General features: G+C 48.3%; 91 protein-coding genes, 4 tRNA genes and 1 pseudogene (2 of these 96 running past the window's edge). 38 read left to right on the top strand and 58 right to left on the bottom strand.

All coding sequences use genetic code 11. The features are described 5' to 3' along the window. The 3 genes in view from nrdA to yfaE are tightly spaced (at most 44 nt apart) and all read left to right on the top strand, a layout consistent with a single transcriptional unit that may run on beyond the window. Positions 1-2,195 carry the 3' portion of a class 1a ribonucleoside-diphosphate reductase subunit alpha gene (gene nrdA, locus J3L11_RS01255; protein WP_207569756.1) on the top strand. It extends 91 nt beyond the left edge of the window, so 2,195 of the gene's 2,286 nt are visible here — the last part of the coding sequence; its start codon lies off the left edge, out of view; the stop codon is at positions 2,193-2,195. Between the two features lie 44 nt (positions 2,196-2,239). Continuing rightward, positions 2,240-3,370: a class Ia ribonucleoside-diphosphate reductase subunit beta gene (gene nrdB / locus J3L11_RS01250; protein ID WP_207569755.1), complete on the top strand. Its 1,131-nt coding sequence runs from the start codon at positions 2,240-2,242 to the stop codon at positions 3,368-3,370. Further along, entirely contained in the window at positions 3,345-3,680 is a 336-nt protein-coding gene (yfaE, locus tag J3L11_RS01245; protein ID WP_189616427.1) for a class I ribonucleotide reductase maintenance protein YfaE, read from the top strand. The genes nrdB and yfaE overlap by 26 nt, the downstream gene beginning before the upstream one ends. A 57-nt stretch (positions 3,681-3,737) precedes the next feature. Here yfaE and J3L11_RS01240 read toward each other — a convergent pair whose 3' ends face one another. Further along, the gene (locus J3L11_RS01240; RefSeq protein WP_242695012.1) at positions 3,738-5,759 is read right to left on the bottom strand and encodes an NADPH-dependent 2,4-dienoyl-CoA reductase; all 2,022 of its coding nucleotides are present in this window, start codon (positions 5,757-5,759) and stop codon (positions 3,738-3,740) included. 179 nt (positions 5,760-5,938) lie between these two features. Between J3L11_RS01240 and sppA the strand changes: the two genes are divergently transcribed. Next, positions 5,939-7,792, top strand: coding sequence for a signal peptide peptidase SppA (gene sppA, locus J3L11_RS01235; protein WP_207569754.1), 1,854 nt, complete (start codon positions 5,939-5,941; stop codon positions 7,790-7,792). A gap of 95 nt (positions 7,793-7,887) precedes the next feature. Next, positions 7,888-8,901 carry an asparaginase gene (ansA, locus tag J3L11_RS01230; RefSeq protein WP_207569753.1) on the top strand — a complete coding sequence of 338 codons (1,014 nt, stop codon included), beginning with the start codon at positions 7,888-7,890 and terminating at the stop codon, positions 8,899-8,901. A gap of 41 nt (positions 8,902-8,942) precedes the next feature. Here ansA and J3L11_RS01225 read toward each other — a convergent pair whose 3' ends face one another. From J3L11_RS01225 to J3L11_RS01205, 5 genes are all read right to left on the bottom strand, one after another. Continuing rightward, entirely contained in the window at positions 8,943-9,224 is a 282-nt protein-coding gene (locus J3L11_RS01225) for a DUF1315 family protein (protein WP_207569752.1), read from the bottom strand. Beyond that, positions 9,221-9,538, bottom strand: coding sequence for a zinc ribbon domain-containing protein (locus J3L11_RS01220; RefSeq protein WP_207569751.1), 318 nt, complete (start codon positions 9,536-9,538; stop codon positions 9,221-9,223). The genes J3L11_RS01225 and J3L11_RS01220 overlap by 4 nt, the downstream gene beginning before the upstream one ends. 9 nt (positions 9,539-9,547) lie before the next feature. Then, positions 9,548-10,675 carry a M14-type cytosolic carboxypeptidase gene (locus J3L11_RS01215; protein WP_207569750.1) on the bottom strand — a complete coding sequence of 376 codons (1,128 nt, stop codon included), beginning with the start codon at positions 10,673-10,675 and terminating at the stop codon, positions 9,548-9,550. A gap of 158 nt (positions 10,676-10,833) precedes the next feature. Then, complete coding sequence (locus J3L11_RS01210) at positions 10,834-12,624, bottom strand: DUF885 domain-containing protein (protein WP_207569749.1); 1,791 nt, start codon at positions 12,622-12,624, stop codon at positions 10,834-10,836. Positions 12,625-12,734: 110 nt separating this feature from the next. Then, positions 12,735-13,202, bottom strand: a complete 468-nt coding sequence (locus J3L11_RS01205; RefSeq protein WP_189616440.1) for a hypothetical protein — start codon at positions 13,200-13,202, stop codon at positions 12,735-12,737. A 130-nt stretch (positions 13,203-13,332) separates the two neighbouring features. On the opposite strand from J3L11_RS01205, the gene dgt reads away from it, so the two are divergent. After that, complete coding sequence (gene dgt, locus J3L11_RS01200) at positions 13,333-14,784, top strand: dGTPase (RefSeq protein ID WP_207569748.1); 1,452 nt, start codon at positions 13,333-13,335, stop codon at positions 14,782-14,784. Positions 14,785-14,793: 9 nt separating this feature from the next. Here the strand turns inward: dgt and J3L11_RS01195 are convergent, their stop codons facing one another. From J3L11_RS01195 to J3L11_RS01085, 23 genes and pseudogenes are all read right to left on the bottom strand, one after another. Then, positions 14,794-15,063 carry a hypothetical protein gene (locus J3L11_RS01195; RefSeq protein ID WP_133039207.1) on the bottom strand — a complete coding sequence of 90 codons (270 nt, stop codon included), beginning with the start codon at positions 15,061-15,063 and terminating at the stop codon, positions 14,794-14,796. A gap of 628 nt (positions 15,064-15,691) precedes the next feature. Further along, the gene (locus J3L11_RS01190; RefSeq protein ID WP_207569747.1) at positions 15,692-16,381 is read right to left on the bottom strand and encodes an SDR family oxidoreductase; all 690 of its coding nucleotides are present in this window, start codon (positions 16,379-16,381) and stop codon (positions 15,692-15,694) included. Positions 16,382-16,534: 153 nt separating this feature from the next. Next, the gene (locus tag J3L11_RS01185) at positions 16,535-17,317 is read right to left on the bottom strand and encodes a CLCA_X family protein (RefSeq protein WP_207569746.1); all 783 of its coding nucleotides are present in this window, start codon (positions 17,315-17,317) and stop codon (positions 16,535-16,537) included. A gap of 96 nt (positions 17,318-17,413) precedes the next feature. Further along, positions 17,414-18,967, bottom strand: coding sequence for a PAS domain-containing methyl-accepting chemotaxis protein (locus tag J3L11_RS01180; RefSeq protein ID WP_207569745.1), 1,554 nt, complete (start codon positions 18,965-18,967; stop codon positions 17,414-17,416). A 572-nt stretch (positions 18,968-19,539) separates the two neighbouring features. Next, entirely contained in the window at positions 19,540-19,731 is a 192-nt protein-coding gene (locus tag J3L11_RS01175) for a hypothetical protein (protein WP_207569744.1), read from the bottom strand. Positions 19,732-19,740: 9 nt separating this feature from the next. After that, positions 19,741-20,646: a hypothetical protein gene (locus J3L11_RS01170; RefSeq protein WP_207569743.1), complete on the bottom strand. Its 906-nt coding sequence runs from the start codon at positions 20,644-20,646 to the stop codon at positions 19,741-19,743. A gap of 431 nt (positions 20,647-21,077) precedes the next feature. Continuing rightward, a complete protein-coding gene (locus tag J3L11_RS01165; protein ID WP_347566486.1) occupies positions 21,078-21,536 on the bottom strand; it encodes a DUF2846 domain-containing protein in 459 nt (152 codons plus the stop codon). Between the two features lie 162 nt (positions 21,537-21,698). Further along, positions 21,699-22,871, bottom strand: a pseudogene (locus J3L11_RS01160) (IS3 family transposase). Between the two features lie 134 nt (positions 22,872-23,005). Next, entirely contained in the window at positions 23,006-23,176 is a 171-nt protein-coding gene (locus J3L11_RS01155; protein ID WP_207569803.1) for a hypothetical protein, read from the bottom strand. Between the two features lies 1 nt (position 23,177). Then, positions 23,178-23,324 (bottom strand): hypothetical protein, encoded by a 147-nt coding sequence (locus J3L11_RS01150; protein ID WP_207569742.1) that lies wholly within the window; start codon positions 23,322-23,324, stop codon positions 23,178-23,180. 307 nt (positions 23,325-23,631) lie between these two features. Next, positions 23,632-24,516 (bottom strand): viperin family antiviral radical SAM protein, encoded by an 885-nt coding sequence (locus J3L11_RS01145; RefSeq protein ID WP_207569741.1) that lies wholly within the window; start codon positions 24,514-24,516, stop codon positions 23,632-23,634. Positions 24,517-24,594: 78 nt separating this feature from the next. Continuing rightward, complete coding sequence (locus J3L11_RS01140; protein ID WP_207569740.1) at positions 24,595-25,278, bottom strand: hypothetical protein; 684 nt, start codon at positions 25,276-25,278, stop codon at positions 24,595-24,597. Continuing rightward, on the bottom strand, positions 25,268-25,642 hold the full coding sequence (locus J3L11_RS01135; RefSeq protein WP_207569739.1) for a hypothetical protein: 375 nt from the start codon (positions 25,640-25,642) through the stop codon (positions 25,268-25,270). Before J3L11_RS01135 ends, J3L11_RS01140 begins: the two co-directional genes overlap by 11 nt. Then, complete coding sequence (locus J3L11_RS01130) at positions 25,639-26,145, bottom strand: hypothetical protein (RefSeq protein ID WP_207569738.1); 507 nt, start codon at positions 26,143-26,145, stop codon at positions 25,639-25,641. Before J3L11_RS01130 ends, J3L11_RS01135 begins: the two co-directional genes overlap by 4 nt. A gap of 37 nt (positions 26,146-26,182) precedes the next feature. Next, positions 26,183-29,413 (bottom strand): type I restriction endonuclease subunit R, encoded by a 3,231-nt coding sequence (locus J3L11_RS01125; protein WP_207569737.1) that lies wholly within the window; start codon positions 29,411-29,413, stop codon positions 26,183-26,185. A gap of 4 nt (positions 29,414-29,417) precedes the next feature. Continuing rightward, on the bottom strand, positions 29,418-30,596 hold the full coding sequence (locus J3L11_RS01120; RefSeq protein WP_207569736.1) for a PD-(D/E)XK nuclease family protein: 1,179 nt from the start codon (positions 30,594-30,596) through the stop codon (positions 29,418-29,420). Between the two features lie 15 nt (positions 30,597-30,611). Beyond that, complete coding sequence (locus J3L11_RS01115; RefSeq protein WP_207569735.1) at positions 30,612-31,541, bottom strand: HrgA protein; 930 nt, start codon at positions 31,539-31,541, stop codon at positions 30,612-30,614. Continuing rightward, entirely contained in the window at positions 31,538-32,848 is a 1,311-nt protein-coding gene (locus tag J3L11_RS01110; RefSeq protein ID WP_207569734.1) for a restriction endonuclease subunit S, read from the bottom strand. The genes J3L11_RS01115 and J3L11_RS01110 overlap by 4 nt, the downstream gene beginning before the upstream one ends. Next, positions 32,838-34,541 carry a class I SAM-dependent DNA methyltransferase gene (locus J3L11_RS01105; protein ID WP_207569733.1) on the bottom strand — a complete coding sequence of 568 codons (1,704 nt, stop codon included), beginning with the start codon at positions 34,539-34,541 and terminating at the stop codon, positions 32,838-32,840. Before J3L11_RS01105 ends, J3L11_RS01110 begins: the two co-directional genes overlap by 11 nt. A 691-nt stretch (positions 34,542-35,232) precedes the next feature. After that, a tRNA-Leu gene (locus tag J3L11_RS01100) sits at positions 35,233-35,319 on the bottom strand. Between the two features lie 11 nt (positions 35,320-35,330). Beyond that, positions 35,331-35,404 (bottom strand) — tRNA-Cys (locus J3L11_RS01095). A 5-nt stretch (positions 35,405-35,409) separates the two neighbouring features. Then, positions 35,410-35,485, bottom strand: a tRNA-Gly gene (locus J3L11_RS01090). Positions 35,486-35,671: 186 nt separating this feature from the next. Beyond that, positions 35,672-37,114 (bottom strand): glyceraldehyde-3-phosphate dehydrogenase, encoded by a 1,443-nt coding sequence (locus J3L11_RS01085; RefSeq protein WP_133039223.1) that lies wholly within the window; start codon positions 37,112-37,114, stop codon positions 35,672-35,674. A gap of 196 nt (positions 37,115-37,310) precedes the next feature. On the opposite strand from J3L11_RS01085, the gene J3L11_RS01080 reads away from it, so the two are divergent. Further along, the gene (locus tag J3L11_RS01080) at positions 37,311-38,189 is read left to right on the top strand and encodes a DUF2989 domain-containing protein (RefSeq protein ID WP_207569732.1); all 879 of its coding nucleotides are present in this window, start codon (positions 37,311-37,313) and stop codon (positions 38,187-38,189) included. Positions 38,190-38,418: 229 nt separating this feature from the next. After that, on the top strand, positions 38,419-39,429 hold the full coding sequence (gap, locus tag J3L11_RS01075; RefSeq protein WP_207569731.1) for a type I glyceraldehyde-3-phosphate dehydrogenase: 1,011 nt from the start codon (positions 38,419-38,421) through the stop codon (positions 39,427-39,429). A gap of 50 nt (positions 39,430-39,479) precedes the next feature. On the opposite strand, the gene J3L11_RS01070 is transcribed toward gap, so the two are convergent. The 4 genes from J3L11_RS01070 to dapA form a co-directional block, all read right to left on the bottom strand. Continuing rightward, complete coding sequence (locus tag J3L11_RS01070; protein WP_207569730.1) at positions 39,480-42,572, bottom strand: efflux RND transporter permease subunit; 3,093 nt, start codon at positions 42,570-42,572, stop codon at positions 39,480-39,482. A gap of 15 nt (positions 42,573-42,587) precedes the next feature. Continuing rightward, positions 42,588-43,643: an efflux RND transporter periplasmic adaptor subunit gene (locus J3L11_RS01065; protein ID WP_207569729.1), complete on the bottom strand. Its 1,056-nt coding sequence runs from the start codon at positions 43,641-43,643 to the stop codon at positions 42,588-42,590. Positions 43,644-43,953: 310 nt separating this feature from the next. Beyond that, entirely contained in the window at positions 43,954-45,069 is a 1,116-nt protein-coding gene (gene bamC, locus J3L11_RS01060) for an outer membrane protein assembly factor BamC (RefSeq protein ID WP_207569728.1), read from the bottom strand. Between the two features lie 4 nt (positions 45,070-45,073). Continuing rightward, positions 45,074-45,958 carry a 4-hydroxy-tetrahydrodipicolinate synthase gene (gene dapA, locus J3L11_RS01055; protein ID WP_189616474.1) on the bottom strand — a complete coding sequence of 295 codons (885 nt, stop codon included), beginning with the start codon at positions 45,956-45,958 and terminating at the stop codon, positions 45,074-45,076. Positions 45,959-46,131: 173 nt separating this feature from the next. On the opposite strand from dapA, the gene J3L11_RS01050 reads away from it, so the two are divergent. After that, complete coding sequence (locus tag J3L11_RS01050) at positions 46,132-46,680, top strand: ACT domain-containing protein (protein WP_189616476.1); 549 nt, start codon at positions 46,132-46,134, stop codon at positions 46,678-46,680. 25 nt (positions 46,681-46,705) lie between these two features. Beyond that, on the top strand, positions 46,706-47,173 hold the full coding sequence (gene bcp / locus J3L11_RS01045) for a thioredoxin-dependent thiol peroxidase (protein ID WP_207569727.1): 468 nt from the start codon (positions 46,706-46,708) through the stop codon (positions 47,171-47,173). A gap of 68 nt (positions 47,174-47,241) precedes the next feature. Here bcp and J3L11_RS01040 read toward each other — a convergent pair whose 3' ends face one another. Further along, on the bottom strand, positions 47,242-48,330 hold the full coding sequence (locus J3L11_RS01040; RefSeq protein WP_189616480.1) for an AI-2E family transporter: 1,089 nt from the start codon (positions 48,328-48,330) through the stop codon (positions 47,242-47,244). Positions 48,331-48,646: 316 nt separating this feature from the next. Here J3L11_RS01040 and J3L11_RS01035 point away from each other — a divergent pair, with 316 nt between their 5' ends. From J3L11_RS01035 to J3L11_RS01025, 3 genes are all read left to right on the top strand, one after another. Further along, positions 48,647-50,107 (top strand): M48 family metalloprotease, encoded by a 1,461-nt coding sequence (locus J3L11_RS01035; protein ID WP_189616597.1) that lies wholly within the window; start codon positions 48,647-48,649, stop codon positions 50,105-50,107. A gap of 92 nt (positions 50,108-50,199) precedes the next feature. Continuing rightward, complete coding sequence (arsC, locus tag J3L11_RS01030) at positions 50,200-50,550, top strand: arsenate reductase (glutaredoxin) (RefSeq protein WP_207569726.1); 351 nt, start codon at positions 50,200-50,202, stop codon at positions 50,548-50,550. 144 nt (positions 50,551-50,694) lie between these two features. Next, the gene (locus tag J3L11_RS01025; RefSeq protein WP_207569725.1) at positions 50,695-52,614 is read left to right on the top strand and encodes a hypothetical protein; all 1,920 of its coding nucleotides are present in this window, start codon (positions 50,695-50,697) and stop codon (positions 52,612-52,614) included. A gap of 58 nt (positions 52,615-52,672) precedes the next feature. Here J3L11_RS01025 and hda read toward each other — a convergent pair whose 3' ends face one another. Beyond that, on the bottom strand, positions 52,673-53,383 hold the full coding sequence (gene hda, locus J3L11_RS01020; RefSeq protein WP_133039605.1) for a DnaA inactivator Hda: 711 nt from the start codon (positions 53,381-53,383) through the stop codon (positions 52,673-52,675). A gap of 38 nt (positions 53,384-53,421) precedes the next feature. Continuing rightward, positions 53,422-54,498 carry a DUF2066 domain-containing protein gene (locus tag J3L11_RS01015; RefSeq protein ID WP_278250701.1) on the bottom strand — a complete coding sequence of 359 codons (1,077 nt, stop codon included), beginning with the start codon at positions 54,496-54,498 and terminating at the stop codon, positions 53,422-53,424. A gap of 218 nt (positions 54,499-54,716) precedes the next feature. Between J3L11_RS01015 and J3L11_RS01010 the strand changes: the two genes are divergently transcribed. After that, complete coding sequence (locus J3L11_RS01010; RefSeq protein ID WP_133039656.1) at positions 54,717-55,949, top strand: uracil-xanthine permease family protein; 1,233 nt, start codon at positions 54,717-54,719, stop codon at positions 55,947-55,949. A 48-nt stretch (positions 55,950-55,997) separates the two neighbouring features. Here the strand turns inward: J3L11_RS01010 and ruvB are convergent, their stop codons facing one another. The 5 genes from ruvB to aspS form a co-directional block, all read right to left on the bottom strand. Next, positions 55,998-57,005 (bottom strand): Holliday junction branch migration DNA helicase RuvB, encoded by a 1,008-nt coding sequence (gene ruvB / locus J3L11_RS01005; protein ID WP_189616486.1) that lies wholly within the window; start codon positions 57,003-57,005, stop codon positions 55,998-56,000. 14 nt (positions 57,006-57,019) lie between these two features. Beyond that, complete coding sequence (gene ruvA, locus J3L11_RS01000) at positions 57,020-57,634, bottom strand: Holliday junction branch migration protein RuvA (RefSeq protein ID WP_133039608.1); 615 nt, start codon at positions 57,632-57,634, stop codon at positions 57,020-57,022. Then, positions 57,631-58,152 (bottom strand): crossover junction endodeoxyribonuclease RuvC, encoded by a 522-nt coding sequence (gene ruvC / locus J3L11_RS00995; protein ID WP_133039609.1) that lies wholly within the window; start codon positions 58,150-58,152, stop codon positions 57,631-57,633. The genes ruvA and ruvC overlap by 4 nt, the downstream gene beginning before the upstream one ends. 8 nt (positions 58,153-58,160) lie before the next feature. Further along, on the bottom strand, positions 58,161-58,910 hold the full coding sequence (locus J3L11_RS00990) for a YebC/PmpR family DNA-binding transcriptional regulator (RefSeq protein WP_207569723.1): 750 nt from the start codon (positions 58,908-58,910) through the stop codon (positions 58,161-58,163). A gap of 92 nt (positions 58,911-59,002) precedes the next feature. Further along, positions 59,003-60,781, bottom strand: a complete 1,779-nt coding sequence (gene aspS, locus J3L11_RS00985) for an aspartate--tRNA ligase (protein WP_207569722.1) — start codon at positions 60,779-60,781, stop codon at positions 59,003-59,005. A 299-nt stretch (positions 60,782-61,080) separates the two neighbouring features. Here aspS and cmoA point away from each other — a divergent pair, with 299 nt between their 5' ends. The 4 genes from cmoA to J3L11_RS00965 all read left to right on the top strand — a co-directional run bounded on the left by cmoA (position 61,081) and on the right by J3L11_RS00965 (position 65,628). Then, positions 61,081-61,812, top strand: coding sequence for a carboxy-S-adenosyl-L-methionine synthase CmoA (gene cmoA, locus J3L11_RS00980; RefSeq protein WP_133039612.1), 732 nt, complete (start codon positions 61,081-61,083; stop codon positions 61,810-61,812). Further along, a complete protein-coding gene (gene cmoB, locus J3L11_RS00975; protein ID WP_207569721.1) occupies positions 61,809-62,777 on the top strand; it encodes a tRNA 5-methoxyuridine(34)/uridine 5-oxyacetic acid(34) synthase CmoB in 969 nt (322 codons plus the stop codon). The genes cmoA and cmoB overlap by 4 nt, the downstream gene beginning before the upstream one ends. A gap of 80 nt (positions 62,778-62,857) precedes the next feature. After that, positions 62,858-64,597, top strand: coding sequence for a M3 family metallopeptidase (locus J3L11_RS00970; protein ID WP_207569720.1), 1,740 nt, complete (start codon positions 62,858-62,860; stop codon positions 64,595-64,597). Positions 64,598-64,725: 128 nt separating this feature from the next. After that, positions 64,726-65,628 (top strand): LysR family transcriptional regulator, encoded by a 903-nt coding sequence (locus tag J3L11_RS00965; RefSeq protein ID WP_207569798.1) that lies wholly within the window; start codon positions 64,726-64,728, stop codon positions 65,626-65,628. Here J3L11_RS00965 and J3L11_RS00960 read toward each other — a convergent pair. Both J3L11_RS00960 and J3L11_RS00955 read right to left on the bottom strand, forming a co-directional pair. Continuing rightward, positions 65,625-66,611 carry a putative metalloprotease CJM1_0395 family protein gene (locus tag J3L11_RS00960; RefSeq protein ID WP_242695011.1) on the bottom strand — a complete coding sequence of 329 codons (987 nt, stop codon included), beginning with the start codon at positions 66,609-66,611 and terminating at the stop codon, positions 65,625-65,627. The genes J3L11_RS00965 and J3L11_RS00960 overlap by 4 nt on opposite strands. A gap of 1 nt (position 66,612) precedes the next feature. Continuing rightward, the gene (locus J3L11_RS00955) at positions 66,613-66,888 is read right to left on the bottom strand and encodes a chemotaxis protein (protein ID WP_207569718.1); all 276 of its coding nucleotides are present in this window, start codon (positions 66,886-66,888) and stop codon (positions 66,613-66,615) included. A 303-nt stretch (positions 66,889-67,191) separates the two neighbouring features. Here J3L11_RS00955 and J3L11_RS00950 point away from each other — a divergent pair, with 303 nt between their 5' ends. Then, positions 67,192-67,857, top strand: a complete 666-nt coding sequence (locus J3L11_RS00950; RefSeq protein WP_207569717.1) for a hemolysin III family protein — start codon at positions 67,192-67,194, stop codon at positions 67,855-67,857. Between the two features lie 8 nt (positions 67,858-67,865). Here J3L11_RS00950 and J3L11_RS00945 read toward each other — a convergent pair whose 3' ends face one another. The 3 genes from J3L11_RS00945 to J3L11_RS00935 are packed head-to-tail and all read right to left on the bottom strand — an operon-like array spanning position 67,866 to position 73,334. Further along, a complete protein-coding gene (locus tag J3L11_RS00945; RefSeq protein WP_207569797.1) occupies positions 67,866-70,967 on the bottom strand; it encodes an error-prone DNA polymerase in 3,102 nt (1,033 codons plus the stop codon). Further along, positions 70,967-72,613 (bottom strand): DNA polymerase Y family protein, encoded by a 1,647-nt coding sequence (locus J3L11_RS00940; protein WP_207569716.1) that lies wholly within the window; start codon positions 72,611-72,613, stop codon positions 70,967-70,969. Before J3L11_RS00940 ends, J3L11_RS00945 begins: the two co-directional genes overlap by 1 nt. Next, the gene (locus J3L11_RS00935) at positions 72,606-73,334 is read right to left on the bottom strand and encodes a hypothetical protein (protein ID WP_207569715.1); all 729 of its coding nucleotides are present in this window, start codon (positions 73,332-73,334) and stop codon (positions 72,606-72,608) included. Before J3L11_RS00935 ends, J3L11_RS00940 begins: the two co-directional genes overlap by 8 nt. 160 nt (positions 73,335-73,494) lie before the next feature. Between J3L11_RS00935 and J3L11_RS00930 the strand changes: the two genes are divergently transcribed. Both J3L11_RS00930 and J3L11_RS00925 read left to right on the top strand, forming a co-directional pair. After that, the gene (locus tag J3L11_RS00930) at positions 73,495-73,857 is read left to right on the top strand and encodes a methylated-DNA--[protein]-cysteine S-methyltransferase (RefSeq protein WP_189616511.1); all 363 of its coding nucleotides are present in this window, start codon (positions 73,495-73,497) and stop codon (positions 73,855-73,857) included. Between the two features lie 17 nt (positions 73,858-73,874). Then, positions 73,875-74,609: a DUF3108 domain-containing protein gene (locus J3L11_RS00925; protein ID WP_189616513.1), complete on the top strand. Its 735-nt coding sequence runs from the start codon at positions 73,875-73,877 to the stop codon at positions 74,607-74,609. On the opposite strand, the gene J3L11_RS00920 is transcribed toward J3L11_RS00925, so the two are convergent. Continuing rightward, the gene (locus J3L11_RS00920; RefSeq protein ID WP_189616515.1) at positions 74,550-75,353 is read right to left on the bottom strand and encodes a class II glutamine amidotransferase; all 804 of its coding nucleotides are present in this window, start codon (positions 75,351-75,353) and stop codon (positions 74,550-74,552) included. The two genes, J3L11_RS00925 and J3L11_RS00920, sit on opposite strands and share 60 nt — an antisense overlap. A gap of 236 nt (positions 75,354-75,589) precedes the next feature. Between J3L11_RS00920 and fadE the strand changes: the two genes are divergently transcribed. Then, positions 75,590-78,040 (top strand): acyl-CoA dehydrogenase FadE, encoded by a 2,451-nt coding sequence (fadE, locus tag J3L11_RS00915; protein ID WP_207569714.1) that lies wholly within the window; start codon positions 75,590-75,592, stop codon positions 78,038-78,040. A gap of 59 nt (positions 78,041-78,099) precedes the next feature. Here the strand turns inward: fadE and J3L11_RS00910 are convergent, their stop codons facing one another. From J3L11_RS00910 to dnaQ, 4 genes are all read right to left on the bottom strand, one after another. Further along, entirely contained in the window at positions 78,100-79,974 is a 1,875-nt protein-coding gene (locus J3L11_RS00910; protein WP_207569713.1) for a sodium:proton antiporter, read from the bottom strand. Positions 79,975-80,272: 298 nt separating this feature from the next. After that, positions 80,273-80,349: transfer RNA gene (locus tag J3L11_RS00905), tRNA-Asp, on the bottom strand. A 114-nt stretch (positions 80,350-80,463) separates the two neighbouring features. Then, on the bottom strand, positions 80,464-81,777 hold the full coding sequence (locus J3L11_RS00900; protein ID WP_207569712.1) for a TIGR03503 family protein: 1,314 nt from the start codon (positions 81,775-81,777) through the stop codon (positions 80,464-80,466). Between the two features lie 20 nt (positions 81,778-81,797). Continuing rightward, entirely contained in the window at positions 81,798-82,532 is a 735-nt protein-coding gene (gene dnaQ / locus J3L11_RS00895) for a DNA polymerase III subunit epsilon (protein ID WP_207569711.1), read from the bottom strand. Positions 82,533-82,598: 66 nt separating this feature from the next. Here dnaQ and rnhA point away from each other — a divergent pair, with 66 nt between their 5' ends. Then, complete coding sequence (rnhA, locus tag J3L11_RS00890) at positions 82,599-83,075, top strand: ribonuclease HI (protein ID WP_189616526.1); 477 nt, start codon at positions 82,599-82,601, stop codon at positions 83,073-83,075. Here rnhA and J3L11_RS00885 read toward each other — a convergent pair. Continuing rightward, positions 83,057-83,968: a LysR substrate-binding domain-containing protein gene (locus tag J3L11_RS00885; protein ID WP_189616528.1), complete on the bottom strand. Its 912-nt coding sequence runs from the start codon at positions 83,966-83,968 to the stop codon at positions 83,057-83,059. The genes rnhA and J3L11_RS00885 overlap by 19 nt on opposite strands. Before the next feature lie 29 nt (positions 83,969-83,997). Next, positions 83,998-84,717, bottom strand: a complete 720-nt coding sequence (locus J3L11_RS00880; protein WP_207569710.1) for a class I SAM-dependent methyltransferase — start codon at positions 84,715-84,717, stop codon at positions 83,998-84,000. A 120-nt stretch (positions 84,718-84,837) separates the two neighbouring features. On the opposite strand from J3L11_RS00880, the gene gloB reads away from it, so the two are divergent. From gloB to J3L11_RS00865, 3 genes are all read left to right on the top strand, one after another. Continuing rightward, positions 84,838-85,653, top strand: a complete 816-nt coding sequence (gene gloB, locus J3L11_RS00875) for a hydroxyacylglutathione hydrolase (RefSeq protein ID WP_229799844.1) — start codon at positions 84,838-84,840, stop codon at positions 85,651-85,653. A gap of 247 nt (positions 85,654-85,900) precedes the next feature. Then, positions 85,901-87,448: a LysM peptidoglycan-binding domain-containing protein gene (locus tag J3L11_RS00870; RefSeq protein ID WP_133039632.1), complete on the top strand. Its 1,548-nt coding sequence runs from the start codon at positions 85,901-85,903 to the stop codon at positions 87,446-87,448. Between the two features lie 172 nt (positions 87,449-87,620). Then, complete coding sequence (locus tag J3L11_RS00865; protein WP_207569709.1) at positions 87,621-89,174, top strand: methyl-accepting chemotaxis protein; 1,554 nt, start codon at positions 87,621-87,623, stop codon at positions 89,172-89,174. Positions 89,175-89,247: 73 nt separating this feature from the next. Here J3L11_RS00865 and J3L11_RS00860 read toward each other — a convergent pair whose 3' ends face one another. Together J3L11_RS00860 and J3L11_RS00855 are read right to left on the bottom strand one after the other, a co-directional pair. Then, positions 89,248-91,086 carry an AsmA family protein gene (locus tag J3L11_RS00860; protein ID WP_207569708.1) on the bottom strand — a complete coding sequence of 613 codons (1,839 nt, stop codon included), beginning with the start codon at positions 91,084-91,086 and terminating at the stop codon, positions 89,248-89,250. 34 nt (positions 91,087-91,120) lie between these two features. Further along, positions 91,121-91,615 carry a putative 4-hydroxy-4-methyl-2-oxoglutarate aldolase gene (locus tag J3L11_RS00855; protein WP_207569707.1) on the bottom strand — a complete coding sequence of 165 codons (495 nt, stop codon included), beginning with the start codon at positions 91,613-91,615 and terminating at the stop codon, positions 91,121-91,123. 192 nt (positions 91,616-91,807) lie between these two features. Between J3L11_RS00855 and J3L11_RS00850 the strand changes: the two genes are divergently transcribed. From J3L11_RS00850 to J3L11_RS00840, 3 genes are all read left to right on the top strand, one after another. Continuing rightward, positions 91,808-92,125, top strand: coding sequence for a hypothetical protein (locus J3L11_RS00850; RefSeq protein ID WP_133039636.1), 318 nt, complete (start codon positions 91,808-91,810; stop codon positions 92,123-92,125). Positions 92,126-92,384: 259 nt separating this feature from the next. Then, positions 92,385-93,383 carry an ABC transporter substrate-binding protein gene (locus J3L11_RS00845; protein WP_133039637.1) on the top strand — a complete coding sequence of 333 codons (999 nt, stop codon included), beginning with the start codon at positions 92,385-92,387 and terminating at the stop codon, positions 93,381-93,383. Further along, positions 93,380-94,696 (top strand): diguanylate cyclase, encoded by a 1,317-nt coding sequence (locus tag J3L11_RS00840; RefSeq protein ID WP_207569706.1) that lies wholly within the window; start codon positions 93,380-93,382, stop codon positions 94,694-94,696. Before J3L11_RS00845 ends, J3L11_RS00840 begins: the two co-directional genes overlap by 4 nt. A gap of 3 nt (positions 94,697-94,699) precedes the next feature. Here J3L11_RS00840 and msrQ read toward each other — a convergent pair whose 3' ends face one another. Both msrQ and msrP read right to left on the bottom strand, forming a co-directional pair. Beyond that, entirely contained in the window at positions 94,700-95,299 is a 600-nt protein-coding gene (gene msrQ / locus J3L11_RS00835) for a protein-methionine-sulfoxide reductase heme-binding subunit MsrQ (RefSeq protein WP_207569705.1), read from the bottom strand. Then, the gene (msrP, locus tag J3L11_RS00830; protein WP_207569704.1) at positions 95,299-96,324 is read right to left on the bottom strand and encodes a protein-methionine-sulfoxide reductase catalytic subunit MsrP; all 1,026 of its coding nucleotides are present in this window, start codon (positions 96,322-96,324) and stop codon (positions 95,299-95,301) included. The genes msrQ and msrP overlap by 1 nt, the downstream gene beginning before the upstream one ends. Before the next feature lie 204 nt (positions 96,325-96,528). On the opposite strand from msrP, the gene rmuC reads away from it, so the two are divergent. From rmuC to J3L11_RS00785, 9 genes are all read left to right on the top strand, one after another. Continuing rightward, complete coding sequence (gene rmuC, locus J3L11_RS00825; RefSeq protein WP_133039641.1) at positions 96,529-98,013, top strand: DNA recombination protein RmuC; 1,485 nt, start codon at positions 96,529-96,531, stop codon at positions 98,011-98,013. A gap of 37 nt (positions 98,014-98,050) precedes the next feature. Further along, complete coding sequence (locus J3L11_RS00820) at positions 98,051-99,973, top strand: transglycosylase SLT domain-containing protein (RefSeq protein ID WP_207569703.1); 1,923 nt, start codon at positions 98,051-98,053, stop codon at positions 99,971-99,973. Between the two features lie 122 nt (positions 99,974-100,095). Beyond that, the gene (locus tag J3L11_RS00815) at positions 100,096-101,001 is read left to right on the top strand and encodes an AAA family ATPase (protein ID WP_133039643.1); all 906 of its coding nucleotides are present in this window, start codon (positions 100,096-100,098) and stop codon (positions 100,999-101,001) included. Positions 101,002-101,007: 6 nt separating this feature from the next. Next, on the top strand, positions 101,008-101,985 hold the full coding sequence (locus tag J3L11_RS00810) for a DUF58 domain-containing protein (RefSeq protein WP_242695010.1): 978 nt from the start codon (positions 101,008-101,010) through the stop codon (positions 101,983-101,985). Beyond that, a complete protein-coding gene (locus tag J3L11_RS00805; protein ID WP_207569702.1) occupies positions 101,978-104,035 on the top strand; it encodes a DUF3488 and transglutaminase-like domain-containing protein in 2,058 nt (685 codons plus the stop codon). Before J3L11_RS00810 ends, J3L11_RS00805 begins: the two co-directional genes overlap by 8 nt. A 120-nt stretch (positions 104,036-104,155) precedes the next feature. Then, positions 104,156-107,638: an exodeoxyribonuclease V subunit gamma gene (gene recC / locus J3L11_RS00800; protein ID WP_207569701.1), complete on the top strand. Its 3,483-nt coding sequence runs from the start codon at positions 104,156-104,158 to the stop codon at positions 107,636-107,638. Further along, on the top strand, positions 107,631-111,344 hold the full coding sequence (gene recB, locus J3L11_RS00795; RefSeq protein ID WP_207569700.1) for an exodeoxyribonuclease V subunit beta: 3,714 nt from the start codon (positions 107,631-107,633) through the stop codon (positions 111,342-111,344). The genes recC and recB overlap by 8 nt, the downstream gene beginning before the upstream one ends. Further along, positions 111,344-113,332, top strand: a complete 1,989-nt coding sequence (recD, locus tag J3L11_RS00790) for an exodeoxyribonuclease V subunit alpha (RefSeq protein WP_242695009.1) — start codon at positions 111,344-111,346, stop codon at positions 113,330-113,332. The genes recB and recD overlap by 1 nt, the downstream gene beginning before the upstream one ends. A 223-nt stretch (positions 113,333-113,555) precedes the next feature. Next, positions 113,556-114,572, top strand: a complete 1,017-nt coding sequence (locus tag J3L11_RS00785; RefSeq protein WP_207569699.1) for a D-alanine--D-alanine ligase — start codon at positions 113,556-113,558, stop codon at positions 114,570-114,572. 100 nt (positions 114,573-114,672) lie between these two features. On the opposite strand, the gene J3L11_RS00780 is transcribed toward J3L11_RS00785, so the two are convergent. Continuing rightward, a protein-coding gene (locus tag J3L11_RS00780; protein WP_207569698.1) for a lactate permease LctP family transporter crosses the window boundary here: on the bottom strand, positions 114,673-115,343 show its end. The gene runs 967 nt beyond the window's last position; 671 of the gene's 1,638 nt are visible here — the last part of the coding sequence; the start codon falls outside the window, past its right edge; it ends in the stop codon at positions 114,673-114,675.

Raw genomic sequence — 115,343 nt, 5'->3', positions numbered from 1 at the left:
ACGGTTTGGCTAATGTGTCGGTATCCGAAGTTGAATTGCGAGCGCATCTGCAGTTTTACGATGGTATTCCCACCGAGATTATCCATGAAACCATCATTAAAGCCGCAGCAGATTTGATCTCGCCTGATGCCCCTGATTATCAATTCCTAGCCGCGCGTTTAGCCATCTTCCATTTACGCAAAAAGGCTTTCGGCCAGTTTGAACCACCCAAACTTGCAGAGCATGTCAGCAAGCTGGTGGAAATGGGCAAATATGACCGTCATATCCTAGAAGATTACAGTCTAGAAGAGCTGGATTTGATGGATAGCTATATCGATCATTGGCGCGATATGACCTTCTCTTATGCCGCAGTGAAACAGCTGGAAGGTAAATATCTGGTACAAAACCGGGTCACCCATGAAGTTTATGAAAGTGCTCAGTTTCTCTATATGCTGGTAGCCGCTTGCCTGTTTTCGGGTTATCCGCGTCACAATCGTCTGCAGTACATCAAAGATTTCTACGATGCGGTTTCCACTTTTAAAATATCGCTGCCAACCCCCATTATGTCTGGCGTCCGTACCCCGACTCGCCAGTTCAGCTCCTGTGTGCTTATCGAATGTGGCGACAGCCTAGATTCCATCAATGCCACCTCATCTGCCATTGTTAAATATGTCAGTCAGCGCGCTGGGATCGGTATTAATGCCGGCCGCATTCGCGCACTTGGCAGTCCAATCCGCGGTGGGGAAGCCTTCCACACTGGCTGCATTCCGTTCTTCAAACATTTCCAAACCGCGGTAAAATCCTGTTCTCAAGGAGGCGTACGGGGGGGGGCCGCCACCCTGTTCTATCCATTGTGGCACTTGGAAGTAGAATCACTGCTGGTGCTGAAAAACAACCGCGGTGTTGAAGACAACCGTATCCGCCATTTGGATTACGGAGTCCAAATCAACAAGCTGATGTACCAGCGTTTGATCAAGGGTGAAAATATCACCTTGTTCAGCCCATCCGATGTTCCCGGTCTCTACGATGCATTCTTTGCTGATCAGGATGAATTTGAACGCTTGTATGTTAAATATGAGCAGGATGACGCTATCCGTAAACGCTCTTTACGTGCGGTTGAGCTGTTCTCATTGATGATGCAAGAGCGCGCCTCTACTGGCCGTATCTATATCCAGAACGTGGATCATTGCAACACTCATAGTCCCTTTGATCCACATGTAGCGCCGGTTCGGCAGTCAAATCTTTGTCTGGAAATCGCGCTGCCAACTAAACCGTTGAATGATGTTAATGACGCTAACGGTGAAATCGCGCTGTGTACTTTATCAGCACTGAATCTTGGTGCTATCGAAAATCTTGAAGAGATGGAAAAGCTGGCGGATCTGGCGGTTCGCGCTCTTGATAACCTGCTGGATTATCAGGACTATCCTATTCCTGCTGCGCGCTCTGCCTCGATGAATCGGCGCACGCTGGGGATTGGCGTGATCAACTTCGCTAACTACTTGGCCAAACATGGTGTGAAATATTCTGATGGTAGTGCAAATGCCCTGACCCATCGTACCTTTGAAGCTTTCCAGTACTACTTGCTTAAGGCCTCTATGGTTTTAGCAAAAGAGAAAGGCGCTTGCCCACTGTTTAACGAAACCACTTATGCCCAGGGTATTCTCCCCGTTGATACTTATAAGCGTGATTTGGATAAAATTTGCAGTGAACCTTTGCATCTTGACTGGGAACAACTGCGAGCTGACATCAAGCAATATGGCTTGCGTAACTCTACATTGTCGGCGCTGATGCCCTCTGAAACCTCATCGCAGATCTCCAATGCCACCAATGGCATTGAACCTCCTCGCGGTTTGATCAGCGTTAAGGCCAGTAAAGACGGTCAATTGAAGCAAGTGGTACCGGATTACGAAAAGCTCAAACATAAATACGAGTTGTTATGGCAGATGCCTAGCAATGATGGCTATCTGCAACTGGTGGGCATCATGCAGAAATTTATCGATCAGTCTATCTCAGCTAATACCAACTACGATCCGTCAAAATATGATAGTGGCAAAGTGCCGATGCAAACCTTACTCAAAGATTTGCTGACCGCCTACAAACTTGGGGTAAAAACCCTGTACTATCACAATACCCGTGATGGTGCTTCTGATCGGCACGATGACCTCAGTGTTGAAAAAGAAGATGACGGCTGCGCCGGTGGTGCTTGTAAGATTTAAGGTGAATCGGGGCCTGTCGGCCCCTTTGTTTGGACGAATGAAACATGGCTTATTCAATTTTCTGTCAAACACCCAATGATGCCACCCGTGAACCGATGTTTTTCGGTCAGCCGGTAAACGTGGCTCGTTATGACCAACAAAAATACGAACTGTTTGAAAAACTGATTGAAAAACAGCTGTCGTTCTTCTGGCGCCCAGAAGAAGTGGATGTCTCTCGCGATAAGATTGATTTTGCGCAATTGCCGGAGCATGAAAAGCACATTTTTCTGTCTAACCTGAAGTACCAGACGCTGCTGGACTCTATTCAAGGCCGTTCACCTAACGTGGCATTTCTGCCGCTGGTGTCATTGCCAGAGCTAGAAACTTGGGTTGAAACCTGGTCTTTTTCAGAGACGATTCACAGCCGTTCTTACACCCACATTATTCGCAACATTGTGAATGATCCTTCCGTTGTGTTTGAAGACATTGTGGTGAATCAGGAAATTCTCAAGCGAGCGACTGACATTGCAGACTATTATGACCACCTGATCCAACTGACCCAAGTGTATCATCTGCATGGTGAAGGCGTGTTTACCATCGCCGGTAAGCAACTTTCTGTGACCAGTCGTGACATTAAAAAAGCCCTGTATTTGTGCATGATGTCGGTCAATGCGCTGGAAGCAATTCGTTTCTATGTCAGCTTTGCCTGTTCGTTTGCCTTTGCTGAGCGCAAGCTCATGGAGGGTAATGCCAAGATTATCCGCTTGATCGCTCGTGATGAAGCGCTGCACCTTAATGGTACCCAACACATCATCAATCTGATGCAAGCTGGGCGTGATGATGCAGAGATGGGGGAAATTGCCAAAGAATGCCATCAGCAAGCTTATGATCTATTTCTGCGAGCGGCTGAACAGGAAAAAGACTGGGCCAAGTATCTCTTTAAAGACGGCTCAATGATTGGGCTTAATGAAACCATCCTCATCCAATATGTGGAATATATTACCAATCAGCGAATGAAAGCCGTCAACCTGCCGTTACCTTATCCAGAGCGCAGCAATCCATTGCCGTGGATGAAAAACTGGCTAGAAAGTGACGCTGTTCAAGTAGCGCCACAGGAAGTGGAAGTGTCCTCTTATCTGGTAGGACAGATTGATTCAGCCGTGGATGAAAATGAGTTCTCAGACTTTGATCTTTAAAAAGCGACCAATAGTGTTGCTGCAAGGCGAACCGCTGTTGCTGTGGAACTGGCAGCAACAGTCACAGACGTTGCTGCAGGTATTGGAAGCGAAAAAAGTCAGAATATTCTCTGAGTGTCGCAGTGGTTACTGTGGTTGCTGTCGGACTAAGATCCGTAGCGGTTCAGTGCGTTACCTTATCGAACCGCTAGCGGAACTGGCACCAGACGAGTGTTTGCCCTGTTGCTGTGTGCCAAATGACGATCTGGATCTTGAATTGTCCTGCAACGGTGCGGAAATGCCCTTGCTGAGAGAAAAACGGCACGCTTAAAGCCAGCAGTAGGGTCTTCCGCAAGGAAGACCCTACTGCTGCGAAGCTTTCCGATACCTAGATCCGCATTGCCAACTCGGCACCATCGCGGATCGCCCGTTTGGCATCCAGTTCCGCCGCGAGTTTAGCCCCACCGATGATGTGCAGCGGTTTACCCAGTTGTTGCAATTCAGGCAGCAGTGCCAGATTTGATTCTTGCCCCGCACAGACCACCACAGTATCAACCGGCAGCACTCGTTCTTTCCCCTCAACCACAATGTGCAAACCTTCATCATCAAAACGCTGGTAACTCACCCCTGACAGCGTTTCTACCCCATGCAGCTTAAGCATGGCCCGATGGATCCAACCAGTAGTCTTTCCCAGTGTTTTGCCAGGAGTCCCCGGTTTACGCTGCAACAACCACAACTGCCGTGGTGGCGCTTCTCTTGCCTTTTCCGTTAACAGTCCCCCCCGCTGCTGATAGGCGGTGTCTATTCCCCAACGCTGGTACCATCTGGCGGGATTTAGCGTGGCCGACTCGGCTTCACCTAAAAACTGTGCCACATCAAAGCCAATACCACCGGCGCCAATAATGGCCACCTTGCTACCGGCACGGGCTTCTCCACGTAATAGCTGCTGATAACTGATCACGTTAGGGCTATCAAATCCTGGTAGCTGCAGCTGTCTGGGAATGACGCCAGCAGCGAGTACCAGTTCATCAAAATCATGCTGCGCCAACAACGCTGCCGTAACCGGTGTATTCAATTTAAGCTCGACCTGCAGATGAGCGAACTGGTAACGGAAGTAACGTAGGGTTTCACTAAATTCCTCTTTACCAGGGATCTCTTTTGCCAGATTAAATTGGCCGCCAATTTCATTACGGGCTTCAAAAAGTGTGACTTGGTGCCCGCGTTGCGCTGCATACACGGCAAACGCCATTCCCGCAGGACCGGCGCCGACAACCGCCAGTTTTTTCGGCGTATAAGCTTTTATAAAATTCAATTCTTTTTCATATGCAGCGCGAGGGTTCACCAAACAAGTGGCGCGCTGCAATTTGAATGTGTGATCAAGACAAGCTTGATTACAGCCAATACAGGTATTAATCGCCTCATCTTGCATTGCTGCTGCCTTGTTGACAAACTCAGGATCTGCGAGCAATGGCCGCGCCATTGATACCATATCGGCTTGACCGCTGTCTAAAATCTGTTCAATAACCGCGGGCATATTGATACGGTTAGTGGCGATCAACGGAATTGACACCTCTTGTCGCAATTTAGCGGTAACCCAACTGAATGCGGCCCGAGGTACGCTAGTGGCAATGGTTGGAATACGGGCTTCATGCCAACCAATGCCGGTATTGATCAATGTCACTCCCGCCATTTCCAACCGCTTTGCGAGTAATACCACCTCTTCCCAGCTAGAGCCTTGCTCAACCAAATCCAACATGGATAAGCGAAAGATCACGATAAAATCGCTACCGACGCGGCGGCGAACCTCCTCAACGATATCGATTGCAATGCGACTGCGATTATCAAAGCTGCCGCCATATTCGTCCGTGCGTTGGTTGGTGCGACTGCAGATGAACTGATTGATTAGATAGCCTTCTGACCCCATGATTTCCACACCATCATATCCGGCCTTTTGCGCTAATCTGGCGCTACTGCCGAAATCTCGGATAGTCTTGCGCACTTGCCGGGCGGACATGGCCTTGGGGGTAAAGGGGGTAATGGGGGATTTCAGTTTAGAAGGTGCAACGGAAAATGGATGATAAGCATAGCGCCCAGCATGCAGTAGCTGCATACAGATTTTACTGCCTGCATCATGGACGGCCCGCGTGACTATCCGGTGTTTACCCACTTGCCAAGGGAAACTCAGCTGTGTGGCATTGGGCGTGAGCCGCCCGCGAAAGTTGGGTGAAATGCCGCCGGTGACAATCAAACCAACGCCGCCTAGCGCCCGCTCACGATAAAAAGCGGCCAGTTTGTCAAAGCCGCCTTTCTCCTCTTCAAGTCCGGTATGCATTGACCCCATGACTACCCGATTTTTCATACAGGTAAACCCAAGATCCAATGGTTCCAGCATCCGCCGTTGCACCGCCATTCAAATACCCTATTTAAACGTGTGTTTTAATCCAGCATAACCCGAGCCTGACTCAAGCTCAAGCGGACATTATTGTCATGTTTTAACTAGGTGGATGTATAAGATCATTTACAAATGTATTTCGCTCAAGGGCCAAAATTCGGTTAGCATTGCCCTACTCGAAGGAATAAGGAAAGGTTATGTCCGCGAAACCTCTGACAACCAAAAATACGTTGATATTGATATGGAATGTCATCAATTTTATTCGTAAGTTGGTGCTGAACTTAGTGTTCTTCCCACTGTTTTTTTTGTTACTGATCGCGTTCGTGGTAGCGTTGTTCAGTAATGACGAAGTCAAGGTAGATGATGGTTCGGCGCTGGTACTCAATCTGGCAGGCCGTCTGGTCGATCAGAAACAAGAGATTGACCCACTAGATGCGCTGATGAAACAGCGTCAAGACCGCGATGCCAATGGTGAGTTGTTGCTCAATGATGTGCTTTATACTATCGACAGTGCCGCCAACGATAAACGCATCAAAGCGCTGGTATTGGATCTGGCGGATCTGGCTCCCGGTGGAATTACTAAACTTCAAACCGTAGGCCGTCATCTTGAAGACTTTAAGAAAAGTGGTAAGCCGATTATCGCTATTGGCAATTATTACAATCAGTACCAATATCTGCTGGCTACTTACGCCGATACCATTTACCTGAATCCGCAAGGGATGGTTACTGTTGAAGGCCTCAGCAGTTATCGCCAGTTCTACAAGTCGGCACTGGATAAACTCAAAGTTAACACCCACGTATTCCGGGTTGGGACTTACAAATCCGCAGTGGAACCTTTTATTCGTGATGATATGTCGGATGCCGCCAAAGAAGCCAACAGTGCCTTGTTAAGTGATATCTGGAATATTTACACGACCACCGCCGCCAAGAATCGTGGCGTTAAGCCTGCAGATTTTGGCCTTGATTCTGCCCATTACCTGCAGGCGCTCAATGCCGCTGATGGCCAGTCAGCGGTAATGGCAGTTAACATGAAATGGGTTGATAAGCTGGCAACCGATGATGAGTTCCGTCAGGCCATGATTAAGTTGGTTGGCAAAGCCAGCAAGGGACATAGCTTTAAACAGGTCGACTATTACGATTATGCCACCTTAGTTGCACCGCAACCCACCATCATTCCTCATGATGGCATCGGTATTGTTGTGGCTAAGGGCAATATTCTTAATGGTAACCAACCTACGGGTACCATTGGGGGTGACAGTACCTCTGCATTGCTGCGCAAAGCCCGCTTTGATGACAAGATTAAGGCAGTGGTATTACGGGTCGACAGCCCTGGCGGCAGTGCTTTTGCGTCAGAACAGATCCGTCAGGAAGTGTTGGCGCTGAAAGCTGCCGGTAAACCGGTGGTGGTAAGTATGAGCAGTCTGGCAGCTTCTGGCGGTTACTGGATTTCTGCCAGTGCTGACTATATCTATGCTAACCCGGCTACCTTAACGGGTTCTATCGGCATTTTTGGCATGCTTACCACATTTGAGGATTCGCTGGCGGCACTGGGAGTCCATACCGACGGCGTTGCCACGTCTGAGTGGGCCAGTCTGTCGGTGACCCGCCCCTTGTCGGATGGTGTTAAAGCGGTGATCCAGCGTCATATCGAGCGTGGCTATTTGGATTTTATCTCACTGGTAGCAAAAGAGCGCCATATGACACTGGAACAGGTCGATAAAATCGCGCAGGGCCGTGTTTGGTCTGGCGTTAAAGCCAAAGAGTTGGGTTTGGTAGATGACCTAGGCGATGAAGATGCCGCGATTGCCAAAGCCGCAGAATTAGCCGGATTATCCAATTATGATACCCAGGTAATTGAAAAAGAATTGACGCCAGAGCAGCTCTTTATGCAGAAGTTACTATCCAATGTCGCCGCTTGGGTACCGAACGGAATTGCACATAGTAGCGCAGCACAGCAGTTGCTTGGACAGTTGACCTCGATTGCTGAGGAATTCGCGGCGTTTGACGATCCTAATAACGTGTACCTCTACTGCGATAGTTGCAGTTATTGAAAAAACTTCAATAAGGCCCGGTTATCCGGGCTTTATTTTTTTTTATTGATATAATTTGCTTCTCATTTTTAACGTACCCTCAATCGCTGTCTCCGATGACCAAAAAAAATATCTATATCGCTTATACAGGCGGCACCATCGGTATGCAAAAAGCTGAACACGGCTTTGTACCGGTAGCGGGCTTTCTGACGGAATGTCTTAACTCCATGCCAGAGTTCTTCCGCGAAGAGATGCCTGCGTTTGTTTTGCATGAGTATTCGCCACTGATTGATTCTTCCAACATGTCTCCCGCACATTGGCAGATGATTGCTGACGATATTGAAGCTAATTACGATAAGTATGATGGCTTTGTGATCCTGCATGGCACCGACACCATGGCTTTTACCGCGTCAGCGCTTTCTTTTATGCTGCAGAATTTGTCGAAGCCAGTCATCATCACCGGTTCACAAATTCCGTTATCAGAGCTGCGCTCTGACGGCCAGACCAATCTGCTCAATGCGCTGTATATTGCCGCTAATTATCCGGTGGCCGAAGTTTGCCTGTTTTTTAACAACAAATTGTTCCGTGGTAACCGCACCACCAAGGCCCATGCTGATGGTTTTGATGCCTTTGCCTCGCCCAATTTTCCATTATTGCTGGAAGCGGGCATTAAAATCCGTTTACGAGCGGGCGCCATTGCCCACTATACTGGTGAGCCATTGCAGGTGACCCATATTCATCCTCAGCCCATAGGTATTGTGACGCTATATCCCGGGATCTCGAATGAGATCTTTCGTAATATTCTGCAGCAACCGGTAAAGGCGTTGATTTTGTTAACTTATGGTGTGGGCAATGCCCCGCAGAACCCTGAGCTGTTACAGACACTGAAACAAGCAAATGATAACGGTATTGTGCTGGTGAATCTGACGCAATGCCGTCAGGGGCGAGTCAATATGGGCGGTTATGCCACTGGCAATGCGTTGGCGGAAGCAGGCTTTGTTAGTGGTTTCGATATGACCACAGAAGCGGCATTAGCAAAACTGCATTATCTGTTTTCGAAAAATCTTACCGTGGCCGAAATCCGCGACAAGATGCAGCAAAATCTTTGTGGCGAACTGACAAACGATTAATAGTTGTCCAGTAAAAAGGCCCCTTTGGGGCCTTTGCTACATCAGAGTTCGTCTTCTTTGAATTGGGCAATGTTATCGCCGCGGAAACGTTTTTTCAGTTCAGCTTTCGACAGCTCGATGACGTTGCCATCGCTGCCAATAGTGAAATGTTCTTGCTGCTGCAGACGGCGCTGCTGAAACAACATCACCACCTGCAAGGTAGAGTCGCGCTGTTCTTCAGACAAGCTACTACCATCTTCCCACTTACCGGTTTCGGCGGCATTTTTTAGCCGTTCATAGACTGCAAGCGGCATCTCATCAATGACTTTCAACAGATCTGTCATAGCTGTTTCCGTTTATTCAGAACAATACGTACTCGGGTAATCAGATACCCCACAAAACCGAAAGCAAACAAAACCCCACCAACAATCGCGCGGGGACCGCTAGCAACTTCTCCGCCCCAGAACCAGACGACAACGCCGGCAATGAAAATCGTCATGGCGATGAAGCTGTGAGTCATCAATCGGGTAGACTTTTCTATCTGCCTAATCCGTTTGGCCGAGGAGGTATCGCTATCGAGCGCTGTCTGACAATGAGGACAGACTTTCGCTTTATCAGAGATGCGTTTATCACATATGGGACACGTTGTCAGAGCCATCACGATTCCTCAACGCAATTGATCAACAACAGCCAACATCGCAGTTAACGATGCTTCGCCAAGGTGAATACAACGTTCTGGTGACCAACCCACCATAGGATCGGCTAGGTTGTCGTTGTCTTTAAATGGCATTTCTAAGGTGTTGGATAAGCAATTAAAGGTCTGCGCCACCCAATTAGAGCCAATGGTCAGGTTGGCTTTGCCTGGTTCGTCTTTACCGTAACCAAACTCAGTCTGAAAATCGGGGCTGACCAACTGCAGGGCTTTCTCAAAGGAGCTTTGCAGTGATTGCAATTTACTGTTCCAGCCTGGTATGCCTTCACAACCTGCCAGGAACACATAAGGCAGCCCTTCATCGCCATGTATGTCATAGAACAGATCCACACCGGTCTGCTGCATTTTATTGACGACATAATAGACTTCAGGACTGTTTTCCAGAGAGGGCGTTTGCCACTCACGATTGAGGTTGACACCTTTGGCATTGGTACGCAGATGCCCCCGGACACTGCCGTCAGGGTTCATATTAGGCACCACATAAAAATTCGCTTTATCCAGCAATTGCTTTGCAACCGGATCGTCGGGGTCTAGCAATTTGTACAGCAGCCCTTCTACTAGCCACTCAGCCATGGTTTCACCAGGATGTTGACGTGCGGTGATCCAAATCGTGCGTTTTTCATCGCTATCATCGCCTATTTTTATCAGCGTCATATCACGGCCATCGAGCGTCAGCCCCAGATGTTCCAGTGACACTTTTGGGTGTACCTGCACCGCACTTAGCAAATCCAGATGTCGCTCGTAACTGTATGGTGCAAAATAAGCGATCTGAATAGCATCGGCGTCCAGTTCCACAGCAATACTCAGCGTGCCGTCTTGGTACTGTGTCGGTAATCTAAACCAATGCTGCCGATCATAACTGGCCACCGCCTGATAGTTTTGCCAACCCTTGGGATAAGAAGAACTGCCAGCATTTACAATGTTGAGCGTGTAACTACTCCCCACTTCACCTTCGAAGCGGAAATTAAACCATTGGTAGAATTCGCCGCCTTCATCCTGACGTATTGCCAGTTGGATATTATCTTTGTGTTCCAGGCTTAACACCTGAATATTGCCGCCATCAAAATTGGCACTGATCCGCATAAAAATTCCTTGATTGTCAACCGGCAAAAACAAGTAACCGGTAAGCCAAAAACCGCCCTAGGATAAACCAAATCGGTATTAGATTAAATGCATAGCAACTGAGGTATAAGGCAATAAAAAAGGCAGTGAATACTGCCTTTCCCTGTTATAAATCACCGTTACTTTTGCTGTAACATCAACTGCCGGATATATTTTACCGGTGCGCTGCCATAGCTGAGGAACTGTTCATTAAACTGTTCCAAGTTGAATTGCTTACCTTCCTTCGCTTTGATTTCATCACGCAAATCATAGATAGCGCGGAAGCCAGCATAATAACTGGTTAGCTGAACCTGGCTCAATGTCGCCCTGCGCCACTTACCTTCGGCCTCGGCCTGCTGCTGGAACGCCTCCTGCGTCATTAACGTCATGGCTTGTTCTTTGGTCATTCCCTTAACCTGAATACTGTAATCCAGAATGGTGTTGCAGATCACTCGCAAATTCCATTTGTAGTACATCAACCACAATTCGGGTTCAAAGTTGCCGTAGCCCTCTTCCAGCATCATACGTTCGGCATATACCGCCCAGCCTTCAATCATGGCACCGTTACCGAACAAACTTTTGATCAAACTTGGAGACTTATTGGCGTACACCAACTGTGCATAATGGCCGGGAATTGCCTCGTGGATGTTGAGGATCTGCAGCACCCAGTGGTTGTATTCTCGTAGATAACTTTCTGCAGCCGCCTCAGACATGCCATCAAGAGGTGTTACATTGTAATAGGTATTACCACCTTTATCATAAGGCCCTGGTGCACTAACTGACGCGCCCGCGACGCCACCAAAATAAGCAGGTGTTTCCCGTACCACCAATGGCTTATCTTTATCCAGCGTCACCAGATGGTGGTCATTCACAAATTGGATTAATTGTGGCAACTGCTTCCTGACTTCATCGACGAAATTCTCGCGTTTGACGTGGTTAACGGATAACTTGTCGATAAGCTGGCGGATGGCTAGTTTTTCATCTGCAGGTTTGGCTGATGTGAAATATTTTGGCCATAACTTATCGGTGAGATTTGCCATCTCCCGTTGCACTTTTTCCTTATCGGATAAGGCTTTTTCGTACAGCTCTTTAGCAGTCATACCCGACTGAATATCATAGGCAAACTTTTGCTCATAAAGTTTTTCACCAATACGAAAACTTCTAGCCCCCTGTTGTTGCAATTGGCCTTCAAGGTTTTGTAAAAAACTGATGTAATCATTAATTGCCGTTTTGGCAGCGCTCAACCGCCGATTGAATAACTGCTTTTCCGCGTCTGAAAGTGACGAATCAGCCACCGTCTTTTGCAAGTCATCTGACAAAACCGAAAAAGCGCCCTGATTCTGCAAGATGGCAAGTTGTGTGTGTTCCAGCGTTGGATGACTGATATTGGCTTTGGCAGCCTGATAATAGGCTGGCACATTTTCTAGCCGAGCTAATACGGAACGCAGGCGTTCATCCTGTGGCGCATAATTTTCATTGATGATCTGCGCAAATCCGCCTGCCACATTGTAGTTTGATGGATCCCACTGCCAAGATTTGAAATCGTTGATTTCCCATTTGCTACTGGCCAGCTGATTTTCAATCAAGCGATAATCAATCAAGTTCGCTGGCGTTAATGCGTCGGTATCAAATGCCGTTAACAATCCCTGGTATTTGGCGATAAACGCCAGCATCGCAGTGCGACTGGCGGCATCTGGGATCTCCAATGTAGCGTCATATTTGTGGTAGCCGCTGTATAGCGCATACGTCGGTGCTTGTTTCCAGAATTCATCGATAAATTGTTGGCTAAAACGCTGGAACTGCTGATTTTGGTCGGCTTTTATGGCCGCGATCAGCTGATTTCCTTTGGCTTCGGGGCTCGGCTGCGACTGACAGGCGTTTAGGCCACCTAACGCCAACGCAATGGTCAATGGCAATAGCAGTTTTTTCATTATTATCATTCCTTCCTTGCGGTTTGTTGCGTCCGAGTTAACCACGAGACGTGGCTGATTGCAGCTCAAAATCGCCACATCTCACAGTTTGTTACAGTTTAGCGTTCAGCTTATTTGGCAAGCGGAGAATAAACCGTGGACTTGTCTATGCACCAAGCACTTTTACCGTCACTAGATTTTTCTTGCGGAAATCCGGTCATCAGCTTGTTATCAGCCGTATGTTGTAGCACTAAAGGCTTAGGTTGCGTTTTATCATCCCAATACAGCGTGAGCATAATGGCCTCTGCCCCATCACACGTCTGCAGATGGGCATCTGCGACCTCAGCGTAAGCACTACCGTGATATTCGCTGATGCTAGGCGCCTGACACTGAGTATTGTCATATAACTTGGCATTACTACGGTAAGTATCTTTACCAAATTCCATGATAAATTCCTTGCTCTTACTGCCGTCCACAATACAGCCACTGCTCCAACTACCGGCTAATGGTAGTTGTTTTGCCTGCTGATGTTGCCAGCCAAACAATCCCAGAATCACTAAGCCAATCACGACGAGGGCGATAACAATGGTTTTTGACATCTATATGCTCCAGAAAACACTGTAAAAATAAGGCGCTGTGACAATACCACAGATTGATTTAGACTGAGCACTTTAGCGTGAATTATCTTTTGTCTATAGATCAGCAAGATAACTATTAATCGGAATTGTTATGGCAGATATCGATTTTTCCAAACGTATCACTTTGGCCCGTCCTTATAATAGCCAGCATAATAGCAATGGCGATCGCGCGACGTTGCAACGCGCCTATGAAAGTGACCGTGGACGCATCATCAATTCAGCCGCTATCCGCCGTTTACAGCAGAAAACACAAGTGTTTCCGCTAGAACGCAACGCCGCCGTTCGCAGCCGATTAACCCATTCACTCGAGGTACAGCAAACTGGGCGGTTTATTGTACAAAAAATATTTGATTCCCTAGACCAACAAGGCGTGGCGTTAACCGATATTGGACTGGATGGTATGGCAAGGCCATTGGAAACCTTGGTCGAGATGGCGTGTCTGATGCACGATGTGGGCAATCCCCCTTTCGGACATTTCGGTGAAGCGGCCATTAGTCATTGGTTTAGCCAACACTTGGCTGATATCGCGCCAACTGACTTCCAATTACAGCCAGAGCTCTGTCTGGATATCTGCCACTTTGAAGGTAACGCCCAAGGGCTACGATTGATGCACACGCTGCTGGGACTTAATCTGACCTACAGTCAATTGGCCGGGGTTCTGAAGTACACTCGTTGCGGCACATTACCTAAATCTGCGCGTCCCGAGGATAAATCCTATTTAATGAAAAAGGTTGGTTACTATGCCAGCGAGACTGGCGTAGTCAGCGATGTGTGCCAAGCACTGGGAATGACGTTAGGTAACCGCCATCCCGTAAGCTATATCATGGAGGCCGCTGATGATATTTCTTATTGTTTAGCAGATATTGAAGATGCTGTGGAAAAAGATGTCATTTCCCTCTCACTGCTACAACAGCTGCTAATTACCGAGTATCAGCAGCAATGTCAGCAAATGTCTCTGCCCAACCAACGTCTGTTGTTCATGGAACATGCTATCCAGTATGCCGCAGACGCCGCCGCCAAAAGCGCCATCAATCCCCAGAGTCAGTTCTTCACCTTTTTACGGGTCAAGTTAATTCATCCGCTGGTAGAACATGCTGCGCAACGCTTTATCGATAATCTTGAAGCTGTATTTCGTGGTGATTTCAACCAACCACTGTTAGAAGACAAAGGCTATCAGCATGCAATTACTGAAACGCTGAAGCAGGTCGCTATACGTAACGTATTCAGTCATAAAGAAGTGGAACAGATGGAGCTTAGAGGCTATCGCATAGTGACAACGCTGCTGGACTGCTATCGTCCTTTACTGTGTTTACAGGAAGCACAATTTACGGAAATGCTAGAAGGCAATGGACAGCAATACCTTATTGAACACAGGCTGTTGAAACGATTGCCGCTCAAGCATTTGGCTACATACAAACGCGCTGTTGGTGAACGGCAATTACCCGAGTTTTACCATCGCTGCCGACTGATACAGGACTATATCAGCGGCATGACAGACGAATTTGCTTTAGATGAATATCGGCTATTGATGGCGTTGGCGTGACACCAAGTATCAGCTGCGGCGAATGCGCACAACTCGCATGGTTTCCACTTCAAAACCGGCCACTAAGGTGGTTTGTGGATAGTAATCCAGCGTAACTTGCGCCCCTTTCAGACTACGATATTTTTTGGGACGTCGAAAACGAAATGGTGTTTCATAGTTTTTAAGCATCAACGTGTGTTGTACCCATTCCCCTTGATCCCGTTGAGTATGTGACAGCACAGTGCAGTGTTCAGTATGGATCAATGCAGGGTGTTCTTGGGATAAGTCAGAAATACTCATTTTTTACTTTACCTCCCGAATCTGTTTTCTGACATCTATGCAGGTCCTGACGGATCTGACACTCTTGCCAAAGTGGCATCCGTGAGCCCAATTCCAGCAGTACACAACAACCCTTACGCTAAAAACACAGGGGATCAAAATATTGCAACCGGGAAGGCTCTAACGATATGACCGTCACCACTATTATCCTAGTAACGACCAAATCAGACTGGTTATTGTAGCAAATTTAACCAACAATGGGGGTTTAACATCCAAATTTATTAGTAATTAAGTTTATCCTTATAATTGGTTTATATTTTTCAGGATGTTAAAAACTATTGGTTCACTATATTTGATACAAGTTTGTTGTTGCTCAGTTACCAACTGCAGCAAAACTATAGTTTATTTAATTCAAGTAGATAATAAACGCCGGAGATAACGTGTACCTTGCCAGTTTAAAGCAGAATTTAATTAACCCGTTAAGTGAAGCAATGTCCGGCATTAGTCAACGCACGCTCATCCCACAATTAATGAAGTAATGAGCCTATCGGCTACAGATGTCAATTACACTCATCACTTGACACTGTTGCTGGAACTGCCCACCTCAGCAGCATTGATGAGCGCCGTTACACTGCGCAACTGATCAAGCCTACCAAGCAAGTTGCCGACCTTGGTAATCAAAAAATTTACCGCTGTCTTGAGGTGTTAAACGCTCTAACAGAGCCTTGATACCCTGGGCCGAAGTAGCTGTATCTATCAAACCGTGTGGACCACCCATATCGGTGCGCACCCAGCCTGGATGGATTACGACGGCTGTTATCGCATCGGGAGACAGATCCAGCGCCAAACTTTTATTCACAGCATTCAGTGCTGCCTTGGAAGATCGATAAAGATAACTGCCTCCGCTATGATTTTCCTCAATACTGCCCATCTTGGAGCTGATGCAGGCTACGGTTCCCTTCGTCCTTCGTAACTGAGGTAAGAAAGCCTCGGTCACTTTTAGCGGTGCAATGGTGTTAATCTCTAACACCTTGCGCCATTCTTCCACCGGAATATCTCCAAGCAACACGGCGTTAGGGCCGTAGTAACCCGCATTATTGATTAATAAATCAATAGGACGGTCATCGAGTTCCCGCGCCAGCGCTGCCAGTCCATCGTAATCTGTAACATCCAGTTGATAAACCTCAAGCCCAGGATTGTCACTGATCAAATAGAGCAAGTCATCGGCTTGGGAAGGATCGCGGCAACAGGCGACCACATCCCAGCCAGATGCCAGATATAATTCGGTTAAGGCTAAACCAATGCCGCGATTAGCACCGGTGATCAACAGTTGTGGCATGTATTCTCCCGCGCAGCGAAGCCAGATTGCTATCGCTGATATTTCCTTTTTTAAGCATGTCTAACACATTGTGTGATAGCAGCGACATCTCGGTCAACCGTTGATGTCTGGGTATTGCGGCAATAATTTGCAGCTTCGTGAAGTGCTTAGCATTCACCTAGCCACTGCTTGTCCAAGCATCCTGAAATACTCTCGGATAGCGCCAAAAATCTGTGGCAAATGTCCATTCTCAGGATATGCACCGCTGGCTGCTGCTTCGACCGAACGAGTACCAGAAACTAAATATTGATTACGCACCTCAGCACAGTGCTCAATCGCACTTTCAAAGGCGCGCGCCATTAACTCTGTTGGACGGGAAAAATAATAAGTGCCACGTGCTTGATCCAGCTTGATGGCGCGTGACACATAGTGGCTGGCATCCGAGCCGTCACTGTTCAATAACACCTGTTGAAATAGCTGTGCTAACGCCTGATTTAGAGGATGTGATTTTAACTTTATATCTTGCAGCCAGAGTTCACTGGCAAAACTGATAGGCGGGATGTCACAGTCATCAGCAAAAGCAGCCAGTGCTAAATGATGATCCAGTGCATGCCAGAATTCATGTGCCAAAGCGCCAGCCCCCGCATTTTTCGCCAGCGCGAGAGTACGATTAGCCGGAGCATAATGCGCCTGTACACCTTTACGCCCACCAATGCCAAAATCCAGATTAAGTGATTGCCGCAGGCCAAGTGTTGCCGGAGGGATATTGAGAATAAACGCTAAATCCGCTAACGAATCAAACACCAAATTTGCCGCAATCGCAGACTCTTCATCAGACACCCAGCGCCCGACTCTAACAGCGGCGAAGCCAAAAGTATCGCGGACATCGAGAAACGTCTTTGGCTCTCCCAAACGGTAATCTGGGCCCTGACGAACGTAACGACTATGGACTAACAAATGGCAATCGGCCTCAGAGAAACTAATGGCTGTATGATGGCATAGTTACCTAACTCGAGAAAAGGCAGTCGTCACCTGCCGTCCCAAAATCAAAGTCTAGCGCGCAAATCGCTGTACCACTTCCACCAAATTGCCGGCAATTTTCTTCAGGTTATGGATACGAGAAGACGCACCTTCTGCATCTTCCTGACAGCTGCGAGCCATCACCGATATATTGTTGATCTGGTGATTAATATCTTCCGATACATGTGCTTGTTCTTCTACTGCAGCCGCCATTTGCACCGCCATGTTGGAAATACTGCTTAATTCAGAAGCGATACCGCACAACAGATTCTCACTGTCTTTCACCCGATCTAAACCTATCTGGGCTTTCCCCTGCCCTTGCTGGGCAACCGTTACGGCCACCCCAGCGCGGTCCGCCAATTCTTTTATAATGGCGTGTATTTCTTTGGTTGATTCTTGAGTCCGACTTGCTAAAGAGCGCACTTCATCGGCAACCACCGCAAAACCGCGCCCCTGTTCTCCTGCCCGCGCGGCCTCAATAGCAGCATTCAACGCCAATAGATTAGTTTGTTCTGCAATCTGCTGGATTATCTGTGCAACAGACGCGATCTTGTCTGTTTGCTCCGACACGCTGGCAACCGACTCCGAAATGTTGTCAACCGCCACCCGTAGCTCTTCAATCGCATCACTGGTTTTTATGGCAACCGCTTTGGCCTCACTGGCAAGTGTGGTGGATTTTCTTACCCGCTCAGTAGTCTCGGACACATGACGAGACACTTCGGTAATCGTTGTCGTCATCTGGTTCATGGCCGTTGCGACCTGTTCCGTTTCCTGATGTTGCCTATCCAGCGTTTGCTCTGAGCGCTCAGTGAGATGAACAGACGCATCTGTTTCATTCACCATGACAGTAGCGGCATGGTCCATCCGCGTCAAAACGGTGTTAAGGTGGGCCCGTTCACTGAGAATCGCGACTTTGATTGCGCCCAGCAGATTGCGCTGGTCGGTATAACTTTGCACTGCTAATGGATCTCTGAAACCGCCCTCCAGCATTTCCATTAAATTGGTGTATATCTGCTTTTTCGACACGGTAACTAAGATGGCGTAGATGATAAAAGAGAGCGTTAGTAGGGATTCTGAAAAATTGCTATATCCAGAAAAATATAGCAAGGTACAAACGGTAATAGCGGCCGTGATAAACACATTTTCAACACCAAGCAAACGCTGACGCTGCAACCCTTTTCCAGCGTTCAAACGTCGATATAACGCATTACAACGTTCAATATCCTGGGGTTTAGCTTTAGTTCTTACTGATTGAAACCCAACTATTTTCCCATTTTCTGTCATCGGGGTGACATACGCATTTACCCAGTAAAAATCGCCATTTTTGCAGCGATTTTTGACAATTCCCATCCAAGGCTTTCCCTGCTTGAGGTATTCCCACATATTACGGAAAGCCTCTGCTGGCATATCTGGATGACGGACGAGATTATGAGGCTGGCCTATCAGCTCTTCTTTGCTGTAACCACTGATATCAACAAAAGCATGATTACATTCAGTAATAGTGCCATTAAGATCAGTAACAGAAATCAGCTTCTGATTTTCACTGAATGTGCGCTCTCGGTCGGTGACAGGTAAATTTTTTCGCATAGAGGTTTCAGTCCCTTGAACTCCGCTGAGGGAATCCAGCAATTAGCGATTACACAGGTATCATAAGTATTAGCCAACTTTCGTGACCTTCAACTTTTTGTAGTAAATCATTTTATTTTTTATTGAATCGAGGATTACTTAAGAATCAATAATGCATTGCTCGATGATTTATAATCATCGCCTAATGTAGATTTTTATTTAACACTTGGCTAAAGGAAATTGCGACCATTGCTTCAACTGACTAATTATTGAACATAATGGCGCGATTAGGACACTTCAAAAACAGCGCCTACTCTACCCATTCAATTTTTGGCGCTAGTGGACGGGCATTGGCTGCTCGAGCAATAAAGATATAAATCCGTTTATGCTCGCCCCGCCGTTGCCGAGGCGGCTATAAGCACCAACAACGTTAAAGTATTATCACTGTATGTTCGCCGTAGATTTTGGTTGTTAAATAGATCTTATGCTGCTACCAGCGGCTGTTTTATTTATACAGCGTCGTTTTTAAATCAACATAACGGGCCTATAAATCAATAAGCATACAACCCCGTTTGACTGACTCAACAAAACCGTTAGCTGATCACCACAATGTTGGTATAGTGCAGAGTTAGACGAACAGAGTTACCACCGCTTGGACTTGCCAAAAGCGTTACCATATCGCCATCAACACCGAGGATCTTGGCACTCACTGTCGAGCCGTTGAGCAAGATGGGTAAATTATTTTTATTGGCGAGCAAAAATTTACCAAATTCACTGTCTCCCATGTGTTCCTCCTATTTGAACCCTTCCTGTAACGCTTTTAGGTCTTCATTGTACTGAGTTTGGCATGTCGATAGCTTCACCTTGTCTGTGCCCGCCGCCGTCTTACAGGCCGCTAGCTGTTTGTCCAAACTCGCGGTGTAGGTCGCTAACAAAGCGCTGTTGGTGTTTGCTTGAGTCTTCTTGAGGCTTTCTTCCGCCTTTGCCTTGGCTGCTGCAGCGGTATTCTCTGCAGCTTTAGCCTCACTAGCTTTGGCTTCAGCTTTCAATCTGTCGGCTGTCACCATTTCGCTTATGACAGTTATAATTTGTTTGATATTCGCCTGAGCTTCACTGGTCGGCAGTTCTGCATCCGTTGGTTTACCGGTGAAACCATTAGCAGCCAACATGCAGTTAGCAAACAACATTTCGCGGGACAGCAACACTAGGTCATTACGGCCACCAAGATTCACCATAGTACTAGTTGTTTCCATCCCCAGTTTCAGGGTCTGGCTCAGGGTGTTATTCACACTGTTATTGGTGGAAAAATCATTTGAGCCGGTTGCCCCACTGCTACCAGATGCCGCACTACCATCTTCTGCTGTTGAATTACGGCTTAAACTTCTGTCTCGCTCAATCTGATACTCCAGCGCCTGACTCACTACAGCAGTAAGATTATTCACGGCTTCGGCTGTCGCCTTGAACGTTGTTGACGCCGCAACATCCGGTACAGGTTCAGAACAAACAACCTTCTCGCCATTGCTCTTGGTCCAGATATAAACATTGCGCAGTTGTGCAGGTAATGAGGCGACTTCTAACCCTGGGGCGTCCGTCTTACTGAGTACCGACAGCTCAAGTTTCATGGTCTTTTGTTCAGTGATCCCCAGCGAGGTGCAACCTGTGGTGATTAACACTAGTGGCAAGAGTCGTAGCAGTTTCATTCCCGTTCCTTGGCGTCGGCGTATCCGAACAAATCCTAGTCAAATGTTATTAAAAAGTAAAATGGTGGTTTTGAGACTATTTGAGGGACAAACAGGAAATGCATCTAAAGTGAAGCGCGGCAGCACAGAGCGAGAACGTTGAACTAAGACGATGAGTTGAAACTGATGTTTTGCTTCCTTCCCTGTGTAGAAAGAAATTTAACGCGTAACCATCTGAACAACAGTCTGTTTTCGTCACATTACCCAAAACACCATTTTGGGATTATTTCGGTTACAAAATCATAGTTATAAGGGGCCATGGGGCATCAGTGCATGAGGTAAAAACATTCCAACCAAATAAATTTCAGTTACAAAAAGCCTCGGCAATTGCTGAGGCTAGAAAAATAAAGACCGCCATAAAGGCGGTCAAAATCTTGAGCAATGCTCACAAATCAGTTGCTACACTTACCACTTTTTGCTAGGCCGAGCTTAGAAACAGCTTCTTTCCCTTTATCCTCATCTATCACTTCGACACCAGCACCACCGACAAACAGGCCCAATTTAATGTACTGACGGATAAAGTAATTTTTCCCCGTATCAGTTTTTAATGACACATCATTTGGGGAAAATTCAGACTCTGTAGATACGGTATGTGTAGTGTTGCCATCAACTATTTTGTAGAAAAAAGTGTCTGGAGCTGTTTCTCCCACACATTCTCCATCTAGCCAGACATCCTTTTTAAGGGCTTTACCAACGAACGAATCGCGGTAAATATACAGTCCGGCTTTGCCAGCGGGTGGCTCGCTAAACTGCTTCGCTTCATTTGATACCTTGGTACTTTCCATCGGTACTGAAGCGCACCCTCCTAACACAAAAGCGAGTATCGCTACTGATAAGACATTTTTTATCACGTTGTTCTCCATGTGATTTCTATTCCAATTACCGTGTTACACCCGGTAACAACAGACAATACTACATAGATACAATAAGTGAGCAATGATCTAGGTTGAAAATTAGTAAGGAGATTGTAGATGTTTGCTTGCTTTTTAAGCAGCACTGGAATGACCCGTATTTCATTGACACCCTGATGCCTCAAAATAAGGCTGTTCAAATTGTTCCGGACTCATACCTCCGAGGTGACTGTGTCTACGCTTACGATTATAAAACACTTCGATATAGCCAAAGATATCGGCTCGAGCTAAATCGCGTGTTTTATAGATGTTTTTTTTAATCCGTTCTGTCTTCAAACTGCTGAAAAATGATTCGGCTACCGCGTTGTCCCAACAGTTCGCTCTGCAACTCATGCTAGGCATGAGGTCAGGCGTCCGACAAAAGCGATGCCAATCGTCACTCCCATACTGAGAGCCTTGATCCGAATGTACCATAACCGTTCCTTTGGGTTTACGTTTCCAAACAGCCATCAGGAGTGCGTCAATCACAATCTCTCGGGCTAAGGTCGGTTTCATCGACCAACCGACGATATTACGGGCATATAAATCCATGACCACGGCAAGGTATAACCAGTCCTGCCAAGTGCGTATATAGGTAATGTCGGTCACCCACACTTGATTTGGCGTGGTGACATTAAACTCACGCTGTAGCAAGTTAGGCGTCACAATTGAAGGCCGTCCTGCGCCATATCGATGTCGTTTATAGCCCCGTACCGCCTTGATGCCATGATGACGCATGATCTTTAGTACGCGATTCTTACCGACGGTTTCTCCAAGTTCTCTGAGATCAAGATGGATACGCCGATAACCATAGACTCCATCACTGGCACCATAAGAGTCCCTGATTAGCTTGAGGAGTCGAAGGTCCTCCAGCGCTCTCTCTGACAGCGGCTGTTCAACCCAAAAGTAATAGCCAGCCCTGGCAACACCGAGTACGCGGCACATAACCGCAATGCGAAACATACGACGATGTTCGTTAATGAACTGGTACTTTACTCTGGCTGGCTTGCAAAGTACCTTGCGGCCTCGGTGTGCCCCTCGGGTATTTTTTTAGGATATCCCTTTCTTCTTCAGCACGCTTGAGTTGAGAACGTAATTGAAGGATTTCCTTTTTAGCTTCGATCAACTCGTTGTCTTTTGAATGCTCGGGTGATGGGCGGCAGGCTTTAACCCATTTATAAAGGCTGTGCTGGGATACCGCTAAATTCTCAGCAACTTCGCTGATTGAGTATCCCCGAACAATGACCTGTCTTACTGCTTCATCTTTAAATTCTGGCTATATCTCTGATTGCTCATGGCTGTTATCCTATACTCAAATAATAGTCATAGGATGGCTACTGAACGAGGTTCACTCCATACGCCCACACATCAACATGCGCTCCCAAAGATAAAACCGCATCACATGATGCGGCCTTTTCAATTACCGTTGATTATTCGTAACAATGATACTCTTCAAAATAGATATCATCGTCACCGAGATAATCCTCGTTATTTGGATTGTGGGCATCGGCCCAGTCATCCATACCAGCATCATTATTAGGATTGTTGATATCGGACCATAAATCCAATTCGTCCTTAGACATATCTGACGTATCGGGCATATCATTTGCCTCCTTTTGGTTGATGCCGTGGGTTGTTTGGATTTTTCTGGTTACTGCGGTTATCCAATACCTTTTGATACTCATGATTAGTACCAGAAGTTCCCTTGTTATCATTACCTTGGTTTGCTTTGTGATTGTTGTTGGCCATAATCGGCTCCTATTCATGTTGATCACATCGGGACTTCAGCCACATGCTAAAGTCCCTGTAATCGTCTTAAATCCATGCGAAAATTTTGGTATGACCGGCGACGATCACTTGGCGTAGACGGTACTGCTAACCGAGCACCACAAGGTGAAATCAACACAAAATGCTTTCCCTTACGGACATTCCACTCATCACTCTTAAGCACTTCAATAACCAGAAGATTGATCTCTTTGCAATTACTGTACTTTTTCATGATTCTCTCCGAAAAGGCCGAATACCTGGACTCGGCCATCAGCTATCAACCAGTTGATTAGCAAACCTTCTGATAACGCTTGGCGAAGATTTCCGGATTAAATTCGATGTGTGAAAAAGCGTGTTCGACACCAACGTTTAATATTTCTGGGCTATAAATATGCCCTTCTTTTGGGCCGATGTTCTGATAGAAGCAACCGACAGGATTGATCATGAGATAGGATTGCCACATATGCTGATTGTCTTCTGCCACAATCAAATCTCTTAAGGTACGATGGCGCAGAATATAGGCGGTAAACTCTTCCGAAGTTACTGCTTGATGCTGTGAATACACTGGCAATACACGCAATAATTTCCATTTGTATGGTTGGATTTCGTTAATGACCTCAGTCAGGTTTTCACGCCAATTAAAGGCATTTACCACTGTGTTTAACTTCACCCGGCCATTAGCATTCAACGTGCGATAGTGAGCAACTAATGTCTTTAAACGCTCGGGTGACAGCCAATCTTTTTTACGGTCAATACGGCCAATGGATTGAGCAATGAGGTGATCGGCGGTATCAAAGCTGATACCAAGCATATCGGTAGATGACGCCACGCGATTGAGCATCTGCTCCGTTAACAGATGACCGTTGGTGATAATGGAAGTGTTGAAGCCCAGTTGCTTAGCGTACAAGACAGCATTAACAAAGCGCGAACCTAACACGACTGGCTCACCGCCCGCGAAATTAATCCGCACAGAGCTATAACCGAGTGAAGCTTTTAATGGATTATCAACAAGGAAGTAAACTGCTAGTTTTTTGAGCAATTGTTGGACAAGAGGGAAGTCATGGTGTAACTCGAGATGCGATGTATTACCTTCCCAGGTGGCATAACAATAATCGCAGCGAAAGTTACAGGTTTCGGTCATGTGATAGTTGATGACCAGTTCTTGAATTTTCATGGTAACACTCCTTCTGTTTGAGTACAGAAAGGAGCATCAGCTAGTGCATTGCACTAAAAAGCCTAAAAATAAAACTTTTTAAAAATTTCTCATTATGTCTAATGTATCATCAAAATCCTGAGCACTTTTAATTTCTTTTTCAATGAGTTCCTTCATCTCCAGAATACCTGGCACATCGTTACTAAGGCTCTCAGTTAGCTGCTTCGCTGCTAACCAATCTTTGCGCATGAGCGCCCCGATGGCGCTATCTAAGGTTGATAACGTAGACGCTTGTACCAGTAGCGCCTGTAGTAACCCAGTGTTTTTCCCTAACGACAATTGCGGCAACTGCTTAAATGGGTTTGGTAACCGAATACTGTATAGATCAATGTCGGTTTTAAGAACGTTGACGAGCTCAGTCAGCCTTGCCGACTGACTGAGTTTAATTGCGACATTACTAACCAATCCCATTGCTGATTCAATTTCACTAGCTGCGATTTTGCGGGCATTTGCATCATTAAAGATGTTTTTGACTTGATTAGTATCGTGATAAAAAGCATTTAAAATTAGCGCATTATAGACAACATGAAGTTGTTCTGGTGATGCTAGGTAAACTTTTTGCCTACGCCCATCACCCTCCTCCTTAAAGCCTTCCTTGCGCGTTTTGATGAGCCCGTTTCGAACAAATGAATTGACCTTGTCTTTTAAGAAAGGACTCTCCTTGCTTACCTTAATACCAAACAGTAGTTCAACTGCATAAGGCATGGTTATCTCAGTATGCATTACAATATGCCTTGTCTAAGACAGCTGCCGTTCCAAGTGTACCTTTTGGTAAATTACCAACATTGGCAACACGCTTAGCTAATTCGAACCAATTAGACGTAACAGGAAAACGATAATCTCCGCAACGAGGCCTATCTTTTATGTATCGTTGTAAGTAACCAATACAATAACCTGCACGAATTGCTTCAGCCGCAGATGTCATTTCTGCGGCCATAAAATTTCGCTCTTCGCGATTTTTATAAATTTCTAACGTTTCCTGACAGGCTACAATTAAAAACTTTCCATTCTCTGGGTCGAAGGGAATCTCTTTTGCGAAAGAAGCAAAAGAAAGAAAAAAACACACAAAGCAAAAAATTTTATTCAATTTTCTAGACTCTCACTCTGATTATCTGAGGCGCTGTCTGATGGAATGACACTCTCTTTTGGTATTGGCGCATAGATATAAAGTAATATGGCAGTCACAATATATCTGGCTAGGCTCAAACGGTCACGCTGCATAACAAAATCACTAAATTGGATCTCATTGTTAAATTTTAATTCGCGATAAAAATAGAAATTTAGGCTTATAGCTTGCACAACTAAGATGACTGATGATAGTTTCATAATTTTATAGAATAGGTCATTCCAGCTTATTCCGAGAGATCTCCCCCTAATACAAAACCTGATAGTTAACATCATAAAAATAAAGAAGCATGTTATTTCAACAGGATCTATATCAATGAGTCCATTTCTATATTCAAAAAAACTTTTTGCAGTGTTGAGGAAAAATAATAATCCAAAACCCAGGATTAATGCTGCCTTGAGAAGTTCACTTATTCCGAAAAATATTCTCTGGATAAAAATATCCGCTTTGGTCCAAAAGCCCATGCTTAAATTCCCTTTTTAGTCTCAAACTTTTAACTTGTTATTCCTGATAACTCCAGCCATCCGCCAGTGCTTCTGCTTGCTCTAACACCAACTGAATAGCGGCGTCAGCCTGATCTGGCGGATACTTCCAGCGGCGCAGTAAACGGCGTACCAAGTTGCGCATTCTGGCGCGAACACTTTCGCGTTTTTGCCAGTCTACCGTTGCGGATTTTCGTAACTGCTTGGTCAGTTCAATCGCGAGTTGGCGCAGGTTATCGTCACCTAACTCACGTACTGAAGCCTCATTCATCACTAGCGCACGATAGAAGGCGATCTCATCAATAGAGAGGTTCAGCTTGTCCGTCATTTCGGCGTCAGCCTGCATCTCTTTGGCCCACTTGATGAGCTCTTCAATGACCTGTGCGGTTTCAATGCTGCGGTTGTGGTATTTACGCAGGGTTGCGGTGATCCGCTCGGAGTAAGTACGCTCCTGCACCACGTCATTTTTCATGCGCGATTTCACTTCATCGCGTAGCAGCTTTTCCAGCAGTTCGACTGCGAGGTTCTTCTCTTTCATGTTTTTCACATCTTCGAGAAATTCTTCAGACAACAAACCAATATTGGGTTTATCGAGTCCGACGGTTTTAAAGATGTCTTCCACCCCTTCGGCCACAATCGCATTGTTGAGGATCTGCCTCAGTGCGGAATTCTTCTCTTCATCACTGCGTTTGCTATCCACATTAGAGTGTTTGAGAAATGCAGTTTTGATTGCCGCAAAAAAGGCGATTTCTTCGCGATACTGCTTGGCTTCATCAAGGGTGTTACACAGTGAGTAGGCTTTCGATAGCGCAGCCATCACATCTAAAAAGCGGCGTTTACCATCGCGGATTTGTTCGCCTTTACCGTTGGTATGGCTTAACCCGGCAATATGGTTTGCCGCCCCCGCCAATATCTGCAACGGCTTGGTTTCAAAATCAGGGCGATAGTTAAACACCTTGCCATCAACCGGCGTGGCAAACATGCCGCGAATGATGTCGATCTTCTCTTCCAATACTGCAAACGCCTCAGCAGCATCAACGGTCGGCGCACCTTTACCTTGGCTGTTGGTATAGGTTTTCAGGGCATTTTTCAGCTCATTGGCAATGCCAATGTAATCCACCACCAAACCGCCCGGTTTGTCTTTAAACACGCGGTTTACCCGGGCAATCGCCTGCATCAAATTATGGCCTTTCATCGGCTTATCAACATACATCGTATGGCAACATGGCGCATCGAACCCGGTTAACCACATGTCGCGCACAATCACCAATTGCAGTTCGTCATTGGTATCTTTAAAACGCTTTTCAAATAGCTTCTTGGTCTTTTTATCGTAGATGTGCGGCTGTAACTTAGCCTTGTCAGCAGCGCTGCCAGTCATCACCACTTTAATAGCGCCTTGCTGAGGGTCGTCGCTATGCCATTCCGGCTTTATAGCGACAATAGCGTTGTATAAGTCCACGCAAATTTCGCGGCTCATCGCCACTATCATAGCTTTACCGGGGAAAGTTTCAGTACGGGTAGTAAAATGGGTGACTAAATCTGCTGCCACTTGATCAATACGCGGCTCTGCCCCCACCAGCTTTTCAAGGGTTGACCACTGCGATTTAAATTTCTCACGTGCGGCGGTTTCTTCCTCTTCGCCGATCTCTTCCTCTACTTGCTCATTGAGTGCCTCAATCTCATCTTGATTGATGGTCAGCTTCGCCAAGCGGGATTCGTAATAGATAGGCACCGTCGCGCCATCGTCCACCGCGTCTTGAATATCGTAGATAGAAACATAGTCACCAAACACGCCGCGAGTATCTTTATCGTCCTGTGAGATAGGCGTTCCGGTAAAACCAATAAACGAAGCATTTGGCAAGGCATCACGCATATATTTGGAGTAGCCGTAAACATAACGTTGGCCGACGACATTGCCCTGATCGTCCTTCACATTGCTTAACCGCGCTTTGTTGCCATACTGGCTGCGGTGCGCCTCATCAGAGACCACCACAATATTGCTGCGCTCAGATAATTTGGGATGCTCGGTTTCATTATCCAGCAGAGCAAATTTCTGCACTGTGGTGAAGATAATGCCACCCGATTGACGGTTCAGCAGCAAGTCACGTAGTGAATCTCTATCCGTAGCTTGTTGCGGTAACTGCTTAAGCGTGTCTTGCGCCATCACAAAGGTGTTATACAACTGCCCATCAAGATCATTACGGTCAGTCACAATCACTAACGTGGGGTTATTCATTTCCGGCTGTTGCAGCAATTTACTGGCGTAACACACCATTGAAATGCTTTTACCGCTGCCTTGCGTATGCCACACCACTCCAGCCTTTTTACTACCGGGCACAACGCGGTTGGCATAGTTGGCGCGCGGCTCATTAATGCCCTCGCCATTGGCGGCCGCAATCACTGTCGCCTTAACCGCCGCTCGCACCGCATGAAACTGGTGATAACCGGCAATCTTTTTAATCAGCGTTTCGTTATCGTTTTCAAACAGAATAAAATAACGGATGTAATCCAGCAGCAACTCAGGCTTAAAGAAGCCACGCACCATGGTTTCTAGCTGCATTTCTAACAGCGGTTTGTCATCTTCACTGTTAATGGTTTTCCATGGCAGAAAACGTTCTTTATTGGCAGTCAGCGAGCCCACACGCGCCAACCAGCCATCGCTGATCACTATCGCCTCGTTGAACACGAACAGATCAGCAATTTCATCTTTGTAGGTTTGGATCTGGTTATAAGCCTGCCAAATATCGGTATGTTCGACCGCAGGGTTTTTCAGCTCAATCACCGCTATCGGCAAGCCATTAATAAACACCACCACATCAGGGCGGCGATTGCCTTTAGTGCCGATAATGGTGAATTGGTTAACCACCAAGAATTCGTTATTCGCCACATTGCCAAAATCTATCAGACGCACATGGGTATGCTTTGTTACCCACTGGCCGCCTTCAATCACAGAGTATTCAAGTGGCACACCTTCGATAAGGTAGTTATGAAAGCAGCGGTTGTTTTTGATCAGCACTGGCGTGTCGGGTGTCGCCACGGTATTGGCGACCTCAAGCAGTGAATCTGCGGGTATTTCTGGATTCAATAACGTGAGTTTATCCAGCAACCGCTGCTTGAGGATCACTTGGTGGAAGTTTTCTCGCTCTGGCGTATCGCCATCGGGTGCGATGTCGTAACCATTTTGATATTGGTAATCGAGCTCACCAAACCATGCAAGGCACTGTTGTTCTAATTGGTCTTCCGTGATCACCTTGTCACTCCTTACGTAAGCGGCACATTTCGATACAGAAATCTGCAAATGCTTTGCTAGATACCAACAGATTTTGCATCTCAGACATCTTTTCCAAATAGGTAGCGGTTTGTTGGTCAAGCGTCGATGCGTCACCGAGAAAGCTCGCGAGGCTACGATAGATAATAAGCGGATGCCATGGGTTAAATTTCTTACCCACTTTAGTCCTGTCACTCAAATGCCAATCTTTCGGTAAAGCTTCCATCAACTCGCTAACCAGTAAGTCATAGTACCCGTTAGATTTAAGCTGTGGCTGCAATTTAGGATTCACGCTAACAATACAAACGGCTATTGGCCCATCAATGAGAAGGTCGAGGACTTGGTGGTCATCCCCATCAATAACAAATCCACAAAATACTCCGGGAGTCCAACCGCTTTCTTCGCTATCGGGATCTGTGTACGAAAACTCTAAGCCTATGCGCCCGTAGGCGTCACAACGGCCTCTTGCTGTTTTATTTCTAGGCGGATGGCGATACAGCACATCGCGATTTATTGATTGGCATAACGGCCATGGGGAATACTCACATCGACATACCATTTCATACAGTTGCTTATCGATATTTTTTACGTCGTTATAGTAAGCAATCGCCAAAGGATTTAAGGGAGTCGAGTTAACGAGGCCGTTACTTTTCAACAAGTTAACAAATTCATTTCTTAGCCACTCTGTTTTCTCATCAGAGTCACTAACCGAACCAAGCAACTCAGCAATCTCATACCAGCAAAGCGCGATATCAAAAGACTGCCGGTGTTGACCAGAGTGAGCTGTAATCAACACGATCTGAAAAGGTTTGTTAAGATGTTCTTGAGCATAAGTGCGATAGTTATCTAGTTGCTTGTGATGTAATTCAGACCAAACCTTATGTTCAAAAATTAAACAGAAGTCATCATCCACAGATGTCCACACTAAATCGGGAAATTTACCGCCAAAATTCACTTGAGTTTCAATATCCGCTGACGGATACATCATAGAAATCTCTTTGACGTCTTTCGTTGATTTCTTTGCCAGCAGCTCGCTAAACGATTGTCTTACCACGTCGTCATGTTTTAGCAACCAAGCAAACGCTTCAGTAATAAAGTTTTCAATCGGTGAATTCTGGTGACTTGCGGCGTACTTACTCACGTTAACGAGCAAACTATCCAACATACTCTTGCTTCCTTGTTATTTATTCCATGCGCTCTTAATCAAACGGCCGGTTTGGTTGTAGATCCCCACTTGCTCAATGTAATGATGAAAGTCGCTGTTCTCGGTCACAATGCGGTTGGCCGATTGCCAATCAACATTGGTGCGCTCTTGGGCGGGAATAAGGATCTGGCTATCAAATAGCGAATCGGTATCAAGCAATAACACGCCGATGCCATGCAGGCTCGACAGCATTTGCAGTTCACTTTCCACATCGCTGTTAAGCCCTGTCGCCACTAAATAGCCAAAGTTGGCCCAGCTAGAGTTCGACACGGCCTGAAAGAAGTATTTACGCACGTTGCCTTTGGTGAGGTGCTTTTTCACCTCAAACGACCATAAGCGCACTGAACTGTGATTACCGCTGCGCACACAACTGCGCACTATTTCATCCCAACCTTGGTCAAGCGGCTCTAGCGCAACTACATCAGGGTGCAGCCAATGATTGCCACCATTACCGTGGCTATTTTTCGATTTACGCTCATCAATACGCTGGCAATACAGCCCCATATCTTTATTGAGGAACTCAATCAACATCGGGTAGAGGTCATGCTCGCTGTAGCTTTGCGCCACCAGCGGCGAATCCACCTCTGCCACTTCAAGCTCATCGTGCGCATCTTCAGCGGCAACCACTTCTGGGTTAGCTTGCCAGTAATACACCCGAGGCCGAGGTTTATCGCGGGTTGCCACATTGGCACAGCCTTTCTTAGCGGCAACGGTTCGCTCACCGCCCACTTCCGCCGCTAGCTGCGCAATCAACTTCTCTTCGGTGTCGTAACGCGGATTGGTTTGCTTCTCGGCCATCTCTTGCGGATAACGCTGTAAAAAAGCCACCGCTAAGTCACGCGCGGTGAATTTTTTATCGGGGTTATCGCGCAGCGTTTCGATGATCATCTCTACACGGGTCGTCATGCGCTCACCTCGGCTAAATCATCGCTGTTGCTTAACTCGATTTCGCCGGAAAGCAATTTAGGAAGCAGTGTGTCACGTAGTACTTCTAAGTCTCTTGTTTGTTGTTTTAACGATAAGCCATATCTCCTAATCGGGAGGGCTAAATTTTCATACGCCTCAAATATTTCAGGCGAAGGCAATGCCAATTTATAACTAGCAATATCAGACTTATTAAAACCAGATTGGGCACTTCGACCACTCATCATTTGCATAGGAGCCTGAAATTTGTTTGAGAGAAGATAGGTACGTAAAAATTCTCTAACATTTTCACGTTTAGGTTCTGCTTTTACGAGCGCTACGTTATAGGCTCCTGAAAGTCCCCATAAAATACGGCCAACAGCAGCACCATATCTCCCAATCATTACATCCAAAGGAGACGTTCGACGTAGTTTCTTTTCATCCGGAATGTAGGTTAAGTGGTTATCTGTGTCATAGTCACGAATTTGAACGAGACGAACATATCCTTCTCGTAATTCATCAGCAAAATGTTTCGAAGGTGGTTGAGTTCCACCTTTTATATCCATTAATTCAGCCAGACTCTCAACTTCCCAACCTTCAGGAATCAAACCTAACTCAGACTCAACGAGCTTTTCGGGGAAAAGCGAGGCAGTGGCTTCGTCCATGCCTTGCGGCTGTTCGCCGTTCATTTTGGCTTTGACGGGGTCGAAATCGACAAACCATGATTTGAAGATGGCTTGCGCCATGGCTTCTAGGGTTTGGTTGGTCTTGGTATTGACTGAAATTTTGTCATCTAAGCACTTTAAAACTCTAGCTATTTTCTTCTGATAATCAATGGGCGGTAGTGGCAAGGTTAAACGATTTATCATATCGTTGTTTAAACTTGCCCGTGTCGATAACGTCGAAAAGGCTAACATGCTAGTTCTAAAGCGAGGACTTCTGAAAAAATATCCTACAAATTCAGGATGAACTTGATAAGGAGTGTTGTCTTTCGGACGTAAGCGCTTAGTGAAACCATTAAATGTGGCATTTTCATAATCTTTTAGGGCAACACTACTCATGCCCAATTCATGCATGGTTTCGCTAGTCCGAGTAAGAAATACATCTCCACGCTTAATCGAACCATTAGCTCGCTCTTTTTCATTTGATTCAACTAGCTGCTCTAGTTCATCAGGAACAAAATAGTTACTAAAGACTTCCTTAAAACTTAAAAACGGAAAACCCGTCCCAAAAGCAGTAGCGGGCTTAGATAAGCCCGAACGAATATCATAAATATCGGCAAGTGATACCTCTGACCATTTAGATGTCATAACCTAACCCCGCTAGGTTCTTTTTAATCTCCGCTTCTAGCTTGGCGGACTCAGCAAACTGCTCGCTGAGTTTGTCGGTCAAGGTCGCCATCTTTTCCGCAAACGGGATGCCATCATCTGCTTCATCGGCAGCACCGACATAACGCCCCGGTGTTAACACAAAGTCCTGTTTAGTGATCTCTTCCAACGTGGCGGCTTTACAGAATCCGGCTTGGTCTTCATAACTCACGCCGTTAACGGTTTCGCCAGTTTTCCACGCATGGAATACGTCAGCGACTTTGGCGATATCCTCCATGGTGAAGTCACGCAGCACGCGGTCTTTCATATAACCAAGGTTACGGGCGTCGATAAACAGCACTTCGCCTTTGCGGTCACGCAGCTTTCGATTGGCTTTATCGGTGCGGGCGCCTTTGTTGTTAGTTAAAAACCAGATACAGGCGGGGATTTGAGTGTTGGTAAACAGTTGCCCCGGCAGCGCCACCATACATTCCACTAAGTCGTTAGTGACCAGATTTTTACGGATTTCACCTTCGTTATTGGTGGTGGAACTCATGGAACCGTTCGCCAGCAGCAGCGCCTGTGAGCCATTGGGCGCGAGGTGTGACAGCATATGCTGCAACCAAGCGAAGTTTGCATTGCCTGATGGCGGCTTGCCGTATTTCCAGCGTGGGTCGTTATCATCCACGCCGGAGTCCCACTCTTTCATGTTGAATGGCGGGTTGGCCATAATGAAATCGGCGCGTAAATCAGGGTGTTGGTCATGGGTATAGGTACTGGCGGGCTCTTTACCAAAATCGTAATCGAGGCCTCGAATGGCCATGTTCATCGCCGCCAACTGCCAAGTGGTGTAGTTGTATTCTTGGCCGTAGATAGAGATTTTTTGCTTTTGGGTTAATGGGTCAACCGCATGTTGCCCAGCGTGACGCTCAATAAACTTTTCGGATTGCACAAAGAAGCCACCGCTGCCCATGGCGGGGTCATATACGCGGCCTTCAAAGGGTTCTATCATTTCCACAATCAGCGTCACAATCGAGGCGGGGGTGTAGAACTGACCGCCTTTTTTACCTTCAGCAAGGGCAAACTGACCGAGGAAATACTCGTACACATGGCCGAGAATATCTTTGCTGTTAAGGGTTTTGTGGTTGAACGGAATGGAGGCGATATGGTTAATCAGCTCCACCAGCTTGGCTTGGTCGATACGCAAGGCTGCATAGGTTTTATTGAGCACACCTTTAAGCTTAGGGTTATCGCGCTCAATGCCCTCTAAAGCGGTATCAATTAAGTGACCGACTGAAGTGATTTTCTTGGGTTTACCGGCAATGGTGAGTTCAACAGAACCAATCGCCAGCGGGGCGTTATTCTGTAGGAACGACCAACGTGACTCTGGCGGCAACCAAAACACATTTTGCTCGCGGTAGTAATCGCGCTGTTCTAACTCGGCGGCGATTTCAGCCGCCAATTCATCGGCCGAAAGACCATCGGGCTCAAGGTAGTATTCGTGCTCAGGATTGGCGAGCTCAGCTTTAATCTCGGCTTGGCGTATGCTGAAGGCGTCAGACACGTATTTAACGAAGATCAGCCCCAATACCGCGTGTTTGTATTGGGCGGCATCTAGCGTAGCTCGCAGCTTATCTGCTGCATTCCACAACTTACCTTCGAGTTGATGCAAAAATTGTTGTTCGAGTTCGTTCATTGCAAGGTGATGTCCGTTGTTTGCTGAGCAAAGACAGGTATTCGCTGGCTCAGCATATCCTTAAAGGAAGATAACTTTGTGTTATGGCGGTCCAATGGTGTTAGCACAAGCCACAGTAATGCACTGATTCTGCCACGTATTATGCGGATATATCTAGAAAAACTGATTGATGGTGTTCAAGAAATGGTCAGTTGTAAGCAAAAGTCTTTGTGAGGTTTTAAATAACGTTCAAAAAGTTGTATTTAGCTTTGGACTCCAAGACTACGCGCTGCAATAACGATGGTGAAGTCACTATCCCCTGTTGGCGTAGTATCAACATTTGTTCTATGCAAACCAGATGGCGGAGCGTGGACCCGAGATGGGTTTAATACACGGTGGAGGAAGTCGCGTGATGAAGCCAAGAAAACATCCGGGTTGCCAATGGACTTCACTTTTCACGATTTGAAAGCCAAAGGTATCTCTGATCTAGATGGAACGCTTCAGGAAAAACAGGCTATCTCAGGTCACAAATCGGCAGGTCAAACGGCTAGATATGATCGGAAAACAAAGATCGTTGATTCCGTTGAAGGCCATAAAAAATAGCATTTATCTTCGGAAATCATCTTCGGAAAATGTTCGGAAAGTGAATTTCAGCCATAAAAAAAGAGGCAAGCAATTTAGCTTAACCTCTTGATTTATTTATCGATGTAGGTGGTACCCGAGGCCGGACTTGAACCGGCACGCTGTAACCAGCGAGGGATTTTAAATCCCTTGTGTCTACCGATTCCACCACTCGGGCTCATCGATAAATGGAGGCGCGACCCGGAGTCGAACCGAGGTCCACGGATTTGCAATCCGCTGCATGACCACTCTGCCATCGCGCCTTTTTTGGAGCGACATACCGGGTTCGAACCGGTGACCTATACCTTGGCAAGGTATCGCTCTACCAACTGAGCTAATGTCGCATTCCTATCGCTGCCGGAGGTTTTGCCCCGACTGCGGTTGGCATTCTACCTATTTAACGAAGGGAGTCAATCGCCAATTGGGCATTTTAAAGCAATGCTGAATCAGATGCTGGCAATTTGTCCAATTGATTGATTTTCCCGCGCATTCGCTATTTAGGCAAACCTCCATGTTTGCCTAATTCTGCATTACTCGTCTATCTTCGGCAGGCTAACAAATTCCAGCCCCAGCATTTTGCGCATAACGCCAACCACCTGGCAGCTATAACCGAATTCATTGTCATACCAGACATACAAAATCGCACGGTTGCCATCGGCAATGGTCGCCTGAGAATCGACCACGCCCGCATAACGTGAGCCGACTAAATCGCTGGAAACAATCTCATGCGATTCAGTAAAGTCGATCTGGTTCTGCAGTGCAGAATGCAACGCAACACCTTTGAGATATTCGTTCATATCTTCTTTGCTGGTGTCGGTTTCAAGATTGAGGCTCAATATTGCCAAAGAAACGTTTGGCGTTGGCACGCGAATAGCGTTGCCAGTCAACTTACCGGCTAACACTGGCAGCGCTTTAGCAACCGCTTTAGCGGCGCCGGTTTCAGTGATCACCATGTTGAGTGGTGCACTGCGTCCGCGACGATCGGCTTTGTGGTAGTTGTCGATCAGGTTTTGATCGTTGGTATAAGAGTGGATGGTTTCGACGTGTCCATTGACGATGTGATATTTATCATTCACCGCTTTCAAGACCGGCGTAATTGCATTGGTAGTGCAACTAGCGGCAGAAACAATAATATCTTCTGGCAGAATATCGTTGTCATTGACACCGTATACAACATTCTTGATAGCACCTTTCGCCGGTGCCGTTAACAGCACTTTGGCAGCACCAGGGCATTTCAGGTGTTGACCAAGCCCGGCTTCGTCTTTCCAGATGCCAGTGTTATCAACCACTAATGCGTTGTCGATACCATATTTGGTGTAATCCACTTCATCCGGAGAATTAGCATAAATCACCTGGATATAGGTACCGTTGGCAATAATGGCGTTATTTTCTTCATCGACTTCTACAGAGCCGTTAAACGGACCATGCACTGAATCCCGGCGCAGTAAACTGGCTCGTTTTTCCAGATCGCCCGGACGGCCACCGCGCAATACAATTGCCCGCAGACGCAGTTTGTTACTGCGACCAGTACGCTCAATCAGCAAGCGCGCCAACAAACGGCCGATACGACCGAAGCCGTAAAGTACTACGTTGCGCGGTTCTACTTCATCCTGGCACGCAATAGCTTCTGCCAGTTCTTCTTTCATATAACGTTCAATCGCTTCAGTGCCGGTATTGTTGGCCCAGTACTTAACCGCCAACTTACCGATATCCACTTTGCACTGTCTCACCGGCAATTTGCTGAGCGCTTCCAGAAATGGAAAACTTTCCCGCAGACGCAGTTTTTCACCGACATGCCGTCTTACCAGACGATGGGCTTTAATAATATCGATTGTGGAAGCGTTCAACAGTGGTTTGCCGTACACCACTACTTCAACGCCCTGATTACGGTACAGTTTACCCAGCATCGGCTGCATGGCTTCAGCCAATTCAAAACGTTCTTGCCAACTTTGCAGGTATTTATCAGCGCTCATTTACAGATCCTTTAGGTCCCAATCTCCAAAAATGACAGGAAATGATTGAGTAACAAATAGAAACGACCAATAATCAGAACAATGACATCAGTGCCATCGTTTTTGGTCGGCGCTATTTTAAAGAAATCTTGCGGTACAGGCCAGTCCGGAATTCTGAACAAGTTTGTAATTTTATTATATTTTTCAGGGAGAAATAATGTTGTTAATACGGAATTTTGTAATAATTACATCATTTTCTTTCATAATCCTGCTAAGTGGTTGCGAAAGACTCACTCCCACGGCCAAAATCTGTAAGAATAATCCCGAAATTTGTACTGATTTGCATAAAGATGGCTGGTGTCGCGCCCAGCGAACAGCGTTGGTCAATGATCGACTCGAGGTAAAAAACGCTTCGACGGCAACAGGCGAACAGCTTTACCGCTTAATGCTGGACACTGAGCGCTATAACAACTGTGTCTGGTTAGGTTCTGGAGTGAAACACATTGAACATCCAGAACGCAGTAATGATCGTGCCCGTGCCTATACCATGAGTTCACAAGCGCTCACAGCACTGCAACAGCAAACTAAAAACAGTAAAGATCCTCTACTTGCGTTTTATCACTGGAGCCGCTTAGGTGATGAATCCGCACTGGAAATTCTATTAACAGCCGAAAAACAGCAGCAGATCCATACACCAGAAATCCTCGCTGCGCTTGGTGGCTATTACCTGAAACGAGATAGCAGCAAAGCACTCACGTTATATCTGGATGCGATGAAAGGAGCCTCAGAGGAGACGTTTAACAGCGATTGGCTCTTAGGGGCCGGGCAGGCATTTATGCAATTAGGCTTACCGGAGCAAAACTATCTGATGTCTAGAGCTAATTTGCTATTAAGTAACAATCAGGCCAATGAAGAAAAACTCAATGCGCTCGTAAGTACTAAAATTCGGCTAAAACAACTCAACGAGCAGGCAGAGGAACTGGCGGACGCATTACGTAATGGTGCCTACTCCGATAGCGACTGGCCGCGAAGATTAGCAGCCGCGGCACAGACGGCAATCAATCAAACCCAACATACAGACCCCGTTAAGTCGTGAAAGATAGTGCTGTGATGGAGTTGTGGTTGCTGTTATAGGCGTCACAGCAATAGGCAAGATACCTGCCACCTCAGTTACTCCAACATAATTATTTTTCAATTTTTGAATGCATCAACTAAATTTGTTCATAAAAAAAGCGGATTATCGCTTTAGCCCTGGTTTAACTTGACTAAACCATGCAGTTTTGTAATTTTATTACCAAATCATATCGAAACCTGAGGGATATTTTATGACTATCCGCGTAGCTATTAACGGTTATGGTCGCATCGGACGCAACATACTGCGGGCGTTATACGAAAGTGACAAAGACTATCCAATTGAGATTGTGGCCATTAACGATCTGGGTGACGCCAGTATCAATGCTCATCTCACTAAATATGACTCAGTACATGGGCGTTTTAACGCTAAAGTCGAACATGATGACCAGGCCATTTATGTTAATGGTGATAAAATTTTGACTTTTTCAGAACGTGATCCCAATAACCTGCCCTGGGCGCAACTCAAAATAGATGTGGTATTTGAATGCACTGGCATTTTTACCAGCAAAGAAAGTGCTCAACCACACCTGAATGCCGGAGCCAAAAAAGTGATTATTTCTGCTCCTGGTAAAAATGTTGATGCCACGGTGGTTTACGGTGTTAACAATCAGGTACTCCGCGCCGATATGACCGTGATATCAAACGCTTCCTGCACCACTAACTGTCTGGCCCCTATTGCTAAACCGCTAAACGATGCACTGGGCATTGAATCTGGTTTAATGACAACCATTCATTCCTATACCAATGATCAGCGTTTGACTGACGTTTACCATAAAGATGTACGCCGCGCACGAGCAGCCGCATTATCAATGATCCCGACTAAAACAGGGGCGGCTGCCGCAGTGGGCTTGGTGGTTCCAGCGTTACAGGGCAAATTTGATGGGTTAGCAGTCAGAGTACCAACCGTGAATGTCTCACTGGTTGATCTCTCATTTATCGCTTCCCGAGACACCACCGTTGAGGAAGTGAACGACATTATTGTTCAAGCCTCCCGGCAATCCCCCATGAATGAAGTGCTAGCAATCAATACAGAACCACTGGTATCGATTGATTTTAACCACAATCCCTATTCATCTAACTTTGATGCCACCCAAACACGGGTAAATGGCCGACTCATTAAAGTGATGTCTTGGTACGATAACGAATGGGGCTTCAGCAATCGTATGCTGGACAACGCTGTCGCCTTGATGAACGCCAAGTAATGGCCGAATAGACGAAAAAGACCTGCCAATGCAGGTCTTTTTTTGTGGCGTTATTCCGCGAGTTGCCGCTCAAGCTGTTGTGTCACAGCTAACGGAGAACCCGAGTGGCGCGCGAGGATAACATACGCCACCGGGATCACCAGCAGCGTCAACACTGTCGCCAACAAGATGCCGAATAACACCACAACACCAATCACAAACCGGGTTTCAGCTCCAGCACCTGAAGCCATCACCAAAGGCACGGCACCCGCCGCAGTAGTAATCCCGGTCATCAGAATGGGTCGTAAGCGTTGACGCGATGCGCGCATAATCGCTTCCTGAAAAGCGATCCCGCGGTCACGTAACTGATTGGCAAATTCCACGATTAAAATGCCATTTTTGGCCGCCAGACCAACCAGCATAATGATGCCAATTTGACTGTAAATGTTGAGGCTCTGCGCCGTGAGCCATAACCCCACAAGCGCCCCCGAGATTGCCAACGGTACCGTCAGCATGATCACTAATGGATGAATATAACTTTCAAACTGCGCCGCCAACACTAAAAATACTATTCCCAAAGCCAGTATAAACACAAAATACATGGAGCTACCTGACTCCTGATAATCCAACGATTGCCCCTTATAACTGATCACCGCTTCGGCGGGCAGATGTTGTTGTACCAGATCGTTGAAATATTCCAGTGCTTCACCTAGTGAATAGCCATCGTTAAGGCTGGCCTCTATCGTAATAGCGCGCATCCGATTGTAGCGATTTAATTCACTGGCATCAGCGAATTCTTCGATGGTCACCAAATTGGACAACGGGATCAGCGCATCATTGCGTTCTGAGCGCACATAGATGTTCTGCATATCACTGGGGGTATTCTGTTGCTGGCGCTCCCCTTCAATGACGACATCATACTCCTCACCATCTCGCATAAAAGTCGTCACCAGACGCGACCCCAGCATAGATTCCAGCGTACGACCGATTTGCGCATTCGAAACCCCTAAATCTGCGGCGCGATCTTTATCAATCACCACCCTGAGCTGTGGCTTGGTTTCTTTGTAATCAAAATCCAGCCCGGAAAGTCCTGGATTATCCGCAGCTTTTTGCATCAGGATGTCTCGCCATTGGGCCAATTCGGCATAGGTAGGACCACCCAGCACAAATTGCACCGGTTTATTGACTCCGCGACCAAATGCCTGACGCATCACCGGAAAGGCGCGAATACCCGAGAGATCTTTAAGACGACGGTTGATATCCGCCACAATGGCCTTCGCTGGACGGCGTTGCGACCAGTCATTAAGCACGATAATGGCCATGCCATTTGAGAAGTTAGCATTGCCTCCCCATCCACGTGGCGCGCGTACCAGCAAGCGTTTGATTTCACCATTGTCCACCAACGGCATCAGTCGCCGCTCAATGTCATCCATATATTCGGCGATGTAACTGTAGCTGGCGCCTTCCGGCCCATTGACCATCAGAAACAGTGAGCCACGGTCTTCCTGCGGCGCAAATTCTTGTGGGATCTGCTTCAACAGGAAGCCACTGCCGATAAATGCCAGCCCCACGAATACTGTTGTGAGTAACGGTTTTGCAAAAGCGCGTTCAAGACTGGCCTGATAGACATGTCCAAGTTTGGTCATTGCGCCATCAACATAACGCATCAGCGCCGTGTCTTGAGTTGCGGGTTTTAGTACTTTGGAGCACATCATGGGGCTTAGCGTTAGTGCTACGAGTGAAGAAAAAATTACCGCCGCACTCATAGTCACCGCAAACTCCTTGAATAACTTACCTAGGTCCCCTTCTAGGAAGCTGATAGGCATGAACACGGATACCAGTACCGCCGTGGTCGCAATGACGGCGAAAGCGACTTCCCTAGCGCCCAGATAAGCGGCCTTCAGCGGTGGTTCTCCCGCCTCTATGCGCCGATGAATATTCTCCAACATCACAATCGCATCATCGACCACCATGCCGATAGCCAAAATTAATGCCAACAGCGTCAGTAAATTAATGGTATATCCCAGGGCATATAGCACGATAAAGGTTGCCAGCAGAGAGACTGGTACTGCTAGTGCGGGCACCAACATTGCGCGAACACTGCCGAGAAACACATAGATAACGATAATGACCAACACCACCGCAATAAACAGGGTTTGATAGACTTCATTGATGGAGGATTCGATAAATACCGAGCTATCGTAGGAGCGTTTGATCTGCATTCCCTGCGGCAACGTAGGGTTTATCTGATCAACTAATTCATTTACCGCTCTTGCAACTTCGAGTGTGTTAGCCGTTGATTGTTTGGACACTCCCAGTCCGATCATGGCTTCACCATTACCACGGAACATGATCCGGTCTTCTTCCGAACCGAGTTTCACGCGGGCCACGTCCCCCAACGTCACTAGATAACCGTCGTCACCACGACGGATAACCAATCTAGAAAAATCTTTTTCGGTCAGAAAACCGCGCTCAACCCTCACGGTAAAGTGGCGCTCTGCTGATTCAATTGAGCCTGCCGGTAATTCAACGTTTTCAGCGCGTAGCGCCGCTTCAACATCTGCGACAGTCAGTTGTCTTGCCGCCAACGCTTGGCGATCTAGCCAGACTCGCATTGCGTAAACTTTGCCACCACCAATACGGATGGTAGCAATACCATCAATCACGGAGAAACGGTCTGTCAGATAACGCCTTGCATAATCAGTAAGTTGAATAGTAGATAATTGCTCCGACACCAGATTCAACCACATAATCACTTCATCACCACCATTGGCCTTTTGTACTTCGGGTGGGTCGGCTTCTTCTGGTAGATTGTTGAGTAAACCAGAAACCCGATCACGAACGTCATTGGCAGCAGCTTCAATATCACGGTTGATATCAAACTCAAGGACTACAGAAGAGCGGCCATCGCGGCTAGAGGAACTGATATGACGAATGCCTTCAATACCACTGATACGATCTTCCACCAATTGGGTGATGCGGCTTTCTACCACGGCGGCACTGGCACCGCGATAGTTGGTATCAATAGCAACGATGGGCGGATCAATATTGGGGTATTCCCGCAGTGGCAACTTATCAAATGAGACCAAGCCAAAGGCGATAAGCAGTAGGCTGATAACGGATGCAAATACGGGACGTTTTACTGAAATATCGGAAAGTATCATGTTATTGGCCCGCCGCTATTGATTGAAACTTTCAGCGCTTTTCACGCGCAGCAACTGACCTTCGCGGACTTTCATTAAGCCTCTGACAATCACTTGCTCACCAGCCGTCACACCATCAATGATCTCCACCCAGCCGTGAGTTCTCTGCCCTATCGTTACTTCACGGCGGCTTGCTGTATTTTCATCTGTTACCACATACACTTGATGCTTTTGCTGGACAGGTACAATGGCGGACTCAGGTAACAATATTGCCTGTCGGTCTTGTTTGATGAGCCGCACTTTCATCAACATTCCTGGAAGCAATTTGGCATCAGGGTTTGGTAACTTCGCCCTAACAGTGATGGCTCGAGTTTCAGGATTAACGCGACTGTCGATAGTTATCACTTCACCATTGAAAACCTTATTGTCATAAGCTACCGCGGACGCTTCCACCAGCTTGCCCGGTTGTAGCTGCTGGATAAACCGCTCTGGCACTGGGAAATCCAGCTTGATAGTGGCGATGTCATCTAATGTGGTGATCTCCATTCCTGGCGTCACTAAACTCCCAAGGGAAATCTGTCGCATGCCTAAGCGCCCCGCAAATGGCGCCCGGATCTGTCGATCATTCACAGCGGCATTGGCTGCCGCTACTTGAGCAAGGGCACTGTCTATCAGCGTTTGTAAGCGATCCTGCTCAGAAGCGGCAATGGTGTGACTATCCACGAGTCCCTGGATTCTCTTCAGTTCTCGGCGACTTTCAGCTAGCTGTACTTGCGCTTGTTGTAACTGCGCCCGCTGCTGTGCATCGTTTAGCTGTACTAACAGCTGTCCGGCCTTCACCATGTCACCATCGTTGAAATAAATCGCGGTTACGAGGTCGCTTACAATGGGCGTAACGATCACAGCTTCGTTGGCGCTGACACTCCCAAGAGCCTCGACTTCATCTCGTATTGGTTGAGTCGATGCGTGATACACCACAACTTCCGCTATATGCTGGTCAGCACTGCTTAGCGCTTGCGGCGTACGGTCTAAGCGCCACCAGACTGCCAGCAATATGGATATGACAACTAACAGTAACAGCAGTTTTTTCATCGGAACCCCAGCTTATGACGCTAGCCCGTAGACTGTGACGAGGCAGCAATACTTGCGATTACCAATGATGTTGAAAGTGAAATATGAATAGGGTCTTAAAACAGGTTCAGAATGCCAGTGCTATCGCCATGTTTTTGTTACGGATATTACTGAATTTAAAAAGTTTTATTATGTCATTTCAAGTAATTATCGACGAAATAGCGGAAGTAACAGATATCGTGAAAAATAATTAGTGATGGAAGATAAATGTAAATAAATACTACCGGCATAAAAAAAGCGCCTGAAAGGCGCCTTTTCACAGACCGACAAATCAGCGGATCTTACGGTCTTCGCTCATAATGCCAGACACCGCTTTATAAACACTCTGCACTTTATCTTCACTGAGCGGTTGGTCTTCGTTATCACGAATGCGGATCTCTGTCTTATTGGCGTCATTCTTGTCTTGAGCCACCAACAACCGATAATTTGCTTTGTCTTTCAGCTTGATGCTGTCATCACTGAACAATGAACTCCAGAAACCAGAGGTATCATTGAATTTGACATAGTAAAGCCCTTTGGCAGAGTCCATGTCCACCACCTCAAAGCCCACTTCTGGTAATACCAAGGCTAAACGATCCCAGGTACGTTTTAACGGCGCATCAGCCAACCAGTAGCCTTCCTCTTTATCATTTGCCGCTGCAACATAAGACATGTCTATGCCTTTACTTTGCTTGACTTTCATATCCTGCACAATACGGGCACGTTCTTTTGCCATAAAGCCAACAGCACTGTTAAGCATATCGATGGTGTAACGTTTTTTGTCTTCACTGTTCAGCAGTTGTTGGCTGTCTTCACCGTTATAACTTTGTTGATGATCCAACAAGTTAATGATCAGATTACCGGTACGTCCATGGGGGCGTACTTCCACGATGAACTGATAACGTTGGCGCACTTTGTACACCTTATCAGCACCAAACCAAGAACTGTCGATCACCTCTTCATGGTCAATCCAGTCGGTATCAATGACGCCGGTGTCGTAATCTTCTTTAGCGATGCCATAATTTTTGCTTTTAAGAAAACCTTCCACCACAGTGAACATCTCTTTTTTCAGATCCACACTGTTGTCAATGGTTTCCACCACCACTTTGATATTATCGCTCCCCTCTTCAACGTGGGTTCCATCCGCCATGGGTAGGATCTGTAGTGGTGGTCGAATATCCAACGCCTCGCCCACCACCGCATTATTAGCTTTTGCCTTTAATGGCGGAATGGCATATTCCTGACTGTATTTGGGAGTTTTTAAACCTTCCGGGATTGTCAAAGGTTTAGTCTCTGGCGCATTGACATAATCAAAGCCGCCATCTGCCTGACGCCGCTCCAATGGTGTAGTACAGGCTGTTACTGTTAAAGTAGCGACAACCAGTGAAATTTCCTTCAGTTTTAACATCTAATTATTTGACCTCTATACGGGCTTTTTTCATTGTCTGAAGCAACAGACCATGAAACTCCTCAGAAAGTTCAGTCAGCGGTAAACGAATTGTACCGTAACTAATCAATCCCATACGATGTGCCGCCCATTTTACGGGGATAGGGTTAGCTTCACAAAACAGCGCTTTATAGAGATCTTTAATCTCTGCCTCTGCGGCAACCGCAGCGGCATCATCGCCTCGTAAGGCCGCATCACACATGGCTTTAAACTGGGCTGGCACAATGTTGTTTGCCACAGAAATGACGCCATTTCCCCCCAGTTCAAGAAACTCTCTGGCGGTGGCATCATCGCCACTGAATAACAGGAAATCATCGCCACACAATTCGCGTAATTTTTTTACCCGGCTGAGATCGCCGGTTGCTTCTTTCACCGCAATGATATTGGGGACACTGGCGAGCTGCGCGACGGTTTCGGGCTTCATATCAACAGAGGTACGGCCCGGAACATTATAAAGAATTTGCGGAATATCAGTGCTCGCGGCAACAGCTTTGTAATGCGCAATCAGCCCATGCTGTGGTGGTTTGTTGTAATATGGTGTCACTCCCAACATGGCTGCGACATCTAGCTTTGACATTGCATGAGTCAACTCAATTGCCTCAGCTGTTGCATTGGCACCGTTACCCCCGATCACAGGGATACGTCCTGCCGCAAATTTTATCGCGTGAGCAACCACATCCACATGCTCACGTAGCGGCAGTGTAGCAGATTCCCCCGTGGTCCCTACCGCAACAATAGCATCGGTACCATTGTTGATATGAAATTCAACTAAACGTTCTAAACTGGCGTAATCCACTGAGCCTTCCGGGCTCATAGGGGTAATTAAGGCTACGATACTTCCGCTAATCATGAGATTTCCCCAAATATTCAGGATTCGCTATGGTACTGAGCCTGCGAAATGATGACAAGGGGCCGAGGGCTAACAATTGGAATAAGTTGTGGTAGCATTAGCCAAAGCATAAAAATCTCTCCTGTGTCGCTGTGTTAGCGTCACAGAACGCCCCTAGAACACGAGGAAAATTCATGACCAATTACCTGGTCGTTACCGCCATGGGCACAGATCGCCCCGGGTTGGTTGCTAAGCTTGCCCGTCTGGCGACAGATTGTGATTGTGATATTGTGGATAGTCGCATGGCGCAGTTCGGTAATGAATTCACCATGATTATGATGATGGCGGGCTCTTGGCCTGCCATCACTAAGCTGGAAACATCACTGCCAGGGTTGTGCGTTGAGTTGGAACTGCTGATGGTCATGAAACGTACTTCCAAACATGTGCCATTGACGTATATCTCGCGCCTAGAAGTGACCTTTAATGGACAGGATCAACGTGGCACCATGCGCAATATCACGCAGTTTCTGGCTGACCGTTCGCTGGACTTGGCAACAGTAAGATCTTTTGCCGAAGAATTAGATAATGGCCAGCAGACACAACATCTGCTGTTCACCATCAATGTGCCGGAAAAAGTGGATTTGCCGCAGTTGGAGCAAAGCCTGCACACGCTGGCCGCAGAGCTATCTCTGAGTTGTGCCATACGGCGTATGCAAGGCGTCCCGGTAGTCGAAAGAGATTAATCAAAAGTTACAAGGACAAGTCAACATGAATACGCTAAAAGCCGGTGCAGTTGCGCCCTCCTTTACTTTACCCAATCAGTATGGTGAGCCGATATCACTGCTGGATAAGCTGCAGCAGCACAAAGTGCTGGTTTATTTCTATCCCAAAGCACTCACACCAGGGTGTACCGTGCAGGCGTGTGGCCTACGCGATACCAAAGCGGAATTAGCGGCACTTGGCGTGGTGGTGTTAGGGATAAGCACAGATCCGGTCGCCAAACTGCATAAGTTTATGGAAAAACACCAACTGAATTTTGATCTGCTCAGTGATGAGGATCATGCAGTAGCAGATGCCTTTGGCGTTTGGGGTGAAAAGAAATTTATGGGCAAAGTCTATGACGGCTTGCATCGCATCAGTTTTCTTATTGCTCAAGATGGCAAAATAGAAACTGTCTTTGATCAGTTCAAGACCAAAGATCATCACCAGGTGGTACTAAATTACCTCAAGGGCTGATGGCTCTAGTTATTATTGCGAATCATAAAAAGCCACTATTGCAGTGGCTTTTTAATCGGGGATATTCATTACTGAGTGACAGAGACCTTAGCAACTGCCGCTGTGTTATCAGTACTAGGCCAAACATTAATCACCGCTTTTACCAATGATGCCAACGGGATAGCAAAAAATACGCCCCAGACACCCCACAGCCCTCCGAAAATCAGCACCGCGGCGATGATCACCACTGGATGCAAATCGACTGCATCGGAAAATAGCAAAGGCACCAGCAGGTTACCATCCAGCGCTTGGATGATACCGTAGCCCAACATCAAATAGCCAAACTCTGCGCTAAATCCCCATTGGAAAAATGCCACCAATACAATCGGCAGCGTTACTAACGTGGCCCCCACATAAGGGATCAGTACCGACAATCCGGTTGCCACCCCCAACAAGGCTGCATAATTGATCCCCATTAAAGCAAAGAATATGTAAGTGGCGATACCAACAATCACAATCTCAATCACTTTACCGCGAATGTAATTAAAGATCTGTTGCTCCATCTCAAACCACACTTTGCGGGCCAACTCACGATTGCTTGGGAAAAAACGTTTACTGCCTTTTATCAGCGGCTCTTTATCTTTCAAAAAGAAGAATACCAGCAAGGGCACCAGAATCGCATAAACCATCAACACTAACAGCGATGCTGAATAACCTAACAACTGTTTGCCAATGCCCAGCAGATGTTGGGTATCCAGTAACTTTTTCAGCTCTGCCAACATGGAATCTAATTGCTCGACGCTGATAAACTGCGGATGTTGCTGTGCCAGTTGCTGTAATAAGGTGATCCCTTTATCTAGCATATTGGGCAACTCTGCCAGCAACGAACTGCCTTGACGCCAGATGCTGGGAATTAAACCAAATGAAATCAGGATCATCACCCCAATAAACAGTACCAAGACCAACGATGCCGCCATGGTGCGATTAATCCCTATTCGCGCCATCTGAGCTACTGGCCACTCCAACAGAAATGCCAATACTAGAGCAACCAGTAATGGCATCAGTAAACCGCCGGCGAAATACAAAATGAGGGTAATGCCTAGCAGAATAAATAACAGTGTTAACGCCTGTGGATCGCTGAAACGTGCGCGGTACCAACGGCTAAGATAGTCGAACATTCAAGATTTCCTGTATGAAAAAGCGATTTGGCATGGTGACAGGCATATCGTCTGGGGAGTCACTTTTCTCCCAGTATAAACGTTCCCAATTTACAGAACTTTGCGGGAACATACTATCAAATGGGATTGTCTGATTGCACAATGATGACTGCAATCGGATAATGTCACAGATGTTATCACCAGCATGTGCAACAAATAACCGTATATGCTTGCTAAACATAAACTTGCCCTATTATCCTAAGTTGCACGTCAAACCACAAGCCAAGCAGTGATACCGCTGAGGCAATATTTCTGAAGGTTCAGCTTGAGTACATTGATGTTTTCCCGTTGTAAACACCTGATACTGGCCACAACTCTTGCGGTTGGTCTTGGCACCTCTGCTCACAGTTTTGCTGCGATAGATGACCTACCGGATCTCGGTACTGCGGCCAGTCATGCGTTGAGCATTGATAAAGAGATGATCTACGGTGATGCCTATATGCGGGTAATCCGCGCACAGGCGCCAGTGCTGTACGATCCGCTGCTTGAGCAGTACATCACCGAGCTGGGTAACCGTCTAGTAGCACATGCTAACGATGTCCGAACACCCTTCTATTTTTTTATGCTGCAGAATGACGAAATCAACGCCTTCGCCTTCTTTGGTGGACATGTGGCAGTGCATACCGGACTATTTTTGTATGCCGATAACGAAAGTGAGATGGCATCGGTGTTAGCACACGAAATCTCGCACGTGACGCAACGGCACTTGGCGAGATCCATTGAAGCGCAGCAGAAAACCGGGCCCGTCACCCTCGCCGGGATGCTCGGTGCAATTTTGTTGACGATTGCCGCCCCACAGGCGGGTATGGCAGCACTGGCCAGTACCCAAGCACTGAGCGCGCAGTCGCAGATTAACTATACCCGGCAACATGAACAGGAAGCCGACCGGTTTGGGATGCGCACTATGGTGGCCGCGGGATTTGACCCGAATGCCGCAGCAACTTTCTTCGCTAAACTGGCCGCCAAGTACCGCTACACATCAAAACCACCACAAATGTTGCTGACTCACCCTTTGCCAGAATCGCGAATTTCTGAAGCGCGCGACCGCGCCGCACAGTATCCACACATAGATGTGCAACCTAACCTGAATTTTCACCTTGCAAAGGCGAGGATCCAGGTGCGTTTTTCCAGCTATAGCGATACGGCAGCTTTATCACTGTTTAACCAACAGCTAGATAAAAAGGATTACGTATTCAAAGAAGCAGCGCTGTACGGTAAAGCATTAGCATTATTCCGCCTCAAAGATTACAAAGGCGCTGAAGCAATCATTGATGATTTATTGAAGCAGGATCCTGATAACCTGTTTTATCTGGATACCAAAACCGACTTGCTGACAGAAGCCAAAAAATACGATCAAGCGATTAAATTACTTGAATCTCAGCGACGTTTCCGACCTTCATCACTAGTGATTAACACCAACCTTGCTAACGCTTATCTGGAAAACAAACAAGCCGCTAAGGCCATCCCGATATTGGAACAGATGACCTTTGACGACAAGGAAAACCTGTTGCCCTTCCAAATGTTATCAGAGGCTTACCAACAGACGGGCGATAAGGCAATGGAGTTTTACGAAAAAGCCGAGGTGATGGCGTTGCGGGCCAATTATGAAGGCGCCATTGATCAATTAAACTTCGCTTACCGTGAATCCGACGGCAAGCCATTACAGATTGCCCGCATAGAGGCCAAGCTAAGGCAGTTCCGAGATGCACAGGAACAGATGAAGAGTTTGAAGCAATAAATCGCAAGGTATCGATGAATAACGCTGCGTCTGACGTGGCGTTATTTTTTTGTTATGCTCGCGTTTATATTTTAGCTAAGGTGATGAGTTCCATGCCAAACGTAACCCTATTTCATAACCCTCGTTGTTCCAAAAGCCGCGAAGCACTGGCGTTGTTAGAACACACCGGTTGCCACATTGACATTGTCGAGTACCTTAAAACACCGCCCGATAGCAACACCATCAAAACGCTGTTGGCATTGTTGCAACTGTCGCCACGGGAGCTAATGCGTACCAAAGAAGCCGAATACAAAGAACTTGGTTTGGACAACCACGAACTGACGGATGAACAATTGATTGCCGCCATGACACAGACCCCTAAGCTGATAGAACGGCCTATTGCTATTGCCAACGGCAAGGCCGTCATTGGCCGGCCGCCAGAGCAAGTGTTGAGTATTCTGTAATAGCCCTGAACCGCCTGACATTGCTCGGATTTTTCAGCTTATCTTCAACTCGTTAAGCATTAGGGACTTTAAAATCGGCTATGTTATATTCTGTGATACAAAACTGTAATATCTCCATAACAGATATAGCCGGAGGTTCCTCACATGCAACGGATAGCGTTTTTTCTGATAGGCATTATATTGGCCGGATGTGGCGGTTCTGGCAGCGATTCCGGTGCAAACACACCTCCAGAAACGCCAGCCAACTCAATTTCTCGCTGCGCCGTGCAAAGCACACCGCAGATTATCACCAGCGATAACATCCGCTTTTATCTGCAGTCACAATACCTGTCTCACCAACAAAGTAGTGTAGTGGCGACACTGGCAAATGGCACAAGTAGCGGTTATCAGTTTCACTGGCAGCAGACGTCAGGAACTCCGCTGACGCTAACAGTGACCGATAATGCGGTATTACCTTTTGTGGCTGATAGCTCTGGCGATTATGGTTTTGAAGTGACGATAGCTAATGCTGAACAGCAATATACCGCCATCATAAATGTCATAGTGACAGAGGGCGATGGCTTAAGTATTCGCCTAGATCACCAAGTGGTGGAAGGTGCTGATGTCAGCCTACGCGTGGACCGTCGCAGTGGTAGTTCAATACAAAATCTCAGTTGGTGTGTTGCTTATGGCCCAGATGTCACATTAAATCTGGACGATGTGGAAGTGCCTTTATTTACAACGCCACAAGTCAATAGTGATTCACTACTGATCCTTCGAGCAACCGGCACCGCAAACGATGTGCAGCTCAGCGATGACGTCAATCTATTGATTACAAATGAAGCGGCCATAGACTCCGCTTATTTTGACAAACCCATTGCTCGAACTCATAGCTATCGTGCCGATTCTCCTTGGCGTAATGCACTTCAAGGGTGTGTCTACTCTAATCAGCTGGCCAACAGTTGTACATTGACCACATTACCCCTTATCGGCCAAGAAACCGCCGAAAATGCCAGTGATAAAGCCGCCATTATGAATCGGGTGCTGGTATCTCATGATTGGATGGGCAAGAATTTTGAAGCATTTCTAGACAACCTTGATCCCCATAGCGACTTTGCCACATTGCTGCAATCAGTAACCGCCATAGTGATCAGCTACGATGTCAGGCCATCGTTTTATTGGGTAGCCACCGGGGCAATTTATCTCGATCCTGAAGACCTTTGGTTGACCGCCGCAGAACGGGATACCATCAATGAAGCGGCAGATTATCGTTCCGCCTTTGGTCAAGATCTGCAATTTCTGGTGCCTTGGCGTTATGTAAAGAACAACGATTATGCCTCGATATACCGCAGCCCCGCCCTGCGCCAGTCACGTTCGCTATCGGAGTTAGAACCGGATTTAGCCTCCCTGCTCTACCATGAACTCGCACATGCTAACGACTATTTCCCGCGCAGTATTCACAGCAGTCTGCAAGGGCCAACCTTAGTGGATGATTACAATCGCCGCTCAGCCAACAAAGCGTTGGGTTCAGATCAATTAACCAACACATTGCCTTTGCAATCGACAGAAATGCAATCGCTAGCTGAGGTAAATTTTTTGGGTGATAACGCAACAGCCACAGAAAGGAGCTACTCACCCGCAGACGTGGCGAGCTTCTTCAGCCCTGACCGTGCCAATGACTTCTATAACTACAGTACCTCCAGAGAAGATGCGGCGATGCTGTTTGAAGAGGCGATGATGAGCTATCGGCTGGGGATCCAGCGCGACGTCGCCGTTACTGATAAACCTGCAGTCATCAGTTCAAGCACTGTGACGGTGAACTGGGGCCAGCGTGGCCGCATAGCAGAGCCAGCAATTCAGCCAAGGGCGGCGATGATAATTGATTATCTGATGCCGGAACTGGATGGTGCGACCATTGAGGCGACCCTGCCACCGCCAGTGGCAATGCGCACTGGCGAAAGTTGGCTGGCTAATCTGGCGCTCAGCAACAATGGCAAAAATACACCACAATTAGTCTCACCGAAGAATATTTCCGAACAACCGCTGCGACTGAGTGGCGAGCGCCAACCACGGACGCAGCAATAGTCGCTATGTATGTAAAGTCGAAGGCCGCAGTTGCGGCCTTCTTTATAAGTTAGTTGCGCTAAAGCCTGAGCATCTCTTTGATAAAAGGGATGGTCAGCTTACGTTGATGCACCATTGACGCTTTATCAAGCTTATCCAGTACATCAAACAAGGTCCGCAGATCTCGCGCCAGTCGGTTTAGCAAGAATTTACCGACATCTTCGGGGAGTTGTAGTCCTCGCATGGCGGCACGGCGCTGTAAGGCAGCCAGTTTTTCATCATCAGCCATAGGATGCAGTTGATAATTCAACCCCCATTGCATGCGAGACACCAGATCCGGCAGACTGAAACCACAGTCTGCTGGCGCATGTCTGCCACTGACAACCAGCGCACATCCCTGACGCTCCAGTACCCGGTTATACAGGTCGAACAACGCCTCTTCCCACAATGGATGACCGACAATGGCATCAACATCGTCAATACACACCAAGTCCATCATTTCCAACCCTTCCAGCAATGCAGTAGCAATACTAGCGTGGATCCCAAGCGGTACATAAAAGCTGGAACGCCCACTTTCGTTGGCATGGGCACAAGCGGCATGGATCAGATGCGTACGCCCGGACTTTTCTGGGCCCCATAAAAACAGCGCTTGCGGTCCTCGCCCTTCAGCGCAGGCGATTAAAGTCTGGATCAGTTGATCGTTGCCCTTAGCGGGGTAGTAACTTTCAAAGGTTTCGTCATCAGGTAAGTGCACTGGTAACGATAACTGAAGTGGCGCATTCTGAGTCAATCGGCGTTATCCCATCAAGCCTGTTATTATCCGCGATGTTACTGACGGCTGTGCCATTCGTATGTCCCGGCACTCACCGCAGTATCAAAATCACTACTGTTTGAGGCTGGGAGCGGCGTCATGCGCGATTCCAGTCCAAACAAATTTTTCAATTCATCAACAGAACCAAACAGCTGCAAGCGATAACTGACATGCTCACCCTGCAATTTACTCATAGTAAAAGACTTTACTGCGGTTAGCTGTTTTAAAAAGGCTTCAATTTCCACTAACTGCTTTTGACTAATGCCAGAAAATGACACAGTTGTTTGCTGTGACGCGCCAGAATCTGCCACCGCATAACGGGACACAAAATAGTCTGATAACGCCAGCATCATGGCTGCGACAGCGGCTGGTTTATCGGCAACGGTATTTTGATCAGAAACCAACGGCAGCATAAAAGGCTGACCGCCTGCGGTTTTAGTATATAACGCCAGCTGATATCGAATCCCATCAGCGACAGGCTCTAGCGTACCCATGGCGAAGTAGTCTGTCTGATAGCGATTGGAAGCGCGCGCGATAGCATCCGCAAACTGGCCGCGCACATCGTTGATGTTTACCGCTTGCAAATCATCCAGATCCATCAAGGGGAATAACACCGGAATGCCTCGCTGAGAAGATGCATCAGCAAACAATTTACGTTCATCAATATCCGCGCCATCAGCCACAATCTGCGGTTGACTATTGTTGTCGGCAGCTAGCCAGAGCAGCGTCAACGGCCGTTGTCGGCCCCACACTGGTTCTCCGGCAGCGCGTAACAGGGCGATGATCCTGTCGTGTTCAAATAATGCCCGGATCTTGAGCTGCCCTTGATCGTCAAAGTAACCGAACTGAGTCACCATCGAAGAGGCTTGCGACAACTTCTCAACAATCATACTGTTACTTAGCACTCCTCGAGCACCGGAATTCTTCAGCAGCACATTTCCCAGCGCTTCTCGAAGCGCGGCATCGCGGTCGGCATCAGATCGCGAAGCCACGCTGACCATGGATTGATCTAATTGGCTAACCTCAACAGCGTTCGCGGGTATACAGCCTAACAACAAGTAACAACTGAGCAGTCGGAAAAATAGTTTGCGCATAAATTAGTTAATCTGAAATGGCGCCTGTGGCGCAAGTGTACCATAGATCGTTGTTGGCGGAATCGACTAATCCACAGCTTCAGCTGGTTCCATAACATCGTAGAAAAGCTCATCAGCACAATTGTAAAAATTTTGAACTATATCGCCTAAAAAACCCAAAACATATAATTCGGTTGCTGGTAGCATATGCCGGTTTACCTACACCACGGATAATAATGATGAAAAACCTCACCCTTCCACTGCAGGGCGCACAAATGCTGTTTGTCGCCTTCGGTGCGCTGGTGCTTGTCCCGTTGTTGACGGGGCTTGATGCCAGTGTTGCTTTATTTACCGCCGGCATCGGCACCCTGATTTTCCAAATTGTGACTAAACGCCAAGTGCCAATTTTTTTGGCTTCCTCATTCGCATTTATTGCGCCCATTACCTATGGCGTAAAGAATTGGGGAATTTCCGCAACCATGGGCGGGCTTATCGCCGCTGGCGCGGTATATTTGGTGCTGTCCACACTGGTCAAACTACGTGGGCCAGAATTTATCACTAAATTGCTACCACCTGTCGTCGTTGGCCCCGTCATCATGATCATTGGTCTTGGCTTGGCGCCTACCGCAGTCAACATGGCGCTGGGGAAAACCGGCGATGGTAGTGTCGTATTAGTGTCGCAACAAACGGCACTGTTTATTTCTATCGCGTCACTGGTTACCACCATAGCAGTGGCTGTTTTTGCCAAGGGATTGCTGCGCTTGATGCCTATTCTTGCAGGCATTATTGTGGGCTATGTTTTGAGTTTGTTAATGGGTATTGTGGATTTCAGTGCCATTGATAAAGCGGCGTGGTTCTCTGTGCCAAACTTTGTTGCTCCTGAATTTAGCTGGAAAGCGATTGCCTTTATGATCCCGGTCGCCATCGCGCCAGCAGTTGAGCATATTGGTGATATTGTGGCTATCTCCAATGTTACCGGTAAAGATTTTCTGAAAAAACCCGGGCTTCATCGCACCTTAGCTGGCGACGGTCTGGCAACGATGGCGGCTGTCGCCCTTGGTGGCCCACCAAACACCACCTATTCTGAAGTTACTGGCGCAGTGACCCTTACCCGTAACTTTAATCCGGTCACCATGACTTGGGCCGCCATTACTGCCATTATCCTGGCATTTGTCGGCAAGTTGGGCGCCGCATTGCAGACCATTCCAGTGCCGGTGATGGGGGGGATTATGTGCCTCCTGTTCGGTTCTATTGCCGCGATTGGCCTTAACTCCATGATCCGCGCACAGGTGGATTTAGCGCAGCCGCGCAACTTGGCCATTGTCGGAGTAACTTTGGTGTTTGGTATCGGCGGCATGGCGTTCGGTGTGGGGGATTTTAGCCTGACCGGTATCAGCCTGTGCGGTATTGTGGCGATTCTGATGAATCTGTTGCTACCCCATGACTTGCATCATCACGAAAGCACACATTAAGTCATCAAAAAGCCGCTCAACGAGCGGCTTTTTTTGTGTTCAAACACGCTATTCTGGTTTAATCATATCGAAATGACGATAAGCTCTATCGGTGGCAATACGGCCTCTCGGCGTACGTTGAATAAATCCCTGCTGGATCAAGAAAGGCTCTAGCACATCTTCGATTGTCTCGCGCTCTTCCCCTATCGCGGCGGCGATATTGTCCAATCCCACAGGGCCGCCCATAAACTTATCAATAATTGCCAACAATAGTTTACGGTCCATGTAATCAAAACCTTCGCCGTCCACATCCAGCATATCCAGCGCCTGTTGTGCCACCACTTGGGTAATACGCCCATCATGTTTTACTTCGGCAAAATCACGTACCCGCCGTAATAGCCGGTTGGCGATACGCGGTGTACCACGAGAACGACAGGCAATTTCACGCGCGCCGTCAGCTTCCAATGGCAACCCGAGTACCGAGGCGGATCGAGTCACAATAGTGCTGAGATCATCCACATTGTAAAACTCTAACCGCAGTGGAATGCCAAAACGCGCCCGCAGTGGCGAGGTTAACGCGCCAGCGCGGGTGGTGGCGCCGATCAGCGTAAACGGAGGTATATCCAACTTGATAGAACGCGCCGCCGGGCCTTCGCCAATCATGATGTCTAACTGGTAATCCTCCATCGCAGGATAAAGGATCTCCTCCACCACCGGGCTTAGGCGATGAATTTCATCAATAAACAGTACGTCACCGGCTTCTAGGTTCGTCAGCAGTGCCGCCAGATCGCCAGCTTTTTCTAACACAGGGCCTGACGTAGATTTGATATTCACGCCCATTTCGTTGGCCACAATCATCGCCAAGGTGGTTTTGCCCAATCCCGGAGGACCATAGATCAGCATATGATCCAGCGCCTCATTACGGTTTTTGGCTGCCTGAATAAATACTTTCAGTTGCGTTCTGGCTTCATTCTGCCCGGTGTATTCATCCAGCATTTTTGGCCGCATGGCACGATCGATCAACTCTTCCTGCGGATTATTACTGTGGGGCTGAATCAGTCTGTCTGCCTCAATCATAACCAGGTCTCTGCTTATAACATCGATTTAAGCGCAGCCTTGATGAGGGTTTCAGAATCCATCCCCTCTTCAGCGGCCGATGACACCGCTTTACTGGCTTGTGCCGGTTTGTAACCCAATGCCAGCAAGGCCGCCATCGCATCCTCTTCGGCGCTATTGAGATTTGAAGGTGTATAGTTGGATTTGAGCATGAACTCGCGCTCATTACCGCTGGCGGTTTCCAGCAGGCTCTTTAGCTTGTCACGCATCTCCACCAATAACCGCTCAGCAGTTTTCTTACCCACACCGGGCAGTTTTACCAATGTGGCAATATCATCGCGTTCCACACAATTAACAAACTCTTGGGCAGTCATACCGGAAAGAATGGTTAATGCCAGTTTCGGGCCGACACCGTTGGCTTTGATCAGCAACCGGAATAGTGAACGTTCCTGTTTAGTGATAAAACCATACAACAGCTGGGCATCTTCTCGCACCACAAAATGGGTGTAGATGGTAGCCGTTTGGTTCAATTCTGGTAGTTCGTAAAAACTGGTGAGCGGCATCTGCAATTCATAGCCTACGCCTTGCACATCTAACAGCACATCTGGAGCCTGCTTTTCCAGCAAAATACCGTGTAAACGCCCTATCATTTATATCTTCCGTAAGTTCTGATACTTGCCTTGCCACCAAGAGAGACCAGGCTTTGACAGGTATGATAATGACATAGTGCCACGCTGAGTGCATCTGCTGCATCGGCCTGAGGTTTAGCTGGCAGTTGCAGTAAATGCTGGATCATATGCTGCACTTGGGACTTCTGTGCCCTTCCGGTGCCTACGATAGCACTTTTAATTTGCGTCGCGGAATATTCGGCAACGGGTAGCCCCGCGACCGTAGCAGCCACAATCGCTGCGCCCCGCGCCTGGCCGAGTTTTAACGCCGAATCCGCATTTTTTGCCATAAATACCCGTTCAATGGCGAGTTGCTCGGGTTGATACTGGCGAATGATTTCAGATATACCGTCGAAAATCTGCTTCAGACGGGAGGGAAGATCTTCAGAAGATGTACGAATGCAGCCACTGCCTAAATAAAGCTGGTGTCTTCCCTGACACTGGATGACACCGTAACCGGTGATCCTTGAGCCAGGGTCAACACCCAGAATAATCGACATAAGCCGCCTTATACGTCCAGTTTTTCCATAATTTCGTCAGAGATTTCACCGTTATGGTAAACCTCTTGTACGTCATCATGGTCTTCCAGCATATCGATAAGACGCAGGAATTTTGCTGCGGTTTCTTCATCCAAATCAGCTTTGGTTGAAGGCACCATGGTCACTTCCGCGTTAACCGATTCAAATCCTGCCGCATCCAGTGCGTCTTTTACCGCACCGAAAGCACTGGGTGTGGTGTAAACATCAACAGAACTGTCATCATTGACCACAACATCATCAGCACCCGCTTCCAGTGCAACTTCCATAATGGCATCTTCATCGGTGCCTTCATCATAAGAAATCACTCCCTGTTTGGTGAACAGGTAGGCAACTGAACCATCGGTACCTAAATTACCACCTGATTTGTTAAAGGCGTTACGCACACCAGTCACCGAGCGATTGCGGTTGTCGGTCATGCATTCCACCATCACGGCAGTGCCGCCGGGGCCATAACCTTCATAGACGATGGTTTCCAGATTTTCACCATCCAGCTCACCGGCACCACGTTTGATAGCACGATCGACGGTATCGCGGGTCATGTTGTTAGACAGGGCCTTGTCTATTGCTGCCCGCAATCGAGGATTAGAATCGGGATCAGGGCCACCTTCACGAGCACTGACCGTCAGTTCCCGGATAAATTTGGTGAAAAGCTTACCGCGCTTAGCGTCTTGACGACCTTTGCGGTGTTTGATGTTGGCCCATTTACTATGACCTGCCATAAATCACTCCTCATGCTATCAGGCAAACAGTGGCCTGATATAAACAGACCGAGGCCACTGGCCCCGGTTTGATTGCGGGTTAAACACTATAATTATTCAGCTTTATCGCTGTTTTTTGCCACTACATTGATCCCCAATTCCGCCAACTGTTGTGGGTTAGCGGGACTTGGTGCGTTGGTCAGCGGACAAGCCGCAGTCGTGGTTTTCGGGAATGCCATCACGTCGCGGATAGAGCTAGCACCCGTCATCAACATCACCATACGGTCAAGGCCAAACGCCAGACCTGCATGTGGCGGAGTACCATAGCGCAGCGCTTCCAACAAGAAGCCGAATTTTTCCTGCGCTTCTTCCTCTGCAATCCCCAGAATATTAAACACGGTGGACTGCATCTTCTGTTTGTGGATACGCACAGAACCGCCCCCTAATTCAACGCCGTTGAGCACCATATCGTAAGCATCAGACACTGCGGCACCAGGGTTGGCAGCCAACTCTTCGGCGGTGACTGAACTTGGCGCGGTAAACGGATGATGCACGGCATGCCAGCCACCATCAACCTTCTCAAACATCGGGAAGTCAATCACCCACAACGGGCGCCACTCGCCCTGTAACAGATTGAAATCCTGACCCAGCTTCAAACGCAACGCGCCCATCGCCTCTGCCACAACCGTGGCATTGTCAGCACCGAACAGCAGGATATCACCATTTTGGGCTTCAGTGCGTGCCAGCAAAGCATTGACCACGTCTTCATTGAGGAACTTGAGGATTGGCGATTGAATGCCTTCTAATCCGGCGGCCAGATCATTGACCTTCATCCACGCCAAACCTTTGGCACCAAACACACTGATATATTTACCGTAGTCATCAATCTGTTTACGTGACATGGCTGCGCCGCCCGGTACCCGAATGGTGACTACGCGACCTTCGGCATCATTTGCCGGGCCTTTAAACACGGCAAATTCGACATCTTTAACTAGGTCAGCAATATCGACCAGCTCCAGCGGGTTACGCAGATCTGGCTTGTCCGAACCGAAACGACGCATCGCTTCTTGCCAAGTCATGACCGGGAATGTACCAAGGTCAACATTTAGCAGTTCTTGGAATAACCCACGCACCATGTCTTCAGTGATCTCACGCACCTGCGCCGAGGTCAGAAATGAGGTTTCAATATCGATTTGGGTAAATTCAGGCTGACGGTCGGCACGCAGATCTTCGTCACGGAAGCACTTAACAATCTGATAGTAACGGTCAAAACCAGACATCATCAGCAACTGTTTGAATAGTTGCGGTGACTGCGGCAACGCAAAAAACTCACCTTTATAAGTGCGGCTTGGCACCAGATAATCACGCGCACCTTCCGGTGTGGCTTTGGTCAGAATGGGCGTTTCGATATCAAGGAAACCATGGGTATCCATATAACGGCGCACCGCACTGGTCACCTGGGCACGGAACATCAACCGCTGTGTCATCTCAGGGCGGCGTAGATCCAGATACCGATATTTCAAGCGCTGCTCTTCGCTATTGTTCTGGTAGTTATCCAGACTCAGCGGTAACGGATCGGCGGCGTTGATAATCGTCAATTCGGTTCCCAGCACTTCGATTTCACCTGTCCGCATCTGGCTGTTCACTTGGCTTTCGGGACGAGCTCTGACAATCCCTTTGACCTGGACACAGAATTCAGCGCGCAGACTGCTGGCAACTTTGAACACCTCTGGCATATCCGGGTCATATACCACCTGGATCAAACCTTCACGGTCACGAAGATCCAAAAATATCACGCCGCCGAGATCTCGACTGCGATTGACCCACCCTGCCAGGGTGACTTCTTGTCCAACGTGAGACTTGTTTACGTCTCCACAATAATGGCTGCGCATCTTATTATCCTTTGTTGCTGCCGGATGGCGCCGGAATGAATTACACAAATAAGGGCGGCATTATATGAAAAAACTGCCGTTTACCAAAGCCCTTCTGTTTCAGACGGTGAAGTATCAAACACTTTAACTGCTTTGGCTATAGGCGGTTATTCGCCGGTTCAATAACCGTTCAAAATTCCGCCAGAAATTCGCTAAAATATGCCATTCATATATGCAGTTTGCGATATATTGGCGGCAAACTTGCTGCCGCACTCAAGCATTCGGTAAAATGCGGCGGTTTTCTCCTATCAGATATGCTCATGAACAGTTCTCAGGACACCATTTACGCAACTATGCACGACCAGGTTGCAGATTTTACCTTTGATGACCGGGTTGCTGGCGTTTTTAGCGATATGATCAAACGCTCAGTTCCCGGTTACGGCCAGATAGTTAACACGATTGGCGATTTTGCCAAGCGTTTGGTGACACATAACAGCCAAGTCTATGACCTAGGTTGTTCACTCGGTGCGGCAACGTTAAGTATCAGGCGCCATATTGAAAACCGACAGTGCCGCATCATTGCCGTGGATAATTCAGCGGCAATGGTCGAGCGTTGCCGCGAGAACTTGGCAGCGTATGTGAGCAACACACCTGTTGAACTATTGTGCGCCGATATTCGTGATATTACTTTTGAGAATGCATCACTGGTAGTGCTCAACTTTACCCTACAGTTTTTACCGCCAGCAGAGCGCGATACGCTGCTAACTCGGATTTATCAGGGGTTATTGCCAGGTGGAGCCTTAATCATTTCAGAAAAGTTGCGCTTTGAAGATGCCACCATCCAACAGTTGATTGAAGCCCAACACTTGGATTTCAAACGTGCCAATGGTTACAGTGAGTTAGAGATCAGTCAGAAACGCAGTGCACTGGAAAACGTGATGAAAACCGATACGCTCGAGCAACATTATGCCAGATTTGCCAAAGCCGGTTTCCAGCATGCCAATCTCTGGTTTCAGTGTTTTAATTTTGCCTCAATGGTAGCAATCAAGTGATTAGTTTCAGCAGTTTTTATCAGGATATTGCCGATTCTCAACTCAGTAGTCTGTTGGAAAGCCTGCCTGCCAAATTAGGCAATTGGCAACGTGAAAATAATCACGGTGCCTTGCCTAAATGGGAAAGAACCTTGGCTAAACTCAACTACCCGGCACCAGACAAGCTTGATTTCGCCGACAGTGTTACGGTGGGCAGTGGCCAGCAGCTTTCCGCAGGGCAACGCGAGAAATTGGAAAATCTGTTGCAGTTACTGCACCCTTGGCGCAAAGGGCCTTATGACATCCACGGTATCCACATCGATACTGAGTGGCGTTCAGACTGGAAATGGCAACGAGTGGCCCCCCACATCAGTTCGCTGCAAAACCGTACAATATTGGACGTTGGTTGTGGTAGTGGTTATCACATGTGGCGTATGTACGGAGCAGCCGCCAGAATGGTGGTAGGAATTGACCCTTCACCGCTGTTTTTATGCCAATTCGAGGCGGTTAAAAAACTTGCAGGAGGTCAGTTTCCTGTTCATCTGTTGCCATTAGGCATCGAAGATATGCCAGCTTCGGAAGCCTTTGATACTGTATTTTCTATGGGCGTGCTCTACCACAGAAAATCGCCAATTGAACATTTACTGCAATTGCGCGACCAGCTACGCGATGGCGGCGAATTAATTCTGGAAACCTTGGTCATCGATGGCGATCAACAAACCGTATTGGTGCCGGAAGATCGCTATGGCAAAATGAACAACGTCTGGTTTATTCCATCAGTTGCAGCTCTGGAACTGTGGCTTAGACGTTGTGATTTCAAAGAGATCCGTTGTGTTAATCTTGATGTCACGTCATTAGCGGAGCAGCGCACAACGCCGTGGATGCGCAATGAATCTTTGGTGGATTATCTCGATCCAAACAACATAGATCTTACCGTTGAAGGCTATCCCGCCCCTAAGAGAGCCACTATTATTGCGGTAAAGTAAAAAAATAGTCGCGCTAAACGGTAATAAGGAAATTGTGCCATCGGATGGCCTTGGCAGCATCACCAAAAAGGAATGCCCTATTGCCTATACCAACATCAAAATGCCTGAAACTGCTTGCAGTACTGTGCTGCGGCGGTCTTGCAACCACCGCCGTCGCCAATAATGGGGCGATTCCACTGTTGCTAAATCAGTGTCTTAATTACAGTACAGATTTTCATCCTGATTTCAGCTCGGCCATTGCGTTAGAGCGGCAGACTATCGGTTTGCAGAATATCGGTGATCAGGTGAATTATTACCGCAGCTTCCCACTACCAAATGCAGCCAGAGAAGCGCTATTACAGTGCCAACTGACACTGGCAGATGCCGTTGACCGGGTACTGACCAATCCGCAACTCCCACAGTTGATTGTCCAAATGCGGCAGACTGATTCGCCGGGGCTTGGGCCACTGGCACAGAAATATCAGTATCTGTTAGCGCATCAGCTACCACTGGAACAAAAAGCTGGACTCAGTACCGCTCAAGCTAGCATTCGGCAACACTTAAAGAGCGATAATTTTCAGTTGCTGCTTGGTGACTGCGCACTACCTTCATCAGAACCAGAGATAACGACTGAAAGCGTATCCACACCAGCGTCAGAGCAGACTGCAAACAATAAACAGCGGCTGGTGCGCAATATCGCCAGCTATTTGATACAACAACCAGATGAACATTGCCGCTATGAAGTATGGCGACGTTACCAATCCCGAGCTAAAGCGTCGATCAAGCCAATGCTATCGAGAATACTGCAGCTACGGCAACAGCAGGCTATCAGTGCCGGAGCCAATAACTACGCCGATTTTTTATTGCGACAACAGTTAATTGGCTCCACTGAGCAATTATCAAAATTTTTGAATTCAATGACAACAAAATTACCGATATCGCCGTGGAATATCGGTATAGAACTAGCAAAGTTGCCATCAACAAAAGTGGATACCATGCCGAGCAGCGCCTTCGTAAAGACCATACTGTCGCGGTTGCAGTCTTTAGGGATAAGCCATGAATATATTAATGAACATTGGATCCGCTTGTGGCATAAACACCGTCTTTTAGGGGAAATCCTGCTGTCAGATGCGCCCCAAAATCGTCATTTACTGATCCGCCGCAGCGTCATTGGTCAGCAATCAGGGCAAAGTCAGTTAGCGTTGAAATCACAACTGAAAACCCTGTGGGACTACCAAACAGCAGTGAGCGCGATAAGTGAAGCTGTCACACAGTTGGCATCTGGCGGCCGCTATTATCTTGATAATGGTTTTGCCTTACCCCAGGATGCCGGCAGAGTGGGTGAATTATGGTTAGAGCATTTTCTCAGCGCCGCTTTTAGCCATGAACTGCAACCACAACCGCACAGTCGGGAGCAGCTTGCTGAGGATTATCGCCAGCATTTGGCACTATTCCAGGCGTCAGTCGCACTAACGTTTTACCAACAGCCTGATGCAACACCGTCACCAGAGATTTATGCTTCTCTGTTTGCCGGTCGTTGGCCGGAAGCTGAGGATTACGCATACTCATTCAATGCAATCGCGGATGCTGGGCCATTAGTGTATGAACCGCTGTGGCAACAAATCATTGCCTTAGCCATTTACCAAACCACGACCGTTTGCTCCGCCAATCAACTTTTTGATGAGTTGGTGGTAAATGAAGACAGCAGCGGTATCGAACCATTAATGGAAAAAATCTGGGGAACAAATGCCCCTAACCGCATCATTGCACAGATCCATCAAGGTCAGTTTGTTGCTGATCATCTCCCCTCCTGGTGTCCTTTAGAGCACTTCACGCCCTGAGGTAAATATTGAAATGCAGTGTAAATTGACGGAATCGCCCTCACTGACACATCATCGAGCGAATTTTGTTTGAATATTTCGAAAGAAATTAGCATGATGGAGCATCAAATCAGTTAATTTTTACGATGATGCATAGACCAAAATCCACGCTGGAACAATGGCGTATTCTGCAAGCGGTAGTTGACTTCGGCGGCTATGCGCAGGCCGCTGATAAACTCAACAAGAGCCAGTCATCGCTAAATCACGCCGTAGCCAAGCTGCAATCACAACTCGGTATTCAATTACTCGAAGTCCGGGGTAGAAAAGCTTATCTCACAGAACAGGGTGAAGTGCTATTGCGACGTTCTCGTCATGTAACACAAGCTGTCGGCGAGTTGGAGCAACTTGCCAACAACCTGGAGCAAGGCTGGGAGCCAACATTAATCGTTGCCAGGGAACTGGTATACCCCATGGATAAGTTGACGGACGCATTGGCGGCATTCCTACCCGAAAGTCGCGGTACTCGTATCACTGTTGTCGATACTGTGATCAACGGCACTAGTGAGTTGATTCAGAATAACCAAGTAGATATCGCAATATGTGGTATTCCTCCCAAAGGTTATATCGCTCAACCCCTATGCGAACTGGATTTTTATCTGGTATGTCATCCTTCACATCCGTTGGCACTGACCCCAGAACTGGAAGATGACCACATCTTGGCGCAGCATCTGCAGATAGTCATCAAGGATACCGGAGTTAACTCACAGCAGGAAACGGGTTGGCTAAAAGCGGAACAACGCTGGACCGTGAGTAATTTCCATGAGGCCAAAGTGATTCTCAGTAAAGGCATAGGGTTCTGCTGGGTACCGGCGCATATGGTCGAAAAAGAATTGGCGAATGGTGATTTGGTGCGATTAAAGATCAAAGGTTCGAGTTGCCGGAGAATTGTGCTGACACTCGTCGTCCCCCAAAGAGATAAGCAGGGTCCCGCGTCTAAACTGCTAGAAGCATTGATTTTAGCCCAACATGGGGAGTTGCCCCATAGCAACTAAGCAGCGGCAAAAGCCGAGTGATTACCCACATGAGGATCTTGTTGCTGCAATTGCTGCTCTTCTAACGTTGCATTAGGCAGGCTGATATTATCAAGATCATGGGCTGCAACGGGTGGCAGACTACGATCTTCACTCGAAGCATGTTGTTGAGCATTCACCTGTCCCATAATTCTGGCAATACTCAACGGATAAGCATTGGCGTTATCCTGGGCAGATTGTTCACTGTCGGCAACAGGCGTCTGCGAGGTATACTGTTTTGCCGCGTCGCTGACTAACTGAGGATCAGTGCCACTACGCTGTGCAGTGAGCTGTTCTCTGGCGCTGTTATACTTGCGCATCGCTTCTGCTGCCACCTGAATATCCGCAGAAGAAGGATCATTGGGTGCCATTGCCGCCGCATAAACCTGTTTCATTTTATTCATGGTTGCTTGAGGATCGCCAGGGATCACCGACACATCAATGTCCACTTCCCCATTTACGGCATATCGCTTGCCGTCCACACCATCTTCGTAATCAAACTGAGGTTGCCCGGCATAAACACCGCCAACGGTGGCATGCGCCCGCTCGTGAGTGCGAACCTCATCATCCCGCTGCTTAAGCTGTTCTAATTGCTGCAGTTGCTGCGGCGGTTGTGCCACAGTAGCACTATCGCCGTTGGCTTTGTCGGTACTGTCATTCTGACTCGCATCATCAATGGCAGCATCCTGTTCTGTGGTAGTTTCTGTTCCATTGTCCGTTAAGGCGGCGGCCCCTAATACGCCTAATGACAAACTGACTAATCCAGAACGGTTTCTTTGAGGCAATACGGCTGAGCTATCTGCAGACAGCACAGCCATATTAATATCAGTATTGCTATAACGAGGATTGCTTACTACGGAATGAATATTTGCAGACGCTTCCAAGCTGACTGGCACAGTAACAACCGCACTGTTACTGAGGCTAGTCACGGTTGGCGCTTTCAGAGAAAGAAGCGCCGGGAACATGTTAAACCTCGATATCAATAATGCTGCCGAGCGTGTCAGAGGCTCGTTGCAGCACATTTACAGAAGCTTCACCTTGACGCTCAGAAGCCATAGCGGAAACCAGCGCATTGGTGGTGTCTGGGCTGCTGACAGAGGCCACAGCGCTACTCGTGTCTGTCGAGGTCGAGGACGCTGGTGATACGGATGCTTGAGCCACATCAACAGTAGCTTGGGTCAGACCTGATTGAGCGGCTTGCAGTCCCTGAACTCCGGCAGCAAAAGCGGACTGTATTTGCATGGTCATTCCTCCAACAATAAAGATGTGTTGTAGTGTATGTCATACACTAACATTGTTTGATTATTGTTCAAATTGGCATCCATGTACAGTGTTAGTCCTACTCTGGCCGTGTAAAAATTGCCAAGTAGCTGCTACGGCCCTGCATGGTTGTGTGTATTCACTGATTGGTCGCAACAACAATAGGCGTTTATAGTCATAGCCGATAAAATCTTTAGCTAACACATGTTCACTTAAATATAGTAATTGATTATTGCTATTGTTACACTCAAGGCAACAAAATTGGCAGGTTGAGACACTATAATCATGGCAGTAAGGGCAGCTGAAGAATCTATTATTGGGGGTTACTCACTCAGTGAAGAGGTAGCAAACAGTATCAGTCATGGTCTAGGTGTCATATTGGGCGTTGTAGCACTGATGCTAATGTTGACTAAGGGATGGGATTCACTCAATACAGTTCAGTTAACAGGTGTAAGCATATATGGCGCTAGCTTCATCCTGTTGTTCCTCTGTTCCACGCTCTACCATAGTATTCCGCAGTTACATTGGAAACGGCGTCTGAAAGTATTAGATCATTGTGCTATCTATCTGCTGATTGCCGGTACATATACCCCGATGATGTTGATCTCAATGCAGGGTACTAACACTGAATGGGTGCTGATCGCCATCTGGTCGCTGGCGGCAGGCGGGGTGCTGTTTAAAAGTTTCTTCGTGCATAGATTCAAGGTGCTGAGTCTGACGTTATATCTGGTGATGGGCTGGCTTTGTATGTTAATCCTGCCTCAACTTATTGCACATCTCTCGCCTAAGGGGTTTTGGTTACTCGTTGCCGGAGGATTAAGCTATAGCGTTGGGGTCTTGTTCTACACAGTTAAAGCCATCCCCTTTAACCATGCCATCTGGCATCTGTTTGTCTTAGGGGGCGCAGTCTGCCATTTTCTGTGTATCTACCTTGGTGTGATCCCTGAATAACGAAAGCGTTAGTGAAAGTCCCGTGATGACACTAACAGTTGCTCCATTACCGATGATAAATCTTGTAACTTACCAGCAATCAAATGCAACACGCCGGCAGAAAACTCCACAATGCCACTGACTTTAAGTATACGGGCTGACAGGTAGGGTTGCCGCTGCGCCTTGGCGGTTCCACTCCAGACGATGACATTAATATGACCCGTTTCATCTTCTAACGTTATAAAAGTCACGCCACTCGCCGTTCCCGGTCGTTGCCGTCCAACGACTAACCCGGCTACATTAACCAACTGCCCATGACGACACTGCCATAATGCTTTTGCAGTATAGCATTGCGGCAAAGAACCCTGTTGCCGCAATAGTGCTATGGGATGGCGTCCCAGTGTCAAGCCAATATGCGCATAATCCGCTAATATTGCGTCTACTTCGGTCACTACGGGTAATGTCACCGCAACTTCGGTCGCTTCAACATTGCGGAGCAAGGGCAACTGCTGTTGTGCTGCGGCCAGTTGCCAGCGCGCCTGATGCCGATCACCACTGAGTTCAGCAAATGCATTGGCACTGGCTAAAGCTTCAAGATCGTCGCTGGCGATCGGTAAAGATACCAACTGCGACATCTGCTGAAATCCTGCACCTTTGGCATTTAACAACGTTAGTGCAGCCCTGAAACTTAGACCTTTAACCAATCGCAACCCCAGTCGCAAAGCCAAAGTGCCATCGGTAGTTGCTTCTAGTGTACAGTTCCAGTCACTGCGGTTAATGGCAACCGGTAATACACTGACGCCATGACGGCGCAGATCCTGTACCAATTGTGATGGGCTATAAAATCCCATTGGCTGACTATTGAGCAGCGCACAACAAAAAGCAGCCGGATAGTAGTGCTTCAAATAAGCAGACACATAGGCCAGTAACGCAAAACTGGCTGAATGCGATTCAGGGAAACCATATTCACCAAATCCCCGTATCTGGCTAAAAATCTGTTTGGCAAAACTTTCGCTATAACCGCGCGCCGCCATACCATCCAATAACTTTTGCTCAAACTGCTCCAGTTCACCAGTACGTTTCCAACTGGCCATTGCCCGGCGTAACTGATCAGCCTCACCACCACTGAAACCTGCCGCAACCATTGCTAGGTGGATCACTTGCTCCTGAAAAATTGGCACGCCGAGGGTACGTTCAAGTACACCCCGAACAGCTTCAGAAGGAAATGACACACTTTCCAGTCCATCACGGCGACGTAGAAAAGGATGCACCATATCCCCTTGAATGGGTCCAGGACGAACAATGGCAATCTGTATCACTAAATCGTAGTAACAAGCCGGTTTCAGTCGCGGTAACATGCTGGTTTGGGCGCGAGATTCCACCTGAAATACCCCCATACTGTCACCACGCTGCAACATTTGGTAAACCGCGGGATCTTCCCAACGAATTTGGGCCATAGAAAACGGTTTAACATGTTGACTGAGTAAGGCAAAACACTTACGAATGGCCGTCAGCATTCCCAGCGCTAACACATCCACCTTCAGCAAACCTAAGCTTTCAAGATCGTCTTTATCCCACTGGATCACGGTACGTTCTGCCATGGCGGCATTTTCTATGGGCACCAATTCTGCCAGCGGTCCGGCAGAGATAATAAAACCGCCCACATGCTGTGACAGATGTCGGGGGAACCCCATAAGACTTTGTACCAATGGCAATAACCAACATCCAAGTCCTTGCTGTGGTACTAATGACTGACGTTGCAATTGTTGCTGCCAGTCTTCCTGAGTGTCTCGACGATCCACGGCAGCCATCAATGTCTCAATGCGCTGTTCATCTAACGCCAAGGCTTTGCCCACATCGCGCATGGCGCTGCGAAAGCGATAACTGATAACACTGGCGGCTAATGCCGCGCGCTCTCGCCCATATTTTCGATAGATATACTGAATGACTTCCTCGCGCCGTTCATGTTCAAAATCTACATCAATGTCAGGTGGTTCATGTCGCTCTTTGGAAATAAATCGCTCAAACAGCATATTGATTTTAGTTGGATCAACTTCCGTAATCCCCAGGCAAAAACACACCACAGAATTGGCTGCTGAACCTCGTCCCTGATGCAGGATCTGTTGTGCTTTGGCAAAGTTGACCAAATCGTAAATGGTCAGAAAAAAATACTCATATTGCAGTTCACGGATAATTTGCAGTTCACGTGTATATTGCTGACGCACGGTTTCTGGCACGTTGCCGTGATAACGCCGTTGCGCTCCCAGCGCTACTTCCTGCGCTAGGTACTGTGCAGCCGTCATGCCTTTAGGCACGAGTTCCGCCGGATATTCATATTTGAGTTCATCCAGTGAGAAATGGCAGCGCTTGGCAATCTGCACACTATTATCGAGCCACGCTTGAGGAAAACGTTTTTGTATGGCGGATATCGGCTTCATCGCCATTTCGGCATTAGTGCTAAGTAAAGCTCCTGCATGGGGGATATCGGTGTTATGGCGAATACATGTAAGAACATCCAATAACTGCTGGCGCTGTGGGCAATGCATACGGATATTACCGGCGGCGACGCAGGTTAAGTCAGCCGTTTCCGCCAATTGTTGCTGTAGTTCAAGTTGCCAAGCTTCTCCAGCATCTAACAGCCGTTCCATTAATAAATAGGGAGCCGTTCCTAGTACCGTCACCCATTGCTGCAGCAATTGCTGTAGATATTGTAAACCCTGTGGCCGAAAATGACCGTCAACCGCTACCGTACCTTGCCACAAAGGTGGTCGCCATAAACAAATACAGCGTTGTTCCAAGGTAGAAAAATCAGCCAAATCTAACTGATAACTGCCCTTCTCTGCCCGACGGCGACCTAGGGTAATCAGCGCACTTAAGCGGGCGTACCCCAACCGATCTGGTGCTAAAACCACAAGTAGCCCCTGTGGTAATTGAAACTCTGCGCCAACAATCAAAGAGATTTGATGTTTCTTGGCGGCATCATGGGCTTTCACTATTCCCGCCAGAGAACATTCATCAGTAATGGCGAGCGCCTGATAACCCAAGCTGGCGGCAGTTGCCACCAGTTCTTCAGGATGAGACGCGCCGCGCAAAAAGCTGTAATTCGAAATGGCATGTAACTCTGCGTACATCAACTCATCCAGCCATGTAGTAACAGTTGGCCCTGACAGCGGAATACCCAGCAATAACCACCTTGCCGATGACGCGCTAGATAGTAATCTCGCATTGGGAAGTCACTCGCAAACCAAGGTGAGGTTATACGCTCCGGCCCTTTGACAATCTCAATGTCGGTGCTTAGCAGCGGTTGTGGTGTAGCCAGTAGCCATAATGGTCTGAGTGCAGCGGTAGGTGCAGGCAAAGTTGCAGTTTGCGGAGGCCATTGCTGGATGGGGCGACTGTGGCTCGCCAGTTCCGGTAATGGTGAAGCCTGATAGCACAGTTGCCGTACCTGTTGATTGCCCAGTCTGGCTTGCAACCGTGCCAGCAGTTCCGGTAGTGGTTGCTGTTCATGCGTGGCTTTACTCAAAGGCGGATGTTGCTGTTGTTGTGCAATAAAATGATCAGCTACAAGCACTAGCTCAGTGACTGGCTGAGGCAAGGTCAACCGTTCCAATTGCAGACGACATAACTGTAACAGTTCTGGCTGACGAAACTCGCCCAACGGGTAAACAATCGTCAACGTCATAGGCGAAAGACTGCTATCACGAAAATACAGACGCAACTGCAGTTGCTGAACCGCCAATTGCCGTGCCCGCAAGTAAGTAGCCAATTGACTGAACATGGGAGCCAATGGGAATAGCAATCCCTGAATATAACTAACATCGTGCGGTAATAACCGCTTGAGTTGGAACTGCGGCGGCAACTGATACGCCATCCGGGCATAAGTGAGACGCCCCTCCAGTTGCAACAGCGATGTCAGCAATGACGGGCCAAAGCGCTTACCCAACTCTGGCCGAGGTAAAGACTGTAGTTGCTGCCAATCCCGAATCCCCATTGCTAATAGTCGCTGTCGTGTTTTCTCCGCCAATGGCAATGATTGTAGCGGTAACTGTGGTGGCAGCTGTGTTATCACCGGCACAGCAGAGGCTGTTTCTTGCTGTTCATACGCTTGTTTTTTTGTCTGTGGTTTGTCTGATAAAAGGCCCTCAGGCGCTGCCAGTTGTCGATAACATGCTGATCTGGGTGTAGCTGTCGGCTTAACGCTATTTGCTGTCAATATTGATGTCATCCAACCTCTCGCCAACAATGCTGCATGTAAGGGATAACGCGCCAACGCCAATGAATAATGCAACCCGAACTGCCGACATCGCTGGCAATAGCTATCAAGAAAACGCCACTGGCTACCAAATAATCGCAACATGGAGCCCATCTCTAGCACTAAGGTTTCAGTTGGCCAATGAATCGCTGAGGGTGCCGTTGGCGTTATCGCTTCAGGCCATAATAGTGGGGGCCAGATCCGAGCGCTGAAATCATAATTCCACTGGCATAACCAGTGTTGCAATGCAGCAATATCCATTTGTGCCAAAGGTAGCAATCTCAGTTCCGGCAATAGTGCTTGTGCCGTTGCTTGGCTCATTCCCGGCTTAACACCCATAGTTGCTGCTTGGGGGCTGACGGAATGCAGTTGTTTAAACGCTGCATCATACAAAGCCAACGGCGGCAATCCCGCATATACGGAAGTAAAAGTTGCAGTTTCCGCTGAAATGGTTTGCAGTTGCCAAGCCTGATATTGCAGTAACAACTGAGGCAAATAGACCCCCAACCAACATTCAGCCATGATGCTGTTGCCGCATCGACTGTTTGCCTTCGGAATCATGCCAAGGGCCAATAACAACATTTGCGTCATAAGTGACCGTCATTACGGGCCGCCAGCCAGGTACTGCAATGCCGGATAACCGGATCTCGGGTACCGGCCAACCACCACGGCGTTTAAGGATCTGCAGACAGCACCGATTCTCTGTCAGTGGTGTCAATGCCAGTTTCAACGGTATCGGATGGTTGTTTCCCACTTGTGACATAGGCAAAAAACAGAATCCCAAGGCATTACCCGACTCTGCGGCTAACTGTAACTGACGTGCTTCTTTAAGCGATAAGGTATCAAACCAACCCAATACTAATGGACAGCTACCACTTTTCAGTAGCTGCTCCATTGCCCATAAAGCGTCACGACGCGCAGTCACATCCAGCCATAACACATATTCTGGGCTGAGCTGCATCCAAGCCAGCATCTGGGCATTAGGGATAAACTTTGGCGCTACCAGTGCAATAGGTTTAAGTGTGGCGGCAGACAGATACTGCTGGAATAATGGCAGTAGCAACCCTAACTCGCCACAGCCTGGTGCAGGAGTGAATAATTCACAAATACCGTGGGCTGGCCAATAAGGCATATGGTCTGTCAATTCGTACAAACCAGTCTTGTAGCCCGCAACAGCTTGTAACTCAGGTTGACCGCGCCAAAGATCTTGCCGTTGCAACAAGGATTCAAGTGCATTGTTCATCAATACCACCGAAATACTGTATTTTTATACAGTATAAATCAATCATTGATAGCTGCAAGTTCTCAGTCATCCAACAATAACGAGTGGGTAAAATGTTGCTTTTGTAATGACAAGGGTTTTTCTACAATTCACTTAACGATAACAGGAGCCCAATAGTGTTATGTCATCATCCACAGCTACCACCAAACCCTCGCCGCAACAACGTATCTGGCAGGTAGTGGCAATGATTCCAGAAGGGAAAGTCGCAAGTTATGGTAAAGTTGCGGATTATGCCGGATTACCCGGACGGGCACGTTATGTTTCTCGGGCACTAAAACTGGCGCCAGACAGCCTCCAGCTACCCTGGCATCGCGTAATCAACGCACAGGGAAAAATCGCTTTTGCCAAAGATACTGAGCCATTTCGTGAACAGCGCTATCTGTTACGTAATGAAGGAATACCGGTGAACCATGGACGCGTTGCCTTGTCTGAATTTGAGTGGCGACCAGATCTGGCAACACTAGTGCTATGCCTACCGTTTTAATATAGAGGAGAGACTATTTGAAAACCTGTCGTTTGCTATTGCTGCTATGGTTACTACCACTGACAGTATTGGCTGCGCCTAGCCCGTTAGCCCCACAAGTGGTGGAATATCAGGTGAAATATGGCAGCTTCAGCCTCGGCGGCGCCCGTTTCATATTAAGCCCCCCCAAAGGCAACACCTATCACTATGAAATGGATAGTGATTTAGGTTTATTGTTGCTCTCTGATAAGCGCAAAATCAGCAGTGTTTTCACCGACGACAATGGTCAGTTACTGCCATTACGTTTTATCCATGAACGCACAGGTACCGGCAAAAACTTCAGTGAGCAGATTGCGTTTGCCAAAGACTTGGGAAAAGTCTTCAGCGTCTATAAAGGAGAAAAAAGCAAACTCGACTACGCTGGCACTTTGTATGACGCCATGATGCTACAGTTGCAATTTCGCCTTGATCTGACCAAAGGCAAGCAGCAATTTAGCTATAAGATGGTGAAAGATAACGAAATAGAAAATTATCATTTTCGAAATCTGGGAACGGAAACCGTGACCTTACCAAGTGGTAGTTATCAGACAGTACATCTGCAGCTCATACGCAAAAGTCAAAAACGCCATACCGATGTATGGATGGCGCCAGATTTAGGTTATCTACCAGTGAAATTTATCCACGAAGAGAAAGGCAGCGCCATAGAGCTAACATTAAAGCGGGTGCAGTTCACGGGTGCTACCGGCACAGATCAACTCGCCCAGACAGAATAGTTTCCATTCTCCAGGCTGCAGCCGCTGCCAGTGCTCATTATCTGTCAGCGGCCGGGTGGCTACCACAGTGACAATATCATTAGGTGTGGTTTCTTGATGGAAGTCGATTACCACATCGGTATCAATGAGCTTGGCCTTGCCAAAAGGAGCTTTTCGGGTGATATAACACAGATTGTTGCTACAGAAACTCATTAAATAACGTCCATCACTCAGGATCATATTGAAGATCCCAAGCTCGCGTATCTGCGCTGCCAGCAGCGCAATATACTGAAACACGGAGCGCATATCCGCTGGTTCCCGCTCACCAAATTTTGCCACTAATGATTCCAACAACCAGCAAAAAGCCAGTTCACTATCGGTTTCACCCACACTCTGATAGCGATGAGTCACAAACTTTTGCTGATAGCCTGTTAACTGTCCGTTATGGGCGTAAGTCCAATAACGTCCCCATAGTTCACGGGTGAACGGGTGGGTGTTTTCCAGCGACACTTTACCGCGATTCGCCTGCCGGATATGGCTGATTACCACTTCACTTTTGATGGGATAAGACTTGATCAATCTTGCCACTTGAGAACGGCTGCTAGGTGCCGCATCTTTAAAGGTACGACTGCCCTTCCCTTCATAAAAGGTAATTCCCCAACCATCTACATGCGGCCCGGTAACACCACCTCTTTCTGCCAGTCCAGTAAAACTGAATATGATATCGGTCGGGATGTTAGCACTCATTGCCAGTAGTTCACACATCAGCAAAGTCTCAGAAAAATCAGCAATCTCAGGGCATTGTATCCATCTGCTATCAGAAGTGAAATTGCCCCCGTTAAAATTATTCAAACGTTTGTTTGAAAAGTGCTTGAGTTAGATCGCAATCACGTTTACTTTTAATGCGACACAGGTCTGACCACAAGCTAAAATTGTGATAGTGATCGGTAAAATATATCGGCATACAGCTCTTACAAAGAGCAAGAAAAAGGAGAATCACAGTGACTACCCTGCTTTGGATCATCGCATTATTGTTGATTTTGGGAGCAGCCGCCTACCTGAGGGTTTCGTTGATGACCGCGACACTGGCTGCAGCAGCCACGCTACTCATTGGCAACCTTACCGGGATTATGGGCGCATGGGCCTGGGTGGTATTTTTAGTTATCGCTTTGCCGCTGAATATCAGCCCCTTCAGGCAAAGTGTTATCACCCGGCCACTGCTAAAACTCTATCGCGGCATCATGCCGGAAATGTCCAGTACCGAAAAAGATGCTATTGAAGCTGGCACCACTTGGTGGGAGGCGGATCTGTTTGCTGGCAGCCCTAACTGGAAAAAACTGCACAACTATCCCAAAGCACGCCTGAGTGCTGAAGAACAAGCCTTTCTTGATGGACCGGTAGAAGAAGTTTGTGCCATGGTCAGTCAACATCATGTATCTCATGAGCTGGCGGACCTGCCACCTGAAGTCTGGAGCTATCTCAAGAATAAAGGTTTCTTCGCCATGATCATTAAGAAGAAATTTGGGGGTCTTGAATTCTCCGCCTATGCCCAGTCACGAGTGCTACAGAAATTAGCTGGCGTTAGCAGCGAATTGGCATCAACCGTTGGTGTTCCTAATTCCCTCGGTCCCGGCGAATTATTGCAGCACTATGGTACCGAAGCACAACAAAATCATTACCTACCGCGACTGGCATCTGGTGATGAGATCCCGTGTTTTGCGTTGACCAGCCCGGAAGCAGGTTCTGATGCAGGATCAATCCCTGATTATGGGGTGGTCTGTAAAGGCATGTGGCAAGGGGAAGAAGTGCTGGGGATGAAACTAACCTGGAACAAACGCTATATCACTTTGGCTCCCATAGCTACAGTATTGGGATTGGCGTTTAAACTGCGCGATCCTGACCATCTGTTAGGACAACAAGAAGATATCGGTATTACTTGTGCCTTAATCCCAACCGATGTGGAAGGTGTCGAAACTGGCCGCCGCCATTTCCCGCTGAACTGCATGTTCCAGAACGGGCCAACCAAAGGTAAAGACATATTTGTCCCCTTAAGTTTCATCATCGGTGGCCCAGACATGGCCGGTCAGGGCTGGCGGATGTTGGTAGAATGTCTGTCGGTCGGGCGTGGTATTACACTGCCCTCAAACTCCGCTGGCGGCGTAAAAATGCTGGCGCTGGCAACCGGTGCTTATGCCCGGATCCGTCGCCAATTCAAGCTGCCCATCGGCAAACTCGAAGGAATTGAAGAACCGATGGCCCGTATCGGTGGTAATGCTTATCTGATGGATGCCGTGACAGCATTAACCACCACAGGGATTGATCTGGGTGAGAAACCCTCAGTAATCTCCGCCATCGTCAAATATCACCTCACTGATCGCATGCAGAAATGTCTTATCGACAGCATGGATATTCACGGCGGTAAAGGTATTTGTCTTGGTCCTAACAACTATCTGGGTCGAGCTTATCAGGCCGCACCCATTGCCGTTACCGTAGAAGGGGCCAATATTCTGACCCGTTCGATGATCATCTACGGCCAAGGCGCTATTCGCTGCCATCCCTATATTCTGGCAGAAATGGAAGCTGCTTTTGACGAAAATCGCGGTCGTGGTTTACGTCAGTTTGATGCTGCCCTGTTTGGTCATATTGGGTTCAGCTTGAGCAATTTTATTCGCAGCTTATGGTTAGGGCTTACCGGCGCACGTTTGTCTAACGCACCCTTCAGTGATCAGACCAAACGTTACTATCAGCAGATGAATCGCTTCAGCGCTAACCTGGCATTGCTGTCAGATCTGGCAATGGCCACGCTGGGTGGTGGTCTGAAACGTAAAGAGCGTATCTCCGCTAGATTAGGCGATATGTTAAGCCAACTGTATCTAGCATCAGCCACACTGAAACGTTACCAGGATGATGGTCGTCTCAGTGAAGATCTGCCATTAGTGCAGTGGGCGGTTGAAGATGCACTATACAAATTACAGAGCTCTCTGGATGATTTGTTAGACAACTTTCCGTCCGGCCTCGGTGGCGTACTGCGCTTAGTCTTGTTCCCTTTCGGTCGGCCGCTGAAACGTCCCAACGATAAGCTGGATCATCGGGTTGCCAGAATTATGCAGACCCCTTGTGCCAGCCGTGAACGTCTTGGCAAAGGCCAGTTTCTACGGGCCTGCAGCAATAACCCCATGGGTGTACAGGAACAGACACTACGGGATATTCTCAGTGCTGAGCCACTGTATGACAAAGTCTGCCAAGCGGCGGGCAAACGTCTTCCGTTCATGTATCTCGACAAAATTGCTGCCGAAGGAAAAGCTTTGGGAGTCTTGTCAGACGATGAAGTGAAACTGCTGGAAAAGGCTGAAATTGGCCGTCTCAAGTCCATCAATGTCGATGATTTTGATGCACAGGAACTGAAAGCACAGCGTCTTGACCAAGCTCAAAATAGTGAACAAGCCGCCTGAGATTGTTGATGTTAGTAAAAAAGAGACCTTTTAAGGTCTCTTTTTTGTCACTAGCTGGGCTAACCAACCTGTCCAGCAGCCTTCGTCTGAATTTCAGCACTTTTCTTACGTAGGTTTTCCTCGGCAGCCTTTTGTTGATGTAATTCCATTGCCTCTTTCGGGATCAAACTGATCAGCTCAATGCCCGTCGGTAAATCTTTAGTATCTGCCGTTACCACAAACACTTTACCGCCTTTCATATAAGCCAGAGGTATGACTGTTTCACCATAGCGCTCACGGAAGTTATGAAAGGTAAAGGCATCGGTAATGTTAGTACTTTTAATCACTCCATCCCGCGACATCAGGCTATGCAGGCGCGCATAAGAGACATTGTCACTGAACAAGCACATGCGGCGCAGATAAGACTCCGATAACTGGTGCCTAGCACTGCCACCATTGCTGTCATTAGTACTGACACCAAACACTTTTTCTGCGCCAAAAATATCTTGAAAATGAAAAAATACCACGGGATTAAGTTGCTGGTAAGGCGACAGGATCAACACTCGGCCAATGCCACTGAGATCCAAATACGTTTCAGCATGCTCAGATACCGGGTTGCCGAAATAGACCTGAATATTGTCCATTCTCGCTTGGCGCACGTTATCCCAGTTACTGTCGGCAATAATCACTTTAATGCCCTTGCCTACCAAAATCTTGGCAAATTCCCGGGCAAACTTTGAGCCGCCAAAGATCAGCAAGCCTTCGGCGCTATCGGATTTAACCCCCAACCAATTGGCCCAACGTCTGGCTGTCAAAGACTGAAACACAACAGTGCCAATAATGATCATAAATACCAGTGGCACCAGCGCATCAGCGCCTTCAAAACCACGGCTCTCCAGTTTAATTGCAAACAGAGAAGATACTGCTGCCGCCACAATGCCCCGTGGTGCCACCCAGCTCAGGAACCATTTATCACGGGCACCAAGCGATGTCCCAACACCGGAAATCCACACGCTGAGTGGCCGAGCCAAAAACAGTACCACCAGTAACACGCCAATACCGCCCCACCCCAGATCAACCATAGCGTGGGAGTCCAATCTGGCCGCCAGTAAAATAAACAGTGCCGAGATCAGCAACACCGTCAGCGTTTCTTTAAATTCAAGAATATCGGCAATATTGACACCGCGCATATTGGCTAACCAAATGCCCATCACGGTAACCGTCAGTAACCCCGACTCTTCCTGTAGTAAATTCGACCCGACAAAAATACCCAACATAATCGTCAGTACGGCAGTATTGGTCAGATAGTGAGGTAACAGATTGCGTCTGAGGATAATGCCCACCGCATAGCCAGCAAGAGCCCCTAGACCAAACCCTATCCCCAACATCGAGCCTAAGGCGGTCAGTACATGTGATGTCTGGTCACTGCTAACGGTAATGTACTCGAACACCAATACCGCCAGCATAGCGCCTATTGGATCGATCACAATGCCTTCCCAACGCAGAATATTGGCTAACTGTGCTTTCGGCCGTACGGTGCGTAGCATGGGCACAATCACCGTTGGCCCAGTCACCACCACCAAAGCACCAAACAGTAACGCTAGCGGCCAGTCAAACCCCAACATGAAATGTGCTGCTGGCGCAATACAGCCCCAAGTGATGAAGGTGCCAACAGATACCAAATGTGTCACCATTCGGCCATGATCTTTAATCTCCTTGAAATTCAGCGTCAGCGCCCCTTCAAACAGGATAACCGCCACCCCAAGCGAGATGATGGGAAACAACAAATCACCGAAGATAGCATCAGGTTGCAACAATCCTAAGCCCGGCCCCAGCAGCAGTCCACACAACAACAACGGCAGAATCGCAGGCAAACGAAACAACCAACCCAACCACTGGCAGATCAATGAAAGCACGCCAATAAAGGCCAGCATGGCGGTAATTTTTTCTACCATAAAGTTTAACCCCTGGTTGTTTCCGTGGCATCAGGTAGACACCGACTACAGTTAACATACGTGAACATCAAAAAGAATGTAACGAAACCTGGCCCTACCCAAGGTTGGTCTGAGGTATAAGATATTAAACTCGATATTTATGAACGATAAATAACAAAAAACCTGCCCAATGGACAGGTTTAAATGTTGGCGGGCTGAACTCGAACCCGCCTAGAGTGGCAGGCCGACATTCTAACCAACTGAGCTACCACCCCAGTTAAATCACCCTATGAGGTGTTATTAATTGTTTACGATCGACTGGCGGGATGGACGGGACTCGAACCCGCGACCCCCGGCGTGACAGGCCGGTATTCTAACCAACTGAACTACCACCCCAACTAATCGTTGCGAATAATAAGGTAGCACATTGAAAATCGTCAACAATTTTTTACCAACCATCAGCTATTGAGTCAATTTTCATACAATGAGCGACAAAATATTGTACGAAAACTAGGGTTGCTTTTCGTCTTCATCCGGCATCGATAGATCAATATCCTGTAACTCAGGAGCTTGCGCCTGCTCCCGTTGCTTCGCCAACATCTCCTGCTCCGCCGCCGCCAGCGCCTGTTTGAGCAACGCCCGTTTACGCATAAATAGCATCAACGCTAAACCCACAACCAGCAGTACACTGTTGCCCACGATTATCCACAATACCGCATCGTCTTTGGCTTGTTGCTCTTCTTCTGACGCTTCTTTGGCCTGAATGGCAGCAATCACCTCTGGACTTGGAGGTGGTTCTGGTGGTGACACATAATTGAAGAACCGTTCGGGTAAGGTCATGACGATCTCACGTCCGGCCCAATTAGTGCTGAATAATGTCCCTTTAATACGATAGCTGCCAAACTCGGTCACCTGCGGCAGTTCCAGCGCATGTTCAGCTTGCGCTAAATCGCGTACCGTCAAAGATAACTGGAATCCCGCAGGCCCGACGATATCCAGCTGGAAATAAGTTTCTGCCAGTTGTAATTCCTTGGTATCCACAAACAACTGCAAGCCCCACGGCTGCTCTCGGGGATTATCTGGGGCCTTCACCTTGATATCCGCCGGTTTGGGAGACAATACAAACGCCTGTTGATATTCGCGCTCAAATACCGCATTTTCCACTTTTAATTCAAGTGTATAGTGGCCCCAAGGCTGGTTGAGGTTAATGTCTGCGGTAAAGATCCCATCGTCTGGACGCTCGTCCAGCTTCTCACCATTATCTTGGTAACTGCCAACCGTAAGAGTTCCCGCTGCAAAATTCTCATCTTTAGGCTGGTGCTCAGAAATGAACTTCGCATTCCATTGCAGCATATATTCAAGGCCGGGCAAGCGCATTTGCAAATTATCGCCGGTAAGCCCAGCAGTAAGCTTAAGACGCTCCCCTTGATACAAAGGTTGTGGCAAAGGATCGGCCCAAATACCGAGTTTTGAGACCTTAGTGATTTGTGAACCAGGCACGACTCTACCCAGCAACTGCCAAGGGCCCGGTTGGGGATTTTTTATCTGGATCATATCGCCGCTGATACTGTCTTCCCAACGTACCGACTCGGGGTGTCGACTGGCATACCATTTACTGCCATCGGGCAATACCACCACCACTGGTGCCGAGCCATACTCCCGCTGTATCACCAATGTGATTTCATCCACCATATGATCAATGCGGAAACGGTTCTTTAGCTCAGACGCCTGTGCCAACGGCAACGTCACCTCTTGCGCCGCATAGACAGGCAGTGCCGCTCCCACAAAAACCAACCATAAACACCAAAGGGGCGAGATTCTCATGCTGCCCGAAATTTCCTGTTTTAATTACGCCACAGACACTTACCGGATTTAGCCACCAAATCCAGCCGTTGCTCGTGCATACTCAGTTCATCGGCAGAAGCACTGATCACTTTAAGTTTTGAACGATTGTTATCAAGACGGATAATGCCACCTTCGGCACCATCGGTATGCCCACTGTCCAGACTTAAATTAAATTTGGTCTGTCCACCAGTCATCGCCAGATATACATCGGCGAGGATCTCAGCATCCAATAAAGCGCCATGATATTCACGACGGGAGTTGTCGATATGATAGCGTTTACAAAGCGCATCCAGATTGTTTTTCTGCCCTGGATGCAAAAACTTAGCGATGGCCAATGAATCCAGTACTGCACAGAGATCCTTTACTTTCGGCCCTTTAGGCGTCAGCAATGAAAATTCATGATCAATAAAACTCACGTCGAAGGGCGCATTGTGCGCCACCAGCTCGGCACCATCGATAAATGCAACAAATTCCTCATAGATATCTTTAAACAGAGGTTCATTGGCGACTTGTTCATTGGTAATTCCGTGAACGGCAATCGCTTCTTCGTCAATCGCCTGCTGTGGATTGATATATTTGTGAAATGAGCGGCCTGTCAGACGACGATTGATCACCTCCACCCCACCAATTTCAATAATTCTATGACCTACATATACAGGGCCACCGCTTTGATTCATGCCGGTAGTTTCGGTATCGAGAATAATCTGACGGGCGGCGCTAGAGACAATATTCATATTATTTTTGCTGCTTACTCAATAACAACTTAAGATGACTGCTTTGCCGGCTATGTTAGCAACTTGATGAACGAACTGAAACAGATAGAAATTTTTACCGATGGCTCTTGTCTTGGCAACCCCGGCCCCGGCGGTTATGGCGCGGTCTTACGCTATAAACAACACACAAAAGAACTTTCTGGTGGATTCGCGCTCACCACCAATAATCGCATGGAACTATTGGCGCCGATTGTCGCGCTGGAAAGTCTGAAAGAACCCTGCCATGTCATCCTGACCAGCGACAGCCAGTATATGCGCCAGGGAATAACCCAGTGGATCCATAACTGGAAGCGTAAAGGCTGGGTCACCTCCGCCAAGACACCAGTGAAAAATGTCGATTTATGGCAACGTCTCGATAAAGCCAGTGAAAAACACCACATCGACTGGCGCTGGGTGAAAGGCCATGCGGGTCATCCTGAAAATGAACGTTGTGATGCCCTTGCGCGCGAAGCTGCAGAAGCTAACCCGAAAACACCAGACAAGGGTTATTTGGCTTCAACTTGATGCGATAACTGCAAAAAATCACTACAGAAATCAATAAACGCACTGGCAAGCGGTGTAAAGCTGAGGTGTTTGTGACGGATCAGGTAAAACGGCCGGGTTAACGTCAACCCCGCCACATTCACTATCCCGAATTCGCGCCTTGCCAGTTCTCGCTCTATCGTTAGCTCTGATAAAACACCGAGCCCGGCCCCCTGCTTTACCGCCTGTTTAATCGCATCCGGGGTTGGAAAGCTAAATTTTACTTCCGGGTGTAACCCCAGTTGATTGGCATTGTTAACGAAATATTCTCGGGTTCCCGATCCCTCTTCACGCAAAACCCAAGCACAGCCAGACAGTTGCTCTGGTGTAACTTGTTTGCCCGCTAACGGATGAGCCGGATGGCAGAAAATGCTTAGCCGGTCCTGGTGCCATGGCGCGGCCACAATACGACTGTCCAGGCAATATCCCTCAATGAACCCCAATTCGGCACGGAAATCTGCCACCTGCCGCACGACATTACGGGTGTTATCGATGGTAAGTTCAATTCTGGCATCGGTGTGCTGTTGACCAAAAGCCACCGCCGCTTTCGTCAGCAAAAAATTGCCGATGGTATTGCTAGCACTGACATGCAACGTACCCGCCAATAACGCTGCGGGACTGGCGAAAGCAATCTCAATATCCGAGGCCTGTTGTAACACTTTACTCGCCATTGGCAGTAACATACTGCCTTGCGAATTGAGCAATAAGCGATTGCCGGAACGTTCAAATAAGCGAGTTGCCAACTGACGCTCAAGCTCAGCTAACGCCATAGAGGTTGCTGGCGACGACAAATTAACCATCGCTGCTGCTTTGGCAACCTGACCACTACGCGCCACCGCCTCAAATACTTGCAGTTGTTTCAGCGTTATCCGCATATGATTTTTCTGCCTTTCCGACTTGCAATCTACTCTCGTTTCATTCGTCCGGAGTATCCGGCGGTGGCCGCTGGCTGCCAGCCGCTGACGCGTTTTCGCTGGCGATTGGTCAGCGGTGTTAGCGGCGCTTCAAGCTTACGCGCAACTAACAAGTAAACGGCACCCGTGCCGGGCAACCAATGATGCTGCCATTGTCGCAACAATAAAGGGAAGTCCCAGTCCGACATAAAGGCGTGATAGCACAAACGCTCATCATGAACCAACTGATACCCCAGTAACCCAAGCCAATCGCGCACCCGTGCGGGCATGAAAAAATTACCATTCCAAGGCCAACGTTGTTGATATTTGGGCAGTAATTTTCCTAGATAAGCACTGCTAAATGGATTGATACCACTGATGATCAGATAGCCACCACTCACCAGCACTCGGTCAACTTCACGCAGAATGCGATAGGGATCTTGCTCCGATTCCAGTAGCAAATGCATAGCAACAGCATCGATGCTGGCCGATTTGACCGGTAACTGGCAATACTCACCGCGTAGCGATGCGCCACACGCTGGGTAAATAGAAAATTGATGTTTTACTGCACACTTGCTACTGTCAAAATCAGCACTTAACGGACCCAATTGCAGTAAATGATAGCCAAATATTCTCGGCCACCAATACGCCAAAGACAGTTCCAGATCATGACGTAATTGTTGTCCACCGGGAAGTGCATCCCAGCTTGAGCCATGTAGATCTGGGGACATAACCTCTCCGATTTGACTACAGCGATAACAATAGCTTAATAATGAACGACTGCTGTAGGCAAGCTCTGCCACAGCTAAAATTGATTGTGATCAGCTAGCATGCGATTAAGGAAGTTTCCAGTGTCTGCCATATATCCCGCTACCCAGCATCGAAATTTTTCCGTGTTTCCGATTGCCGCTTTTAACGATAACTATATCTGGTGTATTCAGCCCGCAGCTTCCACGCTTGTCTGGGTGGTGGATCCCGGCGATGCAGTACCTGTGATGGAGGTGCTGCAACAAAAACAGCTACAACTCGCAGGCATACTCATCACACATCACCATAGGGATCATACCGGAGGCATTAATCAGTTGTTACGCCATTTTGGCCAACAGACACCTGTGTATGGTCCAGATAATCCAGCGATTGATAGCATCAGTCATCCTTTTCACGAGGAAGGCCAATACCAGCTCACCGCTGATAATTCTGAATTATCACTGCAGTTATATCAGGTTCCTGGACATACATTAGATCATCTTGCCTATGTTATCGACGACGCACTTTTTTGCGGTGATACCCTGTTTTGTGCAGGCTGTGGCCGGTTATTTGAGGGCTCAGCGGCGCAACTGTATAGTTCATTACAAAAAATTGCCAAGTTACCCCAAGATACCAAAATCTATCCTGCCCATGAATATACCCTTTCCAACCTGAAGTTTGCCGCCATTGCTGAACCTGACAACCAGGCCTTAATCAGCTTTACTGAGCAAGCGCAACAAACACGACAGTTGCAGTTACCGACTTTACCCAGCACTGTTGCACGTGAATTAGCGATCAACCCATTTCTGCATTGCGATGATGAACGATTGGTCGCTGTGCTCTCTCAGCACTGGCAAACAGTTGCAGATTCTGCCGTGACGCGGTTAAAACTTCTCCGACAGTGGAAAGACAATTACTGATTTCTTGGTTACAATGGGTCGCTTTGGCGCAGTTCAGTCCGCTATTGAGCTCTGCGCTAGTGGTATAACTTTATGATAATTAAGAAGTACTGCAAAAGTTCGGCCAGCACCTCTCGCCGAAAATAAAATCATGCCGGGGCACTCCCGGTACTCGTCTGACATGCTTTATCACCTGCGTCAGACAGATCAACGGTGCTGGTTCAATAACATTTTCTGTCACACGACAGCTTTTTGAGGATAGGCGCTTTTGAAGCAACGGAATTTATTCACGACCGCGGGGATAGTTGTGTTTCTCGCTGGCTGCCAGACTGTACCGTTACAGTCATCGCAAACGGCTCCCCCTAAGCCGCCCGCAAATGCCGCCGAGGTACTACAAAAAGCACCGCAGGAACCACAACAACCGCAATTGGCGGTAACCGACGTGTGGCAACGCTTACGCAATCAACTGAACATTCCGGTACCGGATAACAAACTGGTACAACAATATCGCGACTGGTACACCCACAACCCCAAACATCTGCAGCAAATATCGGAACGTGCTGCGCCCTTTCTGTACCTTATCGTTGATCAGATAGAACAGCGTCACCTGCCAATGGAACTGGCACTGCTACCCATCGTTGAAAGTGCTTTTGATCCCTATGCTTATTCACCAGGTGCAGCTTCTGGTTTATGGCAATTCACCTCACCAATGGCACGTCATTTCGGGCTAAAGATTAATTGGTGGTATGACGGCCGGCGAGATGTCCCAGCAGCCACGCAAGCGGCGTTGGATATGATGCAGTATCTCTATCGTAAAACCGGTAACAACTGGCTCTATGCTATCGCCGCATATAACACTGGTGAAGGCCGCGTCCTCAATGCTGTCAGACGTAATGCCAGCCAAGGCAAACCCACCGATTTCTGGTCATTGTCACTGCCTAAGGAAACTGAACGCTACGTCCCACAGTTGCTGGCGTTGGCGGATGTGATTAAGCACGCCGACAAATATGGTGTGCAATTAACGCCTATTGATAATCAACCTGCGGTAGAGGTTGTCGATACAGGTAGCCAGATTGACTTGGCGCTGGCCGCAAAGCTAGCGGGGATGGATATCAGCGAGCTGCAACAACTCAACCCCGGCTACAACCGCTGGGCTACAGCACCTAAAGGTCCATTCAAGTTAGTATTACCAGTGGATAAGGCTCAGGATTTTGAAGTTGCGCTGGCCACAACTGATCCATCTGACCGTCTAAATTGGCTACGCTATGAAATCCAGCCCGGAGATTCACTCGGTTTAATAGCGAAAGAGCACCAAACCACCGTCGATATCATCCGTGCAGTCAATGATATTAAAGGCAACAATATTGTCGCAGGCAAGCATCTGCTGATCCCCGTGTCGTTGCAAGATGCCAGTGCCTACCCACTGTCGGCCGATAATCGGTTGCAAAACAAACAGCTGAAAAGCAAATATAAAACCACTTATGCCGTGCGTCACGGCGATTCGCTGTGGAAAATCGCGCGCGCTAATAACCTCAGTGTCAGCGAAATTGCCAGCTGGAATGGTATGTCGGTAAAGGATGCGCTTCACCCAGGGAAAGTATTAGTGCTATGGCATAACCGCAGCAGCGATGAATCTGCAATTACCCGTACAGTGAAATACAAAGTCCGCAACGGTGACTCACTGGCCAGAATAGCGGACAAATTTAATGTGACGGTGTCGCAACTGCAGGAGTGGAATCAGCTGCAACGGCAAAAATATTTACAACCCGGTCAAGTACTCACTTTATTTGTTGATGTCACTGCTAGCGGTAGCTAATTATTGGTACATTTTGTGGCAAACCGCACACTTTGTGCGGTTCGAGTGAGCTTAATCAAAGTTTCATAATTCAAGTTGCGCAAATAGTAATCCGTAAGTGAGGTGTCACAATTTTGACACTCACAATTTCGGATAATGAAAGTAAACTAACTATTAACCGCGCTGTTGGGATATGAAGCGAGATAACTACATCACTGATGTGGAAACTGCTGTGCCTGAAGATGGTCGCATTATTTCCACGACTGATTTGAAAGGGAAAATTACCCATATCAATCAGCTGTTCTGCGATATCTGTGGATATAGTAAACAGGAATTAATAGGGCATGGGCACAATATAGTACGCCATCCACACATGCCCAAAGCTGCCTTTGCTGATTTGTGGCACGATATCCAGCAAGGTAAAAACTGGATGGGGTTGGTCAAAAACCGCCGTAAGGATGGTGGCTATTACTGGGTTAATGCCTTCATTACCCCCATCCGCCGGGCGGGTAAAATCTTTGAATACCAGTCTGTACGTACCAAAGCCGATCCTGACTTGGTCAAGCATGCGATCGCCTGCTACGCCGATATTGAAAAAGGCAAACTGCCGCTTCCTAAACTCGCATTATCGCTCCCCGCCAAAATCGGTCTGTGCTGGACGTTATCGTCGCTGTTGCTGCTGACACTGCCATTCATCCCTGCCACGGTAGGTATCCCCGCTGCCTTACTCGCAGTGCTGATCATGGGGCTAAGTGTAGGCAGATTGGCCGCCCGTTGCCGCAGACTGCAGCAACTCAGCGATAGCGTGCAGCAAAGTAAACTGATGCAAGCAATTTATACTGGTGATACCGATATCCTGTCGGCGGCGGAACTAAGCATTCGTATGCAACGCGCCGAGATCATTGCCATCACCGCACGCATTGATGATACCAGTGAACATCTGACCCATAATTTGAAATCTCATCAGCAATCTGTGGATGCCAATCATCAAGAGTTGTCACAACAGGCGGTGGCACTGGACGAGTTGGCAGCAGCTATCAGCCAAATGAAAAGTGCCGTTGCGGAAATTGCGTCAACCTCAGCTAACACCGCAATGGACGTCACTAATTTGGAAGCCAGCAATCAAGACACGATGAAGGCATTACAGGCCAGTCGCGCGGCCAATTCCGAGATGAGTGGCTTATTGCAGAAAGTGGCGTCACAGATTGCAGAGCTGGATCAGCAATGCGCTAGCGTCAATACGGTCTTAGAAGTCATTGAACAATTGTCGGAACAAACGAACCTCTTGGCACTGAATGCCGCAATTGAAGCAGCAAGAGCCGGTGAGGCAGGCCGAGGCTTTGCTGTGGTAGCTGATGAAGTCCGGGCACTGGCGCAACGTTCATCTGGTTCGGCTAAAGAGATTTTCACCATTATTCACCAGTTGAGTGAGCAAAGTCGTCAGGCTGTGGCCGAAATGGCTAAAAGCCAAACATTGACCCAGCACAGTATGGAACTGGAACAACAATTAGTCAGCCGTTTGAATGATGAAGCACAGGCCCTTGGCCGGATCACCGCTAATAGTCATCAGATCGCAGTCGCCACCGAGGAGCAAGCCTATACGGTAGAGCAACTGCATCTGAACTCCTGCCGTCTGCAAAGTGGAGTATCCAAGCTACAAGAAAACAGCCAAGAAGCTAGCACCCATGGTGAAGAGTTAAGGCGCCAAAGCGAGCGACAGCAGGAATTGATTTTGCAGTTTAAATAAACGGCATTAACTGTGTTTTCTAAATAAAGAAGTCAGACTATGTCTGACTTCTTTATTATGTCATGGCCCTTTATTAATGGCCGCCCAGCTTTTTAAATAAACTATCCTTCAGTTTGTCCTTGGCTTTTTCCGCCTCATCTTTCAGTTTGTTTTTAAACAGCGCGTCGGTATCCAACGAGAATTTTGGCTGGGCAAAAGTCCCGCTGATCAGCAAGGGAATTTCAATACCCGCCAACTTATCAGAGGTCTTGCCACCCTGCCCTTTGAGGGAATCAACCAACGCGGTTGTTAATCGATAGTCCAACGACTCTTGCAGTAAATTGGCACCACCAGCGCCAGACAAACGCACAAGTGGTGATAACATTGCTAGGTCTGGATTATTGGCTTGCCCATCCTTCACCGTGAAACTACCTGAAAGACTGGTAAAATCCGTCTTCTGTTCTTCGCCCTTAGGGCTACTGAGATCCCCTTTCAGCTTGGCCTGAGCATTACGGATCATTAACGGTATATTGATGCCATATAACGCGCCATCAGCAATATTAAAAGTACCATTAACATCGAGATTCTTTTTGATGTTAACCGGGATCAAGCTACTGCCACTACCTTTGGCGCTGATATTGGCTGTTCCCGCCAGCATATCGACCTTTGCCGCATCAGTCAGCAAAGGCCGCAAGTTAACCTGACTAAGCGACGAATTGAAGCTGTAACTTGCCACCTTGTTACGGCCATCCACCTTAGCGGATGCACTCAATTTGCCTTGATACAAGTCAGCTGTCATTTTCTGCAGTTCTAGAATACCGTTATTCAATTGCGCATTCATCACCCAGTTATCTGTAGTTAGGCCAGCGACTTTCAATGACTTAATAGAGAGTCCCAAAGCCATATCGACAGCTTTCATGCCACTAAGATCGGGTTCGGTGGCTACCGTATCAACCACTTTAGGCTGGGCTGCCTCACTAGACTTTTCAGGTTCGGTAGATGGAGGCAGTAATTTGTCCAGATCTATATCAGCAAACGCCAATTTGGCCTCGACCTTAGGCACCTTGCTACCATAGGCGACAGTCATGTCACCGCTCCCCGATATATCCGCGAGGTCCAACTTGCTTAACACCAATGACAACACTTGTTTAGCGGTATCAACATGAATATTCGCTGTCAGATTGGCCTGCATTTCACCGTTGGGAATCGATGCCCCTTTCAGCGTGTTTTTTATCGAAAAATCTTTCAGGTCAACTTGCTGCAAATTTGCTGAAATCTTCAGTTGTCCCTCCCCTTTACTGGCAACTGTCATCTGTGGCATCTCGCCACTGAATTGATATGCCAGCGGCGCGTATTGCTCCAGTGCCAGTTTGCCCAACGTGAAGGACGACAAGGTAAAAATATTCTCAGTGCCCTGCTGGCGATCCAGTATACGTACCTGCGCGTTGGTCACACTGATGCCGCCAATATTAAGGCCCGCTAGCGTGATATTACTGTGGGTGTCACTTTTGCCAGCACTAATTGGGGCTGCCGCTTCAGTCTTGCCTGTCAGACCGTCAAAACTGTTGCGTCCGTCCTTGGCGGTCTCAAGATTGAGCTGCAGGCCATCCAGTTTTAATTCAGAAACCTGAATCTCTTTACTCAGTAGCGGCATTAACGCAACGTTGGCGACAATCTGATTGACAGCGACCATCTGTTTTTCCGCAAAGTCCTTGGGATTACTGAGCGTAATGTCTCCGGCTTCTATCCCCAAGGAGGGGAAAAATGTCCAACTGAGCTCCCGGTCTATGGTCATAGTTCTGCCGGTTTGCTTTTCAACCGCCGCAATGATTTGCGGTTTGAAATCATTGGGATCAAACAATACCGTTACATAAAAAACGAGTCCCACTACCAGTAGCAGTAATACGCCAACACCCCACTTTAATACTTTCATTTTTCAGTCCTTTTGCTTGCATCCTGATAGTCAGTTAGCTTATCAGACTCAGATCCAATGCTGTATTGCTGATAGCCAAACCATTGTCATCAGCATAAATTAACATCCCCGTCGTCACAGTTTGGTTACCAAATACCAATGGGCAATTAACATCACCTAATCCTTTGCGAGCAGTCTTAACAGGCACCGTTCCCAACGCCTTGATACCTAATGGCATTTGTGCCAACGCACCGACATCACGAATAGCACCATTAATCACCACCCCAGACCAACCGTTATCTACCGCACTCTGGCCGATTAAATCCCCCATAAGAGCTTTATCCAATGAGCCGCCCCCATCAACCACCAGCACTTTGCCCATTCCTGGGCGGGCCAGTAGTTGTTTCACCATAGAGTTGTCCTCGAAGCATTTCACCGTCACAACTTCCCCCCAGAATATGCGTTTTCCACCATATTGCTTTAGTGGCAGAGGTAACAACTGTATCTGTTCGGGAAAGGTATCAAATAGTTCGGGAAGTAAATCCAGCATGATGAACAAGCCTTTTTACACATATTTACCTATAAGACTAGCGGCGTTATTGGTCAGTCTCAAGTTAAAGCTGCTGAGTTATACTACTTGAGTCAATAGCCGAAAATAATATAAACTCCCCAAACTGTTCTATTCTTTCTGGGCAGTGATTTACCCATCCTGGTTGAAAGGTTTACTTTTTAAGAGAGTAATATGAGCAAAGATCTCGATCTGCAGAGCGCTATCGCTGCGCTTGACGAATATGGATATGATAAAAAGCATTCAACGGATCTTGAACAAGCTAGAAATAAGCCGCAAATGACCCGCTATCTTAAATCCTTGGATTACAGTTTGAAGCGTATGCAATTACTGCAAGAAGCGGTGAATGAGCTGGTGAATGAAATGCAACATCAACAAATAAAGCATGAAAAAGTTCAAACATTTAAAACCAAAGTGATTAACCTTTCCAAAGAACTGAATATGAGCTATGACGAGGTTGTCAATTACATGTCTGCCTCTCAAAACAAATAAATTGGTATTACGCTGACTGTGGCCGCAGTTAATAGCGGCTACCGTTTTATAAAATCAAACTGATTCATTATTTATTTTTCACTATTGCAAATTTAAATTTGCCATTCTCCTCACGATAAAACATTCCGGCCATTCTTTGGAATTTTCATAGTACTTCATATTGCCAACTGGCGTTCATACACACTTCGGCTAGACTTAGAGGCGCTATCATTTAGAGGCGTTATCACTATCAATTTTCCGGGGCGTTGGTGCGCATAATATGGAAAAATACCTGTTGCTACTGTTTTTACTGCTAGGCAGTGTGTTGTTGTGGCTAGGGGTATCTGCTGATCCTGCTTATATCTCATCCACTGAACGCCCGTTACGTATTGCGGTATCCACATCACCGCTCTCCTCACCCATTATCATTGCCGACCGCATGGGGTTCTTTAGCAAACAACAGCTGACGGTGCAATTACTGCCAATAAAGGGCGGCAATAATTGTTTTGATGCATTAATGCGTGGCGATGCCGACCTGGCAACCAGCTCTGAAACGGTGGTGATGTTCAACAGCTTTCAACGCAATGACTTCAGTATTATCAGCAGTTTTGCTGAATCTGATAATGATATAAAACTACTGACGAAAGCGGCTTCCGGTATCCAGCGACCTGAACAGTTGCTACATCACCATATTGGTATTGTGGCAGGCAGTGCCAGCGAGTATTTTATGGATGCATTGCTTTTGATGCACGATTATCCACAGCAGTTAGTTCAACGGACGGATATTGCCCCAAACGACTTAGCGGATGCGTTGCTGGTTGGTGCCGTTGATGCCATTTCGATATGGGAACCCTTTGCCTTTCAGTTACAGCAACAATATCCGCAGCAGATTTATAGCTTTAAAACCAAAGGAATATATAATTTAACCTTTAATCTGCTGGTTCGACGCGAAGATACCACTAGTCACTTACAGCAGCATATCCGTGTACTTAAGGCGCTTGACGAAGCCATTCAGTACATCATTAACGAGCCCGAAAAATCACAACAATTGGTGTCAGACTACCTGAAAGTATCGGCAGACGAAGTGATCACCTTGTGGCCGGATTACTTATTTCGCCTATCTTTGGGCAATACGCTGCTCAGCAATCTGCAATCCCAAAGTCGCTGGGCCGTCAATGCGGATCTGGTGAAAAAGCATACTATCCCTGATTATCGTCTATTTATTGACTCAACAGCACTCAACCAAGTAATACACAAACCACTGGTACGCAAAGAATGAGAATATCAAAACGCCTGAAACTACTGGTGGCCTTGTGTGTGATCTTGGCACTCGCCCATGGCATTGCGCTATTAAACCAGCGAACCATGATGGTGCGTTCATTTGAACAAATAAATCATCTCACCGAAGTACAGCTACGTGTTGATTTACTGCGATCCAATTTATGGTTGCTGCAACAGTATCAAGACCAGAAGGCTATCAACGACACCGCTAAAGCGCTGGATAATCTGCGCCATTTCATTGATACCGCACAGCAACTGGAAATGGATGAACGGGAAGCCACATTGCTGAACAATCTTAAGCGCCATGAAGATAACATCAGTGTGCTACTGGATATTTCTCGTCAGAATCTCGTCAATGGCGAAAAACTACAGTCAAGTAGTAATACTGTGCTGACAGCAAGGTACAGTGCCATCATCCAATCAATGAGCGAAGACTTGCTACGATTACAAACCCGGGTGATTGATAACGCAAGGAAATTCCAAATACAGCATCTTTATTTCAACGGCATTCTGTTGTCGATTATTGCCGTTTTAGTCACGCTGTTTTCACTACAGACACTGTCTCGTTTCCGAATGCATTTGTCCACACTAAAAAAAGGCATCAAGGACCTAGCTGATGGTGATTTGCTCAGTCTTATCAGGATACCCAAAGATGAAGAATTCGGGGAGGTGGCCGACGAATTTAACCGGATGAAGCAAGAATTACTCATCGCAACGCAAAAACGCGATCAACTGCAACAGGAAGTGGAAGAACAGACCCACCGTTTACAAGAGCAGCAGGAAAAACTGCGCCATATGGCGGAACACGATGATCTAACAGGCGTTCTCAACCGTGGCGCTGCTACGACTCAAATCGAATTGGCGATCGAACGTTGTAAACGTCAGCAACAAAAAGCGGCTTTGTTATTTATCGACCTAGACCGATTTAAACCTGTTAATGACAACCTCGGTCATGCAGCAGGTGACGCAGTACTGAAGGAAATCGCCCAACGCTTGCATCACAACTTACGCGCTTCCGATATGATCGCCCGTATCGGCGGTGACGAGTTTATCGTGTGGTTAGAACCCGTGCACAATGCCGAAGAGATTGCACTCGTGGCCAATAAAGTCCGGGACACTGGTCGCGCAATCAATCTTTATGGGCAGACATTGGATATTGGCTTAAGCGTTGGCACCAGCGTTTACCCTGATAATGGGCACAACCTCAACTCACTGCTGAATCACGCTGATGCCGCTATGTATAAGAGCAAAAAGCGTAAACCACCGCAGAGCCAGGACGAAGACAGTCACCCCATCAAGATGGTTGAATAAGACTCAGCCCCGGTGCACGGTTAGCGGTTTTAACCGCAGTGACAGCAACAGCAGTGCCAGCATAATATAAATACTGGGCTCGATAATCTCTGATTTTACCGACCAGTAATAATGCACCACCACCAGTATCACGGCAGGATACACGGCATAATGTAACTGTTGCCAGTGCCGGCCCATCCTACGCTGTGCCGCTTTAAAGGAAGTCAGTGCCAGCGACAACAGGATTAACCAAGCACTAGCACCCACCACAATATAGGGGCGCTTCACAACTTCCTGCAGTAATAATTGCCAAGCAAACAACAGATCGAGGCTGAAATACGCCGCCAGATGCAAGCAAGCATAAGCAAAAACCCACAACCCCAACGGCCGACGCAGCTGCATCAACATCCCTTGTTTGCTCCATCGCGCCATCGGTGAAACCAACAGCGTCAGCAGTAACAGATTGAGCGCACCTTTACCTAAAAAATGAATGATATATTGCACCGGATCGCCGCCAGCGGCATCGCTATTCACCGCCAAGAATAACCACAGCAAAGGCAAAGCGGCGGCAACATGTAATAGTGTTTTGCACCAAAACAATTGCCGTCTGGAGATACGCCACATCAGAAAAATTTCCTCAGATCCATCCCTTGATACATCGCAGCCACCTGCTCTGCGTAGCCGTTGAACGGCAAAGTCGGGATGCGCTTGGCATTAAACAGACCGCCTTCTGCGATCCGCCGTTCACTGGCCTGCGACCATCGCGGATGATCGACCTGCGGATTCACATTGGCATAGAAGCCATATTCATGGGGTACCAGTTGATTCCAACTGGATGGCGGCTGCTTATCTACCAGCCGGATCCGCACCACCGACTTAATACTCTTAAATCCGTACTTCCAAGGCACCACTAATCTGATAGGCGCACCGCTTTGGGGCGACAAGGTTTTATCATATAGCCCGACCGCCATAAACGTCAGTTCATTGGTAGCCTCGTCCAAACGCAAACCTTCTACATAAGGGTAATGAATACCACCTCCCATCAACGGGTTACGCTGCCCCGGCATCTGCTCTGGATCAAACAGTGTTTCAAAAGCCACGTGAGTTGCCTTACTGCTGACGCCCACTTTCTTTAGCAATGCTGCCAATGGAAATCCCACCCAAGGAATAACCATCGACCAGGCCTCAACACAGCGTAAACGATATGTACGTTGTTCCAATGGCAGCAGTTTGTATAGGTCGTCATATCCCAGTGTCAACGGCTTATCGACTAGGCCATCAATCGTCAATGACCAAGGATCGACTTTAAACTTTTGCGCATTTTCAAACGGATCTTGCTTACCCGTCCCAAACTCATAGAAGTTATTGTGACGAATAACCTTATCGTAAGGCGTCTGAGTTTCTGACGTCTGATATTGTTGGTCCGCGGTGAAATTAAGCTGGCGAGTGGGAGCCAAAGCCTGCGGTTCACCAAACAAATCGAATATTCCAGCTTGAACATAGCCGGGCAGACTTGCGGCAATACTGCCAAACCCCAACATTGCCGTTATGCGTCGTCGCTCCCGAAATACCGCTTCGGGTGTTACTTCAGATTGCGGCAGTTCCCAACGGGGTCGGTGCAAAATCCCCTTGATAAACTTGCGATTCATAGATAATGCCACTCAAGCAATAATGGATTTTCATTAGACAACAGTAACGCCTTTCGGTTGCATGGGCAATTGCTGAAATACCGGGTATCGTACCCCAAAGTACAAGCCTTAAGCAGCTGGCAAATCCAGTGACAGCAAGGCCTTGAAGGCAACATCTATCCGTGCGACCCTAGTTGGCAAAACGTGCGTAACAGGAAAAATGGCATGGATTTGGTCAATGAACTTTTGGCACCTAGAATCTCTCTCATCTGGCTTTTAGCTGCGGTAGTCGTTAGCGGATTACTGTGTGTCTGGCAAACCAAGCGCCGCCAAGCACTGCTGCTACAAACCGCCGATGAGCTGTACCAGCAGCAGTTGCAACAATTAGCGCAGCAACTACTGGCGGCCCAAGAACGGCTGCAGCAACAGACCAGTGATCTGGGGATGGCACAAGCCAGAGCCGAAAGAGTACCAGTGCTGGAACAATTGCTTAAAGACACTCAACATAAACTGATGGAAACACAGCTGAACTTGTCTAAATCCAATGCGATGCAACAGACACTCAGTGCCCGGTTTGAGGCAGAACAGCAGGCACTAAACGACAAGCTCGCGTTGCTGGAGAGCAGTGAATCTCGTTTAAAAACACAATTTGAAAACCTTGCAAACAAAATATTTGATGATAAGAGCACTAAACTGCAATCGCAGAATGCTCAACAAATGGAAGGATTTGTTGCACCACTCAAGCAACAACTGGAAGGTTTTAGGCAACAAATTAGTGAATCATATTCAAAGGAACAGGCTGAGCGTTTCTCACTCAAGCATCAACTAGAAGAGTTGAAGCAGCTCAATCAACGCATGAGTGAAGATGCTGTCAACCTGACCCGCGCCCTTAAAGGTGACAACAAGCAGCAGGGAAACTGGGGCGAAGTGATCCTGGAGCGGGTGCTGTCTGAAAGTGGCCTGCGTGCAGGTCACGAGTACGATATTCAACAAGATTTGCAAAACGATAGTGGCAAACATTTCAAACCGGATGTGATAGTCCACCTGCCCGATGAAAAAGATGTGGTAATTGACTCCAAGATGTCATTGCTAGCCTATGAACGCTATTTCAATGCTGACTCGGACGAGGAAAAACTGCTGGCAGCCAAAGAACATGTCAATTCGCTGCGCGCCCATATCAAAGGACTGGGGCAAAAAGACTATCAGAAATTGCATGGGCTCAAGAGTTTGGACTATGTGTTGATGTTTATTCCACTGGAACCAGCTTTTTTACTGGCATTGGAACAGGAGCCGCAGCTCATCAACTATGCCTTGGAAAATAATATTATGCTGGTCAGCCCAACCAATCTGTTGGTGGCACTCAGAACGATCAATAATATCTGGCGCTATGAATACCAGAATCAGCACGCGCAGCGTATTGCCCGTCAAGCTGGCAAAATCTACGATAAACTGTGTGGATTCGTTGAAGACATGGACAAACTCGGCCGTGCACTGTCCAGTGCCGACAAATGTTTTACAGGGGCCATGGGTAAGCTTACGAGTGGTCGCGGCAATTTGATCCAACAAGCCCACCAGATAAAACAGCTGGGAGCAGAAACCAGCAAGCAGCTAGATAGCAAGTTGTTGGACAAGGCTTTAAGTAGCGAAGCTGAAAGCGAAGAGAAGATTGAACATTTGGATGCCGCCAGAAAAGCGGTGAACGAATCCTAGATTTTAGCGGTAGTGGGATTCAACAGTAGGAGCATATATGTCTGTGATTTGGCGCAAAAGGCGTTTGCTGACCGTGGCTGTCAGCGCCCTGCTGCTGGTATTTTCCACCACTGTCACCGCGGCCAATGACTATAAAAAACAGCGGCAGCAGTATCTGGATGCCAGAGACGCGCTAAAGAACAACCAGTTGGAGACCTATCAGAAGTTACGACGTCAGTTAGACAACTATCCGCTGGTTATCTACCTGGACTTCAATGCAAATCTCGACACTATTCTGAAAATGCACGGCAAGCAGGCCTATGCCGCTATGCAACCCTTTATCACCTCGCCACTTTACGATATGGCCAGACACCGTTATTTGCTGCAAGCTGGCGATGATAAGCGTTGGCAGGATTTTCTGGCTGTATCGCCGGATCTGCCGCGGGCGACCGATCTGCAGTGTTATTACTATCGCGCAAAATTAAGCGAAGGTGCGACCACAGAAGCTTATAAAGGTGCCGAAAACCTGTGGTTGACCGGGCATTCACTGCCTAAAGCTTGTGATCAACTGCTCACGGCATGGACTCATGCCGGATTACGTAGTCAGGAATTGATCTGGTCACGCATGTTACTGAGTTTTGATGAAGGTGAAACCGGCCTACTGAGTTTTCTAGCGCAGAAAATCACCCAGCATAAAGCGCAAGCGCAGTTACTGTTAGATGTTTACCGCGATCCACGCACGCTACGCCATAGCCGCGCCTTCAGCGGTCATGCCGCTATCTATGGCGATATTGTGGCTGCCGGGCTAAAACGTTTGGCGGCAAAAGATCTCAAGCAGGCTTTCTCTCTGTATGCCAAGTATCAGAAAGCGGGCCGTTTTAATGACGACGATGGTCGTAAACTAAATCGTTATCTGGTGTGGTATGCCCTGCTGAAACGGGAAGATGGTTTACGGGATGTTGTCGATACCATGTTGCCGTTACTACGTTCGGACGATCTCACCGAACGGCGGTTACGTTGGGCTTTGGCCGAGCAAGATAGTGCAATGGTGAAAAAACTGCTGCCACTCCTCAGTGACGAATCCCGAAATGATGCCCGCTGGCAATATTGGCAACACAGGTTTGGCCTTGTGGATGATGCCACCTACGCCAAAATTGCTGAGCAACGTAATTTTTACGGCTTTGCAGTGGCCAATGAGCTGGGGAAACCGCTAAATCTGGCCCATGACCCAACCGTTAATCAGGATAATCTGCAGGCACGCTTGGCTGACGATCCGGGATTGGCACGGGTTCAAGAACTCATGGTTCTCGACAAATGGCTCGACGCCAAACCAGAATGGAGCTTGTTGCTGCAACGCCATAATCGGCAGATGCAGGCACAGTACGGTCTGTATGCCTTGCAGCAAGGTTGGGAAGCCCTTGCCGTAGATACCAGTATCACCGCCCGTTTGTGGGACGATATGGCCATGCGCTTCCCGTTTCCAGAGCAACAAAGTTTCGACAAAGCTGGCAAAAAATTTGGTGCATCAGTGAACGAATTGCGAGCCATCTCTCGCCGGGAAAGCGCCTATAACCCCTATGCCACCTCAGGGGCTGGTGCCCGTGGCTTTATGCAGCTAATGCCCGGCACAGCAGCTCGTACCGCCAAAAAATACAAATTGCCGTACGATGGGGTCAAAAGTCTGTATCAGCCGGAAATCAATATTCCGTTGGGTAGTGCCTATTACAGCCAGTTATTGCAGCAATTTAAGGGCAATAGGATCCTCGCTGCCGCCGCTTATAACGCGGGGCCGTCCCGGGTCAGTCAATGGCTAAAAGACAGCCAGGGCAAACTCGATCTGATGACGTTCGTAGAGGTGATTCCTTTTACTGAAACCCGAGAATACGTTCAGGCAGTCTTTACCTATCGGGCTATTTATGAACGAAAACAACAGCAAAAACTCCCATTCTTCAGCCGCGAGGAAATGCAATATCACTACTGATGCTGCAGTTGTAATGTCATAGCAATAATCCCGTCGCCGGATAAATATGCGGTTCTGACTTGGCACTGGCGCGCACAGCGATTACCTTGATAACAGTTGTCGGCGAATTTAAAAGGAAAGTTATGCCACAAGCCGTTATCGAGCAGGCACTGCAGCAACTGCAACAGGTGTTGATAGGCAAACCGCGGGTGATCCGCATGGCACTAGCCTGCATTCTGGCTCGTGGTCATTTACTGATAGAAGATTTGCCTGGCATGGGCAAAACCACCTTATCGCAGGCGCTAGCACAAACACTTGGCCTCAGTTATCAGCGCATTCAGTTCACCAGTGACATGCTTCCAGCCGATATTCTCGGGGTCTCTATCTTCGATAAACAGCAGGCGGAATTCGTGTTTCATCCTGGTCCCATTTTTCGGCAGATGGTGCTCGCTGATGAAATTAACCGCGCCAGCCCCAAGACCCAAAGTGCGCTGTTAGAGGCGATGGCAGAACAACAGATCACCATAGACGGTATTACGCACCTGTTACCTCGGCCATTTTTTGTGGTTGCCACCCAAAACCCCAGTGAACAGTCCGGCACATTTCCGTTGCCAGAATCGCAGCTTGATCGATTTATGATGCGATTATCGATTGGCTATCCCAGTCAGGACGCGGAATTAAAAATGCTGAAAAGCAGTCACGATAAATCACTACCGCTGCCGCAATGCCTGAGTGCGATGGAGTTGACACAGCTGCAACAACAGTGCGATCAAGTTGCCGCATCAGATGCGCTGCTGGCATATATTCTGGCGCTGGTAGAAGGTTCACGCGAGTTGAATGAAGGCTATGGATTATCTCCCCGAGCAGCCAAAGCATTGCTCGCTGCTGCCAGAGCCTGGGCGTTTATTCATGGTAGGCAGTATCTGGTGCCAGAAGATGTTCAAGCGATCTTTGTCGCCGTTGCCGAACACAGATTACGTCAGTCCAATCAGCAACAAGGTGAACAACTTTCGCTGCGGCTACTCAGCACCATTAATCCGATCCGGTAAGCCGTGATGATGACCGCCTCTCCCCCATTTATGCGACGCTGGCTACACCAATGGTTATCCAGGCGCATCCCGGCGGGTCCACGGCAGCGCTTGAGTCATCGCAGCATCTTCATCCTGCCCAGCGGCTTTGGCTTAATGTGGTTACTACTGACCCTACTGCTGTTTTTGTTTGGTACTAACTATCAGAACAATTTGGTGATCGGACTGAGTTTATTACTCGCCAGTGTCTTCGTTAGCGCTATTCTCCATAGCTACCGTAATCTGGCAGGACTGTGCATTCATGCCTTACCGCCCACCGAAGTCTATGCCGGTGACACCGTTGCCATACCACTGAAGGTATCGGCCGATAGCCAGCTGTATCAAGTACAATTGGGCTACCCTGCGGGCCAGATGATGACCGCGTCACAGATATCATCGCAGCCGCAAATCATTGTATTGCCGGTAACGACCAGCACTCGCGGCTGGCTGACACCAGGAAGGTTATTGATAGAATCGCGCTTTCCGCTGGGGCTGTGCCGCGTCTGGTCGTGGGTTGATCTGGATAACCGCATATTGGTATATCCGGCATTGCGACAGTCACCGCTGCAGTTGCAGGGATATAGCGATGACGGGGTTCACTCACAGCACCACCAGCCAGGGATAGATGAGTTTAGCGGTCTTAAATCATGGCACCCAGGTGAATCGCTAAAGCAGGTAGCCTGGAAGCAGTATGCTCAGGGCCGTGGAATGTTATTCAAGGAGTTTGCCGATCCACAAGGTCAACCGGTGTGGCTGCAGCTTGCCCCAGCACTCAATGCCATTCAGTTAGAACAGGCCCTGCAACAACTCTGTTGGCAGGTGGATATTCTAGCTCGCCAACAACGGAGTTGGGGCTTAAAACTGGCGCATCAGGTGATAACACCGTCGGCGGGGGAGCCACATCGACGCAGCTGTTTGGCAGCATTGGCGCTGTATCAACCAGCACCGGAGTCAAAAGATGAATAGCAGCGATCATCTTAGCCGTCGCACCCTATTTTGGTTGCTGCTGACCAATATTGCCGTGCTGTTGCCGCTGTATGACAAGATCACCGTGGCGACGCTTGGGATCTGCGCTATCTGCTTCATCTGGCGTTTAGGCATATATCTTGGGAAAGTCTCACGGCCTCCACGACTGCTGGTCACCCTACTGGCGCTGTCTGCGGCAATAACACTCGCCTTGGTGAGCCGCGAAATGGGCTTACTGAACGCACTGATTAATCTGCTGATCTTGGGGTACGCGTTAAAGTACATAGAAGCCAGAATACGGCGTGACGTTCTGGCGATCATTCTGGCGGGATATTTCCTCATTGCGCTGACGTTTATCGATCATCAAGGCATGGGTAATGTGTTACTGCTGCTCCCCGTCACCGCTATCAATACGCTCACACTGGTTAGCCTTTACCGTGACGATTGCTCCGCCGCCACACAAAGCTGGCTTACCGTCAAACTGCTGCTGCAAAGCCTGCCACTCACCTTATTGCTATTTATCGTCATGCCAAGATTTGCCCCATTATGGATGGTGCCACAATTAAAATCAGCCAGTACCGGATTAACGGATGAAGTGGGCTTTGGCGATATTTCGCGATTGACCCGCTCGTCGGATCTAACCTTTCGCGCCACCTTTGACGGCCCAGTTCCGCCGCCACAGGCATTGTACTGGCGAGCACTCGTACTGGAAGATTTCGACGGTAAACACTGGCGACAAGCGCCAACCACCAAGGCATTGCAACATAAGGTCAATCTGTTGAAGCCCAACAGAACTCCCCCAAAAGGCAATAGCCGCAGTTATCGTGTCATTGCCGAAGGCTCCGGTCAGCAGTGGCTGTTTGCCATAGGCAATGCATTCAGTGATACCCAAGGCGTATTTAATCTGCCTGACTATCGGTTATATGCTGGCCGGCCGTTACAGCAAAAATTTCAGTATCGGGTACAACAGTATGTTGATGCCCCATTACATGAGGAGCCGTTGAGCGACGCCGAGCGCGAGCGCAATCTGGCATTGCCCTCATCAGTGAATCCCCGCACCCGAGCCTTAGCACAGCAATTTGTTACTGCATATCCGCAGCCAGAACCACGTCTCGACGCCATGATGCGCTATTTCAATCAACAGCCGTTTTTCTATACGCTGACACCACCGGTGACCGGCCCGCAACAGTTGGACGATTTTCTGTTTGAAACCCGTGCTGGTTTTTGCGCGCATTACGCTTCGGCATTTACCTTTATGGCCCGCGCCAGCGGGGTGCCTGCCCGGCTGGTCACTGGCTATCAGGGGGGAGAATTCAATGCTGATGCGGGGTATCTGAGCGTTTATCAATACATGGCCCACGCCTGGAGTGAAGTGTGGCTGGCTGACCGTGGTTGGGTGCGCTTTGACCCTACCGCCATGATTGCGCCACAACGTATTGAGCAAGGGTTTGATAGCCTGTTTGCGCCTCAGGACAGTTACCTCGCTGGTACGGCTTTTTCCGGTATTCGCAGCAGTGCTTGGTATAATCAATTGCGGCTTCGGTTGGCGAGTCTCGACTATTACTGGACCGTCTGGGTCTTAGGTTTTAATGGTGAACGACAGCAGCAGGTACTTCGCGGACTATTAGGTGAAATCACCACCACTCGCATTGCATTTCTGGTCTTAGGGGTCATGACCCTGATATTTATCATTATCGGCTACAGTGCCGGTTTAATTGCATTGCCCACACGCCAACCCCAACTGGACCGAGACTTCCAGCACATAAGCCGCCTGGCCGCGCGAAAAGGCGTTATTCGCGCCACCGGATGTGGCCCTAAAGATTATATTCAACAGTTGATCCAGCATTGGCCGGAGCAACAAACGCCGCTCACCGAGTGGCGAGAATTATATCTGCAACTTAAATACGCAAAACTGTCGCCCGTAACGCAACGTATTACCGCCAAACGGTTCCATCGGCTCACCGCTCAGCTGTGGTTACAACTGCTGCGCACTGCACCGCGAGCGGCTGCAGAGTCCACGCCAGCAACACTGTCAGCGACCAACCGCTAAGCAGCCATCACTTTTATCGCCCTCAGGCGTCGCAAGCCGAGCGATCAACAGTGGCACATTCCAAATCAGCTATTTAGAATAGCGGACATCCGCCACTGAAGGCCATCGATCAGGAATCGCATGTTTACACTGATCCAATCCAACAAAATGGAGTTATTGTCGGCTGCCCTCGCCGACCAGTTACGTACGCCAATTGCAGGCCAGTCACCTTTGACCGAGGAGCAAATCCTGGTGCAAAGCCCTGGGATGTCCACCTGGTTGCGGCTAGAAATTGCCAAGCATAACGGTATTGCAGCAGCGCTGAATTTTCCGCTGCCGTCTAGTTTCGTCTGGGATTTGTGTCATCAATTACTGCCTGACGTGCCGAAAGAGAACGCGTTCACCAAGGAAGCCATGACCTGGAAGTTGCTGGGATTATTACCCACACTCATGGGTGAACCGCTATACGCACCACTACAACGTTATCTGGGCGACGATAGCAAACAATTACCATTGAAGCAGTTTCAACTGGCGGCGCGCATTGCCGATATTTTTGACCAGTATTTGGTGTACCGACCCGATTGGATTGCGGCTTGGGAAGCCGAGCAACTGCCGTTTCCGCTAAATGACGAGCAGCAATGGCAACCGCAGTTATGGCGACAACTGCGCCAGCGCAACCAACAACTCGGACTCAGCGGCTATCACCGCGCTAACTTGCATCAAGCACTGGTCTCTATTCTGCGCGATGACCAACAAGCACTACCGCAGTTACCCGCACGGTTGTTTGTCTTTGGTATCTCGTCCATGCCGCCACAGATGTTATCGGTACTGCAGGCACTGGGGCACCGTTTGGATGTGACAGTTTTCAGTCTCAGTCCCTGTCAACATTACTGGGGCGATATCGTTAATCCCAAGACACGCGCGCGCATTAATCTCGCCTACAGTGAAAAACGCCAATTGCCGGAAAACTGGCAAGACAGTTTGATTGTTGGCAATCCCCTATTAGCTAACAACGGTAAACTCGGCCGCGATCTGTTGGATCTATTGCTGGAATTGCCCCCAGAAGATATCGCGTTGGGCGATGACCTGTTTTACCCCGCAGGCAACGCTAACCTGCTACAGGGATTACAACAAGATATTCTGGAGATGGAGACTCGCGGCCGCTTGCTTGGCCCCGACAGTGAGTTGTATCTGTCGCTTGAAGGCCGCCGAATACTGCGCGCTGATGACGACTCTATCACACTACGCAGTTGCCATTCACCACTGCGTGAAGTCGAAACACTGCACGACCATCTGCAGTGGTTATTCGCGCGCGAGCCCCAGTTATCGGCGAAAGATATCGTGGTGATGATGCCTGATGTGGCCGCTTATGCGCCTTATATTGATGCGGTATTTTCTCGTCGCGAAGGCCAGTATTACATTCCTTACGCGATTGCCGATCGCGGTGCCAGCCAAGAATCCCCGTTGATCAGTAGCTTCCTGCAATTGCTGGATATCAATAACAGCCGTTTTGCGCTGACCGAGGTGCTGACACTGCTGGAACTGCCGGCCACCCTAAAACGATTTGGGCTGGATGAAGAAGCTCTCTCGCAGATCCGTCAGTGGTTGGAACAGGCCGGTGTGCGCTGGGGTCGTAGTGGCACGGCACGGCAGCAGCAACATGTACCAGCCTTTGAGCAGAACTCATGGGCCGAAGGCGTAAGGCGCTTGATCCTAGGTTATGCCCTAGAAGATGATAGCGATCTGTTCAGCGGTCATCTGCCAGTTGCAGGCGTTGAAGGGCAAGCGGCGCAAGCACTCGGCAAACTACTAAATTTTATTGAAGCTTTGGATAATACGGCAAAAGCATTGTCCATTGCCCAACCCGCCGCAGTTAGAATTCAGCAACTGTCAGAGTTTTGTTTGCAATTTTATGCACCAGAAGAAGACAGTGATACTGAGGCATTAATGGCAATTCATAATGCCATAGCTAAGCTTGCATCAGAATTATCGAACGCAGGATTTGACGGTGAGCTAGAACAACAACTGCTGTTACAGTGGTTCCGTTCCCAGTTAGAAGAATCCCGCGTTGGCCAGCGTTATCTCGCCGGGGCCGTCAACTTCTGTACACTCATGCCAATGCGCTCCATTCCGTTCCAAGTCGTGTGTTTGCTGGGAATGAATGATGGCATTTATCCACGGGTACAACATCCGGTCGGATTTGATCTCATGGCGCAACAAGCGCCACGCCGCGGAGACCGTTCGCGACGGCTGGACGACCGCTATCTGTTTCTGGAAGCATTGCTTTCTGCCAGGCGGCAGTTATATATCAGCTACATCGGCCGTTCTCAGCGCGACAACAGTCCTCGTAATCCTTCGATGCTGGTGGCCGAACTGCTGGAATATTGCCAGCTCACTTGCCTACCTGAGACACTGGTAGCGTCGTTACAAGGCTCGCCGCTAAATGCCAACACGCTGCAACAGTTGGAAGCTCGCTTGATGCATATGCTGGTCAAACAGCAACCGTTACAACCGTTTGATGCCGCATTGTACCAGCCAGCATTATTAACCCAGCCCGCCAGCGTGCCATTTACGCCGTCGTTTTCGCTGCAATGGTGCCCACAGCCAGATGCCGCCGTCACGGAAGATTTTCTTGTTGGCACACCGTTACCCTTGTCAGATGCGACAAGTGAAGATAGTGCCGCGCCACAGATCATCGAACTGCAGGCATTGATACGTTTTTTCCGCAATCCGGCGCAGTATTTTTTCAATCGTTGTCTCAAGCTGGATCTCGGTCTGGATCTTAATGCGGATGACAATGACGAGCCGTTTACACTCAATGCCCTGCAACGTTATCAACTACAGTTGCTCATGGTACAGGATGCACTGAAACACGATGGTATCCGCTCAACGACACTGACCGCCCGGCTCAAAGCCAGCGGCCAGTTACCCAACAAACCATTTGATGACCTATTACTGGGCCGATACCAACAGGATGTCGCACCGTTATTGGACCGTACCCTGTACCTGCGTGGTGAGCAGCAGCAAACATTGACGGTGGATCTGCCGTTTCCAGAATTAGCTTGTCGTCTGCACGGGCGGTTGGATGATATCAGCGCTAAAGGGTTGATCAGCTGTCGCCCCGGCGGCGCCAAAGGCCGAGATATTGTGCGCTTATATCTCCGGCATCTGGCACTCAATGCCAGTGGCTGGCAACGTTATAGCTTCCTGCTGGATATGGGGAACTTTCATGCATTGGCACCCATGACAAACACAGAAGCCAAACAACAGTTACTGCTGTGGCTACGCACCTTTGCCGAGGGTCAGTCTCAGCCGTTGCCATTTATGCCACAGACTTCGCTAGCTTATGCCATGAGTGACGGCCAGACCCATGGCGAACGGCTGGAAGAAGCCAAAGCTGCATGGGATGATCGACAAGGAAAAGACGGCAATCTGCTACCCGGTGAAGGCAGTGAGCCCCATTATCAACGCTGTTTCAGTTTTCCTGATAGTTTTACCGAAAACAGCTTTGGCATGCTGGCATTGACGCTGCTATCCCCGTTAGTTAACCGCTATCAGCGCGGAGAACTGCATGAACTGGCAGAATTTGTTGCCAATGGTGGCAAGGAGCCTACACATGAGTGAAATCAAGCCAACACCAGCGCTTCCCCCCAAGCTGCTGAATGCCATAACCTTGCCACTGCAAGGTGCGCAGCTGATTGAAGCCAGTGCCGGCACCGGAAAAACCTATACCATCTCCGGCCTATATCTGCGCCTGTTACTTGGCATAGGCATCCATGAACCGCTGCCTTGCGAGCAAATATTGGTGGTAACCTTTACCAACGCCGCTACCGAAGAACTGCGAGAACGTATCCGCAATCGGATCCGTCAAGCTTATCGCGCTTGTCTTGGGTTGCCAGAAAGCGATCCTTTTATAAAGGAAATATTGGGATTGCTCAGTAGCGAGCAGCGGCAGTTGGCACTCAGCCGCTTGGATCTGGCACTGAAATCTCTCGATGAAGCCGCCATATTTACCATTCATGGTTTTTGTCAGCGGGTTCTCAGCGATCTGGCGTTTGAATCGTCACTGCTGTTTGATGCCGAATTTACCCTGGATGACAGCGAATTTCTGCATCATGCCGTACGCGATTTCTGGCGCGAAGCCTGTTACCCATTGGACGGCATGCTAGCGCAGATCATCTTTGAAAAACTGCCAGGTCCCGATGCTCTGCAACAAAAATTGCGACCGTTATTGGGCAACCGTGAAGCCATAGCAACGCCACCACCGCCAGCCTTCAGTCATATCGCAACAGCACTGAAACCCGCGCTAGCAAAGCTGCACCGCCAATGGCCCGCCGCACGACAGACCATCCAGCAGCAACTGTTTGCGCTATCGCTTAATGGTCGCCGTTATGGCAAAAAAGAGGATGGCTATCCGCTGCTAGTAGAGGCTTTTGAACAGTTGGATAGCTGGGTTAGCAGCCATCATGACCTGCCACCGGCGAATGCACTGGATAAACTGTCGTTGCAGCGTCTGAGTCTGAATAAATCCAGCGCCCCGGCGCCTACAGATGCTGAAGCCCCAGTGCTAGCATTGATCGACAGTATTTTGGCCATGCAGACCCAGCTACTGCCGGCATTTCTATACCTCGCTCGCGACAATATCCGCCAGCGCTTTGCTGCCGAAAAGGCGCGCCGCAATATGCTGACACCGGATGACCTGCTGTCCACCTTGGCTTTTGCGCTGGGGCACCCAACATCCGTACCGACGGCGGCAGCTACCGACGGTAAAACATTAGCCAAAGAGATCGCCCGCCGCTTTCCAGTCGCGCTGATTGATGAATTCCAAGATACTGATCCGCTACAATTTGCCATATTTTCTCGTATCTATGCGGCTAGTCTGTCGCTGGTATCCGAGGAGCTTGAGTTCCCAGGACGCACTGGCGGCTTATTGATGATAGGCGATCCCAAGCAAGCCATTTATGGGTTCCGCGGTGGCGACATCCATACCTATCTGGCGGCCCGCACCGAAACCCACGGACAATATACGCTTGGGACCAACTATCGCTCGGCTGAAGCGATGGTCAGTGCCGTCAATACCCTGTTCAGCCAACATAGCGCCCCTTTTGCCGGTGAAACAATTCTGTTTGAAGCCGTAAACGTACCGCCAGAAGCCAAACATAAACAGCTGCAAAGCCAGCACGATAACCACGCATTACAGATCCGCCTGCTCAGTGAAGATCCCAACAAAGGACTTAACAAAGATACTGGCCGCAGCCTGCTGGCCGAAGATGCCGCTGAACAGATCCTGGCACTGCTTAATGAGCAGGCGATAGTGATTAATGGCGGGCACCAACGACCGCTGCGCGCCCGCGATATTGCCGTGTTAGTGCGCGATCATGTAGAAGCCGCCATGATGAAGGATGCACTGGCGAAACGGCAGATTGGCGCGGTATTTCTCAGTCGAGACAGTGTCTTTGCCACACTAGAAGCGCGCGAGCTGGCGCTGATTTTGACGGCGCTAGCCAATCCGCGAGATGAAATGGCGCTACGCAGTGCCATGGCAACCCAACTGCTAGGATTAAGCATTGGCGCCATTCACGAATTTAATCAGTCAGAAGATAGCCGAGCGCTGTGGCTAGAGCGCTGCGAGCGCTGGCATCAAGTGTGGTTAGTCAGAGGTATTATGCCCGCCATTATGCAACTGGCGGCGGATACCGGCGTAATCCACCGGCTGCTGGCGGGTCAGAATGGGGAGCGGCGGCTCACCGATCTGCGTCACCTTTGTGAATTATTGCAGCAAAAATCGGCCGAACTCGATGGCCCGGCGGCGCTACGTTATTGGTTTGAGCAACAGTTGTTGGATGCTGCCAATGGCGAAGAGCAACAACTGCGTCTGGAAAGTGAACAGAATCTGGTACAAATCGTTACCATTCATAAGAGTAAGGGACTGGAATATCCAGTGTGTCTACTGCCGTTTATCAGTTTGGCGGGTAGCGTCCGAACGCCAGATCCGCTGCTTTATCATAAAGATCAGCAGCTTTGGTGGGATCTAGACAGATCGGATGCGGGTAAAGAGCAACAGAAGCAGGAGCAACTGGCGGAAGATTTGCGGTTATTGTACGTGGCACTGACACGACCGATTTATCGCTGTTATCTGTCCATTGCTAACCACAGCACTATGTTAAAAAACGGCATTAAGAGCCACCTGCCGCAAACAGCCATCGGTTACCTGTTGGGCCTCACCGATAGCAGTATCGACTTTGCCCAGCTACAACAGCAGTTGCTACCGTTGCAATCGGAAGCTATTTCGGTTGCCGTAATAACAGCGGCAAAATACAGTGGCGTACTGACATCGCAGAATAGCCAAGCGCAGGCGGCTACACCGCTGAAATTGACCATGCCACAGCAACTGCCTTGGCGTGTGGGGAGTTACAGCGGTCTGGTGAAAGAGACCGGCAACTATGACGACAGGTCTGCAATACCCAAGGACGAAGCAGAACGCCCACCACAAACGCCGGGGATGGACGATGAACAGTTCAATCCACAGTTGAGTCAGATAATGACAACGGAGCAACTCCCTGCCCCGAGGTTTCTGTTTGAAAAAGGCGCCAATGCCGGTTCCTTTATGCATCAGGTACTGGAAGATCTGGACTTTGATGCCGGCGATAAAATCGCCGCGCTGCAGGCGGTGCTGCCCAATGCCATGTTGCAATATGGTATCAACCCTGACCAATTACCTTTGTTGCTGGACTGGTATCAACAGATCTTGACGGCACCGCTCGGTACCGCCGAGCGAGATCCAGGATTATCGCTGGCGCAACTTTCATCCCAAGCGATCGTTGCCGAGATGGAGTTTTATTTGCCAGTCAGTAAACTCAGTTGCCAAGCACTCAACCGACTACTGGCCCAATACGGTTATCAGGCAGATTTCAGTTTCGATACCCTAAGAGGAATGCTCAAAGGCTTTATTGATCTGACCTTCAGCTATCAGGAACGCTGGTACATTGCCGACTATAAATCCAACCATCTGGGCGATGACTTCAATTGCTATCACGGTGATAATCTGCAACAGGCAATGCTGGAGCACCATTACGATCTGCAGTATCTGCTGTACACCCTGGCACTACATCGACTGCTGAGTAAACGGCTGTCAGGTTATCAATATCAACGAGATTTCGGTGGCTGTTACTACCTGTTTTTACGTGGCATGTCGCCACAATATCCGGGCGCGGGTATCTATTTTGATAAGCCTCCACAAGCGTTAATCGAAGCACTGGATACGCTATTTGTCGGAGAAGCTTCCGCCGAGGCAGATGCTCACGGCCAGTTCAGTCTGGAGTTAAGCTGATGGAGATCATGTCGTTGGCTCTTATCACGTCACTACCTATGCCACAATTGTTACAACAGGCTGAACAGCAAGGGGCGGTCAGCGCCTTGGATCGCCACTTTGCGCTACAGCTGTCAGCACTGGCAGTACCACCACAACCCCCAGCCATGTTGCTGTTATTGGCGTTACTGTCAAAGCAATTGTCGGCGCAGCACAGTTGCCTGCCCCTCGCCCATATTGATGCCGACAACCCTTTGGAACTGCGGCAACAGCCAGAAAGTGCAGCGCTCACCTGTCGTTTTGACTGTTCCCAATCACAGCTGGTGCCGCAGATTGAGCAGCTACTCAACGAGTCCTCGTTGGTCTGGGTTGCCGCAGCACAGACCGAAGATCCCCATAATCGGCCGTTAGTGTTACAAAGTGGACGTCTGTATCTACGGCGCTACTGGCACTATGAGCAGCAGGTAGCGAGCAAACTGCGGCAACTGGCGTGTGACAGTGAGATTGCCCGCCGCTTAGACCATAATGCCGAATTAATGCGTAGCAGCGCTGCATTACTGCAAGGTTTATTCCCCACAGCAGATGCAGCCATTGACTGGCAAAAAGTGGCGGCTGCAACCGCTCTTACCCGCCAACTGGCGGTGATTACCGGTGGGCCGGGTACCGGCAAAACAACCACCGTCACCAAAGTACTGCTGCTGTTACTGCAATTGTTACCCACATTATCCATCCGTTTGGTAGCGCCGACCGGCAAGGCAGCTGCTCGGCTTAGTGAATCGATCAAAAGCACTAAAGCCAGGCTGCAACCACAACTTAATGGCCCATTAGCACCTTTACAACAGGCTTTGCAGCAGATCCCTGAACAGGCGGCCACGATTCATCGCTTATTAGGGGTTATCCCCGGCGACAGTCGCTTTCGTTATCATCACGACAATCCATTACTGCTAGATCTGCTGATAGTGGACGAAGCCTCAATGGTCGATTTGCCCTTAATGGCAAAACTGTTAGATGCGCTGCCCGATAATGCACGCCTGATCCTGTTAGGCGACCAGGATCAATTAGCCTCAGTAGAAGCCGGCGCGGTACTGGCAGATATCTGTCAAGGCCTGAAATCAGGTGATAACTGGCAGATGCGCTACAGCCAAGCGCAAGCCTTACGGTTAAGTCAGCTGTGTCAGCAGCAGTTACCAGCCGAGGCAAGCGCATCAGCGTTGGGTGATAGTTTATGTATGTTGCGCCATAGCCATCGCTTTGAGGATGATGCGGGCATCGGTTTGCTGGCCAATGCGGTGAATCACGGAGATACCGCAGCCATTACCCAGATCTGGCGTACTGGTTATCAGGAACTGCAATGGTATGAGCACAACGATGATGGCAACGGCCTCAAAGGCCTATTAGCGCAATGCCAACAAGGTTATGGCGTATATCTGTCGTTGATGCAGCAACATGCTGAACCGCAACAGATCCTTGCAGCCTTCAATCAGTTCCGGGTGTTGTGCGCTATGCGCAGTGGCGACGCGGGCGTTGAGAACATCAACCTCGCCATTACTCGAGCATTAACATTAACGAGCAAGCTAAAACCTCATAGTGAATTCTATGCGGGCCGCCCGATAATCATCCGTAGCAACGATTACAACCTCGGGCTATTCAATGGCGACATCGGACTGATTTTGCCGGATGCCAGCCAGCATAACCGGTTGATGGCTTGGTTTGAGCGCGCGGACGGCAGCATGCTCAAAGTGTTACCGGCACGATTACCCAGTCACGACACCTGTTTCGCTATGACAGTACATAAGAGTCAAGGTAGTGAGTTCGACAGTGTTGCCTTAGTGTTACCGACAAACCCTCGGGGCCCGCAGCTACAGTTGCTGAGTCGGGAGTTGTTGTATACCGCCATCACCCGCGCCAAACGCCGATTTATTTGTCTCGGAAACAGCCGAGAATTTACCGCCGCCAGCCGTCGCCTCACCCGCCGCGCCTCTGGCTTAGCACAGCGATTATGGCAATGACAGTGGGGACAAGAGCAACAATTGCAGCAGTTTTAGCCTAAATAGTTTGCCACGATGTAACATATTGTTGGCTTTTTCAGCGGGATCACACTCACCGCACAGATCTGCCTAACGCTGGGCCACGAACTGCGCGATAATGGCGTATCGGCTGCGCCGCAATCATAGCGGCCAGCACCCTATTATTTAGTGTCTGAATCTCATCAGGACGGTGACAGGAACAACCATGACGAACGGGATCAATCTTTTATTATTATGTGGCGGTGGCGGTGCCGAACATGCTATTTCGCTGCTGTCTGCCAGCTATTTTGAAAGCTGTCTTAGCAAGGTGTCGGGCATTAATCTGCTGTGGCTGGAACTCAATGGCAAAGGCCAGTATCACACCAAAGACGGTCGCAAGTGTGAGCTGACCAACCGCCGCGAGATACGCTTTGACGACGACAGTCCAAGCTGGCCGGTAGATTATGTGATCCCCTGTATTCATGGTTACCCAGGTGAAACCGGGGATATCCAATCCTATTTTAACCTGATCAATCTGCCCTATTTTGGCTGTGAATCTGAAGGCAGCAGCAACTGTTTTAACAAGATTACCGCCAAAATGTGGTTTACCGCACTCGGTATTCCCAACACCCCGTACATTTTTGTCAATCAACCAGACGATGACGCTATCGCCCGCTGCCAGCAGGCATTGCAGAACTGGGGATCACTGTTTATTAAAGCAGCGTCACAAGGTTCATCGGTAGGTTGCTACAAAGTGGATGATGCCGCCAAGATCGCGGAAGCTCTGAAAGACGCCTTTAGTTATTCCCCTTATGTTGTCGTCGAAAAAACCATTCGCGCGCGGGAATTGGAAGTTGCGGTCTATGAATATCAGGGCGAAGTGATCGCCACACGTCCTGGTGAAATTGTCTGCGCTGCTAACACCTTCTACACTTATGAAGAGAAATACGCCGACAACAGCCATGCCACCACCAAGGTAGAAGCCGATAATCTTACCGAGGCACAAATTGCTACCATCCGCGACTATGCGGTGCGGGCATTCAAGGGGCTGAAACTACGCCACCTGTCGCGCATCGACTTTTTCCTCAGCGATGAAGGAGAAATTCTGCTGAATGAAATCAATACCTTTCCTGGCCTAACCAAAATCTCCATGTTTCCGAAAATGCTGGCAAACCACGGCGAAGATTTTACCACTTACCTGCTGGATAATATTCAGCGGCAGTTGACTAAAAAGATCGGCTAATTAGCCGGTTAGTGGCAGCTGACTCATTAGAAGCTGTTCACCATCGCTATTGGCATAAAAAACCACCGCATGAAGCGGTGGTTTGCTACATGATTACCGATTACTTGTGGAAAAATACCAGCGTCCAAGGCAGAACATAAGCTTGCATGACAGTGATAAAACCGATGAAGCCACAGAAAATCAGACTGTGTTTCAGTGTGAAACGGAACAATTCAGACTCCCGCCCAACTAAACCAGTCGCGGCACACGCCACGGCAATGGATTGTGGGGAAATCATCTTCCCGGTAACACCACCGGTGGTATTAGCTGCCACCAGCAAATCAGGAGTTACGCCAATCTGATGTGCGGTATTGGCCTGCAAGGATGCAAACAGCGCATTAGATGACGTATCTGAGCCAGTAAGGAATACCCCAAGCCAGCCTAAGAATGGTGAGAAGAATGGGAATGCTGCCCCACTGCCCGCCAGCAACAACGCCAGAGTAGAAGACAAACCGGAGTAATTAGCGACAAAGGCAAACGCCAATACAAACCCGATAGACATGATTGGGAATTTCAGCTCAACCAGCGTTTCGCCAAAGGTTTTGAGTGCATCTTTCACTGACATTTTCAGCAGGACAATCGAGATCATTGCCGCTATCAAAATAGCGGAGCCCACGGCACTCAGTAAGTTGAACTTAAAGATCGCCGCATAAGCGGTATCCTTTGCCACAATAGGCGTAGTCTTAATCACTAAATTATGTAATCCCGGGATCTCAAGCGACACGGTAACGC

Origin of the sequence: Shewanella sp. 4t3-1-2LB, assembly GCF_017368415.1 — a bacterium.
GTDB lineage: Bacteria > Pseudomonadota > Gammaproteobacteria > Enterobacterales > Shewanellaceae > Shewanella > Shewanella fodinae.
The sequence above is the reverse complement of the archived record's forward strand: the minus strand, read 5'-3'. Positions and strand labels throughout refer to the sequence as shown.

Bases quoted from the DNA above. Each gene is read 5' to 3' on its own strand.
- nrdB (WP_207569755.1), top strand. From the start codon at position 2,240: ATGGCTTATTCAATTTTCTGTCAAACACCCAATGATGCCACCCGTGAA.
- yfaE (WP_189616427.1), top strand. From the start codon at position 3,345: ATGAGTTCTCAGACTTTGATCTTTAAAAAGCGACCAATAGTGTTGCTG.
- J3L11_RS01240 (WP_242695012.1), bottom strand. From the start codon at position 5,759: ATGGCGGTGCAACGGCGGATGCTGGAACCATTGGATCTTGGGTTTACC.
- sppA (WP_207569754.1), top strand. From the start codon at position 5,939: ATGTCCGCGAAACCTCTGACAACCAAAAATACGTTGATATTGATATGG.
- ansA (WP_207569753.1), top strand. From the start codon at position 7,888: ATGACCAAAAAAAATATCTATATCGCTTATACAGGCGGCACCATCGGT.
- J3L11_RS01225 (WP_207569752.1), bottom strand. From the start codon at position 9,224: ATGACAGATCTGTTGAAAGTCATTGATGAGATGCCGCTTGCAGTCTAT.
- J3L11_RS01220 (WP_207569751.1), bottom strand. From the start codon at position 9,538: ATGGCTCTGACAACGTGTCCCATATGTGATAAACGCATCTCTGATAAA.
- J3L11_RS01215 (WP_207569750.1), bottom strand. From the start codon at position 10,675: ATGCGGATCAGTGCCAATTTTGATGGCGGCAATATTCAGGTGTTAAGC.
- J3L11_RS01210 (WP_207569749.1), bottom strand. From the start codon at position 12,624: ATGAAAAAACTGCTATTGCCATTGACCATTGCGTTGGCGTTAGGTGGC.
- J3L11_RS01205 (WP_189616440.1), bottom strand. From the start codon at position 13,202: ATGTCAAAAACCATTGTTATCGCCCTCGTCGTGATTGGCTTAGTGATT.
- dgt (WP_207569748.1), top strand. From the start codon at position 13,333: ATGGCAGATATCGATTTTTCCAAACGTATCACTTTGGCCCGTCCTTAT.
- J3L11_RS01195 (WP_133039207.1), bottom strand. From the start codon at position 15,063: ATGAGTATTTCTGACTTATCCCAAGAACACCCTGCATTGATCCATACT.
- J3L11_RS01190 (WP_207569747.1), bottom strand. From the start codon at position 16,381: ATGCCACAACTGTTGATCACCGGTGCTAATCGCGGCATTGGTTTAGCC.
- J3L11_RS01180 (WP_207569745.1), bottom strand. From the start codon at position 18,967: ATGCGAAAAAATTTACCTGTCACCGACCGAGAGCGCACATTCAGTGAA.
- J3L11_RS01175 (WP_207569744.1), bottom strand. From the start codon at position 19,731: ATGGGAGACAGTGAATTTGGTAAATTTTTGCTCGCCAATAAAAATAAT.
- J3L11_RS01170 (WP_207569743.1), bottom strand. From the start codon at position 20,646: ATGAAACTGCTACGACTCTTGCCACTAGTGTTAATCACCACAGGTTGC.
- J3L11_RS01155 (WP_207569803.1), bottom strand. From the start codon at position 23,176: ATGCCCGATACGTCAGATATGTCTAAGGACGAATTGGATTTATGGTCC.
- J3L11_RS01150 (WP_207569742.1), bottom strand. From the start codon at position 23,324: ATGGCCAACAACAATCACAAAGCAAACCAAGGTAATGATAACAAGGGA.
- J3L11_RS01145 (WP_207569741.1), bottom strand. From the start codon at position 24,516: ATGAAAATTCAAGAACTGGTCATCAACTATCACATGACCGAAACCTGT.
- J3L11_RS01140 (WP_207569740.1), bottom strand. From the start codon at position 25,278: ATGCATACTGAGATAACCATGCCTTATGCAGTTGAACTACTGTTTGGT.
- J3L11_RS01130 (WP_207569738.1), bottom strand. From the start codon at position 26,145: ATGGGCTTTTGGACCAAAGCGGATATTTTTATCCAGAGAATATTTTTC.
- J3L11_RS01120 (WP_207569736.1), bottom strand. From the start codon at position 30,596: ATGTTGGATAGTTTGCTCGTTAACGTGAGTAAGTACGCCGCAAGTCAC.
- J3L11_RS01115 (WP_207569735.1), bottom strand. From the start codon at position 31,541: ATGACGACCCGTGTAGAGATGATCATCGAAACGCTGCGCGATAACCCC.
- J3L11_RS01110 (WP_207569734.1), bottom strand. From the start codon at position 32,848: ATGACATCTAAATGGTCAGAGGTATCACTTGCCGATATTTATGATATT.
- J3L11_RS01105 (WP_207569733.1), bottom strand. From the start codon at position 34,541: ATGAACGAACTCGAACAACAATTTTTGCATCAACTCGAAGGTAAGTTG.
- J3L11_RS01085 (WP_133039223.1), bottom strand. From the start codon at position 37,114: ATGAGCGCTGATAAATACCTGCAAAGTTGGCAAGAACGTTTTGAATTG.
- J3L11_RS01080 (WP_207569732.1), top strand. From the start codon at position 37,311: ATGTTGTTAATACGGAATTTTGTAATAATTACATCATTTTCTTTCATA.
- gap (WP_207569731.1), top strand. From the start codon at position 38,419: ATGACTATCCGCGTAGCTATTAACGGTTATGGTCGCATCGGACGCAAC.
- J3L11_RS01070 (WP_207569730.1), bottom strand. From the start codon at position 42,572: ATGATACTTTCCGATATTTCAGTAAAACGTCCCGTATTTGCATCCGTT.
- J3L11_RS01065 (WP_207569729.1), bottom strand. From the start codon at position 43,643: ATGAAAAAACTGCTGTTACTGTTAGTTGTCATATCCATATTGCTGGCA.
- bamC (WP_207569728.1), bottom strand. From the start codon at position 45,069: ATGTTAAAACTGAAGGAAATTTCACTGGTTGTCGCTACTTTAACAGTA.
- dapA (WP_189616474.1), bottom strand. From the start codon at position 45,958: ATGATTAGCGGAAGTATCGTAGCCTTAATTACCCCTATGAGCCCGGAA.
- J3L11_RS01050 (WP_189616476.1), top strand. From the start codon at position 46,132: ATGACCAATTACCTGGTCGTTACCGCCATGGGCACAGATCGCCCCGGG.
- bcp (WP_207569727.1), top strand. From the start codon at position 46,706: ATGAATACGCTAAAAGCCGGTGCAGTTGCGCCCTCCTTTACTTTACCC.
- J3L11_RS01040 (WP_189616480.1), bottom strand. From the start codon at position 48,330: ATGTTCGACTATCTTAGCCGTTGGTACCGCGCACGTTTCAGCGATCCA.
- J3L11_RS01035 (WP_189616597.1), top strand. From the start codon at position 48,647: ATGTTTTCCCGTTGTAAACACCTGATACTGGCCACAACTCTTGCGGTT.
- arsC (WP_207569726.1), top strand. From the start codon at position 50,200: ATGCCAAACGTAACCCTATTTCATAACCCTCGTTGTTCCAAAAGCCGC.
- J3L11_RS01025 (WP_207569725.1), top strand. From the start codon at position 50,695: ATGCAACGGATAGCGTTTTTTCTGATAGGCATTATATTGGCCGGATGT.
- J3L11_RS01015 (WP_278250701.1), bottom strand. From the start codon at position 54,498: ATGCGCAAACTATTTTTCCGACTGCTCAGTTGTTACTTGTTGTTAGGC.
- J3L11_RS01010 (WP_133039656.1), top strand. From the start codon at position 54,717: ATGAAAAACCTCACCCTTCCACTGCAGGGCGCACAAATGCTGTTTGTC.
- ruvB (WP_189616486.1), bottom strand. From the start codon at position 57,005: ATGATTGAGGCAGACAGACTGATTCAGCCCCACAGTAATAATCCGCAG.
- ruvA (WP_133039608.1), bottom strand. From the start codon at position 57,634: ATGATAGGGCGTTTACACGGTATTTTGCTGGAAAAGCAGGCTCCAGAT.
- ruvC (WP_133039609.1), bottom strand. From the start codon at position 58,152: ATGTCGATTATTCTGGGTGTTGACCCTGGCTCAAGGATCACCGGTTAC.
- J3L11_RS00990 (WP_207569723.1), bottom strand. From the start codon at position 58,910: ATGGCAGGTCATAGTAAATGGGCCAACATCAAACACCGCAAAGGTCGT.
- aspS (WP_207569722.1), bottom strand. From the start codon at position 60,781: ATGCGCAGCCATTATTGTGGAGACGTAAACAAGTCTCACGTTGGACAA.
- cmoA (WP_133039612.1), top strand. From the start codon at position 61,081: ATGAACAGTTCTCAGGACACCATTTACGCAACTATGCACGACCAGGTT.
- J3L11_RS00965 (WP_207569798.1), top strand. From the start codon at position 64,726: ATGCATAGACCAAAATCCACGCTGGAACAATGGCGTATTCTGCAAGCG.
- J3L11_RS00960 (WP_242695011.1), bottom strand. From the start codon at position 66,611: ATGTTCCCGGCGCTTCTTTCTCTGAAAGCGCCAACCGTGACTAGCCTC.
- J3L11_RS00955 (WP_207569718.1), bottom strand. From the start codon at position 66,888: ATGCAAATACAGTCCGCTTTTGCTGCCGGAGTTCAGGGACTGCAAGCC.
- J3L11_RS00950 (WP_207569717.1), top strand. From the start codon at position 67,192: ATGGCAGTAAGGGCAGCTGAAGAATCTATTATTGGGGGTTACTCACTC.
- J3L11_RS00945 (WP_207569797.1), bottom strand. From the start codon at position 70,967: ATGTACGCAGAGTTACATGCCATTTCGAATTACAGCTTTTTGCGCGGC.
- J3L11_RS00940 (WP_207569716.1), bottom strand. From the start codon at position 72,613: ATGGCTGAATGTTGGTTGGGGGTCTATTTGCCTCAGTTGTTACTGCAA.
- J3L11_RS00935 (WP_207569715.1), bottom strand. From the start codon at position 73,334: ATGAACAATGCACTTGAATCCTTGTTGCAACGGCAAGATCTTTGGCGC.
- J3L11_RS00930 (WP_189616511.1), top strand. From the start codon at position 73,495: ATGTCATCATCCACAGCTACCACCAAACCCTCGCCGCAACAACGTATC.
- J3L11_RS00920 (WP_189616515.1), bottom strand. From the start codon at position 75,353: ATGTGTGAACTACTGGCAATGAGTGCTAACATCCCGACCGATATCATA.
- J3L11_RS00910 (WP_207569713.1), bottom strand. From the start codon at position 79,974: ATGGTAGAAAAAATTACCGCCATGCTGGCCTTTATTGGCGTGCTTTCA.
- J3L11_RS00900 (WP_207569712.1), bottom strand. From the start codon at position 81,777: ATGAGAATCTCGCCCCTTTGGTGTTTATGGTTGGTTTTTGTGGGAGCG.
- dnaQ (WP_207569711.1), bottom strand. From the start codon at position 82,532: ATGAATATTGTCTCTAGCGCCGCCCGTCAGATTATTCTCGATACCGAA.
- rnhA (WP_189616526.1), top strand. From the start codon at position 82,599: ATGAACGAACTGAAACAGATAGAAATTTTTACCGATGGCTCTTGTCTT.
- J3L11_RS00885 (WP_189616528.1), bottom strand. From the start codon at position 83,968: ATGCGGATAACGCTGAAACAACTGCAAGTATTTGAGGCGGTGGCGCGT.
- J3L11_RS00880 (WP_207569710.1), bottom strand. From the start codon at position 84,717: ATGTCCCCAGATCTACATGGCTCAAGCTGGGATGCACTTCCCGGTGGA.
- J3L11_RS00865 (WP_207569709.1), top strand. From the start codon at position 87,621: ATGAAGCGAGATAACTACATCACTGATGTGGAAACTGCTGTGCCTGAA.
- J3L11_RS00860 (WP_207569708.1), bottom strand. From the start codon at position 91,086: ATGAAAGTATTAAAGTGGGGTGTTGGCGTATTACTGCTACTGGTAGTG.
- J3L11_RS00855 (WP_207569707.1), bottom strand. From the start codon at position 91,615: ATGCTGGATTTACTTCCCGAACTATTTGATACCTTTCCCGAACAGATA.
- J3L11_RS00850 (WP_133039636.1), top strand. From the start codon at position 91,808: ATGAGCAAAGATCTCGATCTGCAGAGCGCTATCGCTGCGCTTGACGAA.
- J3L11_RS00845 (WP_133039637.1), top strand. From the start codon at position 92,385: ATGGAAAAATACCTGTTGCTACTGTTTTTACTGCTAGGCAGTGTGTTG.
- J3L11_RS00840 (WP_207569706.1), top strand. From the start codon at position 93,380: ATGAGAATATCAAAACGCCTGAAACTACTGGTGGCCTTGTGTGTGATC.
- msrQ (WP_207569705.1), bottom strand. From the start codon at position 95,299: ATGTGGCGTATCTCCAGACGGCAATTGTTTTGGTGCAAAACACTATTA.
- msrP (WP_207569704.1), bottom strand. From the start codon at position 96,324: ATGAATCGCAAGTTTATCAAGGGGATTTTGCACCGACCCCGTTGGGAA.
- rmuC (WP_133039641.1), top strand. From the start codon at position 96,529: ATGGATTTGGTCAATGAACTTTTGGCACCTAGAATCTCTCTCATCTGG.
- J3L11_RS00820 (WP_207569703.1), top strand. From the start codon at position 98,051: ATGTCTGTGATTTGGCGCAAAAGGCGTTTGCTGACCGTGGCTGTCAGC.
- J3L11_RS00815 (WP_133039643.1), top strand. From the start codon at position 100,096: ATGCCACAAGCCGTTATCGAGCAGGCACTGCAGCAACTGCAACAGGTG.
- J3L11_RS00810 (WP_242695010.1), top strand. From the start codon at position 101,008: ATGATGACCGCCTCTCCCCCATTTATGCGACGCTGGCTACACCAATGG.
- J3L11_RS00805 (WP_207569702.1), top strand. From the start codon at position 101,978: ATGAATAGCAGCGATCATCTTAGCCGTCGCACCCTATTTTGGTTGCTG.
- recC (WP_207569701.1), top strand. From the start codon at position 104,156: ATGTTTACACTGATCCAATCCAACAAAATGGAGTTATTGTCGGCTGCC.
- recB (WP_207569700.1), top strand. From the start codon at position 107,631: ATGAGTGAAATCAAGCCAACACCAGCGCTTCCCCCCAAGCTGCTGAAT.
- recD (WP_242695009.1), top strand. From the start codon at position 111,344: ATGGAGATCATGTCGTTGGCTCTTATCACGTCACTACCTATGCCACAA.
- J3L11_RS00785 (WP_207569699.1), top strand. From the start codon at position 113,556: ATGACGAACGGGATCAATCTTTTATTATTATGTGGCGGTGGCGGTGCC.